General features: G+C 62.2%; 110 protein-coding genes and 2 tRNA genes (2 of these 112 only partly in view). 73 read left to right on the forward strand and 39 right to left on the reverse strand.

Annotated elements, in window-relative coordinates; all coding sequences use genetic code 11:
- From ccsB to FSY59_RS05700, 3 genes are all read left to right on the forward strand, one after another.
- A protein-coding gene (gene ccsB / locus FSY59_RS05690) for a c-type cytochrome biogenesis protein CcsB (RefSeq protein ID WP_019043029.1) crosses the window boundary here: on the forward strand, nt 1-1,272 show its 3' portion. It extends 63 nt beyond the left edge of the window; the window shows 1,272 of its 1,335 coding nt (coding positions 64-1,335); its start codon lies off the left edge, out of view; the stop codon is at nt 1,270-1,272.
- Nucleotides 1,273-1,466: 194 nt separating this feature from the next.
- Complete coding sequence (gene msrP, locus FSY59_RS05695; protein WP_148728651.1) at nt 1,467-2,459, forward strand: protein-methionine-sulfoxide reductase catalytic subunit MsrP; 993 nt, start codon at nt 1,467-1,469, stop codon at nt 2,457-2,459.
- Complete coding sequence (locus FSY59_RS05700) at nt 2,459-3,079, forward strand: sulfite oxidase heme-binding subunit YedZ (protein ID WP_148728652.1); 621 nt, start codon at nt 2,459-2,461, stop codon at nt 3,077-3,079. The genes msrP and FSY59_RS05700 overlap by 1 nt, the downstream gene beginning before the upstream one ends.
- Here FSY59_RS05700 and FSY59_RS05705 read toward each other — a convergent pair.
- Both FSY59_RS05705 and FSY59_RS05710 read right to left on the reverse strand, forming a co-directional pair.
- The gene (locus FSY59_RS05705) at nt 3,055-3,870 is read right to left on the reverse strand and encodes an MBL fold metallo-hydrolase (RefSeq protein ID WP_043370867.1); all 816 of its coding nucleotides are present in this window, start codon (nt 3,868-3,870) and stop codon (nt 3,055-3,057) included. The genes FSY59_RS05700 and FSY59_RS05705 overlap by 25 nt on opposite strands.
- A gap of 74 nt (nt 3,871-3,944) precedes the next feature.
- Complete coding sequence (locus tag FSY59_RS05710; RefSeq protein ID WP_148728653.1) at nt 3,945-4,199, reverse strand: lipoprotein; 255 nt, start codon at nt 4,197-4,199, stop codon at nt 3,945-3,947.
- Nucleotides 4,200-4,211: 12 nt separating this feature from the next.
- On the opposite strand from FSY59_RS05710, the gene cyaY reads away from it, so the two are divergent.
- On the forward strand, nt 4,212-4,553 hold the full coding sequence (gene cyaY, locus FSY59_RS05715) for an iron donor protein CyaY (protein ID WP_003058729.1): 342 nt from the start codon (nt 4,212-4,214) through the stop codon (nt 4,551-4,553).
- Nucleotides 4,554-4,621: 68 nt separating this feature from the next.
- Here cyaY and FSY59_RS05720 read toward each other — a convergent pair whose 3' ends face one another.
- Complete coding sequence (locus FSY59_RS05720; RefSeq protein WP_003058728.1) at nt 4,622-6,961, reverse strand: penicillin-binding protein 1A; 2,340 nt, start codon at nt 6,959-6,961, stop codon at nt 4,622-4,624.
- A gap of 349 nt (nt 6,962-7,310) precedes the next feature.
- Here FSY59_RS05720 and FSY59_RS05725 point away from each other — a divergent pair, with 349 nt between their 5' ends.
- The 10 genes from FSY59_RS05725 to FSY59_RS05770 all read left to right on the forward strand — a co-directional run bounded on the left by FSY59_RS05725 (nt 7,311) and on the right by FSY59_RS05770 (nt 17,100).
- Complete coding sequence (locus FSY59_RS05725; protein ID WP_003058726.1) at nt 7,311-8,393, forward strand: pilus assembly protein PilM; 1,083 nt, start codon at nt 7,311-7,313, stop codon at nt 8,391-8,393.
- The gene (locus tag FSY59_RS05730; protein WP_003058724.1) at nt 8,390-9,001 is read left to right on the forward strand and encodes a PilN domain-containing protein; all 612 of its coding nucleotides are present in this window, start codon (nt 8,390-8,392) and stop codon (nt 8,999-9,001) included. The genes FSY59_RS05725 and FSY59_RS05730 overlap by 4 nt, the downstream gene beginning before the upstream one ends.
- Nucleotides 9,001-9,681: a type 4a pilus biogenesis protein PilO gene (locus FSY59_RS05735; protein WP_148728654.1), complete on the forward strand. Its 681-nt coding sequence runs from the start codon at nt 9,001-9,003 to the stop codon at nt 9,679-9,681. Before FSY59_RS05730 ends, FSY59_RS05735 begins: the two co-directional genes overlap by 1 nt.
- Nucleotides 9,678-10,229 (forward strand): pilus assembly protein PilP, encoded by a 552-nt coding sequence (locus FSY59_RS05740; RefSeq protein WP_003058720.1) that lies wholly within the window; start codon nt 9,678-9,680, stop codon nt 10,227-10,229. The genes FSY59_RS05735 and FSY59_RS05740 overlap by 4 nt, the downstream gene beginning before the upstream one ends.
- Nucleotides 10,226-12,343: a type IV pilus secretin PilQ gene (pilQ, locus tag FSY59_RS05745; protein ID WP_148728655.1), complete on the forward strand. Its 2,118-nt coding sequence runs from the start codon at nt 10,226-10,228 to the stop codon at nt 12,341-12,343. The genes FSY59_RS05740 and pilQ overlap by 4 nt, the downstream gene beginning before the upstream one ends.
- A 114-nt stretch (nt 12,344-12,457) precedes the next feature.
- The gene (locus FSY59_RS05750) at nt 12,458-12,994 is read left to right on the forward strand and encodes a shikimate kinase (protein ID WP_019043032.1); all 537 of its coding nucleotides are present in this window, start codon (nt 12,458-12,460) and stop codon (nt 12,992-12,994) included.
- A 64-nt stretch (nt 12,995-13,058) separates the two neighbouring features.
- On the forward strand, nt 13,059-14,156 hold the full coding sequence (gene aroB / locus FSY59_RS05755; RefSeq protein ID WP_148728656.1) for a 3-dehydroquinate synthase: 1,098 nt from the start codon (nt 13,059-13,061) through the stop codon (nt 14,154-14,156).
- A gap of 87 nt (nt 14,157-14,243) precedes the next feature.
- Complete coding sequence (locus tag FSY59_RS05760; RefSeq protein WP_148728657.1) at nt 14,244-15,422, forward strand: deoxyguanosinetriphosphate triphosphohydrolase; 1,179 nt, start codon at nt 14,244-14,246, stop codon at nt 15,420-15,422.
- Nucleotides 15,423-15,577: 155 nt separating this feature from the next.
- On the forward strand, nt 15,578-16,195 hold the full coding sequence (locus FSY59_RS05765; protein WP_043370877.1) for a DUF1415 domain-containing protein: 618 nt from the start codon (nt 15,578-15,580) through the stop codon (nt 16,193-16,195).
- Entirely contained in the window at nt 16,195-17,100 is a 906-nt protein-coding gene (locus tag FSY59_RS05770; protein WP_003058709.1) for an SAM-dependent methyltransferase, read from the forward strand. Before FSY59_RS05765 ends, FSY59_RS05770 begins: the two co-directional genes overlap by 1 nt.
- A gap of 43 nt (nt 17,101-17,143) precedes the next feature.
- Here FSY59_RS05770 and pgi read toward each other — a convergent pair whose 3' ends face one another.
- Nucleotides 17,144-18,748: a glucose-6-phosphate isomerase gene (gene pgi / locus FSY59_RS05775; protein ID WP_148728658.1), complete on the reverse strand. Its 1,605-nt coding sequence runs from the start codon at nt 18,746-18,748 to the stop codon at nt 17,144-17,146.
- Nucleotides 18,749-18,760: 12 nt separating this feature from the next.
- Nucleotides 18,761-19,726, reverse strand: coding sequence for a transaldolase (gene tal, locus FSY59_RS05780; RefSeq protein ID WP_003058705.1), 966 nt, complete (start codon nt 19,724-19,726; stop codon nt 18,761-18,763).
- A 233-nt stretch (nt 19,727-19,959) separates the two neighbouring features.
- On the opposite strand from tal, the gene FSY59_RS05785 reads away from it, so the two are divergent.
- Nucleotides 19,960-20,805 carry an SIS domain-containing protein gene (locus FSY59_RS05785; RefSeq protein ID WP_003058703.1) on the forward strand — a complete coding sequence of 282 codons (846 nt, stop codon included), beginning with the start codon at nt 19,960-19,962 and terminating at the stop codon, nt 20,803-20,805.
- Nucleotides 20,806-21,048: 243 nt separating this feature from the next.
- Here FSY59_RS05785 and catC read toward each other — a convergent pair whose 3' ends face one another.
- From catC to FSY59_RS05835, 10 genes are all read right to left on the reverse strand, one after another.
- Nucleotides 21,049-21,333 (reverse strand): muconolactone Delta-isomerase, encoded by a 285-nt coding sequence (gene catC / locus FSY59_RS05790; RefSeq protein WP_003058701.1) that lies wholly within the window; start codon nt 21,331-21,333, stop codon nt 21,049-21,051.
- A gap of 57 nt (nt 21,334-21,390) precedes the next feature.
- Complete coding sequence (locus FSY59_RS05795) at nt 21,391-22,728, reverse strand: short-chain fatty acid transporter (RefSeq protein WP_043370880.1); 1,338 nt, start codon at nt 22,726-22,728, stop codon at nt 21,391-21,393.
- A gap of 117 nt (nt 22,729-22,845) precedes the next feature.
- On the reverse strand, nt 22,846-23,583 hold the full coding sequence (locus tag FSY59_RS05800; protein WP_003058699.1) for an SDR family oxidoreductase: 738 nt from the start codon (nt 23,581-23,583) through the stop codon (nt 22,846-22,848).
- Nucleotides 23,584-23,635: 52 nt separating this feature from the next.
- Entirely contained in the window at nt 23,636-23,944 is a 309-nt protein-coding gene (locus FSY59_RS05805; protein WP_003058698.1) for a YciI family protein, read from the reverse strand.
- Between the two features lie 19 nt (nt 23,945-23,963).
- Nucleotides 23,964-25,025 carry a cyclase family protein gene (locus FSY59_RS05810; protein WP_043370882.1) on the reverse strand — a complete coding sequence of 354 codons (1,062 nt, stop codon included), beginning with the start codon at nt 25,023-25,025 and terminating at the stop codon, nt 23,964-23,966.
- A gap of 68 nt (nt 25,026-25,093) precedes the next feature.
- A complete protein-coding gene (gene pcaD, locus FSY59_RS05815; RefSeq protein ID WP_148728659.1) occupies nt 25,094-25,891 on the reverse strand; it encodes a 3-oxoadipate enol-lactonase in 798 nt (265 codons plus the stop codon).
- Between the two features lie 192 nt (nt 25,892-26,083).
- The gene (locus FSY59_RS05820; protein ID WP_003058695.1) at nt 26,084-27,079 is read right to left on the reverse strand and encodes a tripartite tricarboxylate transporter substrate binding protein; all 996 of its coding nucleotides are present in this window, start codon (nt 27,077-27,079) and stop codon (nt 26,084-26,086) included.
- Nucleotides 27,080-27,245: 166 nt separating this feature from the next.
- The gene (gene pcaF, locus FSY59_RS05825) at nt 27,246-28,457 is read right to left on the reverse strand and encodes a 3-oxoadipyl-CoA thiolase (protein WP_043370885.1); all 1,212 of its coding nucleotides are present in this window, start codon (nt 28,455-28,457) and stop codon (nt 27,246-27,248) included.
- Between the two features lie 56 nt (nt 28,458-28,513).
- Entirely contained in the window at nt 28,514-29,155 is a 642-nt protein-coding gene (locus FSY59_RS05830) for a 3-oxoacid CoA-transferase subunit B (protein WP_003058693.1), read from the reverse strand.
- Nucleotides 29,156-29,186: 31 nt separating this feature from the next.
- Nucleotides 29,187-29,888, reverse strand: a complete 702-nt coding sequence (locus FSY59_RS05835; RefSeq protein ID WP_003058692.1) for a 3-oxoacid CoA-transferase subunit A — start codon at nt 29,886-29,888, stop codon at nt 29,187-29,189.
- Between the two features lie 103 nt (nt 29,889-29,991).
- Here FSY59_RS05835 and FSY59_RS05840 point away from each other — a divergent pair, with 103 nt between their 5' ends.
- The 4 genes from FSY59_RS05840 (at nt 29,992) to FSY59_RS05855 (ending at nt 38,082) form a co-directional block, all read left to right on the forward strand.
- Nucleotides 29,992-30,828: an IclR family transcriptional regulator gene (locus tag FSY59_RS05840; RefSeq protein WP_050871718.1), complete on the forward strand. Its 837-nt coding sequence runs from the start codon at nt 29,992-29,994 to the stop codon at nt 30,826-30,828.
- A 78-nt stretch (nt 30,829-30,906) separates the two neighbouring features.
- The gene (locus tag FSY59_RS05845; RefSeq protein ID WP_148728660.1) at nt 30,907-31,614 is read left to right on the forward strand and encodes a transposase; all 708 of its coding nucleotides are present in this window, start codon (nt 30,907-30,909) and stop codon (nt 31,612-31,614) included.
- 182 nt (nt 31,615-31,796) lie between these two features.
- Entirely contained in the window at nt 31,797-36,533 is a 4,737-nt protein-coding gene (locus FSY59_RS05850) for a glutamate synthase-related protein (RefSeq protein ID WP_043370887.1), read from the forward strand.
- 73 nt (nt 36,534-36,606) lie between these two features.
- A complete protein-coding gene (locus FSY59_RS05855; protein WP_003058685.1) occupies nt 36,607-38,082 on the forward strand; it encodes a glutamate synthase subunit beta in 1,476 nt (491 codons plus the stop codon).
- 144 nt (nt 38,083-38,226) lie between these two features.
- Here FSY59_RS05855 and FSY59_RS05860 read toward each other — a convergent pair whose 3' ends face one another.
- Complete coding sequence (locus FSY59_RS05860) at nt 38,227-38,676, reverse strand: DUF3293 domain-containing protein (protein ID WP_043370888.1); 450 nt, start codon at nt 38,674-38,676, stop codon at nt 38,227-38,229.
- Nucleotides 38,677-38,943: 267 nt separating this feature from the next.
- On the opposite strand from FSY59_RS05860, the gene FSY59_RS05865 reads away from it, so the two are divergent.
- The 16 genes from FSY59_RS05865 (at nt 38,944) to FSY59_RS05940 (ending at nt 51,964) form a co-directional block, all read left to right on the forward strand.
- Entirely contained in the window at nt 38,944-39,753 is an 810-nt protein-coding gene (locus FSY59_RS05865) for an amino acid ABC transporter substrate-binding protein (RefSeq protein ID WP_003058680.1), read from the forward strand.
- A gap of 143 nt (nt 39,754-39,896) precedes the next feature.
- Nucleotides 39,897-40,550, forward strand: coding sequence for an amino acid ABC transporter permease (locus FSY59_RS05870; protein ID WP_003058677.1), 654 nt, complete (start codon nt 39,897-39,899; stop codon nt 40,548-40,550).
- The gene (locus FSY59_RS05875) at nt 40,531-41,307 is read left to right on the forward strand and encodes an amino acid ABC transporter ATP-binding protein (protein ID WP_291607602.1); all 777 of its coding nucleotides are present in this window, start codon (nt 40,531-40,533) and stop codon (nt 41,305-41,307) included. The genes FSY59_RS05870 and FSY59_RS05875 overlap by 20 nt, the downstream gene beginning before the upstream one ends.
- Before the next feature lie 221 nt (nt 41,308-41,528).
- The gene (locus FSY59_RS05880; protein ID WP_043003542.1) at nt 41,529-42,341 is read left to right on the forward strand and encodes an ABC transporter ATP-binding protein; all 813 of its coding nucleotides are present in this window, start codon (nt 41,529-41,531) and stop codon (nt 42,339-42,341) included.
- On the forward strand, nt 42,338-43,114 hold the full coding sequence (mlaE, locus tag FSY59_RS05885) for a lipid asymmetry maintenance ABC transporter permease subunit MlaE (protein WP_003058669.1): 777 nt from the start codon (nt 42,338-42,340) through the stop codon (nt 43,112-43,114). Before FSY59_RS05880 ends, mlaE begins: the two co-directional genes overlap by 4 nt.
- A 29-nt stretch (nt 43,115-43,143) precedes the next feature.
- Nucleotides 43,144-43,653, forward strand: a complete 510-nt coding sequence (mlaD, locus tag FSY59_RS05890) for an outer membrane lipid asymmetry maintenance protein MlaD (protein WP_003058666.1) — start codon at nt 43,144-43,146, stop codon at nt 43,651-43,653.
- The gene (locus tag FSY59_RS05895) at nt 43,650-44,447 is read left to right on the forward strand and encodes a VacJ family lipoprotein (protein ID WP_080731436.1); all 798 of its coding nucleotides are present in this window, start codon (nt 43,650-43,652) and stop codon (nt 44,445-44,447) included. Before mlaD ends, FSY59_RS05895 begins: the two co-directional genes overlap by 4 nt.
- 79 nt (nt 44,448-44,526) lie before the next feature.
- Nucleotides 44,527-45,156: a phospholipid-binding protein MlaC gene (locus FSY59_RS05900; RefSeq protein WP_003058662.1), complete on the forward strand. Its 630-nt coding sequence runs from the start codon at nt 44,527-44,529 to the stop codon at nt 45,154-45,156.
- A 19-nt stretch (nt 45,157-45,175) separates the two neighbouring features.
- Nucleotides 45,176-45,502 carry a lipid asymmetry maintenance protein MlaB gene (locus FSY59_RS05905; RefSeq protein ID WP_043370890.1) on the forward strand — a complete coding sequence of 109 codons (327 nt, stop codon included), beginning with the start codon at nt 45,176-45,178 and terminating at the stop codon, nt 45,500-45,502.
- Nucleotides 45,503-45,576: 74 nt separating this feature from the next.
- Nucleotides 45,577-46,512, forward strand: coding sequence for an ABC transporter ATP-binding protein (locus tag FSY59_RS05910; protein WP_029158508.1), 936 nt, complete (start codon nt 45,577-45,579; stop codon nt 46,510-46,512).
- Nucleotides 46,509-47,264 carry an ABC transporter permease gene (locus tag FSY59_RS05915; RefSeq protein ID WP_057091545.1) on the forward strand — a complete coding sequence of 252 codons (756 nt, stop codon included), beginning with the start codon at nt 46,509-46,511 and terminating at the stop codon, nt 47,262-47,264. Before FSY59_RS05910 ends, FSY59_RS05915 begins: the two co-directional genes overlap by 4 nt.
- 73 nt (nt 47,265-47,337) lie before the next feature.
- A complete protein-coding gene (locus FSY59_RS05920; RefSeq protein WP_003058653.1) occupies nt 47,338-47,580 on the forward strand; it encodes a BolA family protein in 243 nt (80 codons plus the stop codon).
- Nucleotides 47,581-47,672: 92 nt separating this feature from the next.
- Complete coding sequence (murA, locus tag FSY59_RS05925) at nt 47,673-48,944, forward strand: UDP-N-acetylglucosamine 1-carboxyvinyltransferase (RefSeq protein ID WP_148728661.1); 1,272 nt, start codon at nt 47,673-47,675, stop codon at nt 48,942-48,944.
- Entirely contained in the window at nt 48,941-49,603 is a 663-nt protein-coding gene (gene hisG / locus FSY59_RS05930) for an ATP phosphoribosyltransferase (RefSeq protein ID WP_003058649.1), read from the forward strand. Before murA ends, hisG begins: the two co-directional genes overlap by 4 nt.
- 21 nt (nt 49,604-49,624) lie before the next feature.
- Nucleotides 49,625-50,941 carry a histidinol dehydrogenase gene (gene hisD / locus FSY59_RS05935; protein ID WP_043370893.1) on the forward strand — a complete coding sequence of 439 codons (1,317 nt, stop codon included), beginning with the start codon at nt 49,625-49,627 and terminating at the stop codon, nt 50,939-50,941.
- Between the two features lie 213 nt (nt 50,942-51,154).
- On the forward strand, nt 51,155-51,964 hold the full coding sequence (locus FSY59_RS05940; RefSeq protein WP_253279209.1) for a hypothetical protein: 810 nt from the start codon (nt 51,155-51,157) through the stop codon (nt 51,962-51,964).
- A gap of 35 nt (nt 51,965-51,999) precedes the next feature.
- On the opposite strand, the gene FSY59_RS05945 is transcribed toward FSY59_RS05940, so the two are convergent.
- Nucleotides 52,000-53,565, reverse strand: a complete 1,566-nt coding sequence (locus tag FSY59_RS05945) for a serine hydrolase (protein WP_148728662.1) — start codon at nt 53,563-53,565, stop codon at nt 52,000-52,002.
- Between the two features lie 156 nt (nt 53,566-53,721).
- Here FSY59_RS05945 and FSY59_RS27650 point away from each other — a divergent pair, with 156 nt between their 5' ends.
- The 7 genes from FSY59_RS27650 (at nt 53,722) to FSY59_RS05975 (ending at nt 58,808) form a co-directional block, all read left to right on the forward strand.
- Nucleotides 53,722-53,994, forward strand: coding sequence for a hypothetical protein (locus FSY59_RS27650; protein ID WP_255439189.1), 273 nt, complete (start codon nt 53,722-53,724; stop codon nt 53,992-53,994).
- Nucleotides 53,991-54,431 (forward strand): PIN domain-containing protein, encoded by a 441-nt coding sequence (locus FSY59_RS27655; RefSeq protein WP_003058641.1) that lies wholly within the window; start codon nt 53,991-53,993, stop codon nt 54,429-54,431. Before FSY59_RS27650 ends, FSY59_RS27655 begins: the two co-directional genes overlap by 4 nt.
- Before the next feature lie 69 nt (nt 54,432-54,500).
- Entirely contained in the window at nt 54,501-55,619 is a 1,119-nt protein-coding gene (gene hisC, locus FSY59_RS05955) for a histidinol-phosphate transaminase (protein WP_043370900.1), read from the forward strand.
- Nucleotides 55,616-56,239, forward strand: coding sequence for an imidazoleglycerol-phosphate dehydratase HisB (gene hisB / locus FSY59_RS05960; RefSeq protein ID WP_148728663.1), 624 nt, complete (start codon nt 55,616-55,618; stop codon nt 56,237-56,239). Before hisC ends, hisB begins: the two co-directional genes overlap by 4 nt.
- Before the next feature lie 81 nt (nt 56,240-56,320).
- Entirely contained in the window at nt 56,321-56,989 is a 669-nt protein-coding gene (gene hisH, locus FSY59_RS05965) for an imidazole glycerol phosphate synthase subunit HisH (RefSeq protein WP_043370902.1), read from the forward strand.
- A gap of 216 nt (nt 56,990-57,205) precedes the next feature.
- Nucleotides 57,206-57,949, forward strand: coding sequence for a 1-(5-phosphoribosyl)-5-[(5-phosphoribosylamino)methylideneamino]imidazole-4-carboxamide isomerase (hisA, locus tag FSY59_RS05970; RefSeq protein WP_003058631.1), 744 nt, complete (start codon nt 57,206-57,208; stop codon nt 57,947-57,949).
- Nucleotides 57,942-58,808, forward strand: coding sequence for a D-hexose-6-phosphate mutarotase (locus tag FSY59_RS05975; protein ID WP_148728664.1), 867 nt, complete (start codon nt 57,942-57,944; stop codon nt 58,806-58,808). Before hisA ends, FSY59_RS05975 begins: the two co-directional genes overlap by 8 nt.
- Nucleotides 58,809-58,950: 142 nt before the next feature.
- On the opposite strand, the gene FSY59_RS05980 is transcribed toward FSY59_RS05975, so the two are convergent.
- The 7 genes from FSY59_RS05980 to glmM all read right to left on the reverse strand — a co-directional run bounded on the left by FSY59_RS05980 (nt 58,951) and on the right by glmM (nt 69,609).
- The gene (locus tag FSY59_RS05980; protein WP_172671621.1) at nt 58,951-59,820 is read right to left on the reverse strand and encodes a hypothetical protein; all 870 of its coding nucleotides are present in this window, start codon (nt 59,818-59,820) and stop codon (nt 58,951-58,953) included.
- Nucleotides 59,821-59,867: 47 nt separating this feature from the next.
- Nucleotides 59,868-61,502 carry a DUF2334 domain-containing protein gene (locus FSY59_RS05985; RefSeq protein ID WP_148728665.1) on the reverse strand — a complete coding sequence of 545 codons (1,635 nt, stop codon included), beginning with the start codon at nt 61,500-61,502 and terminating at the stop codon, nt 59,868-59,870.
- A 32-nt stretch (nt 61,503-61,534) separates the two neighbouring features.
- On the reverse strand, nt 61,535-61,858 hold the full coding sequence (locus FSY59_RS05990; protein ID WP_003058616.1) for a hypothetical protein: 324 nt from the start codon (nt 61,856-61,858) through the stop codon (nt 61,535-61,537).
- A 101-nt stretch (nt 61,859-61,959) separates the two neighbouring features.
- Entirely contained in the window at nt 61,960-64,710 is a 2,751-nt protein-coding gene (locus tag FSY59_RS05995; protein WP_148728666.1) for a tetratricopeptide repeat protein, read from the reverse strand.
- A gap of 10 nt (nt 64,711-64,720) precedes the next feature.
- Nucleotides 64,721-66,943, reverse strand: a complete 2,223-nt coding sequence (gene nrfB / locus FSY59_RS06000; RefSeq protein ID WP_003058611.1) for a cyclic di-3',5'-guanylate-activated glycosyltransferase NrfB — start codon at nt 66,941-66,943, stop codon at nt 64,721-64,723.
- Nucleotides 66,930-68,111: a non-hydrolyzing UDP-N-acetylglucosamine 2-epimerase gene (wecB, locus tag FSY59_RS06005; protein ID WP_148728667.1), complete on the reverse strand. Its 1,182-nt coding sequence runs from the start codon at nt 68,109-68,111 to the stop codon at nt 66,930-66,932. The genes nrfB and wecB overlap by 14 nt, the downstream gene beginning before the upstream one ends.
- A gap of 163 nt (nt 68,112-68,274) precedes the next feature.
- The gene (glmM, locus tag FSY59_RS06010; protein WP_029158510.1) at nt 68,275-69,609 is read right to left on the reverse strand and encodes a phosphoglucosamine mutase; all 1,335 of its coding nucleotides are present in this window, start codon (nt 69,607-69,609) and stop codon (nt 68,275-68,277) included.
- A gap of 743 nt (nt 69,610-70,352) precedes the next feature.
- Here glmM and hisF point away from each other — a divergent pair.
- The 9 genes from hisF to tatC all read left to right on the forward strand — a co-directional run bounded on the left by hisF (nt 70,353) and on the right by tatC (nt 76,088).
- Nucleotides 70,353-71,153, forward strand: a complete 801-nt coding sequence (gene hisF / locus FSY59_RS06015; RefSeq protein WP_003058607.1) for an imidazole glycerol phosphate synthase subunit HisF — start codon at nt 70,353-70,355, stop codon at nt 71,151-71,153.
- A gap of 69 nt (nt 71,154-71,222) precedes the next feature.
- Nucleotides 71,223-71,651: a phosphoribosyl-AMP cyclohydrolase gene (gene hisI / locus FSY59_RS06020; protein ID WP_255265028.1), complete on the forward strand. Its 429-nt coding sequence runs from the start codon at nt 71,223-71,225 to the stop codon at nt 71,649-71,651.
- 4 nt (nt 71,652-71,655) lie between these two features.
- On the forward strand, nt 71,656-72,051 hold the full coding sequence (locus FSY59_RS06025; RefSeq protein WP_003058603.1) for a phosphoribosyl-ATP diphosphatase: 396 nt from the start codon (nt 71,656-71,658) through the stop codon (nt 72,049-72,051).
- Nucleotides 72,052-72,064: 13 nt separating this feature from the next.
- Nucleotides 72,065-72,463 carry a hypothetical protein gene (locus tag FSY59_RS06030; RefSeq protein WP_003058601.1) on the forward strand — a complete coding sequence of 133 codons (399 nt, stop codon included), beginning with the start codon at nt 72,065-72,067 and terminating at the stop codon, nt 72,461-72,463.
- 244 nt (nt 72,464-72,707) lie between these two features.
- Nucleotides 72,708-73,751: a patatin-like phospholipase family protein gene (locus FSY59_RS06035; protein ID WP_003058599.1), complete on the forward strand. Its 1,044-nt coding sequence runs from the start codon at nt 72,708-72,710 to the stop codon at nt 73,749-73,751.
- A gap of 97 nt (nt 73,752-73,848) precedes the next feature.
- Nucleotides 73,849-74,217 (forward strand): histidine triad nucleotide-binding protein, encoded by a 369-nt coding sequence (locus FSY59_RS06040; RefSeq protein ID WP_003058597.1) that lies wholly within the window; start codon nt 73,849-73,851, stop codon nt 74,215-74,217.
- A gap of 121 nt (nt 74,218-74,338) precedes the next feature.
- A complete protein-coding gene (tatA, locus tag FSY59_RS06045; RefSeq protein WP_003058595.1) occupies nt 74,339-74,575 on the forward strand; it encodes a Sec-independent protein translocase subunit TatA in 237 nt (78 codons plus the stop codon).
- Nucleotides 74,576-74,597: 22 nt separating this feature from the next.
- On the forward strand, nt 74,598-75,119 hold the full coding sequence (tatB, locus tag FSY59_RS06050; protein WP_003058593.1) for a Sec-independent protein translocase protein TatB: 522 nt from the start codon (nt 74,598-74,600) through the stop codon (nt 75,117-75,119).
- 156 nt (nt 75,120-75,275) lie between these two features.
- The gene (gene tatC, locus FSY59_RS06055) at nt 75,276-76,088 is read left to right on the forward strand and encodes a twin-arginine translocase subunit TatC (protein ID WP_003058591.1); all 813 of its coding nucleotides are present in this window, start codon (nt 75,276-75,278) and stop codon (nt 76,086-76,088) included.
- A 195-nt stretch (nt 76,089-76,283) separates the two neighbouring features.
- Here tatC and FSY59_RS06060 read toward each other — a convergent pair whose 3' ends face one another.
- On the reverse strand, nt 76,284-77,444 hold the full coding sequence (locus FSY59_RS06060; RefSeq protein WP_003058589.1) for a trypsin-like peptidase domain-containing protein: 1,161 nt from the start codon (nt 77,442-77,444) through the stop codon (nt 76,284-76,286).
- 355 nt (nt 77,445-77,799) lie between these two features.
- Here FSY59_RS06060 and FSY59_RS06065 point away from each other — a divergent pair, with 355 nt between their 5' ends.
- Nucleotides 77,800-79,125 carry an MFS transporter gene (locus tag FSY59_RS06065; RefSeq protein ID WP_003058587.1) on the forward strand — a complete coding sequence of 442 codons (1,326 nt, stop codon included), beginning with the start codon at nt 77,800-77,802 and terminating at the stop codon, nt 79,123-79,125.
- A gap of 28 nt (nt 79,126-79,153) precedes the next feature.
- Here the strand turns inward: FSY59_RS06065 and FSY59_RS06070 are convergent, their stop codons facing one another.
- Nucleotides 79,154-79,852, reverse strand: coding sequence for a GntR family transcriptional regulator (locus FSY59_RS06070; RefSeq protein ID WP_019043045.1), 699 nt, complete (start codon nt 79,850-79,852; stop codon nt 79,154-79,156).
- A gap of 88 nt (nt 79,853-79,940) precedes the next feature.
- On the opposite strand from FSY59_RS06070, the gene FSY59_RS06075 reads away from it, so the two are divergent.
- From FSY59_RS06075 to pdxA, 5 genes are all read left to right on the forward strand, one after another.
- Nucleotides 79,941-80,690 (forward strand): enoyl-CoA hydratase/isomerase family protein, encoded by a 750-nt coding sequence (locus FSY59_RS06075; RefSeq protein WP_003058583.1) that lies wholly within the window; start codon nt 79,941-79,943, stop codon nt 80,688-80,690.
- A gap of 53 nt (nt 80,691-80,743) precedes the next feature.
- Nucleotides 80,744-81,706, forward strand: a complete 963-nt coding sequence (locus FSY59_RS06080) for a tripartite tricarboxylate transporter substrate binding protein (RefSeq protein WP_003058581.1) — start codon at nt 80,744-80,746, stop codon at nt 81,704-81,706.
- 29 nt (nt 81,707-81,735) lie between these two features.
- Nucleotides 81,736-83,310: a malonyl-CoA synthase gene (locus FSY59_RS06085; RefSeq protein WP_019043046.1), complete on the forward strand. Its 1,575-nt coding sequence runs from the start codon at nt 81,736-81,738 to the stop codon at nt 83,308-83,310.
- Nucleotides 83,311-83,425: 115 nt separating this feature from the next.
- Nucleotides 83,426-84,184, forward strand: coding sequence for a Nif3-like dinuclear metal center hexameric protein (locus tag FSY59_RS06090; RefSeq protein WP_003058576.1), 759 nt, complete (start codon nt 83,426-83,428; stop codon nt 84,182-84,184).
- 81 nt (nt 84,185-84,265) lie between these two features.
- Entirely contained in the window at nt 84,266-85,324 is a 1,059-nt protein-coding gene (gene pdxA / locus FSY59_RS06095) for a 4-hydroxythreonine-4-phosphate dehydrogenase PdxA (RefSeq protein WP_003058574.1), read from the forward strand.
- A gap of 113 nt (nt 85,325-85,437) precedes the next feature.
- On the opposite strand, the gene mscL is transcribed toward pdxA, so the two are convergent.
- On the reverse strand, nt 85,438-85,872 hold the full coding sequence (mscL, locus tag FSY59_RS06100; protein ID WP_003058572.1) for a large conductance mechanosensitive channel protein MscL: 435 nt from the start codon (nt 85,870-85,872) through the stop codon (nt 85,438-85,440).
- Complete coding sequence (locus FSY59_RS27345) at nt 85,847-86,023, reverse strand: hypothetical protein (RefSeq protein WP_155496306.1); 177 nt, start codon at nt 86,021-86,023, stop codon at nt 85,847-85,849. Before FSY59_RS27345 ends, mscL begins: the two co-directional genes overlap by 26 nt.
- Here FSY59_RS27345 and petA point away from each other — a divergent pair.
- The 6 genes from petA to FSY59_RS06130 all read left to right on the forward strand — a co-directional run bounded on the left by petA (nt 86,022) and on the right by FSY59_RS06130 (nt 90,330).
- The gene (gene petA, locus FSY59_RS06105; protein ID WP_003058571.1) at nt 86,022-86,624 is read left to right on the forward strand and encodes a ubiquinol-cytochrome c reductase iron-sulfur subunit; all 603 of its coding nucleotides are present in this window, start codon (nt 86,022-86,024) and stop codon (nt 86,622-86,624) included. The genes FSY59_RS27345 and petA overlap by 2 nt on opposite strands.
- 14 nt (nt 86,625-86,638) lie before the next feature.
- Nucleotides 86,639-88,054: a cytochrome bc complex cytochrome b subunit gene (locus FSY59_RS06110; RefSeq protein ID WP_003058568.1), complete on the forward strand. Its 1,416-nt coding sequence runs from the start codon at nt 86,639-86,641 to the stop codon at nt 88,052-88,054.
- Nucleotides 88,055-88,071: 17 nt separating this feature from the next.
- On the forward strand, nt 88,072-88,827 hold the full coding sequence (locus FSY59_RS06115) for a cytochrome c1 (protein ID WP_148728668.1): 756 nt from the start codon (nt 88,072-88,074) through the stop codon (nt 88,825-88,827).
- A 100-nt stretch (nt 88,828-88,927) separates the two neighbouring features.
- Nucleotides 88,928-89,539, forward strand: a complete 612-nt coding sequence (locus FSY59_RS06120; protein WP_003058564.1) for a glutathione S-transferase N-terminal domain-containing protein — start codon at nt 88,928-88,930, stop codon at nt 89,537-89,539.
- A gap of 99 nt (nt 89,540-89,638) precedes the next feature.
- Complete coding sequence (locus FSY59_RS06125) at nt 89,639-90,157, forward strand: ClpXP protease specificity-enhancing factor (RefSeq protein ID WP_148728669.1); 519 nt, start codon at nt 89,639-89,641, stop codon at nt 90,155-90,157.
- Nucleotides 90,158-90,254: 97 nt separating this feature from the next.
- A tRNA-Thr gene (locus tag FSY59_RS06130) sits at nt 90,255-90,330 on the forward strand.
- A 55-nt stretch (nt 90,331-90,385) separates the two neighbouring features.
- Here the strand turns inward: FSY59_RS06130 and FSY59_RS06135 are convergent.
- Nucleotides 90,386-90,691: a hypothetical protein gene (locus FSY59_RS06135; RefSeq protein ID WP_003058561.1), complete on the reverse strand. Its 306-nt coding sequence runs from the start codon at nt 90,689-90,691 to the stop codon at nt 90,386-90,388.
- A gap of 314 nt (nt 90,692-91,005) precedes the next feature.
- On the opposite strand from FSY59_RS06135, the gene secA reads away from it, so the two are divergent.
- From secA to FSY59_RS06155, 4 genes are all read left to right on the forward strand, one after another.
- Nucleotides 91,006-93,765 (forward strand): preprotein translocase subunit SecA, encoded by a 2,760-nt coding sequence (gene secA, locus FSY59_RS06140; protein WP_003058559.1) that lies wholly within the window; start codon nt 91,006-91,008, stop codon nt 93,763-93,765.
- A gap of 378 nt (nt 93,766-94,143) precedes the next feature.
- Nucleotides 94,144-95,373 (forward strand): bifunctional glutamate N-acetyltransferase/amino-acid acetyltransferase ArgJ, encoded by a 1,230-nt coding sequence (gene argJ, locus FSY59_RS06145; RefSeq protein ID WP_003058557.1) that lies wholly within the window; start codon nt 94,144-94,146, stop codon nt 95,371-95,373.
- A gap of 272 nt (nt 95,374-95,645) precedes the next feature.
- The gene (locus FSY59_RS06150) at nt 95,646-96,581 is read left to right on the forward strand and encodes an ATP-binding protein (RefSeq protein ID WP_003058555.1); all 936 of its coding nucleotides are present in this window, start codon (nt 95,646-95,648) and stop codon (nt 96,579-96,581) included.
- 12 nt (nt 96,582-96,593) lie between these two features.
- A complete protein-coding gene (locus tag FSY59_RS06155; RefSeq protein ID WP_148728670.1) occupies nt 96,594-97,064 on the forward strand; it encodes an NUDIX domain-containing protein in 471 nt (156 codons plus the stop codon).
- A gap of 115 nt (nt 97,065-97,179) precedes the next feature.
- On the opposite strand, the gene FSY59_RS06160 is transcribed toward FSY59_RS06155, so the two are convergent.
- The 8 genes from FSY59_RS06160 to FSY59_RS06195 form a co-directional block, all read right to left on the reverse strand.
- The gene (locus tag FSY59_RS06160; RefSeq protein WP_003058551.1) at nt 97,180-97,392 is read right to left on the reverse strand and encodes a DNA gyrase inhibitor YacG; all 213 of its coding nucleotides are present in this window, start codon (nt 97,390-97,392) and stop codon (nt 97,180-97,182) included.
- A gap of 98 nt (nt 97,393-97,490) precedes the next feature.
- Nucleotides 97,491-98,246 (reverse strand): cell division protein ZapD, encoded by a 756-nt coding sequence (gene zapD, locus FSY59_RS06165; RefSeq protein WP_003058549.1) that lies wholly within the window; start codon nt 98,244-98,246, stop codon nt 97,491-97,493.
- Between the two features lie 87 nt (nt 98,247-98,333).
- Complete coding sequence (coaE, locus tag FSY59_RS06170; protein WP_148728671.1) at nt 98,334-98,960, reverse strand: dephospho-CoA kinase; 627 nt, start codon at nt 98,958-98,960, stop codon at nt 98,334-98,336.
- 3 nt (nt 98,961-98,963) lie between these two features.
- The gene (locus FSY59_RS06175) at nt 98,964-99,833 is read right to left on the reverse strand and encodes an A24 family peptidase (protein ID WP_148728672.1); all 870 of its coding nucleotides are present in this window, start codon (nt 99,831-99,833) and stop codon (nt 98,964-98,966) included.
- Nucleotides 99,833-101,050: a type II secretion system F family protein gene (locus tag FSY59_RS06180; RefSeq protein WP_148728673.1), complete on the reverse strand. Its 1,218-nt coding sequence runs from the start codon at nt 101,048-101,050 to the stop codon at nt 99,833-99,835. Before FSY59_RS06180 ends, FSY59_RS06175 begins: the two co-directional genes overlap by 1 nt.
- Before the next feature lie 23 nt (nt 101,051-101,073).
- Nucleotides 101,074-102,816 carry a type IV-A pilus assembly ATPase PilB gene (pilB, locus tag FSY59_RS06185; protein ID WP_003058542.1) on the reverse strand — a complete coding sequence of 581 codons (1,743 nt, stop codon included), beginning with the start codon at nt 102,814-102,816 and terminating at the stop codon, nt 101,074-101,076.
- Between the two features lie 138 nt (nt 102,817-102,954).
- A tRNA-Pro gene (locus FSY59_RS06190) sits at nt 102,955-103,031 on the reverse strand.
- A gap of 39 nt (nt 103,032-103,070) precedes the next feature.
- Entirely contained in the window at nt 103,071-104,000 is a 930-nt protein-coding gene (locus FSY59_RS06195; RefSeq protein WP_003058538.1) for a polyprenyl synthetase family protein, read from the reverse strand.
- A 342-nt stretch (nt 104,001-104,342) separates the two neighbouring features.
- Between FSY59_RS06195 and rplU the strand changes: the two genes are divergently transcribed.
- The 4 genes from rplU (at nt 104,343) to proB (ending at nt 107,450) form a co-directional block, all read left to right on the forward strand.
- Entirely contained in the window at nt 104,343-104,654 is a 312-nt protein-coding gene (gene rplU, locus FSY59_RS06200; RefSeq protein ID WP_003058536.1) for a 50S ribosomal protein L21, read from the forward strand.
- Nucleotides 104,655-104,670: 16 nt separating this feature from the next.
- Nucleotides 104,671-104,928 carry a 50S ribosomal protein L27 gene (gene rpmA / locus FSY59_RS06205; RefSeq protein ID WP_003058534.1) on the forward strand — a complete coding sequence of 86 codons (258 nt, stop codon included), beginning with the start codon at nt 104,671-104,673 and terminating at the stop codon, nt 104,926-104,928.
- Nucleotides 104,929-105,084: 156 nt separating this feature from the next.
- Entirely contained in the window at nt 105,085-106,200 is a 1,116-nt protein-coding gene (gene cgtA, locus FSY59_RS06210) for an Obg family GTPase CgtA (RefSeq protein ID WP_003058532.1), read from the forward strand.
- Nucleotides 106,201-106,310: 110 nt separating this feature from the next.
- Nucleotides 106,311-107,450 (forward strand): glutamate 5-kinase, encoded by a 1,140-nt coding sequence (gene proB, locus FSY59_RS06215; RefSeq protein WP_043370925.1) that lies wholly within the window; start codon nt 106,311-106,313, stop codon nt 107,448-107,450.
- 52 nt (nt 107,451-107,502) lie between these two features.
- On the opposite strand, the gene FSY59_RS06220 is transcribed toward proB, so the two are convergent.
- The gene (locus tag FSY59_RS06220; RefSeq protein WP_019043050.1) at nt 107,503-108,207 is read right to left on the reverse strand and encodes an RNA pyrophosphohydrolase; all 705 of its coding nucleotides are present in this window, start codon (nt 108,205-108,207) and stop codon (nt 107,503-107,505) included.
- Between the two features lie 94 nt (nt 108,208-108,301).
- On the opposite strand from FSY59_RS06220, the gene FSY59_RS06225 reads away from it, so the two are divergent.
- Together FSY59_RS06225 and FSY59_RS06230 are read left to right on the forward strand one after the other, a co-directional pair.
- Nucleotides 108,302-110,044 carry a proline--tRNA ligase gene (locus FSY59_RS06225; protein WP_003058527.1) on the forward strand — a complete coding sequence of 581 codons (1,743 nt, stop codon included), beginning with the start codon at nt 108,302-108,304 and terminating at the stop codon, nt 110,042-110,044.
- Nucleotides 110,045-110,056: 12 nt separating this feature from the next.
- The gene (locus FSY59_RS06230) at nt 110,057-110,710 is read left to right on the forward strand and encodes a lytic transglycosylase domain-containing protein (protein ID WP_003058525.1); all 654 of its coding nucleotides are present in this window, start codon (nt 110,057-110,059) and stop codon (nt 110,708-110,710) included.
- 105 nt (nt 110,711-110,815) lie between these two features.
- Here FSY59_RS06230 and FSY59_RS06235 read toward each other — a convergent pair whose 3' ends face one another.
- Nucleotides 110,816-111,594, reverse strand: the 3' portion of a protein-coding gene (locus FSY59_RS06235) for a hemolysin family protein (protein WP_003058523.1). It continues 607 nt past the right edge of the window; 779 of the gene's 1,386 nt are visible here — the last part of the coding sequence; its start codon lies beyond the right edge, outside the window; the stop codon is at nt 110,816-110,818.

Raw genomic sequence — 111,594 nt, forward strand, 5'->3', positions numbered from 1 at the left:
GACTGGTTGTTCGCGGTCGTGGTGGCCGTGGGCCTGGGCTATGCGCTGCAGCGCTATGCCGCCTATATGGATGTATATGAGAAGGGCATTTTGCTGGCGACCATCCCGGCCATGATCTGGCTGGGCTGGTTCTGGCGCCCGCTGGCGGTGCTGATGCTGAGCGTGGCGGGCTGCTCGCTCCTGGCCATCGGTCTTTATCAGGGAGCGGATGGCGGCGAGCTGGCACGCTCTGAGACCGTCTTCGGCCTGAAGTACTTCCTCTCCAGCCAGTCCGCCATCCTTTGGATGAGCATGGTGTTCTTCATCAGCACGGCTTTCTACTGGATCGGCGTATTCGCCAAGGGCGAGCGCTCGGTCATGTCGCTGCTGGGTTCGCGCCTGGCCTGGCTGGCCGTCGCGATGGCGCTGATCGGCACCATGGTGCGCTGGTACGAGAGCTATCTGCTGGGCCCGGACATCGGCCATATCCCCGTCAGCAATCTCTACGAAGTATTCGTCATGTTCTGCTGGATGACGGCCATCTTCTATCTGTACTACGAGCAGCATTACGACACGCGTGCCCTGGGCGGCTTTGTGATGCTGGTGGTCAGCGCGGCCGTGGGCTTTCTGCTCTGGTACACGCTGGTGCGCCAGGCCCATGAGATTCAGCCCCTGGTGCCTGCCCTCAAGAGCTGGTGGATGAAGCTGCATGTGCCCGCTAATTTCATCGGCTACGGCACGTTTGCGCTGTCGGCCATGGTGGCGTTCGCCTATCTGATCAAGCAGCAGGCCACCGAGACCAAATGGTACAAGCTTGCGCCGCTGTGGCTGCTGGGCGTGGTCCTGTGCTTCGAGCCCATCGTCTTTCGCAAGGGCGCGACCGAGAACGGCGGCAGCTACTGGATGGTGTACTTCGGCATTTCGGCCCTGATCGTGGCCGGCATCCTGTTCTCGCGCAAGCGCATTGCGGCCCGTCTGCCTTCGTTCGAGATCCTGGACGACGTGATGTACAAGGCCATCGCCGTGGGCTTTGCCTTCTTCACCATCGCCACCGTGCTCGGCGCTCTGTGGGCGGCCGAGGCCTGGGGCGGCTACTGGAGCTGGGACCCCAAGGAAACCTGGGCGCTGATCGTCTGGCTCAACTATGCGGCCTGGCTGCATATGCGCTTGATGAAGGGGCTGCGTGGCACGGTGTCCGCCTGGTGGGCGCTGGCGGGTCTGGCCGTCACCACCTTTGCCTTTCTGGGCGTGAACATGTTTCTGTCGGGCCTGCACAGCTACGGCGAGCTGTAGGCCTCGCACCAGGTACTCCAAAAAACAGGAGCTGCTTTCGCTGATTGAATAAGGATTTCAGGTTGAAAACAGTCTGAAATCGTTGATCATCAAGCGCTAGCAGCTCCTTTTTTATTGAAAAATTCGGAGGAACTTTGCTGACGCAGGGGGCTTCCAAATCGCACTACTCTTGATCGTCGTTTGGGAGCATTCCTATGCTGATACGTCACCGCAACCAAGGCTTTGAACATCCACTGGGCAGCGAGATCACGCCTCAGCCCCAATACCTGCAGCGCCGGGACTTTCTGCAGACCCTGGCCATGGGCGCTGCGGGCGCGACCCTGGCAGGCTGGGCTGGCCGTGACGCGCTGGCTGCGACCGATCGCGTGCATCTACCCGCCCTGAAGGGCGTGGCCAGCAAGGTGGCTGGCGCCATGACCGTGGAGGCGGCCACCAGTTACCAGGACGTGACCAGCTACAACAACTACTACGAGTTCGGTCTGGACAAGGACGAGCCCGCACGCAATGCGCACACGCTCAAGACCCGGCCCTGGACGGTGCGCATCGAAGGGCTGGTGCAAAAGCCACAGACCCTGGACATCGACAGCCTGCTCAAGCTCGCGCCCATGGAAGAGCGCATCTACCGCCTGCGCTGCGTGGAGGGCTGGTCCATGGTCATCCCCTGGGTGGGTTACTCGCTGTCCGAACTGCTCAAGAAAGTGCAGCCGCTATCCGGCGCCAAGTATGTGGAATTCGTCACCCTGGCCGACAAGGCCCAGATGCCCGGACTCAGAAGCGGGGTGCTGGACTGGCCCTATACCGAGGGCTTGCGGCTGGATGAGGCCATGCACCCGCTGACACTGCTGGCCTTCGGCATGTACGGCGAGGTTCTGCCCAACCAGAATGGTGCGCCGCTGCGCCTGGTCGTGCCCTGGAAATATGGTTTCAAGAGCGCCAAGTCGCTGGTGGCAGTCCGCCTGACCGACAAGCAGCCCGGTACCGCCTGGAACAAGGCGGCACGCAACGAGTACGGCTTTTATTCGAATGTGAATCCCGAGGTCGATCATCCGCGCTGGAGCCAGGCCACCGAGCGGCGCATCGGCGAGGGCGGGCTGTTCGCCAAGCGACGCAAGACCTTGCTGTTCAACGGCTATGGCGATCAGGTGGCGTCGCTGTATGCGGGCATGGATCTGAAGAAGTTCTACTGATGCAGGCCTGGTTGCTCAAGCCCTGGGCCAAGCCACTGGTCTTCACGCTGTGCCTGCTGCCTTGCGCATGGCTGTTCTATGCGGCGTTCACCGACGGGCTGGGGGCGAATCCGGCCGAAGCCCTGCTGCGCAGCACGGGTGACTGGACTCTGCGTTTTCTCTGCATCGTGCTGGCGGTGACGCCGCTGCGCCAGATCAGCGGCTGGAATCTGCTGGTGCGCTGGCGGCGCATGCTGGGCCTGTACGTGTTCTTCTACGCCTGTCTGCACCTGCTTTGCTATGCCTGGTTCGACATGGGGCTGGATTGGGGCGATATCGTGGCCGATATCCCCAAGCGGCCCTTTATCCTGGTGGGTTTCAGCACCTGGCTGCTGCTGCTGGTGCTGGCGGTCACCTCGCCAAAGTTCATGCTCAAGGCCCTGGGCGGCAAGCGCTGGCAGTGGCTGCACCGCGCGGTCTATGTGGCGGTGCCGCTGGCCTTGCTGCATTTCTTCTGGATGCGCGCCGGCAAGAACAATTTTGCAGAGGTGGCGGTCTATGCCGCCATTCTCGGAGCCTTGCTGGGCTGGCGAGTGGTGCGTGCTCTCAGGAACCGTCAGCCGGCTGCGGTACGCAGCTGACGCGAGACCGGGTCGATCTGCGCCGAAGGAAGCCGGTAGGCATCCTGGTCGAACAGGTCGATGCCGCACTGCAGGCCTTCGAGCCAATTGAACAGATCGCCAATCGCCTGCTTGCCCATGATGGGAGCGCCATGCTGGGGCACGATCATGTCGATGGACAACTGGCGCGCCATCTGAACCCATAGGCGCAGAATCTTGTTGGAGACCATGTAGCGACGGTGAAAGCCTTCCATGCGTGCAATATGCGGGGCGAGATCGGTGACGGGCTTCCGGGCTTCTGCGCCAGTGGTCAGGGATACGCCCAGGTCGCCCGTGAACAGAATCTTGCTGATCGGGTCGTAGAAGTGGAAGTTGCCCTCGGCATGCAGGAAATGCGCGGGCAGCAGCACCAGTTCGCTATGGCCCAGCGGCAGGCGCCCGCCCGCATCGGGCACCCCGATGACGCGATTTTCCGTCTTGCCCACCTTGGTGAAGTGCGGTGCAAAGCGCTCCCAGATGCGCGAGATGACCAGTTGCGCGCGCGTGCTGCTCATCCAGCGGTCCAGCGAGGCAATGATGTCCGGGTCGGCATGCGAGGCAATCAGATAGGCGAGCTTTTGCGGCGGAAAATGCCGCGACATGCCCATGAACAGCTCGTTGAAAGCCAGGTTGCCGCCGGGATCGATGATGGCTCCCGTGCCGTGGTCCACAATCAGGAACTGATTGGCCTGAATGGCCTGGCCGTCCTCCTCGATGAGGTCGGTGAACATCAGGCAGATGTGGTTTTTGTCGCGATAGAGCTCAATGGACATGACGGTTTGTCAAAGGACAAGATGCCGTCACTCTAGAGAGTAAGTCCGGGCGCCATGTTGACGTGCATCAAGCCTTAGGGCTTGGGCTTGGCATCGGTCTGGGGTATCTCGTCCGCCTCTGTCGGCATGGCTTTCGTTGCGGGTGTTGCTGCGCTGGAGGGCTTGCTGGAAATGCCCAGCGTTTCTGGCAGCGTGGCGCGGCCCTGGGCGGCAGGATCGGTGGGCAGATAGAGCGGGCCTTTTTGTCCACAGGCAGAAAGTGCTGCGAGGGACGCCGCACAAGCCGCAAGGGCAATGCTCCTGACTAGAATTTGGTTGGCTTTCAACATGGGCAAATTGTAATGACTGACCTTGAATATCTGGACCGCGCCGACCAACTTCTGCTGGCTGTGGAGAAATGCTGCGACCGCATCGATGACGAAACCGATGCCGACCTTGATGCCCAGCGCGTGGGGGGGATGGTGACACTGGTATTTGCCAATCGCAGCCAGATTGTCATCAACCAGCAAAAGCCCCTGCATGAAATCTGGCTGGCGGCCAAGGCTGGCGGCTTTCACTATCGCTTTGACGAAGACAAGAAGGTCTGGCTCGACACCAAGGGTGCTGGCGAGTTCTTTGCCAACCTGACGCAATACGCGAGCGAGCAGTCGGGCATGGCGCTGGAGTTCAAGGCCCTGGCCTGAGCATTCAGGGCGCTGGCATAAAAAAAGCCTGCCTCGACGAGAGGCAGGCTTTTTTGCTTTGCGAGGGCTTAGTTTCTGAACAGATCCAGAATGCGGCTGCGCTCTTCCGCAGCCGGTGGCTGGGTGGCGCCCGGACCGGCATTGCCGCCCGCATTCGGGTCAGAGGCGCCTTCCATGCCGAGGCTGGAGACGCCGCCGTTGCGGGCGTTTTCTTCGTAATACCAGTCGCCGCCCATATTGACCACGCCGGGCGGGGCCTGCACTTCGGCCACAGGCACGCCCTTGAGCGCGTGCTGCATGAAATTGATCCAGATGGGCAGGCTCAGGCCGCCACCGGTTTCACGCGAGCCCAGATTGCGCGGTGTGTCGTAGCCGATCCAGGAGACCGCTGCAAGGCTGGGCTGGTAGCCGGCAAACCAGGCATCCACCGAGTCATTGGTGGTGCCGGTCTTGCCATACAGGTCGGGGCGCTTGAGTGTGGCCTGCGCACGTGCAGCCGTGCCCACGCGTGCCACATCATTGAGCAAGGTGCCGGTGAGGAAGGCATTGCGCTCGGGAATGGCCTGGGGCAGTTCCTTCACCGCCGGAGGGGTGAACTCGGAGAGGATGCGGCCCTTGTGGTCGGTCACGCGGGCGATCAGCCAGGGGTTGATGCGATGGCCGCCATTGGCAAACACCGAGTAGGCACCTGCCATCTGCAGCGGCGTGACCGAGCCGGCGCCCAGGGCCATGGTCAGGTAGGCGGGCTGTTTGGAGGCTTCAAAGCCGAAGCGCGTCGCCCATTCCTGCCCGGTCTTGGGGCCGATGGCCTGCAGCAATCGGATGGAGATCATGTTCTTGGACTTGTTCAAGCCCGTGCGCATGGTCATGGGGCCGTCGTAGCGGCCGTCGTAGTTCTTGGGCTCCCAGGGCTGGCCACCGGTGGTTGCCGCACTGAAGAAGATCGGTGCGTCATTGATCATGGTGGAAGGCGAGAAACCGTGCTCCAGCGCCGCCGAGTAGATGAAGGGCTTGAAGCTGGAGCCGGGCTGGCGCCAGGCCTGGGTCACGTGGTTGAACTTGTTCTTTTCGAAGTCGAATCCACCGATCAGCGCACGGATGGCACCGGTTTGCGTGGACATGGCGACAAAAGCGCCCTCGACCTCGGGCAATTGGGTGATTTCCCAGGCTCCCTTGGCATTTTTGACGGCACGGATCACGGCACCGGGGCGGATCTTGATGTTGGGCGGTGCCTTGGGGCTGAGGCCGGACTCGGCGGGCTTGAGGTTGTCGCCGGTGATTTCGAAATGGGTGCCGTCCGCACGGGCCGCAACAATCTTGCGTGGCGAGGCTTCCAGCACCACGGCCGCAACCACGTCGCCGTTGTCGGGGTGGTTGGCCAGGGCATCGTCAATGGCGTCTTCCAGTTCCTGCGCATTGCTGGGCAGGGTGATGAACTTCTCGGGGCCGCGGTACTTCTGGCGGCGCTCGTAGTTCATGATGCCTTCGCGCAAAGCCTTGTAGGCAGCCTCTTGTTCACCGGCATTGAGGGTGGTGTAGACGTTCAGGCCGCGGGTATAGGCGTCGCTTCCGTATTGGGCAAAGATCAGCTGGCGGGCCATTTCAGCCACGTACTCCGCATGTACGCGGGTCGAATTGGCGGCAGTACGCAGCTTGAGCGGCTCTTCGCGGGCCTGTCTGGCCTGCTCTGCGGTGATGAAGCCGTTTTCCTCCATGCGCTCGATGATGTAGAGCTGACGGATGCGGGCGCGCTTGGGGTTGCTGATCGGGTTGTAGGCCGAGGGGGCCTTGGGCAGGCCGGCCAGCATGGCGGCTTCGGCCACCGTAATGTCCTTGAGCGGGTGGCCGAAATAGGCTTCGCAGGCTGCTGCAAAGCCATAGGCACGGTTGCCCAGGAAAATCTGGTTCATGTAGATCTCGAGGATCTGCTCCTTGGTGAGCAAGTGCTCAAGCTTGAAGGTCAGCAGGATTTCGTAGATCTTGCGGGTATAGGTCTTCTCGGAAGAGAGGTAGACATTGCGCGCGACCTGCATGGTGATGGTGGAGGCACCCTGGCTCTTGACCTTGCCCAGGTTGGCCAGTGCGGCACGCAGCATGCCCTTGTAGTCCACGCCGCCATGCTCGAAGAAGCGGGTGTCCTCGATGGCCAGCACCGCATCCGTCATGACCTTGGGGATCTCGTTGATGGGCGTCAGGGTGCGACGTTCTTCACCGAATTCACCCAGCAGAGCCCCTTCGCTGGAATACACCCGCAGCGGGAGCTTGGGGCGGTAGTCTGCGAGCTCGGAGACATCGGGGAGGTTGGGGTAAGCCATGGCCAGCGCCACGGCCACAGCCAGCAAAGCGGCCAGGGCAGCGGCGACGGCAAGTCCGATCAGCCAGAAAATGGAGCGCAGCAGCCAGTGCATGCGTTTCTTGGGAGCTTGGGAGCCAGGCGCTGGGGCCTGGTGGGCAGAATGTTCTGATGGCGGCATTTCGCAGTATTGACAAGGGGTAGGGCATTATAGAAATGCCTCCCGGAAAAGCATCTCGGCGGCTGGGTGAGGGCCGCACTTTGATCGAATCCTAAATCACAGGGTAAGCACCACTCCGGGCAAGGGGCGGCTTTCTTGCTGTTTGACGTTACACAAGTTTGTCTTTTTTTGACCACGAAATATGGTGCAAAGCGCTGCAGCAAAGCATGTGCTGCTATAGCTTGCTGCTAGGATTCCGGGGTATTGCTGGCTTTTGTTTCCATTCTTACAAACCTGGGGGGGCATGTTGATTGCTCTGAGTTCTTTATTCAGCCGTCAGCCTGCACCTTTGCTTGGCATTGATGTCAGCTCCTCCAGCGTGAAGCTGGTCGAACTGGCCAAAAGCAAATCCGGCGAGTGGCAATTGGAGCGTTGTGCGATCGAGCCTCTTGAAAAAGGCTGGATCACCGACGGCAATATTGAAAAATTTGATGAAGTGGCTGAAGCGGTGCGCCGCCTGGTCAAGAAAAGCGGAACGCGTACCAAGCAGGTTGCCATGGCGTTGCCAGCCGCAGCCGTGATCACCAAGAAGATCACCTTGCCATCCGGTTTGACCGAGCTGGAAATGGAAGTTCAGGTCGAGTCCGAAGCCAACCAGTACATTCCCTTCTCGCTCGACGAGGTGAGCCTGGATTTCTGCATCATCGGTCCTTCGCTGGTCTCGCCCGGCGATGTGGATGTGCTGATCGCGGCATCGCGCAAGGAAAAAGTGCAGGACCGTCAGGGCCTGGCCGAGGCGGCCGGTCTCAAGCCCATCGTGATCGATATCGAGCCCTATGCCGCGCGCATGGCGGCCACGCGTCTGGTCTCGCGTCTGCCCAATGCCGGCCGTGACGCCGTCGTGGCGCTGTTCGAGGTGGGGGCCATGACCACCAGCATGCAGGTGCTTCGCAATGATGAAGTGCTGTATGAGCGTGATCAGGCTTTTGGCGGCGCGCAGCTGACGCAGCTGATCGCACGCCAGTATGGCTTCTCTCCGGAGGAAGCAGAAGCCAAGAAGCGCAGCGGTGAATTGCCAGACGACTATGCGGCAGGTGTGCTCAAGCCCTTTGTGCAAAGCCTGACCCAGGAAGTGGCGCGTGCGCTGCAGTTCTTCTTCACGAGCACTCCCTACAACCGCGTCGACCATGTTTTGCTGGCAGGCGGCTCTTCGTCCCTGCCGGGGCTGGTGGAAGCCGTCAGTCAGCAGACGGGTTGTGCCTGCAGTCTTGCCAATCCCTTCGATGGCATGGAAATTGGCAGCGGTGTGCGTCTGAAAAAGATGGCGCGTGAGGCACCGTCCTATCTGACCTCTTGCGGTCTGGCCATGCGGAGGTTTCAAGAGTGATATTGATCAACCTTTTACCGCACCGCGAGGCAGCCAAGAAGCGCCGCAAAGAGGCGTTCCAGGTCAATATGGTGCTGGCCGCGCTGGGCGGCCTGCTGATCGCCGCGCTGATCTACTGGTACTTCCAGATGATGATCGAGGGCCAGCAGAACAAGAACAATTTGCTGCGTTCCGAAATCAAGGTCCTGGAGACTCAGATCAAGGAAATCGAAGGACTCGAGGCAGAGATCACGGCATTGCGTGCACGCCAGAAGGCCGTGGAGGACTTGCAGTCCGACCGTAACCTGCCTGTCTACATGCTCAACGAGCTGGTCAAGCAGCTGCCGGAGGGTGTCTACATCAGCAGCATCAAGCAGGACGGCCTGTCGGTGACCATGCAGGGCACCGCACAGTCGAACGAGCGTATCTCCGAGATGCTGCGCAATCTGACAGATGGCTCACCCTGGTTCTCCAAGCCGGAACTGATGGAGATCGTGGCCAAGACCGTTGATGTGACCGCCAAGGACAAGCGCCGTGCGGCTGCTTTCACCTTGCGCTTCAATCTGACCCGGGCCAGTGATGCAGAGAAAAATCTGCTTGTTGCAAGCCCCTCCGTGAAGGCGCAGTGATGGCAAAGACCAAGAAATCTCTGGATATCGATTTCGCGGCGCTGCAAGACAAGATTCAGCGTCAATTCCGGAATCTGGATCCCAATGACCCATCGGTCTGGCCGGCGCTGCCCAAGGCATTGCTGTATGTCGCCGTTGCAGTCGCCGTCGCTGCCTTGCTGTGGTTTGTCATCCTGAAAGACTATGAAGCTGAGCTTGATGGAGAGCGCGCTACCGAAGTGACCTTGCGTGAGGACTATTCCAAGAAGGTGGTCAAGGCGGTGAGCCTCGATGGCTTGAAGAAGCAGCGCGAGCAGGTGCAGCAGTATGTGACGCAGCTGGAGAAGCAATTGCCCAGCAAGGCGGAGATGGCAGCCTTGCTTTCCGATATCAACCAGGCCGGTCTGGGTCGCAGCCTGCAGTTTGAAGTATTCCGTCCCGGTGCCATGGTGACCAAGGAGTACTACGCCGAGCTGCCGATTGCGCTGAAGGTGACGGGTCGCTACCACGACATCGGTGCTTTTGCCTCGGATATCGCTTTTCTGTCTCGTATTGTGACTTTGAACAATCTGTCCATCGCTCCTGGCGCTGGCGGCAAGGATACGGATGTGCTGTCCATGGAGGCCACGGCGCGCACCTTCCGGTATCTGGATGCGCACGAAGTCAAGGCGCAGCGTGACGCAGCCAAGGGGAAGAAATGAGCAAGGCATTCTTGAGCCCTGTCTGGCTGATTTTGATGGGCAGTGCCTTGCTGGCGGGCTGCACTTCCTCCGAAGAGGATCAGCTGCGTGAATGGATGGCGCAGGAGCGCGCCAATGCCAGGCCTCGCGTGACGCCACTGGAGGAGCCCAAGCCATTCAAGCCCCAGGCATATACAGGGGCTGACGGTATGGACCCCTTCAACCCGCTCAAGCTGATTCAGGTTTTGCGCAAGGAGTCGGCGCAATCCAATATCAGCACCGCCTTGCTGACACCGGAATTGAGCCGCCGCAAGGAACCGCTGGAGGCTGAGCCGCTGGACACCATGACCATGGTGGGCAGCCTGGACAAGAAGAATGTGCCCACGGCCCTGGTCAGAGTCGGTGGCCTGCTCTATCAGGTACGTGTCGGTAACTATCTGGGGCAGAACTACGGAAAGATCACCCGGATAACGGAAAACTCCATCCAGCTCAGAGAGATTGTCCAGGATGGCGGTGGTGACTGGATTGAAAGAACAAGCACTTTGGAGTTGCAGGAGGTTGGCAAATGATGGGTATTAACCGCAGCACTATGGCGAAGGCCCGTTGGGGTCTGACCCTGAGCAGCCTTTTGCTTTCTTCGGCAGCTTGGGCCCAGGCGCGCATCGAGACGGTGACAGGTGCTTTGCAGTCAGGCTCCGAGGTCATCCGTGTCGAGATGTCCGAGCCGCTGACAGCCGATCCGACCGGATTTGTCGTGCAATCTCCGGCGCGTATCGCGCTGGATTTTCCGGGCGTGAGCAATGGTTCGGGCAAGTCCCTGCTGGAATTCAACCAGGGCAATCTGCGCTCGGCGAATCTGGTGGAGGCATCGGGTCGCTCGCGTCTGGTACTGAACCTGAAGACGGCCACGACCTACCGCCTGCAGCGCCAGGGAAACTCTCTGCTGATCCTGCTTGATCCCGCCGGTGCTGCGGCATCTGCCACGGCTGCAGCGCCTGCCATGGCTCCAGTATTCGAGAGCAAGACAGCTTCCTCCGATGCAGCACCGATTCGTGGCATCGACTTTCGCCGTGGCAGTGATGGCTCCGGCCGGATTGTGGTCAGCCTTGGCAGCAGCCAGGTGGGAGTGGATCTGCGCCAGGAGGGCAAGGGCCTGACGGTGGACTTCCTGCGTACAGCCCTGCCTGAGAATCTGCGCAAGAAGCTGGATGTGGGAGATTTCGGCACGCCGGTGCAGACGATCTCGACCACCCAGCAAGGCGATCGGGTGCGTATGCGTATCGACCCCGTCGGCGACTGGGAGCATAGTGCCTACCAGAGCGACAACCAGTTTGTGGTGGAAGTGCGCCAGAAAAAGGTCGACACCAGCAAGCTGACCCAGGGCCCGGGCTACAGCGGCGAAAAACTCTCGCTCAATTTTCAGAATATTGAAGTGCGCTCCCTGCTGCAGGTCATTGCGGATTTCACCAACTTCAATATTGTCACCTCGGATACGGTCACAGGTGCTTTGACGCTACGCCTGAAGGATGTGCCCTGGGATCAGGCTCTGCAGATCATCATGGATGCCAAGGGGCTGGGCATGCGCAAATCCGGCTCCGTGCTCTGGATTGCTCCCAAGGACGAGATCGACGCACGCACCAAGCGTGACTACGAGGCGGCCATGGAGATTCAGAAGCTCGAGCCTTTGCGCACGCAGGGCTTCCAGCTCAACTATGCAAAAGCCGCAGACATTCTGCAGCAGATCACGACTTCGACAGGTGGTGGCGGCGGTGGTACCGGGGCCAGCACGCGCTTTCTGTCGTCGCGCGGCTCCGCCATTTCCGAGCCCCGTACCAATCAGCTGTTTGTGACCGACACGCCAACCAAGCTGGATGAGATGAAAGCTCTGCTGGCGACGCTGGATGTGCCAGTGCGCCAGGTCATGATCGAGGCTCGCATTGTCGAAGCACGTGACACGTTCGGGCGCAATCTGGGCGTGAAGTTTGGTGGTGGGGCGATTGGTAGCAATCGTGCCTTTGGCACAAATCAAAGCTCCATCCCTGGTGCGGGTGATTCGTCCACAACAACCTCAACCACAAACAGTAATTTTGTGAATCTGCCAGCGAGTGCGATTGGCGGCGCCGCCGCTGGCCAGGTGGCATTTTCCGTTTTCAATAGCTCGATGACGCGTTTTCTGTCCCTGGAGCTGTCCGCTCTGGAAGCTGAAGGTGATGGCAAGATCATCTCCAACCCTCGTCTGGTGACCGCAGACCAGAACAAGGCCTTGATCGAGCAAGGCACGGAATATCCGTATTCCGTCACGGCGCCGAATGGGGCGACAACGGTTGCGTTCAAGAAGGCCGTGCTGAAGCTGGAGGTGACTCCGCAGATCACTCCTGAAGGCGACATCATTCTGGATCTGGATGTGAACAAGGACAGCCGTGGCGAGACCACGACCCAGGGCGTGGCCATCGATACCAAGCACATCAAGACCCAGGTGCTGGTCGAAAATGGTGGCACGGTGGTGATCGGCGGCATCTTTGAAATGGAAGAGACCAATCAGCTCAACAAGGTGCCGCTGTTCGGGGATCTGCCGGTATTGGGGCATTTGTTCCGTAATACCAGCAAAGCCTCTACCAAGCGTGAAATGCTGGTTTTCATCACTCCGAAGATGCTGAACCAGGCGCGCAGCAGCAGCAAATAGCGCTTATCAGTTTTGACATAGGGCCCGCATGAATGAATGCGGGCCTTTTTGTTTGTACTATCTGCGGGCTGCGAGAATCATGGACTGGCCGGATTGGCGGATGACGGTAACGCGATGACTGTTACAAATAAATTTCATATTGCTCTTGTGGGCTTGCCGGGCTGCGGCAAATCCACCATCGGACGCTATCTGGCCAAGCGCTGGTCTATGCCCTTTGTGGACGTGGATACGGCCATTGAAGAACACATCGGCTGCACGATTCGCGAATTCTTTGCCAAGGAAGGCGAGCCCAGATTCCGGGATGTCGAGCAGGAGGTGCTGGCAGTGCTGCTTGCGCGCCCCGAGAAAACAGTGGTTGCCACAGGTGGAGGTGCCGTGCTGAAGGCTGAGAACCGACGGGAGCTGGCAGAGCATGCCCAGGTGGTCTATCTGAGCGCGTCACCGCATGAAATTGCCAAGCGTCTGCAGCGAGACACGCAGCGTCCCCTGTTGCAGGTGGACAATCCCCTGCAGCGATTGCTGGATCTGCATGCCCTCAGGGATCCGTTCTACAAGGAGGTAGCGGACTTTGTGGTGGCGGGAAGCGGCCTGTCCGCTGCGCAGGTGGCCCAGCGAGTGGCCATGCAGATCGAACTTGGTCAGCATTCGTGATGGGGCTGAAACGCCGGCTGGCCAATACGCTGCATGCCGTGCCTGCCATGTATTTTGAGAGAGGTTGAACGTGGAAATAGTGCGTATTGATCTGGGAGAGCGCAGCTATCCCATCGTGATTGCAGAGGGCCAGCTTGCCCTGGGCTCCACGTGGCAGGCATTGCCCAAGGCGGCGGCGGCTCTGGTGGTGACGAATGATGTGGTGGCTCCGCTTTATCTCTGCGCGCTCAAACAGGCCCTGAGCAGCCAATATGCCCAGGTCCATGAGGTGGTGCTGCCCGACGGCGAAGCGCACAAGGACTGGCAGACGCTGAACCTGATTTTCGACGCCCTGCTGCAACACGGCTGTGACCGCAAGACGGTTCTGTTTGCACTGGGTGGCGGGGTGGTGGGGGATATGACGGGTTTTGCTGCCGCCAGCTATATGCGCGGCGTGCCTTTTGTGCAGGTGCCGACCACGCTGCTGTCCCAGGTCGACTCCTCGGTGGGGGGCAAGACGGCCATCAACCACCCGCTGGGCAAGAACATGATTGGGGCCTTCTACCAGCCACAGCTGGTGCTCTGCGATCTGGCCACGCTGGATACCCTGGCAGAGCGCGAACTGAGCGCAGGTCTGGGTGAGATCATCAAATACGGCCCGATTGCCGATATGCAGTTCTTTGACTGGCTCGAGCAGAACATGGACGGCCTGTTGCGCCGTGATCGCGGCCTGCTTGCCCATGCCGTCAAGCGCAGTGTGGAGATCAAGGCCTGGGTGGTCGGGCAGGACGAGAAGGAGTCCGGTCTGCGCGCGATTCTCAATTTCGGTCACACCTTCGGCCATGCGATCGAGGCCGGCATGGGCTACGGCAACTGGCTGCACGGAGAGGGTGTGGCGGCCGGCATGGTGATGGCGGCAGAGCTCTCCCTGCGTCTGGGTATGGTGGATGCGGGCTTTGTGACTCGCCTGCGCACCCTGATCGGGCGTGCGGGTTTGCCGGTGCGCGGAGCGGTCATCGATGCCCGGGACAACGCCGGCCGATATCTGGAGCTGATGCGGGTCGACAAGAAATCCGAAGCCGGTGAAATCCGTTTTGTGCTGATCGATGGTCCGGGACAGGCCGTGACGCGCTCGGCCCCCGATGCGCTGGTGCGTGAGGTGATCGAGAGTTGCTGCGCTTGACGGATGGCCTGCTTTAGACAGGCTCTGCGGGTAAAGAACGAGCCCTAGCTGTTAGAGTCATTGCATCGAGTTGTTGAGGCGATATGCATGACCGCTCTGGCTTCCTATGCCTGCCATCCCCTGCAAAGCCGTGGACGTCGCTTTGCCGAACCTCAGGCTCCCACGCGCAGCGATTTTCAGCGCGATCGGGACCGCATTGTTCACTCCTCGGCCTTCAGGCGACTGGTCTACAAGACCCAGGTCTTTGTCAACCATGAGGGAGATCTGTTTCGCACCCGGCTCACGCATTCTCTGGAGGTGGCTCAACTGGGGCGCTCCATCGCGCGGTCTTTGCGCCTGGACGAAGACCTGGTTGAAGCCATCTGTCTTGCGCATGACCTGGGTCACACGCCGTTTGGACACGCGGGGCAGGATGCGCTCAATGAGTGCATGCAGCCCCATGGCGGCTTTGAACACAATCTGCAAAGCCTGCGGGTGGTCGACAGGCTGGAGGAGCGCTATCCGGCCTTTGACGGCCTGAACCTGACTTTTGAGACGCGAGAAGGTATTCTCAAGCATTGTTCGCGCGGCAATGCGCAGATATTGAGTGTGCGCGAGCCTGGCGGGGTGGCCCAGCGTTTTCTGGACGGAACCCAGCCTTCTCTGGAGGCCCAGCTATGCAATCTGGCGGATGCGATTGCCTATAACGCCCATGATGTCGACGATGGTGTTCGGTCAGGCTTGATCACCATGGCCCAGTTGCGCGATGCCGTGCCTTTGTTTGCCCGCTACCATGCGGCTACTTTGGCGCAGTGGCCCGATCTGGCAGTGCCGGATGCGCAGCGCAAGCTGCTCTATGAAAGCATTCGCCGCATGCTCAGCGACCAGGTCTATGACGTTATCCATCACTCATCTGCCAGCCTGGAGCAGGCGGGCGTGCGCTCGGTGCAGCAGGTGCGTCAGCATGGACGGGCGCTGATAGGCTTCAGCCAGGAGATGAAGATGCAGTCTCTGGAGCTCAAGCAGTTTCTGTTCGGGCAGCTTTACCGGCATCCCCAGGTCATGCAGACCATGAACCATGCCCAGCAGATGGTGAAAGAGCTGTTTGCCGCCTATATGCTGGAGCCCGAGCGCATGAAGCCGCGCTTTGTCCAGCGCGCCCACCTTGCCGATACCCTGCATGAGCGTGCGCGTGTGGTGGCCGACTTTGTTGCGGGTATGACGGACCGCTATGCGGCGCACGAGCATGAGCGTATCACCGGGATGAGACTGCTGACAGAGGCCTGAAGGACGCTCGCCAACGGTCTTGCGGCCGGCGGCAAGCATGGCCCAGGCCGGATCGCTAAAATATCGGCTCTGTGTATCTAGAGCCGGAATATTTCCCGCCCAGTGCGCATTCTTTGGGGGCGATAGCCCCCGTTTGCATTTTGGAGGGCCTTGTCATGACCGAAACTTCAACCATCGCCGATCAGGCCTTCCCGCCAGAGCTTGTGATTGCGGATACCGTGCGCTGGCTGGAAAAGGCAGTCATCGGCCTCAATCTCTGCCCCTTCGCAAAGGGCGTGCATGTCAAAGCCCAGATCCACTATGTCGTCAGCGATGCGAGCGATGCGCAGGGCGTGGCTGATGCCCTGCATCGCGAGCTCGAGGCACTGGCCGAAGCCAGTGCGGAAAAACGCGATACCACGCTGCTGATCCTGCCCCATGCCTTGCAGGATTTCCTGGACTTCAATGACTTTCTCGAAGTGGCCGACGCCATGGTCGAGGAGCTGGATCTGGGCGGTATCTTGCAGGTCGCCTCGTTTCATCCTCAGTTCCAGTTTGAGGGCACGGATGTGGACGATGTCACCAACTGCACCAACCGCTCTCCCTATCCCATCTTGCATTTGCTGCGCGAAGACAGCATCGACAAGGCGGTGGAAGTGTTTCCGGAGGCAGAAACGATTTACGAACGCAATATGGAAACGCTGGAAAAGATCGGCATCGAAGGTTGGCTGGATCTGGATGTCGGCGCCCGCTGCCCGATGAGCGGCCATGGTGAGGCAAAGGCAGGGAAGTGATGGCCAAGACCGAAAAAAAGCAGAGCCTGCAAAAGCCCGCCCAAGCAGGTGCGCAAGATATTGCCCAGCAACTGGGGCTCAAGCCCGGCCAGAGCATAGAGCTGCTCAAGGCCCTGCATATCCTCACGCGCGAGGGCAGGCTCAATCAGGATTCGCGCCGCAAGCTCAAGCAGGTCTATCACCTCTATCAGTTCATTGAGCCTCTGCTGACGGAGCTGTCCGGAAATGGGCAGGCCGTGACGCTGGCCGACCATGGGGCGGGCAAGTCCTATCTGGGCTTCATTCTTTACGACCTGTATTTCAAGGCCCTGGACCAGGGTCGGATCTACGGTATCGAGACACGTGCGCCGCTGGTCGAGGCATCTCAGAAACTGGCCGCCGAGCTGGGCTTTGAGCGCATGGAGTTTCTCAATATGTCGGTGGCCGAGTCCACGCGAGCAGACTTCATGCCAGTGCAGTTCGATGTGGTCACGGCCTTGCACGCCTGCGATACGGCGACCGATGATGCGATCGCCTTCGGGCTGGAAAAGCAGGCCAGGGCCATGGTGCTCGTGCCTTGTTGCCAGGCCGAGGTGGCCGCATGCCTGCGCCAGACCAAGGCCATGAGCCTGGCGCGCACTCCGTTGGCCGAGCTGTGGCGCCACCCGATCCACACGCGCGAGATGGGCAGCCAGATTACCAATGTGCTGCGCTGTCTGTACCTGGAGGCTTGCGGCTACCAGGTCACGGTCACCGAGCTGGTGGGCTGGGAGCACAGCATGAAGAACGAGCTGATCGTGGCTCGTTACACGGGGCAGAAAAAGCGCAGTGCGGCGCAACGTCTGCGCCAGTTGCTCGCGGAGTTTGGGCTGGAAGGTCTGGCGGGCGTGCGCTATCCCCATTTGCCGCAAACCAGCGCGGTCTGAGCAGGCTTAAAGCATGGCCCTGTCGGGCCTGCGCTTTAGAGGCTCAGCGACTTTGCATCAGGCGCTTCATCAGTTCCTGCGTCGATACGTCCACTCCAGCCCAGTCATTGTGGCTCTGGCGGGCATGCAGCTGCTTGGCCAGATTCTTGCCCAGCTCCACGCCCCACTGGTCGAAGCTGTTGATGTCCCAGATGGAGCCCGAGACAAAAATGCGATGTTCATACAGCGCAATCAAGGCGCCCAGAGAGGCGGGGTCCAGTCTTTCAAGCATCAGGAAACTGCTGGGGCGATTGCCGTCGCAGTCTTTTTCCTGACCATCGTCGCAACGCCCCACCATCAGCGCCTGGGCCTGGGCGATCGCGTTGACCACCAGGCTTTGATGGTGCTCGCCCAGGTATTTGCCGCCGTCACGCAGGGCGATGAACTCGACCGGTATGACATCCGGTCCCTGGTGCAGCATCTGGAAGAACGCATGCTGCCCATTGGTGCCGGGCTCGCCCCAGATCACCGGTGCAGTGGCAGCTGTGAGTCGAATGCCATTCTTGCTGATGCTTTTGCCATTGCTTTCCATCTCCAGCTGCTGCAGATAGGCTGTCAGGCGGCGCAGGCCATGGCTGTAAGGCGCAATGCAGCGACTGGAGAAGTGGCAGAAATTGCGATACCAGACGTCCAGCAGGCCCAGGCGCACCGGGAGATTGCTCTCCAGAGGCGCTGTAAAAAAGTGGGCGTCCATGGCGTGCGCACCGTCCAGTAGCGCTCTGAATTGTTCCGAGCCTATGGCGATGGCAATGGGCAGCCCGATGGCAGACCACAGCGAAAAGCGTCCACCCACCCAGTCCCAGAAGCCCAGAGTGCGTTGTATGCCGAACTCTGCGGCCGCCTGTGTATTGGTTGTGAGGGCCACAAAGTGGCGGTCGATTGAGCATGGGGCCTGCGGATCTTCGCTGCCTCCATGATCGAGAAACCACTGTCTTGCCGAGCGTGCATTCAGCATGGTCTCGGCCGTGGTGAAGGATTTGGAGGCAACCAGGAACAGCGTGCTTTCCGGTTTGACCCGGCGCAGCACATGTCCCAGTTCGTGGCCGTCCACATTGGAGACAAAGTGAAAGTTCTTGTCCTTGTCTATCCAGTCCTCAAGGGCATTGACCACGACTTCCGGACCCAGGTGCGAGCCGCCGATGCCGATATTGACGATATCGGTGATCTGCTGGCTGCCCTTGATCTGATCGGCCAGGGCGAGCATTCGATCCAGCGTGTCGTGCACGTCATGCAGAGCTGAGTGCATGTCCTGGGGCCAGGACCGAAGCACGGGGGACTGGGCGAGCTGCCCGCCGTCTGCAGGAGTGCGCAGCAGCCAGTGCATCGCGCTGCGCCGCTCGCTGGTATTGATGGCTGCGCCGGCCAGCATGGCGTCGCGCTTGCCTGCGAGCCGGCTCTCGACGGCGAGCTGTCTCAGCAAGGCCTCGGTCTCGCCAGTCCAGAGGTTCTTCGACAGATCGGCGAAGACATGCGGCGCCTGCATGCTCAGGGCATCAAGACGTTGTGGGTCTTGTGCAAAAGCCTGGCGCAAATCCAGATGCTGGATCTGCGACCGGTAATGGGTTTGCAAAGCCTGCCAGGCAGGCAGCTCGTGACAAAGAGTCGTCAAAGGAAATTCCCGTCAATCTGCAGCCGCTTGCTGCATCAATGCTTCCAGCTTCAGGGTGTCCGCGGTGAAAGCGCGAATGCCCTCGGCCAGCTTTTCCGTGGCCATGGCATCTTCGTTCAGCGCAAAGCGAAACGAGGCCTGGTCGTACAGAACGCGTTCCTGCGGCTGGGCTCTGGCCTTGTCCGGGTCCAGTGCGCGAGTCAAAGGCATGGCGTCGTCCTGCTGGGCGCGGAGCTGGGCCAGCAGCTCAGGTGCAATGGTAAGCAGATCGCAGCCCGCCAGAGCCAGAATCTGACCGGTATTACGAAAGCTTGCACCCATGACCTCGGTGGAAACATCGAAGTGCTTGTAGTAGTCGTAAATTTTCTGTACCGAGCGCACGCCCGGATCATTGGCGCCGGCCATGGCGGCTTCATCCCATTGCGAGCCGGCCTGCTTTTTGTACCAGTCGTAGATGCGGCCCACAAAGGGCGAGATCAGCTGGACCTTGGCCTGGCCGCAGGCAACGGCCTGGCAGAAGGAGAACAGCAGCGTCAGATTGGTGTGAATGCCGCGCTGCTCGAGAATGCGGGCCGCTTCAATTCCTTCCCAGGTGGCGGCGATCTTGATGAGCACGCGCTCGGTATGGACGCCGGCCGCCTGATACAGCTCGATCAGTCGCTCGGCGCGCGTGACCGTGGCCACGGTGTCGAAAGACAGGCGGGCGTCGACTTCGGTGGAAACCCGGCCGGGTATGGTGTTCAGAATCTCGCAGCCGAAGCGCACCAGCGTCCGGTCCATGATTTCGTCCAGTCCTCTGTCTTTGAATTGCGCCACGGTGGCGCGCATCAGCGGCGCATATTCGGTCTTTTGAACTGCTTTGAGAATCAGGGATGGATTGGTGGTGGCATCTTGCGGTTGAAACTGCGCCAACTGATGAAAATCACCGGTGTCCGCGACCACGGTCGTGAATTGCTTGAGCGCCTCCAACTGATTCATGTCCATCCTTTGCTGTGTTTCAAACTAACCAGCAAGTGTAGAGCGTGAATCCCTGATTGAAAACGAGCCTGCGGCCACTCTGTTTGATGTTGTATCAAGGCAAACCCTGCTGAATATCTGCGCCTGCCTATTTATTTGCGGAAATATTCAAGTTTTGCGGCCGGTGAGGCGCTTCGGTCTTATGCTCGCCCTTTTACGCACGCATTTATTGCCTCCACCTCATCCGCGCCAATATGCTCGATCGCATTACCGCCTCCCTTCCGTCCCTGGCGCCTGCAGAGCAGCGTGTTGCACGCTTGGTACTGGCCGATCCGCGGGCCTTCGCTCATCTGCCGGTGCGAGAGCTGGCAGTGCGGGCGCATGTCAGCAAACCCACGGTGGTGCGCTTTTGCCGCAGCATGGGCTATGACGGCCTGGCGGACTTCAAGCTCAAGCTCGCGGGCAGCGTCAGCGAGGGCGTGCCATTCATCCATCGCAGTGTGGACAGCGATGACAAGACCAGCGATGTCATGGTCAAGGTGGTGGACAACGCGGTTGCCGCGTTTCTGCAGTATCGCAATGCGGCCAGCACGGCGGCCATAGAGCAGGCTGCGCAGGCGATTGCCGCGACCTGGCAGACCGGCAAGCGCATCGAGTTTTACGGCGCCGGGAATTCGGGCATCGTGGCGCTGGATGCCCAGCACAAGTTTTTCCGCCTCGGTGTGACCAGTCTGGCCACCAGCGATGGCCATATGCAGGTCATGAGCGCCACCTTGCTGGGTCCGGGCGATTGCGTGGTCATCATCTCGAACTCCGGGCGCACACGAGATCTGATGGATGCGGCGGATATCGCCCGCAAGAACGGGGCCACGACGATTGCCATCACGGCCAGCGGTTCGCCTCTGGCCTCGGCCTGCCAGGTGCATCTGGCCGCCGATCACCCCGAAGGCTACGACCGCTACAGCCCCATGGTGTCGCGGCTGCTGCACCTGCTCATCATCGACGTGCTGGCGACCTGCGTGGCACTGCGCATCGGGCCTGCCCTGCAGCCGGCGCTGGAGCAGATGAAGAACAATCTGCGCGCCAAGCGCTATACCTGAAGGCCTGTCTTTACGGCCCTGGCTGTACGCCCCCCGGGCTTGCACGCCCCTGGCCTTCGGATTGGCAACAGCTGAATGCTCTCTGAATGAGAGCTTCTGTCGCTTGTCTTTAAACGGTTTCAGTGGAAAAGTACATTGAAATTCTTATAGAGAAGGCGCTGCAAGCTATCAAAAACAAAGCCCATGCGGCCAGGAGCTGCATGGGCTTTGTTGTGGGCGGGCGCATGCCCGCCGCTGTCGTGCTTACTCCTGCACGATGGAGGAGGGGTGGTTGGCCAGGGGCTTGACCTTGATCTGCATATAAGGGAACAGCGGCAGGCCGCTGAGCAGGCCGTGCAGCTCGTCATTGCTCTGGACGTCGAAGATGCTGACGTTGGCGTATTCGCCCACCACGCGCCAGATATGGCGCCACTTGCCTTCGCGCTGCAGCTTTTGCGAGTATTCCTTCTCGTCCTGCTTGATCTGCGCGACCAGGGCAGGGTCCAGCGAGTGGGGGATCTGGACAATCATTTCGACCATGTACAGCATGGGTTCTCCTAGGTGAGGATGTGAACGGAAAAACGGAAAAAGAGCGCCGGCGCCCGGTTACAGATGCGGCCAGATCAGCATGGTGCTCGCGTAGATCACGCCGACCAGCATCATGGAAACCACGGTATAGCCCATGATGTCCTTGAGCTTGAGCTTGGACAAGGCCAGGGCCGGCAGGATCCAGAAGGGCTGGACCAGGTCGTTCCAGCCATTGCCCAGCATCACCGACATGGCGGTCTGGGCCTGAGAGGCGCCCAGGGTCTTGGCCGCGTCGATCATGAACGGGCCCTGCAGCACCCAGTGGCCGCCGCCCGAGGGCGCGAAGAAGTTGATCACGAAGGAGCTGACCAGCCCCCACAGCGGCAGCGTGTGCTCGCTGGCGATGCTCACGAAGATGTGGGCGATGGACTCCACCAGGCCCGAGCCATGCATGATGGCCATGATGCCGGCGTAGAAGGGGAACTGCAGGATGATGCCGCCGATGGTCTTGACGCCTTCATTGACCTTTTCCACGTAGAGCATGGGCGTCCTGAGCAGCAGCACGCCCAGGAACAGGATGAAGAAGTTGATCATGTTCAGGTCGAGGTTGCCGCCCTTGACGAAGTGCAGCACCACATACGCCATGCCGCACAGGCCGATCAGCAGATTGAGCACGCGGCTGTTGTTCAGGCGGTAGGCCAGGGTCTTCTGGTCGCCCAGCAGATCGTGGCCTGCGCCGCCCTTGCCTTCGTCGGCGGCCACGGCGGGGTCCAGCTCCACGATCTTCTCGCCGGCCTTGGGATGCATGGCGGCATTCAGAAGCGGCAGGGCGATGAGCACGGCCAGACTGGTCAGCAGCATGGGTGCGGAGAAGATGGTCTGTGTCAGCGGGATCAGGCCCATGCTGCTCTCGAAGGTGTGACCCTTGGTCGAGATCAGCACCGGAATCGTGGCCGAGAAGCCCAGGCTGTACATGGTGAAGCCGGTATAGGCCGAGGCGATGATCAGCGGATAGTGAACGCCCTTGACCTTGAGCGCCAGCTTGCGCGCCATGATGCCGCCGATCACCAGGCCGAAGCCCCAGTTCAGGTAGCTGCCCACGCAGCCCACGATGGTGGCCACGATGATGGCCTGGCGCGGTGTGTGCACGTGGCTGGCGATGCGGTCCAGGAAGCGGTTGATCAGGGGCGCGGCCGCCAGCACATAGCCCATGACCAGGATCACGGCCATCTGCGTGGTGAAGGCCAGCAGGCTCCAGAAGCCCTTGCCCCAGTCCTCGACCACGAGATTGACGGGCCGGCTTTCCACGGCAAAGGCCAGGACCATGGTCAACAGGGTCAGCAGGATGGCGAAGACGAAAGGGTCGGGCAGATACTTGCGCATCAGCTCGGTGAAGAAGGCGGTGATTTTCGACATGAAAGCCGGTCTCCGATGTTGTCTGGATTTGGGGAGAAAGCTGCCGTGACGCAGCGGATGCGGCACGGGTAGGTTAGGCGCGCGGCCAGGCAGGCCGCGAAGCGGCTCAGGGCCTGATCAGACCGAGGCCACGCCGACGGTCATGCCGCCGCAGACATAGAGCACCTGTCCGGTCACAAAGCCGCTGCGCTCGTCGAGCATGTAGGACACGGCATGGGCCACGTCTTCGGGCGTGCCCACGCGCTTGACGGGTACGGACTGGATGATCTTCTGCGTGCGCGGTGCATCGGGCGGGTTGGCCTTGTCGAACAGCTCGGTGCGGATGGGGCCGGGGCCTATGGCGTTGGCCGTGATGCCCCACTGTCCCAGCTCCAGCGCCCAGACGCGCGTCATGCCGATCAGGCCGGCCTTGGTGGCAGCGTAGGCGGTGCGCAGGTCCTTGCCCAGCGCGGCGCGCGAGGACATGTTGACGATGCGCCCGAAGCCCGCCTCCTTCATGCCGGGCAGCAGGGCCTGCATGCACTGGAAGGCGCAGCGCAGGTTCAGCGAGACGGCTAGATCGAACTCGGCCAGGGTCTGGGATGCGGCGTCATTGGGAACGACCACGCCGACGTTGTTGACCAGGCGCGTGATGGGGCCGCCTTCCAGGGCCAGACGCAGCGCGCGAGCCGTGTCCTCGGCATTGCTGAGGTCGGCCTGGATGCCGCCCGGAACGTGATCGACCACGCGGTCGATGATGATGGGCTCGTAGCCGTCGGCACGGCAGCGCTCGGCGGCGGCAGCACCGATGCCGGCACCGCCGCCGGTGATCAGCACGCGGGGACGGACGGGAAGGGAAGCGTTCAGGGAAGACATGGCAATACTTTCGGACGGAATGCGGGGAAAGGGCTGGGCTGCCGGGCGGGAGCTAGGCCGCCGCAGGCAGGTGGCTGGCGCCGGCCACATAGGCTTTGCGCCAGCGGGTGATGGACACGCGCTCGAACAGGCCGGCGGTGAAGAAGGGGTCGGACTCTATGAAGGACTGGGCTGCTTCGCGCGTGTCCAGTTCCACCACGTACAGGCCGCCGCCGAGGTCGCTGCCGTCGTCGGCCAGCTTGGCGCCGCAGGCCAGCAGCAGGTGCTTGTGGGTGTCCAGGAAGCCCAGGTGCGCGGGGCGATGGGCCTGGCGCACGGCCTGGTGACCGGGCTTGTCGAAGGTTTCGATGATGAAGGGCATAAAGGCTCCGGTGTTGGGCTCAGACCGTGGCGACAGGCGTGACCGGCGAGGCGATGGCGCCCGGCAGGTTCAGCGGCGGTGCCGTGAGCAGGAAGCGGTGGCGACCGTGCTCGCGCAGCCAGTGCGCCAGTGGCGTCAGGTGCCACAACTCGCCCAGGTGCACGCCCAGCTTGAACAGGCAATGCTCGTGCAGGGGCAGGGCCGCGCAGCAGGCAGCGCCGGGGCGCGCCGGGAAGGCCTCGACCGCGTAGTTGTCGGTGGCGATGACGGCGATCTGGCTGTCGGTGATCCACTGCAGCAGGCGCGCATCGCGCCCGTCGAGCACGGCGCAGGCGTGTTCCAGCACCTCGGGGTCGGGGTTTTTGTGCATGTCCAGTACCCGTTGGGCAAAACCGGTGTGCAGGCACAGCATGTCGCCGGGTTCGATCTGCACCCCGTCGGCGGCGATGACCTGCATCAGCTGCTCGTAGCCGACCACGGTGCGCGCGTCACCGAAATGGGCACGCAGATCCACCATCACCCCGCGGCCCTGCACGCCGTTGCGGGCCATGCCTTCGATGCCCAGGGCCTTGGCGCAGCTGGTGCTGGCGCTGTCGTCCAGGCGCGCGGGAATGCCGGTGCCGCTTACGTCGGCCGGGCCCACGATGTCGATACCCGCGGCAAAGCCGTTGTAGTACAGCGGCTCGGGCAGGCCGTCGCCGTTGGCATCGAACAGGGCACCCACGTGGGCCAGGCCGTCCCACTGCGTGGAGTACTGCAGCGACAGGATGACCATGTCGTCCGAGAGCACGTCGGTGCGGCCCGGTTCCAGCTCCTGCAGCAGGCAGTTGAAATTGACGCGGCCCTTGCGCTGCAGCGGACGCAGCACCGGGGGCTTGCGGTTGGGATTGAGGGCGCTGCCGCCCGGATAGTCCAGGGGCAGGCTCAGCGCAAAGCGCTGGCCGGTCTGCACTTCGGCCACGCCTTGGCGGACTTTCTCGGGGCTCAGCAGGTTCAGGCGGCCAAGCTGGTCGTCTTCACCGAAATCGCCCCAGGTCGAGCCTTCGGGGCGGTGTCTCCAGCGGCGGGAGGGAGTGGGCATGGCGGTCTCCGTATCACAGGCCGTGGCGGCCGCTGCCGGATGCGGGCAGCCGGTCGTCGCGGCGTCGGTCAGTGCTGGCGTGCAAAGCCGGCAAGGGCTTGTTCGAAGGCCTGGGGCGCCTCCAGGTTGGACAGGTGCGAGGCTTGCAGCTCGACCAGCTGCGAGCCCGCGATGGCGGCCTGCATGGCCTGGGCATCGGCCACTGTGGTCACGGGGTCGTGGGCGCCGGCCAGCAGCAGCGTGGGCGTGGCGATGGCGGCAATCGCAGCGCGCAGGTCTTCGCGGGCCAGTGCTTCGCAGCAGCTGGCATAGCCTTCGGGCGCGATGCCGGCGATCCAGCCCTGGGCGCGCTGCACCACGGCGGGCTGGGCAGCCGCAAAGCCGGGCGTGAACCAGCGGCCGGGCGACGATTCGGCCAGGGCCTGCATGCCGGCTGCGCCGCTGGCGCGCACCTGGGCGGCTCGCTCCAGCCAGGCCGACTCCACGCCGATCCTGGCGGCGCTGTTGGCCACGGTGAGGCTGCGCAGGCGCTGGCCGGCATTGACACCCAGCCACAGACCGGTCAGGCCGCCCATGGAGATGCCGCAGAAATGCGCCTGCTGCACCTGCAGCGCGTCGAGGATGGCCTGCACATCGCGGCCCAGCTGGTCAAAGCTGTAGGGGCCGTCGTTGCAGACGCTGGCGCCATGCCCGCGCGTGTCGTAGCGCAGTACGCGAAATTCGCTGCGGAGGGCGGCTGCCTGTGCATCCCACATCTCCAGCGTGGTGCCTAGGGAGTTGGACAGCACGAGCATGGGGGCATCGGCAGGGCCTTGCAGATCAATGCGGAAATCGCCGGTGGCGGTGGAGAGTAGGGAGGTGGTCATACAGGCTTGCAGACGATGCGTGAAGTAGAGCGCGCAGCAGCGCATGAAACTGGCGTGGACCAAGCCAGGGACAGCCAGCAAGGGCCGTCCCGCAGCGGGGGCTGCACCAGCGAGGCTGTCGTCCCCCTCCCGAAGGAGAGGGCGCCGTGCCACGGGGGAAGCCGCGCAGCGGCTCAGGGGGTGTGTTGGATCTCAGACGCTGGCGCCGGAGTCCTTGACGACCTTGCCCCACTTCTTGGTTTCGGCGTCGATGAACTTGGCAAAGCCGTCCTGGGTGTCGATCACGACTTCGCCGCCCTGGTCGTTGATCTTCTTGATCACGGCGGGGTCCTTGAGCACCTTGGCGATGGCGGCATGCAGTTTTTGCTGGATGTCGGCCGGTGTCTTGGCCGGCACGAAGAGACCGAACCAGGAGGTTGCCTCGTAGCCGGGCACGCCGGCTTCGGCCACGGTGGGCACATCGGGCAGCTCGGGCGAGCGCTTGGCCGTGGTCACGGCGATGGGGCGCAGCTTGCCCGAGCGCACATGCTGGATGGCCGAGGGCATGTTGTCGAACATGATGGCGATCTGGTTGCCCAGCAGGTCGGTGATGGCCGGCGCGCTGCCCTTGTAGGGCACATGCACCATGTCCAGACGGGTCATGGACTTGAACAGCTCGCCCGACAGATGGATGGAGCTGCCCGAGCCCGAGGAGCCGAAGTTCAGCTTGCCGGGATTGGCCTTGGCATAGGCCATCATTTCCTTGACCGTCTTGAAGGGCTGGCTGGGGTGGGCGACCAGCAGATTGGGCACGTTGGCAACCCGGGTCAGAGGGGCGAAGTCCTTGACCGGGTCGAAGGGCATCTTCTTGTACAGGGCTTCGTTGATGGCGTGCGTGCCCACCGTGCCCATGAACAGGGTGTAGCCGTCGCCGGCTGCGCGTGCAGCGGCCTGACCGCCGATATTGCCGCCTGCGCCGGGACGGTTGTCGATGATGATGCTCTGGCCCAGTTCGGTGTTCAGTGCCTGACCCACCACGCGCGCCAGGATGTCGGTCGTGCCGCCGGCCGAGAAGGGCACGATCATGGTGATGGGCTTGTTGGGATAGGGCGTCTGGGCCATGGCGGGAGCGGTGCCCAGAGCGAACAGGGCGGTTGCTGCCAGGGTCTGCAGGCTGCGGCGGCGAGACAGGGAAAGGGAATTGGACATCTGGGTCTCCGGAAAAAGGCAAGACACCGCCGGCCAGTGGCCGGGGCGCGGGCTGCCGCGGTGGCGCAGCTCCGAAAAGAGCTGCACTCCAGCGGTCGTTGTTTTGGTGTGAGAGGCAGGGGTGCGGCAGCAGGCCGGGCTTGGCCGGTCCCTGCCGCAGTCGGGATCAGACGCGTTCGAGCACCACGGCAATGCCCTGGCCCACGCCGATGCACATGGTGCACAGCGCGTATCGGCCGCCCAGGGTATGGAGCTGGTTCACGGCCGTGGTGGCCAGGCGGGCGCCCGATGCGCCCAGGGGGTGACCCAGAGCGATGGCGCCGCCCCACTGGTTGACGCGGCGGTCGTCATCGGCAATGCCCAGATCGCGCAGCACGGCCAGGCCTTGTGCGGCAAAGGCCTCGTTGAGCTCGATGACATCCATCTGGTCAAGAGTCAGGCCGGTCTGGGCCAGCACCTTGCGCACTGCAGGAGCGGGGCCGAAGCCCATGATGCGTGGCGCGACGCCGGCCACGGCCATGCCGACCACGCGGGCGCGCGGCACCAGACCATACTGGCTGGCCGCTTCCTCGTTGGCCAGCAGCAGGGCGCAGGCACCGTCGTTGACGCCGCTGGCGTTGCCAGCCGTGACCGTGCCATCGGGGCGTACCACGCCCTTGAGCTTGGCCAGTGCCTCTATGGTGGTGGCGCGGGGGTGCTCGTCCTGGCTCACGACGATGGGGTCACCCTTCTTCTGGGCGATGGATACGGGCACGATCTCGCGTGCCAGATGGCCGGCAGCAATCGCTGCCGCTGCCTTTTCCTGGCTGGCCAGGGCCATGCGGTCCTGGGCTTCGCGTTCGATCCTGAAGTCGTCGGCCACGTTTTCGGCAGTCTCGGGCATGGAGTCCACGCCGAACTGGGCTTTCATCAGCTTGTTGACGAAGCGCCAGCCGATGGTGGTGTCGTAGACGGCATTGTTGCGGCTGAAGGCGGACTCGGCCTTGGGCATGACGAAGGGCGCGCGGCTCATGCTTTCCACGCCGCCGGCAATCATCAGGCGGGCTTCGCCGGACTTGATGGCACGCGCGGCCGTGCCGACAGCGTCCAGGCCCGAGCCGCACAGGCGGTTGATGGTGGCGCCGGGCACATCGATGGGCAGGCCAGCCAGCAACGCCGACATGCGGGCCACGTTGCGGTTGTCCTCGCCTGCCTGGTTGGCACAGCCATAGAGCACATCGGCCACGGCAGTCCAGTCCACATTGGGGTTGCGCTGCATCAGCGCCTTGATGGGCAGGGCGCCCAGATCATCGGTGCGCACGCTGGACAGCGCGCCGCCGTAGCGACCGAAGGGGGTGCGGATGGCGTCGCAGATAAAGGCTTGGTTCTGGTTGCTCATGGCATGTCTCCGTTATGAAAATTGAGCTTCTGGTGCAGGCTGGATGGGCCTGAAGTTCAGGCCGCGATGGGCAGGCCCACGATGCGTTCAAGTTCGGCGTGCTCCAGGCCTTCGACCTTGTCGATCAGGCGCAGCCCCTCGGGTGTGCATGCCAGGGTGCACAGATCGGTATAGATGCGCTTGACGCAGCCCAGGCCGGTCAGCGGGTAGCTGCACTGGGCCACGACCTTGCTCTCTCCCTTTTTGGTGAGCAGATCCATCATCACCCAGGTCTGCTTGGCGCCAATGGCCAGGTCCATGGCTCCGCCCACGGCGGGAATGGCGCCGGGCTCGCCGGTGCTCCAGTTGGCCAGGTCGCCCGTGGCCGAAACCTGGAAGGCTCCGAGCACGCAGATGTCCAGGTGGCCTCCGCGCATCATGGCGAAGCTGTCGGCATGGTGGAAATAGCTGCCGCCGGGCAGCAGGGTCACGGGCTGTTTGCCGGCATTGGTCAGGTCGTAGTCTTCGGAGCCGGCCGCCGGTGCCGGGCCCATGCCCAGAATGCCGTTCTCGCTTTGCAGCACGATTTCGCGTCCTGCGGGGATGTGGTTGGCCACCAGGGTGGGCTGGCCTATGCCCAGATTCACATAGGCACCGTCATGAATGTCCTGGGCCACGCGCAGGGCCAGTTCGTCCTTGCTTCGTTTTTGATAGCTCACGCTTGTATCTCCTTGCTGGACCTTGGCTGGCTCAGGCCGCCTTCTTGAAGCCGCCGGCCTGGGTGGCCACGCGCTCGATCTTCACCACCTGGCTCACATAGATGCCCGGGGTGACCACGGATTCGGGATCAAGCTGACCGAGTTCCACGATGTCATGCACGGTGGCCACGGTGAACTTGGCGGCCGAGGCCATCACGGGGCCGAAGTTGCGCGCCGACATGCGGTAGGTCAGATTGCCCCAGCGGTCGCCTTTTTCTGCCTTGATCAGCGCCACATCGCCATGGATCGGGTACTCCAGCACATAGTGCTTGCCGTTGATCTCGCGCGTTTCCTTGCCTTTGGCGAGTTCGGTGCCATAGGCCGTGGGGCAGAAGAAAGCACCAATGCCTGCGGCGGCAGCGCGCATGCGCTCGGCCAGATTGCCCTGGGCCACCAGTTCGAGCTCGATCTTGCCGCTGCGGTACAGCTCGTCGAAGACCCAGCTGTCCACCTGGCGCGGGAAGCTGCAGATGATCTTGCGTACCTGGCCGGTCTTGAGCAGGGCGGCCAGGCCGGTGTCGCCATTGCCGGCGTTGTTGTTGACCACGGTGAGCTCGCGTGCACCCTGGGCGATCAGGCCGTCGATCAGCTCGCCGGGGATGCCCGAGGTGCCGAAGCCGCCGATGAGCACGGTGGAGCCGTCTTGAATGCCGGACAGGGCCTGAGCGACCGAGTCGGCGATCTTGTTGATCATGGGTGTCTCCAATTTTCTATACAAAGACTTGCGCTATTGGCGCTAAAATGTTCGCATATAGAACATTTGTTCGCTAAAAGAATTGTAGGAAAGGATGAGGAAAATGGAGACTGTAAAAACCACATCAGGGAAAACCCCTGGAGAAGCCGAAGCGGCTCCGCTCAAGCCCGGCGACAGCTATGTGCAGTCCTTTGCCCGGGGGCTGGAAGTCATACGTTCGTTCAGTGCGAGGGCGCCGGAGCAGACGCTCAGCGAGGTGGCTGCCGCCACGGGTCTGACACGTGCCGGTGCCAGGCGCATCCTGCTGACGCTGCAGACGCTGGGCTATGTGCGCAGCGACGGAAAGTACTACGCACTCACTCCGCGCATCCTGGATCTGGGCTTTGCCTATCTGAGCTCCACGCCATTGTGGAATCTGGCCGAGCCGGCCATGGAGGCGCTGGTGGACGAGGTCAAGGAGTCATGCTCGGCCGCCGTTCTCGAAGGTCTGGACGTGGTCTATGTGCTGCGCGTGCATACACACAAGATCATGAGTACCAACCTGGGAGTGGGTTCGCGATTGCCTGCTTTCTGGACATCCATGGGCCGGGTGCTGCTGGCAGCGCTGCCCCCCGATGAACTGCGGGCGCTGATGGCCCGGCGCGAGCAGCGCGCCTTCACGCGCCACACGCTGACCGGCGACGACGCGTTGTATGCCGAGATTGCCCGCGTGCGCGAGCAGGGCTGGGCCCTGCTCAATCAGGAGCTGGAGGAGGGCCTGATCTCGATTGCCGCTCCCATACGCAATGCGCGCGGCCAGACGGTGGCGGCGCTCAACATCAGTGGTCAGGCCAACCGCACCAGCGAGCAGATGATGCGCGAGCGGCTGCTGCCGCAACTGCTGGCTGCTACGCGCCACATCAGCCAGTTGCTGAGTGCTTCGGGCCGCATGCATCTGTGATGAGGAGGCGTCGGCCCTGGCGCGACGCTTCATAATGACCGAAACGCCTTCCCTGTCGCCCCTGTCCGAGTCCGCTCCATGGCCCGTCTTCCCCGTCTCACGCTGGCAAACATGCCGCACCACATCATCCAGCGTGGCAACAACAGCGGCGAGATCTTCGTGGACGCGCAGGATCGCCTGGTCATGCTGGATCTGATGCGCGAGATGGCGCGGCGCTTCGAGGTCGATGTGCATGCCTATGTGCTCATGCCCAATCACTTCCATCTGCTGCTGACGCCCAGGACGGAGCAGGGCGTGCCCCAGTTCATGCAGGCCGTGGGGCGCAGCTATGTGCGTTACTTCAACAATCGGCACGGGCGTACCGGCACCCTCTGGGAGGGGCGCTACCGCTGCACCGTGCTGCAGGCCGAGCAATGGCTGATGGCCACCATGGTCTCCATGGATCTCAACCCTGTGCGCGACGGGCTGGTGCAGCGCGCGGTGGACTGGCCCTGGTCCAGCTATGCGCACAACGCAGGCCTGCAAAGCGATGCGCTCATCAGCCCGCACGCGCTTTTCTGGGCTCTGGGCAACACGCCCTTTGCCCGGGATGCTGCTTATGTCAGGGCCGTGGAGGCCGGCCTGGATGCCGATACCCAGGCGCAGATCAGCCATGCCGCACTGCGTGGCTGGGCTCTGGGCGAGCCTGATTTCATTGAAGATTTGCAACAAAAAACCGAGAGACGCGTGAAGCGGCAGAAGGCTGGCAGGCCTTCTGCACGCACAGCTTCGGTGCACGAGGGCTAGGGAGCTGTTCCAACGCCTTGTTTTTATTGGATGGCTTTTTTCGATTTTTATGTGTCCCTAATTAAATGCAAATAAAAAAAGTTGGGAATTAATTGGAATCTGACCCCAATTAATACTTATTGCATAACTTCATGTCATGTCGTAATCTTGCGTTCCCCGCGATTGATATAAGAGGATTCCCCATGACGACTGCTGCCGAGATCAAGTATCTCCAGGACCACGGTCTGTACTCCAAGAGCAACGAACACGATGCCTGCGGTCTGGGCTTTGTGGCCCATATCAAGGGTCAGAAGCGCCATGACATCGTGCTGGGGGCACTGAAGATCCTCGAAAACATCGACCATCGCGGTGCCGTGGGCGCAGACCCTCTGATGGGCGACGGCGCCGGTATCCTGATCCAGATTCCCGATCAGCTCTACCGCGAAGAAATGGCCAAGCAGGGCGTGGCTCTGCCTCCTGCTGGCGAATATGGCGTGGGCATGATCTTCCTGCCCAAGGAGCATGCTTCGCGCCTGGCTTGCGAGCAGGAGATGGAGCGCGCCATCAAGGCCGAAGGCCAGGTGCTGCTGGGCTGGCGCGATGTGCCGGTGAACCGCGACATGCCCATGTCGCCCACCGTGCAGGAAAAGGAACCCATCCTGCGCCAGGTCTTCATCGGCCGTGGTGCCGATGTCATCGTGCAGGACGCGCTGGAGCGCAAGCTGTACGTGATCCGCAAGACGGCTTCGGCCGCCATCCAGAACCTGGGCCTCAAGCACAGCAAGGAATACTACGTTCCCAGCATGAGCAGCCGCACCGTGGTCTACAAGGGCCTGCTGCTGGCCGACCAGGTGGGCGTTTACTACCGCGACCTGGCCGACGAGCGTTGCGTCTCGGCCATCGGTCTGGTGCACCAGCGTTTCTCCACCAACACCTTCCCCGAGTGGCCTCTGGCCCACCCCTACCGCTATGTGGCCCACAACGGTGAAATCAACACCGTGCGCGGCAACTACAACTGGATGCTGGCGCGCGAAGGCGTGATGGCCTCTCCCGTGCTGGGCGAAGACCTGCAGAAGCTCTATCCCATCAGCTTTGCCGGCCAGTCCGACACCGCCACCTTCGACAACTGCCTGGAACTGCTGACCATGGCCGGCTACCCCATCAGCCAGGCCGTGATGATGATGATTCCCGAGCCCTGGGAGCAGCACGAAGCCATGGACGAGCGCCGCCGCGCCTTCTATGAATACCACGCGGCGATGATCGAGCCCTGGGACGGCCCCGCCTCCATCGTGTTCACCGATGGCCGCCAGATCGGCGCCACGCTGGACCGCAACGGCCTGCGTCCCTCGCGCTACTGCATCACCGATGACGATATGGTGATCCTGGCTTCCGAAGCCGGCGTGCTGCCCGTGCCCGATAGCAAGATCGTGCGCAAGTGGCGCCTGCAGCCCGGCAAGATGCTGCTGATCGACCTGGAGCAGGGGCGCATGATCGAAGACGAAGAGCTCAAGGCCAACGTCGTCAACACCAAGCCTTACAAGCAGTGGATCGAGAACCTGCGCATCAAGCTCGACGAGGTGGAAATCCCCGCCGACTTCAAGGCACCCGCAGCCAAGACCGAGCTGTCCCTGCTGGACCGCCAGCAAGCCTTCGGCTTCACGCAGGAAGACATCAAGTTCCTGCTGACCCCCATGGCCGAAAAGGGCGAGGAAGGCATTGGCTCCATGGGCAACGACAGCCCGCTGGCCGTGCTGTCCGACAAGAACAAGCCGCTCTACAACTACTTCCGTCAGATGTTCGCCCAGGTGACGAACCCCCCCATCGACCCGATCCGCGAAGCGATCGTGATGTCGCTGGTGTCGTTCGTGGGTCCCAAGCCCAACCTGCTGGACATCAACCAGGTCAACCCGCCCATGCGCCTGGAGCTGCAGCAGCCCGTGCTCGACTTCGAAGGCATGGCCAGGCTGCGTGATATCGAGAAGCGCACCAACGGCAAGTTCAAGAGCTCGACGATCGACATCACCTACCCGCTGTCCTGGGGCAAGCAGGGCGTGGAAGCCAAGCTGGCCTCGCTGTGCGCCCACGCCGTGGACGAGATCAAGGGCGGTGCCAACATCCTGATCATCAGCGACCGCAACATGAGCGCCACGCAAGTGGCCATCCCTGCGCTGCTGGCTCTGTCCGCCATCCACCAGCATCTGGTGCGTGAAGGTCTGCGCACCACCGCCGGTCTGGTGGTGGAAACTGGCACGGCCCGCGAAGTGCATCACTTCGCCGTGCTGGCCGGCTATGGCGCTGAAGCCGTGCATCCCTATCTGGCGATGGAGACCCTGGTCGACATCTTCAGCCGCGAAGCTGCGCCCATCACTGCCGACAAGGCCATCTATCACTATGTGAAGGCCATCGGCAAGGGGCTGTCCAAGATCATGTCCAAGATGGGCGTGTCCACCTATATGTCCTACTGCGGCGCCCAGCTGTTCGAAGCCGTGGGCCTGAACAGCGAGACCGTGGACAAGTACTTCACGGGCACGGCCAGCCGTGTGGAAGGTATCGGCGTCTTCGAGATTGCCGAGGAAACCATCCGCAACCACGAGGCTGCCTTCAGCGACGACCCCGTGCTGGAAACCATGCTGGATGCCGGCGGCGAGTACGCCTGGCGTGCCCGTGGCGAAGAGCATATGTGGACGCCTGACGTGATCGCCAAGCTGCAGCACTCCACACGTGCCAACAACTTCAGCACCTACAAGGAATACGCCCAGCTGATCAACGACCAGACCAAGCGCCACATGACGCTGCGCGGCCTGTTCGAGTTCAAGTTCGATCCCGCCAAGGCGATTCCCGTGGACCAGGTCGAGTCGGCCAAGGAAATCGTGAAGCGCTTTGCCACGGGTGCCATGTCGCTGGGCTCCATCTCCACCGAAGCCCATGCCACGCTGGCTGTGGCCATGAACCGCATCGGCGGCAAGAGCAACACCGGCGAAGGCGGCGAAGATCCCAAGCGCTATCGCAACGAGCTCAAGGGGATCCCCATCAGCAAGGGCGAAACCCTGGCTTCCATCATCGGCAAGGACAAGGTCGAGTCCGATATCGAACTGCAGGCCGGCGACTCGCTGCGCTCCAAGATCAAGCAGGTCGCGTCCGGTCGTTTCGGCGTGACTGCCGAATATCTGGCCTCTTCGGACCAGATCCAGATCAAGATGGCTCAGGGGGCCAAGCCCGGTGAAGGCGGTCAGCTGCCCGGCGGCAAGGTCTCCGACTACATCGGTGCACTGCGTCACTCGGTGCCCGGTGTGGGCCTGATCTCGCCTCCTCCCCACCATGACATCTACTCGATCGAAGACCTGGCACAGCTGATCCACGATCTGAAGAACGTGGCTCCGCACGCCAGCATCAGCACCAAGCTGGTGTCTGAAGTCGGTGTGGGCACGATCGCCGCAGGCGTGACCAAGTGCAAGAGCGACCACCTGGTGATCGCCGGTCACGACGGCGGCACCGGTGCCTCGCCCTGGTCCTCCATCAAGCATGCTGGCGGTCCCTGGGAAATTGGCCTGGCCGAGACCCAGCAGACCCTGGTGCTGAACCGTCTGCGCGGCCGTGTGCGTGTGCAGGCCGACGGCCAGATGAAGACCGGTCGTGATGTGATCATCGGCGCTCTGCTGGGAGCCGACGAGTTCGGCTTTGCCACGGCTCCGCTGGTGGTGGAAGGCTGCATCATGATGCGCAAGTGCCACCTCAACACCTGCCCCGTGGGCGTGGCCACGCAAGACCCTGTGCTGCGTGCCAAGTTCACCGGCAAGCCCGAGCATGTGGTGAACTATTTCTTCTTCATCGCCGAAGAAGTGCGCCAGATCATGGCCCAGCTGGGTATCGCCAAGTTCGACGACCTGATCGGCCGCTCCGACCTGCTCGACACCCGCAAGGGCATCGAGCACTGGAAGGCTCAGGGCCTGGATTTCAGCCGCCTGTTCGCCCAGCCCGAAGTGCCTGCCGACGTGGCCCGCTACCATGTGGAAAGCCAGGATCACCTGCTGGACAAGGCGCTGGACGTCAAGCTCATCGAGCGCTGCAAGCCCGCCATCGAAAACGGCGAGAAGGTGCGCATCATGGAAGTGGCGCGCAACGTCAACCGCTCCGTCGGTGCCATGCTCTCGGGCGCGGTGACCAAGCATCACGCCGAAGGCCTGGCAGACGACACCATCCGTATCCACTTTGAAGGTACGGGCGGCCAGTCCTTCGGTGCCTTCCTGTGCAACGGCATCACGCTGAACCTCAGCGGCGAAGCCAACGACTACACCGGCAAGGGTCTGTCCGGCGGCCGTGTGGTGGTGCATCCCAGCCATGAGTTCCGTGGCTCGACCACCACCAACACCATCGTGGGCAACACCGTGATGTTCGGCGCCACCAGCGGTGAAGCCTTCTTCAGCGGCGTGGCCGGCGAGCGCTTTGCCGTGCGTCTGTCCGGCGCCACGGCGGTGGTCGAAGGCGTGGGTGACCACGGCTGCGAATACATGACCGGCGGTACCGTGGTCGTGCTGGGCAAGACCGGTCGCAACTTCGCGGCCGGCATGAGCGGCGGCGTGGCCTATGTCTACGACGAGGACGGCAAGTTTGCCGAGCGTTGCAACACCGCTTCGGTGAAGCTGGAGAAGGTGCTGCCGCACGACGAGTTTGTCTCGCGTGTCGATCCCGGCATCTGGCACCGCGGCCAGAGCGACGATCAGCAGCTGCGCAATATGGTGGAGGCTCACAGCCGCTGGACGGGTTCCAAGCGTGCCCGTGATCTGCTGGACAACTGGGCCGCAGCGCGTGCCAAGTTTGTCAAGGTGTTCCCGACCGAGTACCAGCGTGCACTCGGCGAGATCTTTGAACGCAAACAGAAGGAAAAGCAAGCTGCGAAAGCGCCAGCAGCTCCTCAAAAAGAAGCAGTAGCCGCCAAGTAAACATGGCTCGAAGCGGTGGCGGCCAGGCGGCCACCGCACTGCAAGCGAACACAGATTTCAAGGATTAAAGATCATGGGAAAGACCACCGGCTTCATGGAATACGAGCGCATCGAAGAGGGCTATGCCCCCGTTGCGGAACGTCTCAAGCACTACAAGGAATTCGTCATCGGCCTGACGACCGATCAGGCCAAGGTGCAGGCTGCACGCTGCATGGACTGCGGCACGCCGTTCTGCAACAACGGCTGCCCGGTCAACAACATCATTCCGGACTTCAACGACCTCGTGTACCAGGGTGACTGGAAGAACGCCATCACCACGCTGCACAGCACCAACAACTTCCCCGAGTTCACGGGCCGCATCTGCCCCGCGCCCTGCGAAGCTGCCTGTGTGGCCAATATCAATGGCGACGCCATCGGCATCAAGTCCATCGAGCACTCCATCATCGACCGTGCCTGGAGCGAAGGCTGGGTCAAGCCCCTGCCGTCCAAGCACAAGACAGGCAAGAAGGTGGCCGTGGTCGGTGCCGGCCCTGCAGGCATGGCAGCGGCCCAGCAGCTGGTGCGCGCCGGCCACGACGTGACCCTGTTCGAGAAGAACGACCGCGTGGGCGGCCTGCTGCGCTACGGCATCCCCGACTTCAAGCTGGACAAGGGCCTGATCGACCGCCGTGTCGAGCAGATGGTGGCCGAAGGCCTGAAGATCCGCACCGGCGTGCTGATCGCCGGCAAGGACGGTCTGGGCAAGGATTCCAAGGTCACCAACTGGGCCAAGGAAACCATCAGCCCCGAGCAGCTCAACGCCGAGTTCGATGCCGTGCTGCTGACCGGCGGCTCCGAGCAGTCGCGTGATCTGCCGGTGCCCGGCCGCGATCTGGAAGGCGTGCACTTCGCGATGGAATTCCTGCCCCAGCAGAACAAGGTCAATGCGGGCGACAAGCTCAAGGGCCAGATCCGTGCCGACGGCAAGCATGTCATCGTCATCGGCGGCGGCGACACCGGCTCCGACTGCGTAGGCACCTCCAACCGCCATGGCGCCAAGAGCGTGACCCAGTTCGAGGTCATGCCCATGCCGCCCGAGCAGGAGAACAAGCCCCTGGTCTGGCCTTACTGGCCGATCAAGCTGCGTACCTCGTCCAGTCACGACGAAGGCGTGGTGCGTGAGTTCGCGATCTCGACCAAGGAATTCGGCGGCGAAAAGGGCAAGGTCAAGAGCCTGACCACCGTCCAGGTCGAGTTCAAGGACGGCAAGCTGAGCGAAGTGCCCGGCACGGAAAAGGTCTGGCCTGCCGATCTGGTGTTGCTGGCCATGGGCTTTGTGAACCCGGTTGCCACCGTGCTCGAAGCCTTTGGCGTCGACAAGGATGCACGCGGCAACGCCAAGGCCAGCACCGACTTCATCGGCGGCTATGCCACCAGCGTGCCCAAGGTGTTCGCAGCCGGCGACATCCGCCGCGGCCAGTCGCTGGTCGTGTGGGCGATTCGCGAAGGCCGCCAGGCCGCGCGTGCCGTGGACGAGTTCCTGATGGGCGCCAGCGAACTGCCTCGCTGATCATTCACAGCGGGTCAACACACAAAAGGCATTCCCCGGAATGCCTTTTGTTTTTGGTAGCTGCAAGCGCCTGTCTTAAATGGAATTCAGATAGATTTCAATAGTTTTTTGATTGCTGTAAAGCGCAATGTGCTATCAAAAAAGTCAGCGCAGCCACAGAAGCCGGGGGCGGGCGTCGGCATCGCTCCACAGCACGGCGTTCTGCTGCCAGTGCCGGCCCCATTGCAGGGCAGTGCCGGCATCCATGCCCCAGATCAGCACGCTGTCTTCCGCGGGCCAATGGCCGAGGGGGTCCTGGCCGCAGCCGTCCAGATACTGCCAGCCCTCGCTGTCCAGCGCCTGGCGCAGGGCGCGCATGCGGCGGGCGTTCTCCGCCGGCTCCAGGATCTGTCCCCAGGGATTGCAGGCCGTGAGATAGCAGGCGGCCTGGATGAGCTGCCGTCCCAGCTGTTGCCCGAGCCAGTCGTTGTGTTCGCCTGCGCGTAGCGTCTGTGCGACAGCGCCCTGGGCGGCATCGACCCGGTAGAGCGCGCTGCGATAGGCCTGCTGCAAGGCGGCGGGGAGCTGGCTGGTGTCGGGTGACGGTGGTGACATGGTGTGGAGTTTGGCAAGCCTGCACATGATGAGGATTTGCGCCGACAAGAATGCAACAACGGCCTGCCCTCTGAGGAAACCGTCGTGCCTGAACCTGTTTTGCGTAAGTCGTGATGGTTTTGCGACCGGCGAGTGACGTTCTGTCCCGTCTGCGCGACAATAGCGGATTCGGCGCTGGCGGCAGCCCGGCTTCGGAGCGGCTGCGGTGGCCCCGGACGGGAGACAAAGCCTGCTGCCTCCGCTTTTTCCACTTCAAATTTTGACGCCATGAAAAAACGTACCCTGCTGGCCTCGGTGGCCCTGACTGCAATTTTGGCTGCCTGCGGCAAGAACGAGCCCGCAAGCAACACCGCTGCAGCTCCTGCGCCCGCTCCTGCGGCGGTTGCTGCCAAGCTGGTGGTGGGCCTGGACGACAACTTCCCGCCCATGGGTTTCCGTGACGAAAAGAACGAGCTGGTCGGTTTCGATATCGACATGGCCCGTGAAGTGGCCAAGCGCGCCAATATCGAAGTGCAGTTCAAGCCCATCGACTGGAATGCCAAGGAAGCCGAGCTGCTGGGCAAGCGCGTGGACGCTCTGTGGAACGGTCTGACCATTCTGGAAGAACGCAAGGAAAAGATCCTGTTCTCCGATCCCTACATGGTGAACAAGCAGATCATCATCGTGAAGGCTGGCTCGCCCATCAAGGGCAAGGCTGACATGGTCGGCAAGGTCGTGGGGGCCCAGGAAGGCTCCAGCGCCGTGACCGCCCTGACCAAGGACAAGGAACTGTCGGACAAGTTCAAGGAAACCAAGCTCTTCGGCGACAACATCGCTGCCATGATGGACCTGGAAGCCGGCCGTCTGGACGTGGTGGTGGTGGATGAGGTGGTGGGTCGCTACTACGTCAACAAGAAGCCCGACAACTACGTGGTGCTGGCCGAGGACTTCGGTACCGAAGACTACGGTGTGGGCTTCCGCAAGGACGACGAAGCCACTCGCAACAAGGTCAACGACGTGCTGACCGAAATGAAGAAGGACGGCAAGGCTGCTGAAATCGCCCAGAAGTGGTTCGGCGCCGACGTCATCAAGCACTAATCCCTTTTTGACGTACTGCACCGGCAATGCCTGGCATTGCCGGTTTTTTTTGCGACGACAATGCGTGCAAACACTTCCTCCTGCGCACGCCCGTGCCTGTGGCGGGCTTTCGATAGCTGCAGCGCCACACTGAAGGCCATTTGATGGACTATGTAATCTCGCTCCTGGGGCCCATGTCGGCTGGTGCCCTTGTCACACTCAAGCTGTTCTTCATCACGCTGGCGCTGTCCATTCCCATGGGCCTGGCGTTGGCGCTGATGCGCATCTCCAGCATCAAGCCGCTGAGCAGCGCCGTGGGCGCCTATATCTGGCTGATGCGCGGCACGCCGCTGATGCTGCAGCTGCTGTTCGTGTACTTCGCGCTGCCCTTTGTGCCCTACATCGGTGTGCGCCTGCCCGACTTTCCTGCTGCCGTGGTGGCGTTTGCGCTGAATTACGCGGCCTACTTCGCGGAGATCTTCCGCGCCGGCATCAAGTCCGTTGACCGCGGCCAGTACGAAGGTGCCAAGGTGCTGGGCATGACTTATGCACAGACCATGCGCCGCATCGTGCTGCCCCAGATGTGGGCCCGCATCCTGCCGCCCGTCAGCAACGAGACCATTACCCTGGTCAAGGACACTTCGCTGATCTATGTGCTGGCACTCAACGATCTGCTGCGCGTGGCGCGCGGCGTGGTGCAGCGCGACTTCAGCTTCACGCCCTTCATCGTGGCTGCGGCCTTCTATCTCATCATGACCCTGGTGCTGACCTGGGGCTTCCAATATCTTGAGAAAAAATATGCCAAGTACGACGCCTGACGTGATGATTTCCGCCCAGGGCATCCACAAGGCCTTTGGCAGCAACGAAGTGCTGCGCGGCGTCTCCCTGGACTTGCTGCGCGGCGAGGTGGTGGCCGTGATCGGCCCGTCCGGCTCGGGCAAGAGCACCTTCCTGCGCTGCCTCAACCACCTGGAGACGATTGACCGAGGCACCATCCGCATCGAAGGTGCGGTGCTGGCGCGCTCCGAGGGCGAGGCCAGGGCACAGTATGTGAGCGAGGCCGAGATCCGCAAGATCGGCCGCAAGATGGGCATGGTGTTCCAGTCCTTCAATCTGTTTCCCCACCTCACGGTGCTGGAAAACATCATTGAGGCACCCGTCATCGTCAAGGGCATGAAGCGCGAAGACATCATCCCCAAGGCCGAGGCCCTGTTGGCCAAGGTGGGTCTGGCGGCCAAGCGCGATGCCTACCCCAACCACCTCTCCGGCGGTCAGAAGCAGCGCGTGGCAATTGCACGTGCGCTGGCCATGGAGCCGGACATTCTGCTGTTCGACGAGCCCACTTCGGCGCTGGACCCCGAGCTGACCGGCGAGGTGCTGCGCACCATGCGCGAACTGGCCGAGGAGCATATGACCATGCTGGTCGTGACCCACGAGATGGGTTTTGCACGCGAGGTGGCCAACCGCGTCATCTTCATGGACGGCGGCTACATCGTCGAGCAAGGCCCGTCCGAGGCGTTTTTTGCGGCGCCCCAGCATGAGCGCACCAAGGCATTTCTGCAGAATATGTTGTAAATAAGTCGCAGCTGTCGATGCGGTTTCATATCGCAAAAAAGGCAGTTTGCGCATACATCGCAAGCACTGGCAGCTCCTGAAACAGGAGTAAAGGCTCCATGATCCAGGCCAGGGCCTGAAGAAACATTCACGAATGTATGTTTACTTGGGGCTAACCCGAGCTTTTTACCGTGCTTGTCGGCACAATACCAGTTTGCTTTCTCTTGAGCGGCTATTCACGCATGTCACCCAACGCACCCTTTGTGGAACTGCGCAATGTCACCTTTGGCTATGGTGACCGCGTCATCCTGCGCGATCTGTCCCTGCAAGTGCCGCGCGGCAAGGTCACGGCGCTGATGGGTGCATCGGGTGGCGGCAAGACCACGGTGCTTCGTCTGATCGGCGGGCAGAACCACGCCCAGCAGGGCCAGGTGCTGTTTGACGGCCAGGATGTGACCACCATGAATGCGCAGCAGCTCTATGCCGCGCGTCGCCGCATGGGCATGCTGTTTCAGTTCGGTGCGCTGTTCACCGACATGAGCGTGTTCGACAACGTGGCCTTTCCGCTGCGCGAGCACACCGATCTGCCCGAAGAGCTGATTCGCGACATCGTGCTCATGAAGCTGCACGCCGTGGGCCTGCGCGGGGCGCGCGATCTGATGCCTTCCCAGGTCTCGGGCGGCATGGCCCGTCGCGTGGCGCTGGCCCGTGCGATTGCACTGGACCCCGAGCTCATCATGTACGACGAGCCTTTCGCGGGCCTGGACCCTATTTCGCTGGGTACCTCGGCGCAGCTGATCCGCCAGCTCAACGATGCCATGGGCCTGACTTCGATTCTGGTATCCCACGATCTGGAAGAAACCTTCCGCGTGGCCGACCATGTGGTGATTCTTGGGGCCGGCAGCGTTGCCGCCCAGGGCACGCCCGAAGAGGTGCGCGCCAGCAGCGATCCGCTGGTGCAGCAATTCATCCATGCCAGACCCACGGGGCCTGTGCCGTTCCACTATCCCGGAGTCAGTGCCGACGAGGACTTCGGCAGCAGGAGGCGTGCATGAACTTTCTCGCACGCATTGGCCTGGCAGTGCGCTGTCAGCTGGTCAACATGGGGATCGGTGCGCGCCTGCTGTGGCGCCTGCTGGGTTTGATGGGGCCGGCGCTCAGGCGTCCGCGCCTGATCGGCGACCAGATTCATTTTCTGGGCAATTATTCGCTGGCCATCATTGGCGTTTCCGGACTGTTCGTGGGCTTTGTGCTGGGTCTGCAGGGCTATTACATCCTGCAGCGCTATGGCTCGGCCGAGGCGCTGGGCATGATGGTGGCGCTGAGCCTGCTGCGCGAGCTGGGGCCCGTGGTCACGGCCCTGCTGTTTGCGGGCCGTGCCGGCACGGCCCTGACGGCCGAAATCGGCCTGATGAAAGCCGGTGAGCAGCTGTCGGCCATGGAGATGATGGCGGTTGACCCCGTCAAACGCATTCTGGCGCCGCGCTTCTGGGCCGGGCTGATCACCATGCCATTGCTGGCAGCGGTCTTCAGCGCCGTCGGCGTGCTGGGCGGCTGGCTGGTGGGCGTGGTGATGATCGGTGTCGACAGCGGTGCCTTCTGGGGTCAGATGCAGCAGGGTGTGGACTGGTGGAGCGATCTGGGCAATGGCGTGCTCAAGAGCTTTGTCTTCGGCCTGGCTGTGACCTTTGTGGCCCTGCTCCAAGGCTATGCGGCCAAGCCCACGCCTGAAGGGGTTTCCCGGGCCACCACCCGTACCGTGGTCGTGGCTTCGCTAGCGGTTCTGGGCCTGGACTTCCTGCTCACCGCAACCATGTTCAGCATTTGAGGCTGCACAGCAGATAGAGGTAAAAAATCATGCAGCAAAAGAAAAGTGATGTCTGGGTCGGCCTGTTTGTGCTGATCGGTGCTCTGGCCCTGGTGTTCCTGGCCTTGCAGTCGGCCAATCTGTTGAGCCTGAATTTCCAGAAGACCTATGCGATCACGGCGCGTTTTGACAATATCGGCGGGCTCAAGCCCAAGGCCGCGGTCAAGAGCGCCGGCGTGGTTGTGGGCCGTATCGAGTCCATCACCTTCAACGACCAGACCTTTCAGGCCGACGTGGCCATGAGCATGGAAAACCGCTATGCCTTTCCCAAGGACAGCTCGCTGAAAATTCTGACAAGCGGTCTGCTGGGCGATCAGTACATTGGTATCGAAGCGGGTGCCAGCGAAGAAAACCTCAAGGCCGGCGACCGCGTGACAGCCACCCAGTCTGCCGTGGTGCTGGAGAATCTGATCGGTCAGTTCCTCTACAGCAAGGCCGAGCAGGGCGGTGATTCCGGTGCTGGCGCAGCCAACGGAGCCAACGGGGGAGCGAAAGAATGATGACTACAACAAGCCCACAAACGAAACTGGCGTCGAACAAGACTCGGGCGCTCAAGCATGCAGCGCTGACAGCTGGCGTGTGCGCAGCGGCACTGCTGTCCGGCTGTGCAACCACCACAGGCTCCGGAAACCCGGCCGACCCGCTGGAGTCCATGAACCGCAGCATCTATTCCTTCAACGAAGGGGTGGACGAAGCCGTCTTCAAGCCCGTGGCCACGGCCTATCAGAACGTGACGCCGCGCGTGGCGCGCCAGGGCGTGACCAACTTCTTCGACAACCTCGGCGATGCCTGGTCCTTCGTCAACAACGTGCTGCAGGGTCAGGGCCAGGGTGCCTACAACTCCATGGTTCGCTTCAGCGTGAACACGGTGCTGGGCATAGGCGGCCTGTTCGATATTGCCAGCGAGGCAGGCATCGAGCGCCGCAAGCAGGACTTCGGCCAGACGCTGGGCCGCTGGGGCCTGCCGACGGGGCCGTATCTGGTGCTGCCCTTCTGGGGCCCTTCCACGGTGCGTGACTCGGCCGGTCTGGCGGTCGACGCCTTCGGCTATCCCGCCAACACCATGGACGATGTGCGCTGGCGCAACAGCCTGTTCGGCCTGCGCATGGTCAACAACCGGGCCAATCTGCTCAAGGCCGGCGATGTGCTGGACTCCGTTGCGCTCGACAAATACAGCCTGGTGCGCGATGTCTATCTGCGCTCACGCATTGGCGGCGCGGCGTCCGGCGGCGACGGTCGTCTCGAAAACTATGATGACGACAACGCCGGCAAGCTGCCTCCCGAAGGCCAGTGAGCCGGTAGAGCTTGGTTACAAACATGATGCACAGGCTGCGCGAGTGCGGTGACACTTGCGGGCCTAGGAGAAAAACGCAATGAAGATTACTCGTCGCATGTGGGGCATGGCAGCAGGTGCCATGCTCGCCCTGAATCTGGGTTTGCCTGCTCAGGCCGCTGAGGAGGCGCCCGATGCCCTGGTCAAGCGCGTCTCTGCCGATGTGCTGGAGACCATCAAGAAGGATGCCTCGCTGCGCAACGGCGACTCCGGCAAGATCAATGCGCTGGTCAACGAGAAGGTCATGCCCTATGTGGACTTTCGCCGCATGACATCGGCCGCCGTCGGTCCGGCCTGGCGCCAGGCCACGCCCGAGCAGCGTCAGAAGCTGCAGGACGAGTTCAAGGCCCTGTTGATTCGCACCTATGCGGGAGCCCTGTCCCAGGTCGGCGATCAGACCATTACCGTCAGGCCTGTGCGCATGGCTGCCGGTGACACCGATGTGCTGGTTCGAACCCAGGTCAACGGCCGTGGCGATCCCGTGCAGCTGGATTTCCGTCTGGAAAAGCAGGCTACGGGCTGGAAGCTCTACAACTTCAACGTGCTCGGCGTGTGGCTGGTGGAGACCTACCGCAACCAGTTTGCGCAGGAAATCAATGCCAACGGCATCGACGGCCTGATCAAGACCCTGGCCTCGCGCAGCTCCATGCCGGCCACGGCCACCAAGTAAGCAAAGCGCTTCAGACGTCATGGCCCGCTCAGCTAGCAACCCTCTGCAACTGCCCAAGGAACTGACCTATCGTCAGGGGCGCGACTGTCTGCTGCGCCTGCGCCCGCTGGTCACCGGCCATGCGGATGCCCTGGTGGTGGTGGATGCCAGCGCCGTCAAGGTCTTCGACTCGGCGGCCCTGGCCGTGCTGCTGGCCTGCCGGCGCGCTGCGCAGGAGGCGGGCAAGCAGCTCATCGTCGAGGGTCTGCCCAAGGGGTTGCAGTCCATGGCCGCGCTGTATGGCGTGGACGGCTTGCTGATGCCCGCTCCTATGCCCGATGCGGCCGCCACCGCTCAGCAGGGCTAGGCTGACGAATCACTGTGTCCGGCTAAGCCCCGCCAAGGCAGAGGCTGTGGGCAAGCCCTAGAATCATGGGCTCCATGTCCGCAGTCTCATTCCAATCCGTCTCCAAGACCTACCGCACCCCCAAGGGGGATTTCCAGGCCCTCAAATCGGTGAGCCTGGATATCGAGGAAGGTGAATTCTTCGGTCTGCTCGGCCCCAACGGTGCCGGCAAGACCACGATGATCAGCATCCTCGCCGGACTGGCGCAAGCCACGGGCGGGCGCGTGCTGGTGCAGGGCAGCGATGTGCAGGCCGATTACGCCGATGCACGCCGCAAGCTGGGCATCGTGCCGCAGGAGCTGGTGTTCGACCCCTTCTTCAATGTGCGCGAGGCCTTGAAGTTCCAGTCTGGATACTTCGGCGTCAAGAACAACGATGACTGGATAGACGAGCTGCTCGACAGCCTGGGCCTGACGGACAAGGCCCACAACAATATGCGTCAGCTCTCGGGCGGCATGAAGCGCCGCGTGCTGGTGGCCCAGGCCCTGGTGCACAAGCCGCCCATCATCGTGCTGGACGAACCCACGGCCGGCGTGGACGTGGAGCTGCGCCAGACGCTGTGGCATTTCATTGCCAAGCTCAACAAGCAGGGCCATACGGTGCTGCTGACTACTCACTATCTGGAAGAGGCCGAGGCACTGTGCAGCCGCGTGGCCATGCTCAAGCGCGGCGAGATCATCAAGCTCTCGCCCATGAGCGAGCTGCTCAAGTCGGCTTCCAGCAATGTGTTGCAGTTCAAGACCGATAGCGTCCTGCCCAAGGCCGTGGCCGACAGGGCGCGGGTCACCGGTCGAATCGTGCAGATTCCCGCCGCCCATGCCGGCGATGTGGAGCAGCTGCTGGCCGCTTTGCGCGAGGCGGGCGTGACCCCCGAGGATGTGGAGATCCGCCGTGCGGATCTGGAAGATGTGTTCATCCACATCATGAATGAAGGCTCCAGGACACAGGCTCCTGCAGGAGGTGTCCAATGAACGGCTGGCAGACCCTGCTCAAGAAGGAAGTGCTGCGCTTCTGGAAAGTGAGCTTTCAGACCGTCGCCGCACCGGTGCTCACGGCCGTGCTGTATCTGCTGGTTTTCGGCCATGTGCTCGAAGGCCGGGTCATGGTCTATGACCGCATCCCCTACACCGCGTTTCTGATTCCCGGTCTGGTGATGATGAGCATGTTGCAAAACGCGTTTGCCAACAGCTCGTCCAGCCTGGTGCAGAGCAAGATCATGGGCTCGCTGGTATTCGTGCTGCTCACGCCGCTGTCGCATTGGGCCTGGTTCAGCGCCTATGTGGGCGCGGCGATTCTGCGCGGCCTGCTGGTGGGGCTGGGCGTGTTTGTGGTCACCTTGTTCTTTGCGGTGCCCGACTTTGCCGCGCCGCTGTGGATTCTGGTGTTCGGCTTTCTGGGTTGTGCCCTGATGGGCACGCTGGGCCTGATCGCTGGCCTCTGGGCCGAGAAGTTCGACCAGATGGCTGCCTTCCAGAACTTTCTGATCATGCCCCTGACTTTTCTGTCCGGTGTCTTCTATTCCGTGCACTCGCTGCCCGGCTTCTGGCAGGCGGTCAGCCATGTCAACCCGTTCTTCTACATGATCGACGGCTTCCGCTATGGCTTCTTCGGCCAGAGCGATGTCTCGCCCTGGTTCAGCTTTGCCATCGTGGGCGCTGCCTGGCTGGCCGTGAGCGCGCTGGCCGTGCACCTGCTGCGCATCGGCTACAAGATTCGTAACTGATTTTTAGAATTGACGCAGGGCTGCTTGCGAGACAATGACCGGTTTCGCCAGCTTTTGCGCATAAAGGTTCCCCATGACTGCAGACCAACTCAAAGACCTGATCGCCGCCGGCCTGCCCTGCGAGCATATTGCGCTGGAAGGCGATGGCCGACATTGGTTTGCCACCATCGTGTCTGCGCAGTTCGAAGGCCAGCGTCTGCTGGGTCGTCAGCGCCTGGTCTATGCCACGCTGGGCAATCGCATGGCCACCGATGAAGTCCATGCGCTGTCCATGAAGACCTATACCCCGGCAGAATGGACGGCTGCCCAGGCATGAGGCGGCTTGCAAAGCAAGATTGATAGCTGTCAGTGCTTGATACACAAGCGCTGAGTGCATTTTTTACCTATAAACATTCAAGGCTTGAAGCCATGGACAAACTCAAGATCCACGGTGGTCGTCCCCTCAAGGGCGAAGTGATCATTTCCGGCGCCAAAAACGCCGCTCTGCCTGAAATGTGTGCCGCACTGCTCACCGCCGAGCCCGTGCATCTGCACAATGTGCCGCGTCTGCATGATGTGGCCACCATGCGCAAGCTGCTGGCCAACATGGGCGTGCAGACCGAGACCCATGGCGAACGCGGCGGCATGAGCTTTGTGGCTCCCGACAGCCTGACGCCTGAAGCGCCTTACGAGCTGGTCAAGACCATGCGCGCCTCGGTACTGGCCCTGGGCCCGTTGCTGGCCCGCTTCGGCCATGCCAAGGTGTCGCTGCCTGGCGGTTGCGCGATCGGCTCTCGCCCCGTGGATCAGCACATCAAGGGCCTGCAGGCCATGGGTGCCATCATCACCGTGGAAAACGGCTATATGCAGGCCAGCCTGCCCGAGGGCCGCAAGCGTCTGAAGGGCGCACGCATCACCACCGACATGGTGACCGTGACCGGTACCGAGAACTTCCTGATGGCCGCTGCGCTGGCCGAAGGCGAGACGGTGCTGGAAAATGCCGCCATGGAGCCCGAAATCACCGATCTGGCCGAGATGCTGATCAAGATGGGGGCCCAGATCACCGGCCACGGCACCAGCCATATCGTGATTCAGGGCGTGGACAAGCTGCATGGCTGCGAGCACCAGGTGGTGGCCGACCGTATCGAGGCCGGTACCTTCCTCTGTGCCGTGGCGGCCACCAGCGGAGAAGCCTTGCTGCACCACGCACGCGCCGATCATCTGGGCGCCGTGATCGACAAGCTCAAGGATGCGGGCGTGAGCGTGGACTGCGTGGACGGCGGCCTGAAGGTGGCGTCCTCCGGCAGGCTCAAGGCGCAGGGCTTTCGCACCACCGAATATCCGGGCTTTCCCACCGATATGCAGGCCCAGTTCATGGCGCTGAATCTGGTGGCCGAAGGCACCAGCATGGTGACCGAGACCATCTTCGAGAACCGCTTCATGCATGTCAACGAGATGGTGCGCCTGGGCGCGCGCATCACCACCGATGGCCGCGTGGCGACCATCGAAGGCGGCAAGCGCCTGTCCGGCGCCACCGTGATGGCGACCGACCTGCGGGCTTCGGCCAGCCTGGTGATTGCCGGTCTGGTGGCCGAGGGCGAGACCATCGTCGATCGCATCTACCACCTGGATCGTGGCTACGACCGCATGGAAGACAAGCTGCGCGCCCTGGGCGCCGATATCGAGAGAATTTCCGCATGAGCACCGCAACGCCTGTGACCATTGCCCTGTCCAAGGGCCGCATTTTTGAAGAAACCGTACCCCTGCTGGCAGCTGCCGGCATCGAGGTGACCGAGGATGTGGAAAAGTCGCGCAAGCTGATTTTCGACACCAACCGCTCCGATGTGCGCGTGGTGCTGGTGCGTGCTTCGGACGTGCCCGTCTATGTGCAATACGGCGGCGCGGATCTGGGCGTCTCGGGCCTGGATTCGCTGATCGAGCATGGCGGCCAGGGCCTGTACCAGCCGCTGGACCTGCAGATTGCCAAGTGCCGCGTCAGCGTGGCCGTGCGCAACGGCTTCGACTACCAACTGGCCGTCAAGCAGGGCGCGCGTCTGCGCATCGCCACCAAGTACCCCGAGATCGCCCGAAACTTCTTTGCCAAGAAGGGCGTGCACGTGGACATGGTCAAGCTCTACGGCTCCATGGAGCTGGCACCTTTGACCGGCATGGCCGATGCCATCGTCGACCTGGTGTCCACCGGCAACACGCTCAAGGCCAATGATCTGGTCGAGGTCGAGCCCATCATGGACATCAGCTCGCGCCTGGTCGTCAACCAGGCTTCGCTCAAGCTCAAACAGGCTCCGCTGCGTCACATCATCGATGCGTTTGCGCAGGCCGTTGCCGCCAAGAACAACTGATTTTCCCCACTGGTGAATACTATGGAATTCGTAGCTGCCCCCGCCCGTCTGTCAACAGTTGATGCCCAGTTCGAGCATGATTTCGCGCAGCGTCTGCACTGGTCGGCGGACACGGATGCAGCCATCGAGCAGCGGGTCGCCGACATCCTGGCCGATGTCCAGGCCCGCGGCGATGACGCCGTGCTGGAATACACGGCACGCTTTGACGGCCTGCAGGCCGATTCCATGGCGGCGCTGGAGCTGACCAAGCAGGAGCTGAAAGCCGCCTTCGACAGCCTGCCTGCTGCCGAGCGCGAAGCGCTGGAGTCGGCGGCACGCCGTGTGCGCAGCTACCACGAAGCGCAGAAGAAGGCCAATGGCGAGAGCTGGAGCTACCGTGACGAGGACGGCACGCTGCTGGGCCAGAAGGTCACGCCGCTGGATCGCGTGGGCATTTACGTGCCTGGCGGCAAGGCGGCCTATCCGTCGAGCGTGCTGATGAACGCCATTCCCGCCCATGTGGCCGGTGTGCAGGACATCATCATGGTCGTGCCGACGCCCCAGGGTCAGAAGAACCCGCTGGTGCTGGCTGCTGCCTATGTGGCGGGTGTGCACCGCGCCTTCACCGTCGGTGGCGCCCAGGCCGTGGCGGCGCTGGCCTACGGCACGGCCACCGTGCCCAAGGTGGACAAGATCACCGGCCCTGGCAATGCCTATGTGGCTAGCGCCAAGAAGCGCGTGTTCGGCATCGTGGGCATCGACATGATTGCCGGTCCTTCTGAAATCCTGGTGCTAGCCGACGGCACAACCCCACCCGACTGGGTGGCCATGGATCTGTTCAGTCAAGCCGAGCACGACGAGCTGGCCCAGTCCATCCTGCTGTGCCCCGATGCGGCCTATCTCGACGCCGTCCAGGCCGCGATCGACCGCCTGCTGCCCGAGATGCCGCGCAAGGCCATCATCGCCAAGAGCCTGAACGACCGCGGTGCACTGATTCTGACGCGCGACATGGAAGAAGCCTGTGCCATTTCCAACCGCATTGCGCCCGAGCATCTGGAAGTCTCCAGCCGCGACCCGCACCGCTGGGAGCCTCTGCTCAGGCACGCCGGCGCCATCTTCCTGGGCGCATATACGTCGGAGAGCCTGGGCGACTACTGCGCCGGCCCGAATCACGTGCTGCCCACCAGCGGCACGGCACGCTTTTCCTCGCCTCTGGGGGTGTATGACTTCCAGAAGCGCAGCTCCATCATCGAAGTCAGCGAGGCTGGCGCCCAGATCCTGGGCAAGACCGCCGCCGTGCTGGCCTATGGCGAAGGTCTGCAGGGTCACGCCCGTGCAGCCGAAATGCGTCTGAAGTAAATCGGCGAGCGCTTGTCCCTTGAAGCCGTGGCCAGCCCACGGCTTTTTTCATTGCCGGGCAGGTCGGCATGCCCCCCCGTTCCGGGGCAAATCATCTCCAGATGTTTCCTGGTGCAGGAAAGTGCGGGTTTGCTGTGACACTCGGCGGGCTGCGTGGCAGCGCAGCATTCAATATGCCAATCACAACAAGGGAGCGTGAAGATGAATCAGGTCATGAGTTCCTGGCCGCAACGCGGCTGGCGTCTGCTGGGCGGGCTGCTGCTGGTCGCGGGGCTGGCCGCCTGCGGTGCACCGCCTTCGTCCCAGGTCGCAGACAGCGCGGCGGCAGCGCCGCGCACGCCCAGGGTCGAGTCCACACTGGGCACGCAATGGGGCGAAGGGCGGGAGTCGGTCACACGCACCGTGGAAGCCGCGCGCCTGGACCCCGAGCGCCCGCGCACCGTGGCGCAGCTGCGCTACTCCGATGAGGCCAGCATCCGCCGCGCCTTGGGCAGCAGCATGGATCAGCAGCTCAGCGTGCAACTGGCCGACGGCGACGTGGAGTGGGTGGTGCAGGACGGGCAGGGCCGGCCGCTGCCCATCTACAGCATGCGCGGCGCCCGCGACTATCAGCTGGCCGGCCGTCATGGCGAGCGCTACGAACTGGTCTACAGCAACCGCAGCCAGCGGCACTATGAGGTTGTGGTCACGGTGGACGGTCTGGATGTGCTCACCGGCCAGAGCGGCAGCGTGCGCAATGCCGGTTATCTGCTGCGCCCCGGCGAGACCCTGCGCATCGAGGGTTTTCGCAAGAGTCAGCGCGAAGTGGCAACCTTTCGTTTTGCCAGCAAGGAGCGGGCCTACGCCGGCAATACCCCGGCGGGCGATGCCCGCAACGTGGGGGTGATTGGAGCGGCCCTGTTTGAAGTCCGGCTGCAGGGGGCTGATGCCGCTCGGCCTGCGCCAGAGCCCCGTGGTGCGGCCGAGCCTGCGGCCTTTCCCGCCGACGGCAGATATGCCGCGCCGCCGCAGTATCGGCGCTGACGTCGGGAAGCTGCCGCCTGTTGCCGCAGCGTTTCTCAGACCTGCCTGCTGAACAGGCCGAGTCCGTCGTCGTCATAGAACTCCAGCCAGAGGCTTTGGGCCGGCGTCGTGTCGGCGGCCTCGAAAACCGCCAGCGAAATGCTGTGCGGGGCAGCGCTTTCGTTGCCCGGAACGAAGCAGAACTGGCTGCCGTTCCAGTGCTGCAGCACATAGGTCTGGGCCTGTGGGCCGATGCTCAGCTGCAGGCGGTTGTCGACGAGGCTGACCTGCACCGGGCCATGGTAGGCGTTGCCATAGCTTCCGGCATAGCGCTGCAGCGCACCCGGGGGCTGCGGTGCAGGCGGGGGCTGCTGGCCCAGCAGGGAGCCGGTGGGCGCCATCAGCGGAGCAATTTTCTCGCTGTACAGCGACCACCAGTCCTGCGTGAGGCTGCCGGTTTCCATCAGGTCCACGAACTGGCGGCACAGGGTTTCGGGAACGCCGATGGGAATGCCGTTGGTGAGCACGATGACGGCAGCGTCCAGAGAGGGTATGAGCATGAAGCAGGTGGCGGCGCCCAGCATGAAGGCACCCGAATGGCTGAGGAATGCCAGCCCGCCATCGGTCGCCCCGACATTGAAGCCAAAGCCGTAATGTCCGCCCGGAGCCTGGGCTTTCCATGCGGCTTGCAGGGCCGATGCAGCGACCAGCTCCTGCCCTTGCCAGCGCCCTTGAGCCAGCAGCAGGGACAGCCAGCGCGCCATGTCGTTGACGCTGGAGCTGGCGCCGCCAGCCGGGGACTGGGGGTCTGCATTGCGTGGCGTGCTGCGCTGCCAGCTGCCGTCATCGGCGCGCACATGCGGGCTGGCACGATTGACCTGCTGCATGAATTCGGCATGGACCGATGTGGTGCGCGTCATGCCCAGAGGCGCATACAGGGTCTGGTGTGACAGACTCGCCCAGTCCGAGTTGGCCGCGCCTGCGACGCCCACGGCGGCGGCGGTCAGGCCGGCATTGGTGTAGGCGTATTCGCTGCGCAGCGGCTTGACGGGCAGCAGGCGCAGCCGCTCCAGCACCACCTGCTGGCCGTTGCCCAGCTCCTCGAGCTTGTCGCCCGCATGGTCGGGCAGGCCGCTGCGGTGGGCAAACAGATCGCCCACGGTCAGCACCGCGCTGCTGCCCGGATTGCGCAGCGCAAACCAGGGCAGCAAGTCCTGCATGCGGCTGTCCCAGGAGACCCGTCGCTGGCCGACCTGGCGCGCCACCACGGTGGCGGCCAGGGATTTGGAGACCGAGGCCAGCTGGAACACGGTGTCGGCATTCACAGCCGCACTGCCGCCGGTCTCGCAAAGCCCCAAGCCTTGGGCGGCAAGCGTTTGCGCACCCTGGACCACGGCCCAGGCCATGCCCGGAACACCGCTGGCGCGGCGCAGCGTCGCGGCCAGCTCGGGCAGCCGCCGGGCCGCCTCTGCGGCGCTCAGGCCTTTTGCTGTTGCATCGTCTCCACCGCAGCCTGCCAGAGCCAGCCCGTAGCCGGCCGCGATCCCCAGGCCGGCTCCGGCGCGGACCGTACGATCGAGCATCTGGCGTCTGGTCCATGCAGTCTTGGATGGCTGGCTCATGATTTCTCCTCCCGGTTGTTGGGTCTGCGCTTGCACAGGGCTGCCGCGGGCTGGCTAGCCGCTTTTTTTTCGCAGTATGGATTCCGCCAGGCAATTCTGGCAATTTGAATTTCACACGAATTTCGTGTTGCACGAAATTCGTGTACCATGCAAGGCATGAAGAACGTCACCATCACCGTTGAAGACAGCGTGCTTGACTGGGCACGCATTGAAGCGGCCAGGCGCGGCAGCAGCGTCTCGCGCATGCTGGGTGACTTCATGGCCGAGCTGATGCAGCGCGAGGATGCCTACGAGCGAGCCTATCTGGCCTGGCGCACGGATGAGCGTACCTGGCAAGCTGCCGGCCAGTCGGCAAAATCCCTGGCGCGCAGTGCCAGCAGCAAACGGGCTGCAGCGCACAGCAATGCCGAAGCCGAGGTGGTCAAGTGAACCCTGTGTTTGTCGATACCTCGGTGCTGATTGCCGCGGAAGATGCGGCCGGCGGTGCGCTGTATGCGGCCACGCTGGAATGGCTGGATCTGCTGTGGCGCAGCCGCAGCGGCCGCACCAGCAATCAGGCTCTGGTGGAGTTCTATGACCAGGCGACCACGGCCGCCCTGCCCCTGCCTCAGGGCGATGCACGCGCCGCCATCCGCCGCTACCAGACCTGGACGCCCTGGAAGACCGACGCCGCCACGCTGGAGACGGCCTGGGCCGTACAGGCCCGCCATGCGCTGGATTTTGGCGACTGCCTGGCCGTGGCCTGCGCCCAGCACAGCGGCTGCAACCAGATGCTGAGCCTGCATCTGCCCCACGGGGCGGAGTTTGGCGGCGTAACCGTGGTGCACCCGCTGGAGCAAGCCGCCACGCAGAATCTTGAGGCTTGAGCGCCAGAATCGCAGCGATTGGTATCGACTGCATTGGCCAACGCAAGCCTCGTGCGAAGGAGTGAACCCATGACTGCTCAAGACATCCAGACCAAAGCCCTGCAACGCATCCGCGCCGATGTGCGCGCCATGCAGGGCTACCATGTGCAGCCCGCGCAAGGCCTGCTCAAGATGGACACGATGGAGAACCCCTACCGTCTGCCGCCCGAGTTGCAGCAGAAGCTGGGCGAGCATCTGGGCGCGCTCGAAATCAACCGCTATCCCGGCGAGCGCCAGGAAGTGCTCAAGCAGATGCTGGCCGACTACGCAGGCGCCCCCGCCGGCACCTCGGTGCTGCTGGGCAATGGCTCGGACGAGATCATCACCCTGCTGGCGCTGGCCACGGCCCAGCCTTGCAACAATGCCCGAGCCAAGATGCTGGCTCCCATGCCGGGTTTTGTGATGTATCCGCTGTCTGCCAAGCTGCAGGGGCTGGATTTCGTGGGCGTGAATCTGACGTCCGACTTCGATCTGGATGTGCCGGCCATGAAGGCCGCCATCGCCGAGCACCAGCCTGCCATCACCTATATCGCCTATCCCAACAATCCCACGGCCACGCTGTGGGCCGAGGACAAAGTGCAGTCCGTGATCGATGCCGTGGCCGAGATCGGTGGTCTGGTCGTGATGGATGAGGCCTACCAGCCCTTCGCCAGCCGCAGCTGGATCACCCGCATGAAGGCCGATCCTGCGCGCAATGCCCATGTGCTGCTGATGCGCACGCTGTCCAAGTTCGGTCTGGCCGGTGCGCGCCTGGGCTATCTGATCGGCCCTTCGGCCATCGTCAACGAGATCGACAAGGTGCGCCCGCCCTACAACATCAGCGTGCTCAACTGCGAGACGGCGATTTTTGCGTTGCAGCACGAGTCCCTATATGCCGAGCAGGCCGCCGCCATCCGCGCCGAACGCCAGCCGCTGATCGATGCCCTAGCCCTGCTGGACGGCGTGGAAAAAGTCTGGCCCTCCGAAGCCAATATGGTGCTGCTGCGCGTGCGCGACGCCGGCAAGGCCCAGATCGAGATGAAGCAGCGCGGCGTGCTGGTCAAGAACGTATCGGCCATGCACCCCTTGCTGCACAACTGCCTGCGCCTGACCGTGGGCACCCGCGAAGAAAACGCCCAGATGCTGGCGGCACTGAAAGAAAGCCTATGAGCAATATCGTCCCCACCATCGCCCAGAACCTGCCGCGCATTGCCGAAGTGCAGCGCAACACGGCCGAGACCCGCGTCGCCGTGCGCGTCAACCTCGACGGCACGGGCAAGGCCAGCCTGAACTCCGGCATCGGCTTTCTCGACCACATGCTGGACCAGATCGCGCGCCACGGCCTGATCGACATGGACATCGAATGCGCGGGTGATCTGCACATCGACGGCCACCACACGGTGGAAGACATCGGCATCACCCTGGGCCAGGCCTTCGCCAAGGCCATCGGCGACAAGAAAGGCATTCGCCGCTACGGTCATGCCTATGTGCCGCTGGACGAAGCCCTGAGCCGCGTCGTCATCGACTTCTCGGGCCGTCCCGGTCTGCACATGGATGTGAAGTTCACCGCCGGCAGCATCGGTCAGCTCGATACACAACTGGTCTTCGAATTCTTCCAGGGCTTTGTCAACCACGCCGGCGTGACGCTGCACATTGACAACCTGAAGGGCTTCAATGCCCACCACCAGTGCGAAACCATCTTCAAGGCCTTTGCGCGCGCCATGCGCTTTGCGCTGGAGCATGATGAGCGCATGGCCGGCGTGATTCCCTCGACCAAGGGTGCTCTGTAATCAGGAGCTTCATGCGCCTGTTCACAGTGAATTTCAAAGCTCTTTGTCTGTAAAAACAAATCTCCATAAGCGGTAGCTGCTATGAGTTTGAAGAACAACACCGTGGCCGTGGTCGATTACGGCATGGGCAACCTGCGCTCGGTCTCGCAGGCGGTGCGCACGGCTGCGGCCGATACCGGCTGGGAAGTGGTCGTTACGGCCGATCCCGAGGTGGTCCATGCCGCCAACCGCGTGATCCTGCCAGGTCAGGGCGCCATGCCCGACTGCATGCGCGAGCTGCGCGAATCGGGCCTGCAGCAGGCCGTGCTCGATGCTGCTGTCAACAAGCCGCTGTTCGGCGTCTGCGTGGGCATGCAGATGCTGCTCGACCACAGCGATGAGGGCGATGTGCCGGGCCTGGGGCTGATTCCCGGCAATGTGCGCAAGTTCGACCTGGAAGGCAGGACACAAGCCGACGGCAGCCGCTTCAAGGTGCCGCAGATGGGCTGGAACCAGGTGCAGCAGACGCAGCAGGGCGGCAAGCCCCATGCACTGTGGGCCGGAATTCCCGACGGCAGCTTCTACTACTTCGTGCACAGCTTTTATGCACTGGTGCAACAAAGCGCGCATTGCGCGGCCGAGACCGACTATGGCGGCCTCTTTGCATGTGCCGTCGCACGCGATAATATTTTCGCAACCCAGTTCCACCCCGAGAAAAGCTCGGACCAGGGACTGGCGCTGTTCCGCAACTTCCTGGGCTGGAAGCCCTAAAGGTCAACATTGAACCAGTCTTTGCGCGCATCGCATCCCTGGCTTGGGCGGTCTGCAGCGTTGCAAATCCTCGCCGGGCGATCAGCCCTGCTGTGGTTTGCGTCTCGCAGCCCATCCCAATCCAGTGCGCGCTGCATCGCAGGACTTATTCATTGTCAACCCGAGTTTTTTCAACCGGCCATTTCTGACGGCCAAACTTGCTAGCAGATCACCATCATGTTGCTCATCCCCGCTATCGACCTCAAGGACGGCCACTGCGTTCGCCTGATTCAGGGTGATATGGACCAGTCCACCACTTTCGGTGAAGACCCCGCAGCCATGGCCGCCAAATGGCTGGATGCCGGCGCCCGTCGCTTGCACCTGGTGGACCTGAACGGCGCCTTTGCGGGTCAGCCCAAGAACCTGTCTGCCATCAAGAGTATCCTCAAGGAAGTCGATGGCGAGATTCCCGTGCAGCTGGGCGGCGGCATCCGTGATCTGGACACCATCGAGCGCTATATCGATCTGGGCATCGAGTACCTGATCATCGGCACCGCTGCCGTGAAGAACCCCGGTTTCCTGCAGGATGCCTGCAGTGCCTTTCCCGGCCACATCATCGTGGGCCTGGACGCCAAGGACGGCAAGGTGGCCATCGATGGCTGGAGCAAGCTCACCGGCCAGGACGTGATCGAGACCGCCAAGCGCTTCGAGGACTGGGGCGTGGAATCCATCATCTACACCGACATCGGTCGTGACGGCATGCTCAGCGGCATCAATATCGACGCCACCGTCAAGCTGGCCCAGTCGCTGAAGATTCCGGTCATCGCCTCGGGTGGTCTGGCCGGCATGGCCGACATCGAAGCGCTGTGCAAGGTGCAGGACGAAGGCGTGGAAGGTGTGATCTGCGGCCGCGCCATCTATACCGGCGATCTGGACTTCGCCGCAGGCCAGGAGCGTGCGGACGAACTCACGGGTGAGTGATTTGGCGTTTCAGGCCCAGACTCTGGACTGGAAAGGGCTCCCCGCGATTGCCCTGAAGCTGGGCCGGGGGGATTCGGTGCTGATCTGCCTGCAGGGTGCCCAGGTGCTGTCCTGGGTCGGCCTGGGGCAGGAGCGCCTGTTCCTCAGTCCCCGCGCATCCCATGACGGCAAGAGCGCCATTCGTGGCGGCATTCCGGTCTGCTTTCCCCAGTTCAATCAACGCGGCCCGCTGGTCAAGCATGGCTTTGCGCGCCTCAGCCACTGGCAGGCCGATGCTGCGCAGCCTTCGGGCGAGGATGGTGCGCAGATCTCCCTGCGCCTGACGGACAGCGAAGCCACGCGCGCTGTCTGGCCGCATGCCTTTGAAGCCGTGCTCACGGTTGAGCTCAGGCCCGGCATGTTGCGTGTGGAGCTGGCCGTGCATAACCGTGGCCGGCAGGAGCTTTCTTTCACTGCAGCCTTGCACGGCTATCTGCGCGTGGCGCAGGTCGAGCAGGCCAGCTTGCACGGCCTTGAAGGGCTGAGCTACTGGGATGCTGCTGCGGCTCAGCCGGACACCCATGTCACGCAGGAGGGCTGCGTCAGCTTCGGTGCGGAGACCGATCGCGTCTATCCCCGTGCGGCGGCAGCCCTGCAGCTGCAAAGCTCGGGCCAGCCCTGGCTGCAGCTTGCCCAGGATATGCCCTGGAGCGAAACCGTGGTCTGGAATCCCGGACCCGCACTTTGCGCCACGCTCAAGGACATGGAAGCCGACAGCTGGCAGCAGATGCTATGCGTGGAGGCGGCGGCCATTGATACGCCTGTGGTTCTTGCAGCCGACCAGCGCTGGCAGGCGGCGCAGACCTTCGAATGCTTTTGAAGCACTGAACGGGCAGGGGTGAGACCAGCCCGAGCCTGGATCGGTCCGTGTGCGCAGATCTGTGGGCGTGCGGGCTTGCAGCCTGTTCAATCCTGTCGCCGGCTCCATGAGCCCAAGCCGCAGTAGCAGGGCGCAAGGCTGCTCATCGGGGTTTGCTGCCCAGGGCATCCGCCAAGGCATCGACCAGAGGCGGGTTCAGGTAATGCGGGCCGTCGAAGGCGAAGACCGTCCAGCCCTGGTAGGCCGCCAGTTGCGGCAGAAACTCCTCTGCCATGGCGCTGCGAAAGCCGCCGCCCGGCGCAGGCCGGAAGGCTTCGGCAATCACGCGCACACGCGCATGCCCCAGATGGGCCGTCAGCATTTGCAGATACTCGCGTGCCACGGAAGGCGTGCGCGCGTGCACGCCGACGCCGTCCTGGAAGAACACTCCCACGTCTTCCGGTATCCAGCGCATGATCCAGTCCACCAGCGCCTGAGGCCCCATATTGGCGTTGTCATAGGCGCTGATCCACAGCGGACGCGGCAGTTTGTTGAGCACCTCGGTGAGCTGACTGGGGGCTGCCCAGGTCGGGTCGATCTCGACCGGAAAGTACCAGCCGGCAACCCGCAGCGGCAGCGCTGTGATGGCCGCCTTCAAGGCATAGGACTGCATCGCCAGATCCGCGAGGCTGGCGCGCGCCCTGGTCTCGTCATGCATGCCGGCCAGGCCAAGAATCAGTTCCTGCGCCCAGGGCTCGGCCGCGATGCGCTCCCAGTCCGGCAGGTTGCGGCTCATCGCGGGCAGATAGGTGCCGGGCACCAGGCTCAGATGGTCCACGGCCGTCCATTGCACCAGCAGGCGTCGAATGCCCAGGCGCTGCCATGCGCCATGGGGGCGCAGCGTGGCGGCACTGGGCTGCCAGACCATGCCGGGCAGGCGCAGGCCGGGCTTGGCCTTCGCCTCGGACAGACCGCAGGCCAGTGCCCAGCCCAGGCCCAGGGCCTCGCGTCTGCTGCATCGTTGCATCGTCATATCGATGGGGTGGAGCGCTTTCTCCCTGCGGAGAAAGCGCTTTTCCTTCATGGCAGCTGGCTCGGAACCGTCCAGGTGAAGCCCAGATTGGAGATGCCGCTGACAAGGCTCTTGAAGTCCGCCAGGCCAGGGGTTCCAACCTGCGGCTCCAGCCAGAACGGGTGGAAGAAGAACGAGGCATAACCGTCACGCACCGTCTTCACATACTGGGCATTGGTGAGAATGTCCTGCCATGTGTAGTTGTAGAAGGAAGTCGGGTCGATCTGGCTAATGTCGTACTCGATGTTTCCCAGGCTTTCAGGCAGCACCTTCTGGCCGTAGTAGTCGGTCTTGATGGGGTAGGGGAAGATCTGGCCCAAGGAAAAATCCTTTTCCACCGATGCGTTGAAATTGGGCTTGTCAGCCGTGAAGTACACGACGCGCTGATAGGTCTTGGCAAAGACCTGCGTACTGGCCTTGGAGGCCAGCGCCGAGCCATGGTAGTGCGGAGTCTCCCAGGCTGTCGGGCGGTAGCCGTTGAGGTTCAGCTCCAGCAGGCCGGCCCGGTAGCGTCCCAATGCCCAGGCGGTGGAGTCTTCGGGTACCGGCTTGTTGTTGACGATGTCCCAGAACTCGTAGTCATCGCCACTCACGGCCGTATAGCGGTTGCGCACATTGCTGTACTGGTGCGTGTAGCCATGCATCACGATTTCGCCGCCGCGCGCCAGCGCATAGTTGAGCGCGGTCTTCAGATTGGTCGCCAGTGACAGGGGCACCTGCATCGGCACTCCTGCGTTGTAGACGCCCAGAGGATCCTTGTAGTACGGAATGGTCGCAATCGAAAACGGTATCCGCAGCTGGTAGAGATAGTCCGTCAGCGATTTCATCGCCGTCACGCTGACCAGGGCGCTCACGTCTTCCAGCCGGACCATGGCCTTGTGGCTTTCGGCATGGTTCACTCCCAGCATGTCGTGCAGGATGTCGGTGAGCACCAGATAGCGGTCTCGTGGCCCGATATAGCTGAACGGCAGGTCCGCCACGTACCAGAAGTTGCCCGACTTCACCACATAGGGTGCCTGCTCGCCAGTCTTGGGGTTGGACATGGAGACCAGGTTCTGTGCCTTGGTGGTATCGGTGATGGCCGTCAGCCCCACATCGGGATCCGCATTCACAGCGCCGGTGCTGCTGTCGTATGCGTAGTATTTGACAAAGGGCAGGCTCTTGTAGGTGATGGTGTCAAAGAACCCCGGCGTGGTGTTGCTGGAGGTCGGTGCGGCATTGAGGCCCCGCAGCGCCGTCAGGTTGAAGCCATAGCGGGACTGGAAGCCGTAGCTCGGGTCCCAGGCAAACTGCCAGAGGTTGTACTTGAACCAGACGATGGTCTTGCTCGAGCTGGCGGCATCGGCCATGAAGGCGGCGGGAACCGGGTTGTCGTAGTACGAGCCAAGGTAGAACGTGGCGTCGTAGCCGCTGAGCTGGCCTGCGGTGTAGTTCTGCACCGGGACCATATCGACCTTGCTGTCGAAATGTCCGAGCAGATTGCGCAGCATGATGGCGTAGCCGAATCCGAGCTTGGTGTAGGCCGTATTGGGCGGCGCGTCATAGAGGATCAGGGTGCGCGGGCCTGTTTGCGCAAAAGCGCCAGGGCTCGCAAAGAGCATGGCGAGCAGCCATGCCCCGAGAATGCGTCCTAGGGTTTTCATGAGACTCTCCTGAGATCTTTACACGATGGGGTCTATCGCTGCTGGCCACGGAAGGGTCCGCCCGGATTGGGCTTGTCCTTCGGTGGACTGCCGGGGGACGGGTTGCCGGGTTTGACCGGCAGCGCATCCAGCGTGTCATCCCGTGTGAAATCCTTCTTGAAATGTCCTTTGTGGTGGTGCGCACGTTCGTTGCGCTTGCGCTCTTCGGGAGATGCGCCGACATCCATGCGGATCTGGGTGCTTCCAGGTGGCAGGGGGGGCGGCATGACGTTGGAGGCCTGGGACCAGTTGGCCCAGCTCAGCAGCGCCAGCGCGAGCAGCGCGCGCATGGCCTGCCTTTGATCGAGGGAGTGCATGAGAGTCTCCTTTCTGGGGGCAGAAAGAAAAAGTGTCAAAGAACACCATCTCCACAAACTCTAGAAATGGCGATGGGTTCCGGCCTTGCAGGCGTGCCGTCTCAAAAGACCAAGGCAGCACGTAGAAACACGCCTTTCCCTCGTTCGTCCCCGGCAAGCCGGGCGCGATACTGCAAGGAGAGGTCGAGGTAGGAGCGAGGAGCATGGTCACGGTCCTCGCGGAACCAGAAACGCATGTTCACACCAACGCCAGCGCCTACTGAGCTTTGCTTGCCCGAGGCTGTGCGTTCAGAGTTGTAATCAGCGCCCAGGACTGCGTGCGGAAACAGCACCAGTCTCGAGTCGCTCCCCCCCATACGGAAACTGCGCCCTGCTTGGGCTTCGAACGTCGCGTAGTTTTGCTTGCGATGAATAAAACGGCCCACTTCGGTGTACACATTGACGGTGTTCCAGCTGGGCACATCGACGCGCAGGTCGGTTCCCATGCCGCCCGAATACCCCATGCGCAGCAACCAGTCGTTGCTGGACAGCGAGCCGATGCGCACGCGCCGTTCGACCGCGAGGATGAGGTTGTGATCGCTCAGCGGTTTGGCACGAATGCCGAGGGCGCCCTGGGTGGTTTCGCCGCCGGTGGGTACATCGTGGCGGCTGTAGACGGTTTGCGCTGCGCCGCCGTACAGCTCCCAGAAGCGGCCGTCGCCGAACTTCTGCGGGCGCCAGTACACCTCGCTGACGAGCTGTGCCACGTCGCCATACAAGCCAGGCTGGGCACCGGCTGCGCCCAGGGAAATGCCCCGATAGCCCAGCAAGGTGTTGACACCCCAGGAGCGGTCCCGGTCGGAGATTTCGCGCCGCGTTTCATATTGCTGCTGCGGCGTCATGTCCAGCCTGCCTTCATGGACCGCGCTGATCGCCTGTTTGAAGTAGCCTATGGACTGCTCGTTCTCGGCCAGCCTGCTGGCGGCGTAGGCGCCATCGCGCAGCGCCGTGTCCGGCAGGCGGCTCTGCTCCCGTGCGCGGTTGAAGATGGACAGGGCACGGCGATCATCGCCCACGCGGATGGCCATATAGGCCAGATCGGGATCGGCGCTCTGCTGCAGCTCGGGCTCCGAGGTGGCCTGGGCAAAACGTGCTGCCGCCTCCTCGCGCCGTCCCAGTTGCAGCAGCAGATCCACCTCGCTGGACAGAGACAGGCCGCCCATTTGCAAGGCTGTCTGTGCATCGGCATTGGCCGCCTCGGTCATGCCCTGCTCGCGACGCAGACGGCTGCGCAGGGCCAGCACTTCGACGGCATCGGGTTGAAGCTGCAGGGTTTGATCGGCTTCTTCAAGCGCCTGCGCCTTCTGGCCTGCAGCCAGCAGGGCCTGCAGGCGCAGCTGGCGATAGGGCAGATGCCTGGGGTTGAGCTCTATGGCGGCAGCGGCCTTGTCTGCCGCCAGCGCATATTGCCCATCGCCATAGGCCTGATAGGCCTCCTGTGCGACCTTGTAGGCAGGGTTCGGTACTTCCTGTCCGGGCCAGATTTCGCAGCCGGGCACATCGCCGGCGCTGAAGCAGTTGACCAGGGGCAAGGGCAGCTCATAGCCGCGTGAGAGGGTTGAGGAGCGCAGGGCCTTGAGCTGCTCGCGGCGGCTGCCGACATCGGCATTGCTGCCCGTCTCCAGCGCTTGCAGCAGCCGCTGGGCTCGTTCTGTCTGGCCGGCGGCCAGTGCTGCATCCAGGGCTATCACGCCGTAGTTCTGCCGCTCCGACCGCGACAGATGGGGGGCGGCAAGCGCTGCATCGAAGGCCTGTTCGGAGGCCATGCCGCGACCTTGGACATGCAGGGCCACGCCCTGCAGTACCTGCAGTGCCGGATCATGCTGCAGCGCCAGCCCTTGTTCCGCCACGCGCTGTGCCTGGGCGGCCTGCCCATCCTGAAGCAGCAGGCCCAGCCATTGCAGGCGCGGTGCCAGCGCCTGCGGTGCCAGACGCACGCTGGACTCGGCATGGCGCAGGGCCTTGGCCATGTCGCCTTGCTCGCGGGCCTGCAAGGCTTGCTCGAAGGGGCGCAGGGCCTGGCGCTGACGTATGGAGGTACGCAGCATCTGCCAATCGGCGTCCGACTGCAGCTGTTTCACATTGTCCAGTCTTGCTGCACGGGCCTCGGCCTCGTCGAAGCGTCCGTTCTCCACCAGCAGATAGACCAGCAGGCGCTGGTAGTCCAGACGCGCCGGGGCCGCCGCTACGGCTTGCCTGGCCAGAGGCAAGGCCGCGGCGAAATCGCGTCGCTCGGTGGCGGCATAGGCCTGGCTGGCCTTGGCGTAGCCCGGGGGCATGGCCGGTGGCGCCGGGTTCTTGCGCGGGCGCTGCGGGGCGTCCACAGCCGGTGCTGCAGCCTTCGCAGGCTGCGCTGTCGTGGCTGCGGCAGGCGCTGCAGCGCTGGGCGCCTTGGGCATTTCCTGGGCCAAGGGGGCCGGTACGGCTTGAGGTTCGGGCTGTCTGGCCGGTACGGCGCCCTGATGCATATCGCGCAGGGCCTGGGCCAGACGCGCATCGCCGGGGTGACGCTGAAGCTGGGCCTTCAATACGGCTTCGGCCTGCGCGGGTTGGCCAAAGCGGCGATGGGCTGCAGCCAGCTGCAGGGCGATCTCGGTGTTCTCCGGTGCCAGGCGCTGAGCCTGCTGCAGCTCGGAGATGGCGCGCTGGCCATCGCCGCGCGCCATGGCCTCATACGCCTTGTCGATCCGGGGATAGACCTGAAAGCGCTGTCTGGGGCTGATATCCGGACCCAGATCCACCACCTGCGCCACTCCATCGTAAGGGGTGGCACATGCAAGGGAAAGAACCAGAATGGGGCGAGAAAGCTTCATATATTGGCACCTAGGCAGCAACGGAAACGATCGGGGCGGCATCAAGGCGGCGCAGAAGCTGCGCCATGGTGACCTGCAACTGTTGTTGCAGGCGCAGAGCTTCATCCAGCGTGGCCTGCGTCAACGCCCCCTGGTTCACCAGGAACAGGCCCAGGCTGTCATCGCTTTGCTCATGCCTGAGCAGCAAGGCATTCAGCACGGCCGTGTCGATGCGGCCCAGGGCTTGCAGCACTTCGCCCAGCATCAGCTGTCGCGACACATAGAATTTCCACAGCTCTTTCGCCTGCTCGGCGGATACGCGCTTGCGTTCCACGGCCCAGGCAAGCAGTTCGCGAGCCGGCTCCCCATGCTGTCTTGCATACAGACGCCGCAGCTCGACCGTGACCTCTCCCTTGGGGGCAATGAGGTAGCGCACAGGCCTCTCGAGCTTGCGCTCCAGGGCCGCGTGCGAGACCGGGTCTATGACCGACTCGCTGGCCAGGACCAGCGTCTTTCCCTCCTCGCGCAGCGGCACCACGCTGTAATGCAGTGCCAGATGTGCCGGCAGCAGCGCCGCGACCTCGTCGGGGATCAGGCGCTCTCCCAGGAACTCCCAGGAAACGCCGGCCTGCTGGGCCACTGCAGCGGCCAGCTGTGCGGTGCTGATCAGGTCCTTGTGCACCAGCGCACTGCCCAGACGCAGCCCCGGAGTGGGGCGCACCAGGGCCTCCTGCAACTGGCTCTCGGTCAAGGCGCCTTGCGCGATCAGTATCTGCCCCAGGGGCTGGCGCAGTCGGGGTCCCTCTCCCAGCATGGGAAAGTCATGGTCGGTCTTGGCCCAGGCCATGCGCCGGATATCCTTGGCCTGCAGCGCCTGGGCGATGGCCCGCCAGTTGGCCAGAAAGTTCACCAGATTGCCCCATAGCAGGCGCGGAAGCGACATCAGTCCCTGGACGATGCCGTAGTAGCTGGTGACGAAGAACATGCGCTGGGCAATGCGGTTGAGCATCAGCACGAAGTTCGCGGCCAGCAGCGCGTACAGCCACCAGTCACCCTGGAAGATGGAGAGAAACCGGTAGCTGTCCGGTACCAGGCGCTGGTAGAGCCAGATGGCAATCAGCTGCATCGCCAGCAGCATGGCCAGGAAGCTGGCGAAATTGGTCAGAGCTCCCTTGCGGTCACGCCAGAGAAAATAGTTCAGCACGCCGCTATTGGTCCAGCGCAGGGTCTTGAAGCCCTGGATCACGATGCCGGTGATCCAGCGGGACTTCTGTCGCACCGCCGCATTCAGCGTATCGGGGAAGAATTCCCGCACGCAGATGACGCTGGCTTCGCGCGCGCTGCGCCCGGGTCGGCGTGGCTGGTTGGGATCGGCCGGCTGGTCCGCATCGTGCACGGGAAAGCGCACGAAGATCTCGCGCATGCCCAGCTGCTTGAGCCGGAAGCCGATGTCGTAGTCCTCGGTCAGGCTCTGGGTGTCGAAGGCCACGCCGTCACCGAGCTCCAGCAGCGCCGTGATGGCGCGGCGGCTGAAGCAGGTGCCGACGCCGGCGCTGGGCACCTGGCCCACCATGGCCTCGCGTACCACGATGTCCTTGGCATGCAGCTCGGCAAACTCGTCCAGGTAATGCCCGCCGGTGAATTCGCGCAGCGGTCGCTCCAGGGGGTAGACCGGCAGCTGGATCAGATCCTTGCGATCCACGAGGAAATTGAACAGCCTCAGCTCCAGCTTGGACAGCACGTCTTCCGAGTCATGCAGGATGAAGCCCGCAAACTCGATGCCCGAGCGCTGCTCGAACTGGAAGATGGCATCAAGCACATTGTTGAGGCAGTCGGCCTTGCTGGTCGGCCCGGGGCGGGCGCAGACCACGCTGTGCACATTCGGGAAATGGGCTCTGACCTGCTCCACATCGGCATGGGTCTGGGGATCGTTGGGGTAGGTGCCGATGAAGATGTGGTAGTTCTCGTAGTCCAGCGTGGTGGCTGCCAGCTGCGCCATCTTGCCGATCACGCCATGCTCCTGCCAGGCGGGCACCATGATGGCCAGCGGCTTCTCGTCCACGCCCAGCAAGGCCTTGTAATTCATCTGCTCATGGCGCGAGTACACGGTCACTGCACGCCAGGCGCGTCGCACCCAGTACATGAGGTCGATGAACAGGTCGTCCAGGCCGCTGATGAAAATCACCACGGCGATGACGATGGCGATGCTCTTGAGCACATAGAGGTAGGCGGTGAACAGGTCAAGCCAGGACATGGGGCGTCCTTTCCCTGGCTTGCGGTGCCAGACCTGCATGCTCGGGCCTGAGCATCTGCTGCAGTCTTTTTTCGGTGCGCTGCGCTGCAGTCCCGTCGCCGAACGGGTTGGAGCTGGCCTGCATGTGGCGATACGCGGCATCGTCATGCATCAGCTGGCGCACGGACTGCACGATCTTGCTCCTGTCTGCGCCCACCAGGGCGGCGCAGCCAGCTTCCAGAACTTCGGGGCGCTCGGTTTCGTCGCGCAACACCAGCACCGGCACCTTGAAGGTGGGTGCCTCCTCCTGCAGCCCGCCGGAATCGGTCAGCACCAGCCAGGCATCGGCCAGGGCCTGCTGCATGGCCAGATAGTCCAGAGGCTCCGTCAGCTTGATATTGGGCAGTCCGCCCAGCAGCCGATGGACGGGCTCCTTGACCACCGGATTGAGGTGGACCGGGAACAGCACCGGCACCTGGGGAAACTCGCGCGCGATATCGGCAATGGCTTCGCACACATGGTCCACATCGGGGCCCCAGTTCTCACGCCGGTGCATGGTGACCAGGATATGGCCTCGGCCCTGCATGCGGCGATGGATGTGGTGATGCTGGCTGGCCCATAGCTGGGCATCGACGACGGTGTTGCCCGTCAGCTCGATATTTCCCGTGGCCACGTTTTCGCGCTCCAGCGCCTGCTGGGCTCTCAGCGTGGGGGCCAGATGCAGGCTGGCAATGCGCCCTATCATCTGCCGCAGACCTTCCTCGGGAAAAGGGCGGTGCAGGTTGTAGGTGCGCAGGCCGGCCTCGACATGGACGACCGGCACCTTGCGGTAGAAGCCGGCCAATGCCCCCTGGAAAGCACTCTCGGTGTCGCCCTGCACGATCACCGCCTCGCAGGCCGTTTCCATCAGCACGGATTCCAGTTGCGTGCGGCAGCCGGTGGCGAACTCCAGCAGCGAACTGCCTTGTCTTTGCAGCACATGGTCGGGCTGGATATGAAAGCACTCCAGCATCTGAGCGGCCATATCGCCATGCTGGCCGGTGTGCAGCCAGATGGGCCTGGCCCATGGCGACTGCTTCAAGGCGTGGTAGACGGGGGCCAGCTTGATGATTTCAGGCCTGGTCCCGGACACGATGAGCAACTGTGCGATATCCGGCTGTGCGCGAAGAGTCCCGGAGTCCTGATTCATGGCGTTCTCCCTTTGAGTCAATCGGTAACAGACGTTTTCCATTCGTACCTGCTCAAAAATCATCTTTCACGCGCTGCTTTGGGTATGTCAGCCAGCTCCTCGTGCTGGCTGCGACCGGATCCGGCTTTCTCTATGGCATGAGCGAAGCCGTCGCGTCGGCGGACTAACCATCCCTGGCTGCGGAGACCAGCCGTTCGGCGCAGCGGCTGGCCTGATCGCCATCCTGCGCTTCCACCATCACATGCAGCATCGGCTCCGTGCCGCTGTGCCGCACCAGAACCCGTCCGGTGGAGCCCAGCTCCGCCTCGACCTGCGCCTGTACCCGTGCCAGCAAGGCATTGCTGCGCCAATCGCGCTCCGGCGGCAAGTGCACATTGAGCAATGCCTGGGGATAGAGCTGCACCGGCAACAGCCATTGCGACAGCGTGCGGCCGGTGCGCACGCAGGCCTGCAATATCTGCAGCGCGTTGACCAGACCGTCGCCCGTGCTGTGCCGGTCAAGGATCAGCAGATGGCCAGAACCCTCGCCGCCGAAGGTCCAGCCCCGGCGGCTGAGCTCCTCGAGCACGTAGCGGTCACCGACCTTGGTACGCATGAAATCCACATCCAGCAGCCCGAAGGCCTGCTCCACGGCCATATTCGTCATCAGCGTGCCGACCGCGCCCGCAATACTCTCGTCATGCTCCAGGCGATCCGCGACGACCAGGTACAGCAACTCGTCCCCGTTGTAGAGCCGTCCGGCCGCATCCACGACCAGCAGGCGATCGGCATCGCCATCCAGAGCGATGCCGAAATCCGCACCGCAACCCGAGACGGTGGTGGCCAGTAGTTCAGGGTGAGCGGCTCCGGCGCCCTGGTTGATATTCAGACCATCGGGAGCGCAGCCGATGGCTACCACCTCGGCGCCGAGTTCATGAAAGACCATGGGCGCAATCTGATAGGCCGCGCCATGGCCTGCATCGACCACGATCTTCAGTCCGCGCAAGGTGAACGCATGGTCGCAGGTGCTCTTGCAGAACTCGATGTAGCGGCCGGCGGCGTCATCCAGGACCTGCGTTTTTCCGAGCGCGATCGCCGAGACCCAGTGCGGCTCGTCGAGCAGCATCTGCTCGACGGCCACTTCCCAGACATAGGGCAGCTTGGTGCCTTTGGCGCTGAAGAACTTGATGCCGTTGTCTTCGAAGGTGTTGTGGCTGGCGCTGATCACCACCCCCAGACTGGCCCGCAAGGCGCGTGTGAGGTAGGCCACGCCCGGTGTGGGCAGCGTGCCCACCAGCATCACATTCACTCCCGCGGAATTGAAGCCCGACACCAGCGCGCTTTCGAGCATATGGCCCGAGATGCGCGTGTCCTTGCCAATCAGCACGGTCGGACGCTCTTCACTGCGGTGAAGCATCCGTCCGACCACATGGGCCAGGTGCAAGGCGAAGTCCGGCGTAATCGGGAAGTACCCAGCCCGCCCACGAATTCCGTCGGTACCGAAATATTGGCGTCTCATATCCATGATGATCACCTGCGCTTGAGTACGGTCATCGAGCGGGATGGCATTCCGATTCCGCCCATTGATTCAGAGGAATGTGGATTTGAAAATATTAAAACTATTGATTTATTTTTTTTCATAGTTTCACTAATAAAAACAATCCGAACAAGAACGCCGCGTAAAAAATAACATCTTTTTACGTTATGTATATATGGAAGCTCAATTGGTTTTTTATTTACATTATTCAGGGTATGCCCGTCAGGGCCGGAAATGGCTTGCAATGAAGCCAGGCTTGGCCTGGCGAGGGTTTTCGAAGTCCTGACCGATGCGGTGTCCTGCCGCGTGGCTGCCGTCCATGGTCGGTAACAGGGTTTCTGTTTTCGGGCTGGCCGGACATGGACGATGGCCCCATGCCTGACAGTTAATAAGTGCTGGCGTACTGGTTTCGATAAGAAACAAAAGCTGAAAGTCCTGAATTCCGAAGCCGGCTCTGGGTTTTCTGATACTCAATTGGAAGCAGCAGGAATTGGTGAATCCTCATGCCTCTGGCCGGTTTCTGAACCTGCGTGTTTCCAATCGTTCAGCAAATGGCCGGCGATCGGGCGGCGATGCAATGACGCTGGCACGCTTGTCGGCCCGGACGGCTTGTGCGTTGTGCAATGCCAGCACGGCGGGGCTGCGCAAGGGGATGGATGTCCAGGGCGGAGGCGGGGCCGTGGTATCTTTGGCCCCCTTGTTCCAAGATATTCCGAGACTTGTCCATGCTTGCCAAACGCATCATTCCCTGCCTTGACGTGACCGGCGGCCGCGTGGTCAAGGGCGTCAATTTTCTGGAGCTGCGTGATGCGGGCGACCCGGTGGAGATTGCCGCGCGCTACAACGCCCAGGGTGCGGACGAGCTGACTTTTCTGGACATCACGGCCACCAGCGATGGCCGTGACCTGATCCTGCCCATCATCGAGGCCGTGGCTTCGCAGGTCTTCATTCCGCTGACCGTGGGCGGTGGCGTGCGCAGCGTGGAAGATGTGCGCCGCCTGCTCAATGCCGGAGCCGACAAGACCAGCTTCAACTCCGCAGCCATTGCCAACCCGGACACCATCAATGCCTGCAGCGACAAGTACGGCGCGCAATGCATCGTGGTGGCCATCGATGCCAAGCGCCGCACGCCCGAGGACGAGCAGCGCATCGGCCCCGGCGGCACGCCCATGGGGCCGGGCTGGGATGTGTACAGCCACGGCGGCCGCAAGAACGTGGGGCTGGATGTGGTGCGCTGGGCCGAGGAGATGGCCAGGCGCGGTGCCGGCGAGATCCTGCTGACCAGCATGGACAAGGACGGCACCAAGAGCGGCTTCGATCTGAAGCTCACGCGTGCCGTGGCCGATGCCGTGGCCGTGCCCGTGATCGCTTCGGGCGGTGTCGGTAATCTGGAAGATCTGGCCGATGGCGTGACCATTGGCGGCGCCGATGCCGTGCTGGCCGCCAGCATCTTCCACTACGGCGAGTACACCGTGCAGCAGGCCAAGGAATGCATGCGCGCACGCGGCATTCCCGTGCGTTTATAAGATTATTTTGAGAGCGGCTTGCGCAGGGTACAAGCGGCTTTCCATATGTTTTGTGGTTGAAATCAGCTGCTGGCCTGCGCTGGCTGCTATACAAAACAAAGGTCTGCAATGAGCTGGCTGGATCAGGTCAAATGGGATGCGCAGGGGCTGGTGCCCGTGATTGCACAGGAGCAAAGCAGTGGCGACGTGGTCATGTTCGCCTGGATGAACCGCGAGGCACTGGAGAAGACCGCCGAGCTGGGGCGTGCCGTCTACTTCAGCCGCTCGCGCAACAAGCTGTGGTTCAAGGGCGAGGAGTCCGGCCATGTGCAGACCGTGCACGAGATGCGCATCGACTGCGACAACGACGTGGTTTTGCTCAAGATCACGCAAGAGGGGCATGATCCCGGTATCGCCTGCCATACCGGTCGCCACTCCTGCTTCTACAGCGTGTTCAAGGACGGACAGTGGCTGGCTGTCGATCCGGTCTTGAAAGATCCTGCTTCCATCTATAAATAAAGTCATGTCTGAACAAAACACCGCGTCGGTCGAGGGCGCACTGGCCCGTCTGGCCGCCGTGATCGAAAGCCGCAAGGTCGCCAATGGTGGTGACCCCGAAAAAAGCTATGTCGCGCGCCTGCTGCACAAGGGGCCCGACGCCTTTCTGAAGAAGATCGGCGAAGAGGCCACCGAAGTCGTGATGGCCGCCAAGGATGTCGATCATGGCGCGGACAAGGGCAAGATCCTCTATGAAGTGGCTGATCTGTGGTTTCACTCCATGATTGCGCTGTCGCACTACGGCCTGACACCTGCAGAGGTGGTGGCCGAGCTGGAGCGCCGCGAGGGCACCAGCGGTCTGGAGGAAAAAGCCCTGCGCAAGGCCCAGGAACGCGCTGCTCAGGAAGGGGCGGCCAAGTAACAAGGAAGCACGAATGAATGACGATCGCGACATCATCGATGTAGGCCCCGGCGGCTCTGCCGAGGTTGAGGGCCTGAAGGCCTGGGGCTGGGTCAGCTATCTGCTCCACCTGATCGTGGCCGTGGCCGCGGTGCTGCCGGGCGCGCAGGTCAGCGTGCTGCTGTTGCTGATTGCGGTTGTCATCGATCTGGTCAAGCGCGACGATGCGCGCGGCACCTGGCAGGAGAGCCATTTTTCCTGGCGTCTGCGCAGCGTGCTCTGGGCCATCGTGCTCTATGCGGTGACCTTCCCGTTCTTCCTGCTGGGCCTCCTGATCTTCAACCCTGCCTGGGTGCTGATCTCCATCTGGTTCCTGTACCGCATCGTCAGCGGCATGATCGCCATGAACAAGAATCGCGCGATCCGCTCCTGAGCCGGTTTTGCCCGACATCGAAGCCCCCGCTTTACGGCTGGGGCTTTTTTGTTTTGGCAAGCGGTTTTGCTGCACTGCAACAGATTCGGGCAGGCAGGCTGACACGGGTGCCGGGCCTGTGCAATGCTCGCGGTGCTGGATAAGCTGCGGAAATTGCGCAGATTCGCTGGATATGTCCGCTGTGCGTTCGCAGCGACAGTTCCAAGCCCCTTACCTGGTTCCTCAACCTTCACAGGATCGTGCCATGGCTGCAGAGACTTCCCACACCCTCAACCTGGCCCTGCAGGGCGGGGGATCGCATGGCGCGCTGACCTGGGGCGTGCTGGATGCATTGCTCGACGATGACGGCCTGATCTTTGAAGGCATCAGCGGCACCAGTGCCGGTGCCATGAATGCCGTGGCGCTGGCCCATGGCTTCGCGCAGGCGGCTGCGCAGGAAAAGAATCTGGACGATGCCCGTTACCTCGGGCGTCAGCTGGCGCGCCAGTCTCTGCGCGAGCTGTGGGAGGGCGTGGGCACCATGGGCAGTGTGGGCAAGATGTTCTGGGCTGCACCGCTGCCGGGTAGCAAGCAGTTCATGGGGGTGCTCAACCAGTTTCTGTCGCCCTATCAGACCAATCCGCTCAATATCAACCCGCTGCGGCAGCTGCTCACACGGGTGGTGGATTTCGAGACGCTGGCCCATCCCGCTCATCCTGGCGTGGTGCCCAAGCTCTTCATCTGCGCCACCAACGTGCGCACGGGCGGCGGCAAGATCTTCAAGGGCGAGCAGGTGACGGCAGACGCCATCATGGCCTCGGCTTGCCTGCCGCAGCTGTTCAAGGCGGTGGAGATTGACGGAGAGTGCTACTGGGATGGCGGGTTCTCGGGCAATCCGGCCCTGTATCCGCTGATCTACGAGACCCGGAGCCGCGACATCCTGCTGGTGCAGATCAATCCCAAGGAGTCCGATGTCTCGCCCGATACGGCCCGCGAGATCATGGACCGCATGAACGAGATCACCTTCAACGCCAGCTTGCTGGCCGAGCTGCGGGCCATCGAGTTCGTGGTCAAGCTGCTGGAGCAAAAGCGTCTGGACCCGGAGCGCTACAAGCATGTGCTGATGCACCGCATCGACGGCGGCTCGGTGCTCAAACCCTTTGGCGCCTCTAGCAAGGTGCGCGCAGACATGGGCATGGTGCGCAAGCTGTTCGAGCTGGGGCGCGAGCGCGGCCAGCAATGGCTGCAGCTCAACCGCGCGCACCTTGGCGTCAAGCAGACGCTGCGATTCAACGAGAATAGGGGATAGCCTCCGCAGGGGGCACGCCATTGCCTGCTTTCTGGCTTCCCGGGCCATGGGTAGGGCAGGGCGTCCGGAGTACTGAACCGTAGAGATACCAGAGACCATGCACGACCACGATTACGACGCCAATTGCATTTTCTGCCGCATCGCCAAGGGGGAGATTCCTTCGCGCAAGGTCTATGAAGACGAGGAGCTGTTCGCCTTCCATGACATCCACCCCGGTGCGCCCGTGCACTTTCTGCTGATTCCCAAGATGCACATCCGCTCCATGGCCCAGGTTGGCGCCGGGGATGCGCCCCTGCTGGGCCGCATGATGGCGCTGGCTCCCCAACTGGCGCTGGAGCAGGGCTGCAACCCTTATCCCGATGGCGGTTTCCGCATCGTGGTCAACACCGGCAGCGAAGGCGGCCAGGAAGTGCACCATCTGCACCTGCATGTCATGGGCGGTCCGCGCCCCTGGCTCAAGGGCTGATCAGGCGGCGCAGCGGGCCTGCACGCGGCGATAGAGCTGTGCGCTGCAGGCTTTTTGGGTGATTGATTCGTATCTGTCACAAGCCCCGTCTAAAATGGTTTGCAATTTCTAGGAGATTCTCATGGGCTCGTTTTCTATCTGGCACTGGGCGATCGTGCTGCTCATCGTGGTTCTGGTGTTCGGCACCAAGAAGCTCAAGAACATCGGCTCCGACCTGGGCGGCGCCGTCAAGGGCTTCAAGGACGGCATGAAGGACGGCGCGACTGACGCCGACGCCAACGCTGCGACCGGCCAAGTGGCCAACCAGCAGGCCGCCGAAAAGGCCACCATCGACGTGGAAGCCAAGCAAAAGAGCTGATCGCGGCAGGACTGACATTTAGATGTTTGATATTGGCCTGTCCAAAATGGCGCTGATCGGTGCCGTGGCCCTGGTGGTCATCGGTCCCGAGAAGCTGCCGCGCGTGGCCCGCATGGTGGGCACCTTGCTTGGCAGGGCACAGCGCTATGTGTCCGACGTCAAGGCCGAGGTCAACCGTTCCATGGAGCTCGATGAGCTGCGCAAGATGAAGGACTCGGTCGAGACCGCCGCGCGGGACGTGGAGTCCAGCATGCGCAATCAGGCCTCTGATCTTGAAAAGGACTGGAGCGATGCGACCAAGGACCTGCGCGACGACTCGAACATGACTTCGGCTTCGTCCTTCGGCTCCTATGACGCAGAAGGTGGCTACACCGGTCTGGATACGCACAGCAGCGTGGTGCCCAGCTACCGCCATCCGCGCAAGAACTGGCGCGTCAAGCGCGGTGCCGTGCCTCAGTGGTACAAGGCCCGTGCCGGGGTACGTAGCAAGGTCCAGTCGGGTGCGGCACGCGTGGCGCGCTTTCGCCCCAAGAAGTTCCATTGAACATGCAGCTCAGCAGCCTGCCGGCCGCAAGGTCGGCCATGGCCGACCCCAGGGGGCCGGCTTGGCTGCCCGCATGTCGCTCTTTGCCCGTGATTCACGGGCGTTGTTGTTTCTCAAGCGTGTGGAGCCGATCGGGCTCCGACGCGGTTTTGCACCATGTCCGAACCCTCTAAAGAAGACGAACTCGCCGGTACGGAGCAGCCGTTTGTCCAGCACCTGATGGAGCTGCGTGATCGCCTGCTCTACAGCCTGTATGGCGTTTTGATCGGCGTCGGGCTGCTGATGTTCTGGCCGGGCCCCGACGGCCTGATCGACTTCATCGCCCTGCCCATCAAGGAGCACATGCCGCCCGGCGCCAAGCTGATTGCGGTGGGCGTTTTCTCGCCCTTCTTCGTGCCGCTCAAGGTGTTGATGATGGTGGCCGTGCTGCTGGCGCTGCCCTGGATCATGTACCAGATCTGGGCCTTTGTTGCGCCGGGTCTGTACAGCCACGAGAAGAAGTTCGCCCTGCCGCTGATCATGTTCGGCAGCCTGCTGGCTTATGCCGGCATTGCCTTCGTACAGTTCTTTGTGCTGGGCAATATGTTCAAGTTCATCCAGCACTTCACGCCGGCCAGCGTGGCGGCCACGCCCGACATCGCCTCGTATGTGGAAGCGATCCTCTCGCTCTACATCGCGTTTGCGGCGGCCTTTCAGGTGCCCATCGTGGTAATGCTGCTGGTGCGCTTTGGTCTGGTGGAGATCGAGAAGCTCAAGGCCTTCCGCGGCTATTTCGTGGTGCTGGCCTTCGTGATTGCTGCCGTCATCACGCCGCCCGATGTGATCTCCCAGCTGGCCCTGGCCTTGCCCATGTGCCTGCTCTACGAGATCGGCATTCTGGGGGCCGGCTGGTTCAGCAGGGTATCGCGTGCGCCCGATGCCGAGGACGGTACGGGCACGGAAGTGGAGAAATCCACGGACGGCCACTGATCTTCGTCTCCGACTCCTGGCAAAGCCCTTGAAGTGATTCAAGGGCTTTTGTTTTGATAGCTGTCAGCGCTTTACCTGCAAGCGTTTGAGCCGTATTCCTGATGATCTGTGATGGCGCGCTGCAGCCTGCAACCGGCCGCAGCATGAAAAAAGCCAGCGACGGGCGCTGGCTGGTGTGGTTGGCGGTAGCGTCCGTCAACGGCGGGGGCGGCTCTGCTGCTGCAGGGTGCTGGCTGCAGGGCGGGCGCCCGGAGTGATGTTCAGCACCACTTCGCTGTCGCCGCGGCGCACATCGAACTTGGCGGCTTCGCCGGGCTTGAGCGAGGCCACGGCCGTCAGCAGCTCGGAGACATTGCGGGTCGCGGTCTCGCCCACCTTGACGATCACATCGCCAGGACGCATGCCGGCCTGGGCGGCGGGGCCGGCCTGCAGCACGCCGGTGATGATGACGCCGGCATCGGCCTTGACGCCAAAGGTCTCGGCCAGCTCGGGCGAGAGTTCATTGGGCTCCACGCCGATCCAGCCCCGTGTGACCTTGCCGTCCTTGACGATGCCGTCCAGCACCATCTTGGCCGTGGAGACGGGAATCGCGAAACCGATGCCCATGCTGCCGCCCGAGCGCGAGTAGATGGCCGTGTTGATGCCCAGCAGATTGCCGTTGGCATCCACCAGGGCACCGCCGGAGTTGCCAGGGTTGATGGCGGCATCGGTCTGGATGAAGTTCTCGAAGGTGTTGATGCCCAGCTGGCTGCGGCCCAGAGCGCTGACGATGCCGCTGGTCACGGTCTGCCCCACACCGAAGGGGTTGCCGATGGCCAGCACGCGGTCGCCCACGGCGACCTGGTCGGAGTTGCCCAGCACGATGACGGGCAGCTTGTCGAGCTCGACCTTGAGAATGGCCAGATCGGTCTCGGGGTCCGTGCCGATGACCTTGGCCTTGGCCTGCCGGCTGTCGGTCAGCGTGACCTCGATATCGTCGGCGCCTTCCACCACATGGTTGTTGGTGAGGATGTAGCCATCTTGACTGATGATGACGCCGCTACCCAAACCAGATTGCTCCTGCGGGCCCTGATCGCCAAAGAAGAACTGGAACCAGGGATCGTTGGCGCGTGGGTGGCGGACCGCCTTGCTCGTGTTGATGCTGACCACGGCGGGCGAGGCCTTGCGTGCGGCTGGCGCAAAGCTGCCCGGGGCGACTTCACCCGCCGGGGCAGTGGGGGCCTGCAGCAGCGAAACCCCGGCATTGCTGCGAATGTTTCCGCGCTGAAGCCAAGTGGGCTGTAGGGTAGCCACTACAAAATAGATAGCCACCAGCACGGTGACGACCTGCGAAAACAGCAACCAGGTGCGTTTCATGTAATGCGTATAGGTAGTAAGGAGAACAAGCCCACATTGTGAAGCATGGCTGCACCGGGCGTCGAAGCGAACATTTGCTTGCGCGCAATTGCATAACGCAAAGCTTTGCAGATTGCAGGAGCGATGGCTATAGGACTGCAGGCATCTAAAGTTTTGCACGGCCAGAAGCCATGAGTGAAAACCCTAGAATGTTTTTTCGACTGCGCTTACGCCGCCGTGACTGCCCACAAGGTGCTCATATTCGGCCTGGTGTGGCTTTGCATCTGAAGCCCGCTGCAATCGGTATGCCACTGCACGTTGACCCGTGATCAGCGGCCTTATCCGCGCTGTCCTGTTGTTCGATCTGGGAAACACCATGACTACGCTTGACCACGCTGCATCGGCCAAAGCGCCGGCTGCTGCGAAGAATCGCCTCCTGAACCGGGAGGACTACAAGACCCTGGGCTTATCGGCCCTGGGCGGAACGCTGGAGTTTTATGACTTTGTGGTGTTCGTCTTTTTTGCCAATGTGATCGGCAGCCTGTTCTTTCCGGCTTCGCTGCCCGAGTGGATGCGCCAGCTGCAGACGCTGGGCATTTTCGCGGCCGGCTACCTGGCACGACCCATCGGCGGCATCTTGATTGCCCACTTCGGCGACATCCTGGGCCGCAAGAAAATGTTCACGCTGTCGGTGTTCCTGATGGCCGTGCCCACGCTGGTCATCGGCCTGCTGCCGACCTATGAAACCATAGGCCTTGCCGCTCCCATCCTGCTGCTGCTGATGCGCGTGATGCAAGGTGCTGCCATCGGCGGTGAAATGCCTGGTGCCTGGGTGTTCGTGGCCGAGCATGCGCCCGAAAAGCGCTACGGCTTCGCCATCGGCGCACTGACTTCCGGCATTACCGGCGGCATTTTCCTGGGCTCCATCATCGGGGTCTGGCTCAACAGCACCTACAGCCAGGGCGAGATCCACGACTGGGCCTGGCGCCTGCCCTTCATCCTGGGCGGTGTCTTCGGTCTGGTGTCGGTGTATCTGCGCAAGTTCCTGCACGAGACCCCCATCTTCCAGGAGCTGCAGGCCCGCAAGGCCGCTGACCGCGAACTGCCGATCAAGACCATCTTGCGCGACCACCGCGAAGCCTGCGTTGTCGTGGCGCTGATGACCTGGGTGCTGTCCACGGCGATTGTGGTGGTGATTCTGTTCACGCCGGCCTATCTGCAGAAGGTGTTCCACATCGAGCCTGCCATGGCCCTGAAGGCCAATGCCGTGGCGACCGTGACGCTGACCATAGGCTGCGTGTTCTGGGGCTGGCTGTCCGACAGGATCGGCACCAAGCTGACCATGCTCGTCGGCTGGGGCGGCATGACGGCCACGGCCTATCTGTTCTACCTGAACCTGCCGGGCAACGAGGCGTCCCTGATCTGCAACTATGCGACCGTGGGCTTCTTCGTGGGCTCCATCTCGCTGCTGCCCGTGGTGGGCGTGCGGGCCTTCCCGCCCGAAGTGCGCTTTACCGGTCTGTCCTTCTCCTACAACATGGCCTATGCCGTGTTCGGCGGCCTGACTCCCATGCTGGTGTCCGTGTGGCAGCAGGTGGACGTGATGGCTCCTGCCCACTATGTGGCGGCCATGGGCGTGCTGGGCATGGCCATGGGCTTCTGGCCGCTGGCCTGCAAGGGCTGGCAGCCGCGCAAGGGGTGAGCCTGCACAGGCGGATGAAAAAAGGCAGTCAGCAGTGGCTGCCTTTTTTTTCGCTGCTCGCGCGTTTGCGACGGCGCGGCTGCATGACGGGCGCGGACACGGTGCTCAGCACCATGTCGGCAAAAGCGCTGCCGCCCGCCGATATATGGTTGCGCATGGCCTCGGCAGCGACTTCACTGTGGCCCGCCAGAATGGCGGCCACCACGGTTTCATGCTCCGCCTGGGAGTGCAGCAGGCGCTCCGGCTTTTCAAACATCTTGCTGCGATACGGCGCGACCCTGAGTCTGGCCTCGCGGGTCTGTTCGACGATAAAGGTGTTTCCGCTAGACTGATATATCAAATCATGCAGTCTGGCATTCGCCTGTTCGTAGCCAATGGAATCGGCTTTCTGGGCATATGCAGCGGTCTGCGCCAGAGCGGCTTGCAGCAGCGTTCTCTGCTCGGCGTTGATGCGCCGGGCCGCAAGGCGCGCCAGCACGCCTTCCAGCTCGGCGAGCCCTTCCATCATCGCTATCAGCTCGCGGGGATCGAGGTGGCGCACGTAGATGCCCACGCGTGGAAGAATGCTCACCATCCCCTTGGCGGACAGCAGCAGCAAGGCCTCGCGGACCGGCGTGCGTGAAGCCTGGAAGCGCTCGCACAGTGCCTGTTCGTCGATGCCGGCACCCGGTCGCAATGCGCCGCTGCGCAGGTCTTGCTCCAGTGCCAGCCGGATGCGGTCCTGCATGCTGAGCGCGTCTAGGGTTTCTGCCGTTGGTGGATGTTTGGGGTTCATTGTTCAATATTAGATATATCTATTTATATTTCTGATACGCATGAATCCAAGACTGCATGTCCAAGACCGTGTTGCAACCATCACGCTCCAGCGCCCCACGGTGGCGAACCGTCTGGCGCCCGATGATTTGCCGGTGCTCATTGAATGCATAGCATGCGTCAATCAGAGGGAGGATGTGCGGGTGCTGGTATTGCGTAGCGAAGGCAAGCATTTCTGCAGTGGCTACGATATATCACAAATCGAAAACAGCCAGAGCGAAGGCAGCAGCTTCGGCGAGATGGTGGATGCGGTGGAGCAGTGCCGTGCGGTGACCATAGTCGCCATCCAGGGCGGCGTGTATGGCGGCGCGACCGATCTGGCGCTGGCTTGCGACTTTCGCGTGGGCTCGATGGCGGCGGACATGTTCATGCCCGCAGCAAGGCTGGGCCTGCATTTCTACGCCTCGGGGCTGGAGCGCTATGTCAGCCGTCTGGGGCTCGATACCGCCAAGCGCCTGTTTCTGACCTGCGAGCGCCTGGATGCCGAGCAGATGAAGGCCTGCGGCTTTTTGACGCATCTGGTGGCGCAAACGGAGCTCGACGAGACCGTGGCGAATCTGGCCGGGACGCTGGCGGCGATGGCGCCCTTGCCCCTGTCCGGCATGAAGAAACACCTGAACCTGATTGCCTGCGGCCGTCAAGACCGCGAGGCGATTGCGCGCGACGTGCAGCGCTCGATCGAGTCCGTGGATCTGCGTGAAGGCGGTCTGGCCTGGCGCGAGAAGCGCGTACCGGTTTTCAAAGGCCGCTAGCGCCGCACTGGCGCCGAAGAAAAACAGCCCCACCTTCCATCAAGGAGACAAGCATGTTCAAGAAAGCATTGGTATCGGCCTGCCTGCTGAGCGCCAGCGCCTTGGCACTGGCGGACGCCTACCCGTCGCGCCCCATCACGCTGATGGTGGGCTTTCCGCCTGGCGGCGGCGCCGACGCGGTGGCGCGCATCGTCAGCGAAAAGCTGGGGCGGGTGTTGAACCAGGCGGTGCTGGTGGACAACCGCCCCGGAGCAGGCACGACGATTGCGTCGGACCTGGTGGCACGCGCGCCTGCGGACGGCTATACCTTGCTGCTGGGTTCCGCCAATCTCTATGGCACGGACCAGATTCTCTACAAGAGTGCGCGCTACGACGGTGTCCGGAGCTTCACGCCCATCATGCGCTGGAGCGACTCGCCCATGCTGCTGGCGGTGAAAAAGGACTTTCCCGAAAAAACCGTGGCGGGTCTGATCGAGCAGGCCCGCAGGCATCCCGGCAAGCTGACGTATTCCTCGTCCGGCACCGGCGTGGTCACGCATCTGGCGGGGGCCTCGTTTGCGCATGCCGCCGGCATCGATATGCTGCATGTGCCGTTCAAGGGCGGCGCTCCGTCGATTCAGGCCGTGGGTGCGGGCGATGTGGATATGACTTTCGGGACGCCGCCTTCGGTGATGCCGATGGCCGCTGGCGGCAAGCTGCGCATCATGGCCGTGACGACGGCCCAGCGCTCGCAGCTATTTCCCGATCTGCCGGCCATGCAGGAGTCCGGCATCGATGGGGCGGACTTCACGCTCTGGTTCGGTCTGTACGGGCCGGCCAAGCTGCCCGGGCAGATCACGCAAAGGCTGTTCGAGGCCAGCCGCCAGGCCTTGAGCGACCCGGAAGTGAAGGCCAAGCTTGAAAAGCAGGGCGTCGTGGCCTACCCCTCGGCATCGCCCCAGGAGTTCGAGGCCTGGGCCCAGGCCGATGGCAAGAAGCAAAAAACCATTGCCGAGCGTGCCATGGCAGGGCAATGAACCGGTATCCACCCAAGAGAGTTCTTCGTATGTCCCACCACAATATGTTCACCGCACTGCGTGCCGCCTTTCCGGCCGATCTGGATGAGGTCGCCATCGAGGCCGTATCGCCCCTGGCATCCGCAGGCGAGCCGCTTGTCTACACCTGGCGCGACCTGGACCGCATGAGTGCGCGCATGGCGAATCTGCTGGCTTCGCTCGATCTGCCCGCCGCAAGCCGTATTGCGGTGCAGGTGGAAAAGTCGGTCGAGGCGCTGATGCTGTACCTGGCCACCTTGCGTGCGGGCCATGTGTTCTTGCCGCTCAACACCGCCTACCAGAGCGCCGAGATCGAATATTTCATCGGCAATGCAGAGCCCGCCGTGGTGGTGTGCACGCCCGGCAATGCGCACTGGGTGGCAAAGGTGGCTGCAGCCTGCGGCACGCAGCATGTCTTCACGCTGGGCGAAGCGCAGGACGGCAGCCTGCTGGAGCAGGCGCTGCGCTTCGACGACGTGCATGCGCCGGCGCCGTGCCAGGCCGATGATCTGGCCGCCATTCTCTACACCAGCGGCACCACGGGCCGCAGCAAGGGGGCGGTGCTCTCGCATGGCAATCTGCTCTCGAACGCACTCATGCTCAAGCAGTACTGGGGCTGGCGCACGCGCGAGCAGGGCGGCGACGTGCTGATCCACGCCTTGCCTATCTTCCATGCGCACGGGCTGTTCGTCGCCATCCACGGCGCGCTGATCAATGGCAGCAAGATCATCTGGATGGCGAAATTCGACGCCAGGGCCGTGATCGCCGCCATGTCGCGCGCCACCGTGTTCATGGGCGTGCCGACGCTGTATGTGCGGATGCTGGCCGAGCCGACCCTGACCAGGGAGGCGGCCAGCCGGATGCGGCTGTTCATCTCCGGCTCCGCGCCGCTGCTGATCGAAACCTTTGGCGAGTGGCGCCAGCGCACCGGCCACACCATCCTGGAGCGCTATGGCATGAGCGAGACCATCATGCTTGCCTCCAATCCTTACGAGCCCGATGCGCGCCACGGCGGCCAGGACGAGCGCCGCGGCGGCACCGTGGGCTTTGCGCTGCCCGGTGTGGGCGTGCGCGTGGCGGGCGACAACGGCCAGCCGCTGCCCACGGGCGAGGTCGGCGCCATAGAGGTCCAGGGACCCAATGTCTTCAAAGGCTATTGGCGCATGCCAGAAAAGACGGCACAGGAGTTCACGGCCGACGGCTGGTTCAGGACCGGCGACGTCGGCAAGCTCGATGAGCGCGGCTATATCACCATCGTGGGCCGCAGCAAGGATTTGATCATCAGCGGTGGCTACAACGTCTACCCGGCGGAGATCGAAGGCTTCATCAACGAGATGCCCGGCGTGGCCGAGAGCGCTCTGGTCGGTGTGCCGCACCCGGATTTCGGCGAGGTGGGCGTGGCGGTGGTTGTCGCCAGGCCGGGTCATTCGCCCGGCAGCGATGCGATCGTCGCGCAGCTGAAAGCGCAGCTCGCCAACTTCAAGATTCCCAAGCGCTGCTTTGTCGTCCCAGAGCTGCCGCGCAACACCATGGGCAAGGTGCAGAAAAACCTGCTGCGTGATCAGTACCGAAGTCTGTTCACTTAAAAAGCATAGCTTCTATCGCATGTTTATCAATATCTTCAGATATTTTTAATGTTGAAATCCTTGTTAAAAATGCGATAAGTGCTCCTTACTTTGAAACAGGCAGGGTGCGACAATCATGCTCATGATGACTACCCGCCAAGACATGCTGCAGGCATTCGATGCCTTGCTGCAGCCCGAACGTTTCAAGGACTACGGACCCAACGGCCTGCAGGTCGAAGGCAGGAGCGAGATTGGTCGCATCGTCAGCGGTGTGACGGCCAGTCGCGCCCTGATCGAAGCTGCGATCGAGGCCCGAGCCGACGCCATCTTCGTGCATCACGGCCTGTTCTGGCGCGGCATGGATGGGCGCATCACGGGCTGGCTCAAGGAGCGCATCCGCCTGCTGCTGGCGTATGACATCAATCTGTTTGCCTATCACCTGCCGCTGGATGCCCATGCCGAACTGGGCAACAACGCGCAACTCGGTGCGCGGCTGGGCGTGCAGGGTCAGGCGGCCTTCGGCGAACAGAATCTGGGCTGGCTGGCGGATGTGGACTTTGCCGATGCCGCCGCTCTGGCCGAGCATGTGCAAAGCGTGCTGGGGCGCAAGGTGACGCTGGCCGGTTTGCAGGAGCACAAGCCGATCCGCAAGCTGGCCTGGTGCACCGGAGGGGCGCAGGGCTTTTTCGAGTCCGCGATTGCCGCCGGCGCCGATGCCTATATCACCGGCGAGATCTCCGAGCCCCAGATGCATCTGGCGCGAGAGATGGGGGTGAGCTTTATCGCTGCCGGCCATCATGCCACCGAGCGCTACGGCGCGCCGGCCGTGGCCGCCCATGTGGCCCAGGAGTGCGGGCTGGAGCACCTCTTCATCGATATCGACAACCCGGCCTGATCCGGTTCCGGACCTTCGTCTCTCACTTTTGATGGCTGCAAGCACTTGATAGCAGAGGAGCTTGCGGCGACCCTGATGCCTATGTCCGTCATTGCTTCAACCCAAACCATCGCCATCACCCAGGGCGACTGCGCAGGCATAGGGCCTGAAATCATCGCCAAGGCCTTCCGGGCTGCACCGCAGGCCATGCGCGGCTGCTTTGTGGTGGGCGAGTTGCAGACTTTGCGCCGCGCCACGGCGCTGGCCGCCCGTGCTGCCGACGGCGATCAGGCCATCGCCCAGCCGGTGGTGGTGATCGATGAGCCGGGCGAAGCCTGGTCTGTGCCGGAAGGTGCCGTCGCGCTGCTGAACTTGCCGGGGCTGGCGGGGCCTCAGCCCTATGGCCAGATTTGCGCAGCGGCCGGGCAGGCCGCGGCGCAATGCGTGGTCTGGGCCGCCCAAGCGGCTTTGCGTGGCGAGATTGCCGCCCTGGTCACGGCGCCCTTGCACAAGGAGGCGCTGCATCTGGCAGGCGTGACTTTCCCCGGGCACACGGAACTTCTGCAGGCCGAGGCGGCCGCCCATGCGGGCGTTTCGCTCGAGCAGATGCCGGTGCGCATGATGCTGGCCAATGACGAGTTGCGCACCGTGCTGGTCAGCATCCATGTGTCGCTGCGCGAGGCCATCGAGGCCATGACCGGGCCGCAGATCCTGCAGACCTTGCGCATCACGCATCAGGCGCTGGGCAGGAACCTGGGACGCGCGCCGCGCATGGCCGTGGCCGGGCTCAATCCGCATGCGGGCGAGGGCGGCATCTTCGGGCGTGAGGAAATCGAGATCATTGCCCCGGCGATCGCCGCAGCGCAGGCCGAAGGCATGGATGTGCAGGGGCCGTTTGCGCCGGACACGGTCTTCATGCGGGCGCGAAATACGCCAGCCCACCCGGGTGAATTCGATGTGGTGTTGGCGATGTACCACGACCAAGGGTTGATCCCAGTCAAATATTTGGGTGTGGAAAAAGGCGTCAACGTGACCCTCGGTTTGCCGCTGGTACGCACCAGTCCCGACCATGGCACGGCCTTTGACATTGCAGGTCAGGGCGTGGCCGACGAGGCCAGCCTGCTCGAAGCCGTACACATGGCACGCAGTCTGGCGATCTGACGCGTCCTCAGCGGCGGTTCGGTGCGATTTCCGTCCGCATGCATGCACGGCAGCGCCCCATGAAAAAAGCCTGCCGGGGCCGGCAGGCTTGCAGTCATCGGACCTGAAGGATCTCAGGCCTTGCGATTGAGGCTGTCGCGGATCTCGCGCAGCAGCTGAATGTCTTCAGGCGTAGCGGGTGCTTGCTCCGGTGCCGCAGGTGCCTCGCGCTTGAGGCGGTTGATCTGCTTGACCATCATGAAAATGATGAAGGCCAGAATCACGAAGTTCACGGCAACGGTGATGAAGTTGCCGTAGGCAAATACAGGAATGCCGGCTTTTTTCAGCGCATCCAGGGTGCGTGGAACTCCCTCGGGCATGGTGCCCAGAACGACGAACAGATTGGAGAAATCCAGCTTGCCGAAGAACAGACCCACCAGAGGCATGATCAGGTCGTTGACCACGGAATCAACGATTTTCCCGAACGCGCCGCCGATGATCACGCCGACGGCAAGATCCATGACGTTTCCCTTGATTGCGAACTCACGGAATTCTTGCATCATGCCCATAAGCAGTTCCAGTCACTAAGAGTTTGAGATAGCGCAGTATTGCGTGACTTTGGCGGTTGTCAACGTCGGACTGGGGCTGGAATAACCATAACCCCGCCGCTAGAATTTGCAGCTGACCCCAAATCAAGCGATGTACTTCGAGGAAATCCATGAGTGACTCTCCAGTCGACTCCAGCAAGCGCACGTGGATCATCACGTCAGCATGTGCTGGTGCCGTGGGCGGTGTGGCAACGGCCGTCCCTTTTGTGAGCTCCTTCCAGCCTTCTGAAAAAGCCAAGGCAGCAGGTGCTGCGGTAGAGGTGGATATCTCCAGTCTCAAGGATGGTGAGAAGCTCACCGTCGAGTGGCGTGGCAAGCCGGTGTGGATCATCAAGCGCACACCCGAGCAGCTCAAGGACTTGCCTGGCCTCGATGGCGAACTGGCGGACCCGAAATCGGTGCGTCATCCCGAAGAGTTCACGCCGCCCTATGCGCAAAATGAAGCGCGCTCCATCAAGCCTGAAATCCTCGTGGTCGTGGGCATCTGCACCCACCTGGGCTGCTCTCCCTCCGACAAGTTCGTCGCGGGGCCTCAGCCTTCGCTGCCCGCAGACTGGAAGGGGGGGTTCCTGTGCCCCTGCCATGGTTCCACCTTCGACATGGCCGGCCGGGTGTTCAAGAACAAGCCAGCGCCGGACAACCTGCAGGTGCCGCCACATATGTATCTGTCCGACACCAAGCTGCTGATTGGTGAAGACACCAAGGCAGCCTGAGGGAGACAAGAACAATGGCCCACGAATTCAAGCAAATCGACCCGAACTCCACGACCGGAGCGAAGGCCATGAACTGGCTGGAGAACCGGTTTCCGACGGCATTCGATGCATACCGCGTCCATATGTCGGAGTACTACGCGCCCAAGAACTTCAACTTCTGGTACATCTTCGGCTCGCTGGCGCTGCTGGTGCTGGTGATCCAGATCGTCACCGGCATCTTCCTGGTGATGCACTACAAGCCCGACGCCGAAAAGGCGTTTGCTTCGGTGGAATACATCATGCGTGATGTGCCCTGGGGCTGGCTGATCCGCTATATGCACTCCACGGGCGCCTCGGCGTTCTTTGTCGTGGTCTATCTGCATATGTTTCGCGGTCTTCTGTACGGTTCTTACCGCAAGCCGCGCGAACTGGTCTGGATCTTCGGTTGCGCCATCTTCCTGGTGCTGATGGCCGAAGCCTTCATGGGCTATCTGCTGCCCTGGGGGCAGATGTCGTACTGGGGCGCCCAGGTGATCGTGAACCTGTTCTCCGCCATCCCCTTTGTCGGCCCCGATCTGGCCTTGCTGATCCGTGGCGACTTTGTGGTGGGCGATGCGACGCTGAACCGCTTCTTCAGCTTCCACGTGATTGCCGTGCCCCTGGTGCTGCTGGGTCTGGTCGTGGCGCACTTGCTGGCGCTGCACGATGTGGGCTCCAACAATCCCGACGGTATCGAGATCAAGGGCCCGAATGCACCCAAGGATGAAAAGGGCCACCCTCTGGATGGCATTCCCTTCCACCCCTACTACACGGTGCATGACATCTTTGGCGTGACGGTGTTCCTGTTCCTGTTCTCGGCCGTGGTGTTCTTTGCGCCCGAGTTCGGCGGCTACTTCCTGGAGTACAACAACTTCATCCCCGCCGATCCTCTGCAGACGCCCAATCACATTGCGCCCGTCTGGTATTTCACGCCGTTTTACTCGATGCTGCGTGCCATCACCGGCGAGATGATGTATGTGCTGATCGCCTGCGTGGTGCTGGGTGCCGGCTACGGCATTCTCAAGTCGCGCCTGCCCGGTTTTGCCAAGGGCGCCGTCGCCATCGTGGCCCTGGGTGCCATCGCCATGATGCTGTCCATCGACGCCAAGTTCTGGGGTGTGGTCGTCATGGGCGGTGCGGTCATCATCCTGTTTGCCCTGCCCTGGCTCGATTGCAGCCCGGTCAAGTCGATCCGCTATCGTCCCAGCTGGCACAAGTATGTGTATGCCGTGTTTGTGGTGAATTTCGTCGTCCTCGCCTATCTGGGTGTGCAGCCTCCGTCGCCGATTGGCGAGAAGGTGTCTCAGGTCGGCACGCTGTTCTACTTCGGCTTCTTCCTGCTCATGCCCTGGTGGAGTCGCTTGGGCGAGACCAAGCCCGTGCCCGAGCGTGTGACCTTCAAGCCTCACTGAAGCAGGAGAGAACAAGAATGAAGAAACTGATTCTGACCCTGGTTGCGGCCCTGGGTATCGCCGGTGCTGCGCAAGCCTCCGAAGGCGGCATCCACTGGGACAAGGCGCCGGTCAACACCAGCAATACGGCATCCCTGCAAAATGGTGCCAAGATCTTTGTCAACTACTGCCTGAGCTGCCACTCCGCTGCCTTCATGCGTTTCAACCGCTTGAAGGACATCGGTCTGACCGAGCAGGACATCAAGGACAATCTGCTGTTTTCCACCGACAAGGTGGGTGAGACCATGAAGGCCGCCATCAATCCCAAGGAGGCCAAGGAGTGGTTCGGTGCCAATCCTCCCGATCTGACGGTGATTGCGCGCTCACGCGCCGGCTCGGGCGGCTCGGGTGCCGATTACCTGTATACCTTCTTGCGTACTTTCTACAGGGATGACACCAAGGCCACAGGCTGGAATAATCTCTCCTTTCCCAGCGTAGGCATGCCGCATGCGCTGTGGGAGCTGCAGGGCGAGCGTCGCGCCATCTTCGAAGAGCATGACGACCACGGAACTAAGACCCAGGTCTTCAAGGGTTGGGAGCAGGTGTCTCCTGGCAAGATGAGCGCAGTGCAGTACGATCAGGCAGTTGGCGATCTGGTGAATTACCTGCAATGGATGGGGGAGCCGGCTCAGAACACCCGAACCCGTATAGGGGTGGGCGTTTTGATTTTCCTGGGTATCTTCATCTTTATCGCTTGGCGCCTGAATGCCGCGTTCTGGAAAGACGTGAAATAAGCTTTGCCGCCGTGCAGCAGTTGTCTGCAGCCAAACCGTGTTAGTGCAGAGTGGGGTGCCGTGGGCAACCCACTCTTTTTGATTTTTAGGAGTCTCCACCATGATGGTGCTTTATTCGGGAACGACTTGCCCCTTCTCACACCGCTGCCGCTTTGTGCTGTTTGAAAAAGGCATGGATTTCGAGATCCGCGATGTGGACTTGTTCAGCAAGCCCGAAGAGATCGCCGTGATGAACCCCTATGGTCAAGTGCCAATCCTGGTCGAGCGCGACCTGATCCTGTACGAGTCCAACATCATCAACGAGTACATCGATGAGCGCTTTCCCCATCCCCAGCTGATGCCTGGCGACCCCGTGGATCGGGCCCGTGTGCGCCTGTTCCTGCTGAACTTCGAAAAGGAACTGTTCGTGCACGTGAGCGCACTCGAAGAGCGCAACGTCAAGGGCAATGAAAAGGCTCTGGAAAAGGCCCGTGCCCATATCCGCGATCGCCTGACCCAGATGGCGCCCATCTTCCTGAAGAACAAGTACATCATGGGCGAGAACTTCTCCATGCTGGACGTGGCCATTGCTCCGCTGCTGTGGCGCCTGGACTACTACGGCATCGAGCTGTCCAAGAATGCCGCTCCTTTGCTCAAGTATGCCGAGCGCATCTTCTCGCGTCCGGCTTACATTGAAGCGCTGACGCCTTCCGAAAAGGTCATGCGCAAGTAATTGCACATGAGCGCAGAGCGGGCATGCTGAAGGGATTTCCTTCATCTGCCCGCTTTTTTGTCTTTGCAATCTTCTGGATTTGATTCGTCAGGAAACGAGATGACAGCCCCTGAAACGACTTCAACCCGTCCGTATCTGCTGCGGGCTTTGTTTGAATGGTGTACCGACAATGGCTTGACGCCGCATATCGCCGTGCGTGTGGATCGCAGCACCCAGGTGCCCATGGAGTTTGTACGCGACGGCCAGATCGTGCTCAACATCAGCTACGACGCGACCAGCGGCCTGCTGATCGGCAACGAGTACGTGGAATTCAAGGCACGCTTTGGCGGCCAGTCCCGGGAAATCATGGTGCCCGTGGCAAACGTCATGGCCATCTATGCCCGCGAGACCGGCCAGGGCATGGCCTTCCCGTCCGAGGAGGACGAAGTCTCCGAGGATGGCGATGTGCCATTGATGGACGATAGCGAGCCCGATATGGAGTCGGATGAAGAATCCTCGGCCGAGCGTGTGGTGCAGCTGGTTCCCGTCAAGGCCGAAGCAGAGGCTTCCGGCGAAGAGGATGCTCCTCGTACGCCTCCGCCTGCAGGTGGCCGTCCGGCGCTCAAGCGTGTGAAATAAGCGCAGAGAAGTCCTGGAATCGGAGGCCCGAGGGCAAGCCAAGAAAATTCGGGTTTCTTCTTTTGGGGCTGTTTTTCTACGTTAGAATTCAGTCTTCGCCGGTTTAGCTCAGTTGGTAGAGCACCCGCCTTGTAAGCGGTAGGTCGTCAGTTCGAATCCGACAACCGGCACCAAACAAATAGGTCTCTTCGGAGGCCTTTTTTGTTTTTCAGTGCCTAAAAAGCCTTATCAGGCCTGAACTTTGATGCGTATGCTGGTGACGGCCCAGCCTTTGGTGCGCAGATGGGCGGCCATGGCGGGCAGCAGTTGGCGCACTTTGGCCGCCGCCGCATTATTTTTCACAATCAGGCACCAGCCGTCTTCCTCAATGGGTCCTGCCTGCAGGCTGGCGCGCAGCATGGGCGGCACCAGCGGCATGACCGCCTTGAGCCGGTTGCTGGAATCCTGCGTCAGCGCTGCCAGGCGCGCCAATGGGGGAGACGACTCCATGGCATGGATGGCGGTAACGGCGTGATGACGGCGAACAATGGTCATGCGGGTGGCGGCGGTTTGGCTGGGCGAAGCCCAAGCTTAGCGCAGTCGGCAATGCATGCGGCAGTGCGGGCCGTTTGCGCCAGCAATGCATTCCCGTAGCTACTCTGAAGTAGCGCAAAACCAGGACAGGCCTGCGCGGTTAGAATGATTTTTTTGGTCCTGTTCCTGTTTTGGAGGCGCCAGGAGGTTTTTCACCTATTTTGGGTGTGGCTCTTGACGGCCCCGGGGACGGCCCCATCTGAAGACCAACAATCAAGGAATTCTGGACACATTGCTTTGCGCAACCGGCAAAAAAGCGATGTGCCTTCGCACGCATGGCCACCAATTTCCTCACCAAACTGTTCGGCAGCCGCAATGACCGGTTGCTCAAGCAATACCGTAAGACAGTCGCTCGCATCAATGCGATGGAGCCTGAGTACGAAAAGCTCAGCGATGAGGCATTGCGCGCCAAGACGCAGGAGTTCAAGGATCGCGTTGCCAAGGGCGAGGCGCTGGACGAGCTGTTGCCCGAAGCCTTTGCCGTGGTGCGCGAAGGCTCCAAGCGCGTCATGAAGATGCGTCACTTTGACGTGCAGATGCTGGGCGCCATGGCGCTGCATGACGGCAAGATTGCCGAAATGCGCACCGGTGAAGGCAAGACGCTGACCGCGACGCTGCCCGTGTACCTCAATGCCCTGTCGGGAGAGGGCGTGCATGTGGTGACCGTCAACGATTACCTGGCCAACCGCGATGCCATGACCATGGCTCGCCTCTATAACTTCCTCGGTCTGTCGGTGGGCATCAACCTGCCCAATCTGTCGCGCGAGCAAAAGCAGCAGGCCTACAACTCCGACATCACCTACGGTACGAACAACGAGTACGGCTTCGACTACCTGCGTGACAACATGGTGTATGAGCCCGGCGACCGTGTGCAGCGCGTGCTGAACTACGCCATCGTCGACGAGGTGGACTCGATTCTGATCGACGAGGCGCGTACTCCGCTGATCATCTCCGGCCCGGCCGAGGATCACACGGCCATGTATGTGGCCATGAATCAGATCGTGCCGAATCTGGTGCGTCAGGAAGGCGAAGCCGATCCCCGCACGGGCGAAGGCGTGACCAAGCCCGGCGACTTTACGGTCGATGAAAAATCCCATCAGGTCTATCTGACCGACCAGGGCTATGAAGCGGCCGAGCGCCTGCTGAGCCATGCCGGCCTGATCACCGAAGGCTCGTCGCTCTACGATCCCTCCAATATCTCTCTGGTGCACCATCTGTACGCCGCGCTGCGTGCCAACCAGCTGTACTTCCGCGATCAGCACTATGTGGTGCAGAACGACGAAATCGTGATCGTGGACGAGTTCACCGGCCGCCTGATGGCAGGCCGCCGCTGGAGCGATGGCCTGCATCAGGCTGTGGAAGCCAAGGAAGGTGTGGCCATTCAGGCCGAGAACCAGACCATGGCCTCGATCACCTTCCAGAACTACTTCCGTCTGTACAAGAAGCTGTCGGGCATGACCGGGACGGCCGACACCGAAGCCTACGAATTCCAGGAAATCTATGGCCTGGAGACCGTGGTCGTGCCGCCCAACAAGCCCAGCAAGCGCCAGGATCAGCTCGATCGCGTCTACAAGACCACCAAGGAAAAGTACGATGCAGCGATCAAGGATATCCGCGAGTGCTACGAGCGCGGCCAGCCCGTGCTGGTCGGCACGACCTCGATCGAGAACTCCGAAATCATCGACCAGCTGCTGACCCGCGAGAAGCTGCCCCATCAGGTGCTCAACGCCAAGCAGCATGAGCGCGAGGCCGACATCATTGCCCAGGCGGGCAGTGAAGGCATGATCACCATCGCCACCAATATGGCCGGCCGTGGTACCGACATCGTGCTGGGCGGCAATATCGACAAGCAGCTCAAGGCCATCGAGAGCAACGAGGCGCTGAGCGAGGCAGAGCGCAATCAGCAGATCGAGCAACTGCGTGCCGACTGGCAAGTGGCCCACGACAAGATCGTGGCCCTGGGCGGTCTGCGCATCATCGCCACCGAGCGTCACGAGTCGCGCCGTATCGACAACCAGCTGCGCGGCCGTTCGGGCCGTCAGGGCGATCCCGGTTCCTCGCGCTTCTATCTGAGTCTGGACGACCAGCTGATGCGCATCTTCGCGGGCGACCGTGTCAAGGCCATCATGGACCGCCTGAAGATGCCCGAAGGCGAAGCCATCGAGGCTGGCATCGTGACCCGCTCCATCGAGTCTGCACAGCGCAAGGTGGAAGCCCGCAACTTCGACATGCGCAAGCAGCTGCTCGAATATGACGATGTGGCGAACGACCAGCGCAAGGTGATCTACCAGCAGCGCAACGACATTCTGGATTCGACCGATCTGAACGGCATGCTGGCCGCCATGCGCGAGGACGTGATCACCGACCTGGTGCGCCAGTATGTGCCGGCCGAGTCCATGGAAGAGCAGTGGGACGTGCCCGGCCTGGAAAAGGCGCTGGCCAGCGAATGGCAGATCGACCTGCCATTGCAGCAGGACGTGGCGGGTTCGGAATCCATCACCGACGAAGAGATTCTGGAAAAGGTCGTCAAGGCGGCCCACGATCTGTTCGATGCCAAGGTGGCTCTGATCGGTCAGGAGAACTTCACGCAGTTCCAGCGTGCCGTGCTGCTGCAGAGCTTCGACACCAACTGGCGCGACCATCTGGCCGCGCTGGACTATCTGCGCCAGGGCATTCACCTGCGCGGCTATGCCCAGAAGCAGCCCAAGCAGGAATACAAGCGCGAGGCATTCGAGCTGTTCCGCCAGCTGATCGATCAGGTCAAGACCGAAGTCACCCGTGTGCTGATGACGGTGCAGGTCCGCTCGCGCGAAGAGATGGACGAAGCTGCCGTCGCCATGAACGAGCGCGGTGCCCAGAGCCTGGAGCACATGAGCTATGCCTCGCCCTCGGATACCGAAGGCATGAGCATCGAGGACGACGTGACGCTCGCCGAGCCTCTGGCCATGCCCGAGGGCGTGCATGTGGGCCGCAACGACCCCTGCCCCTGCGGCAGCGGCAAGAAGTTCAAGCTTTGCCACGGCAAGCTGTCCTAACCCCCTGAGGCGCTTTGCGCCTTACCCCAGGAAGGGGACTCATGGCTGTGGGACGCTCCTTGCTGGCCGTCTCTGGCTTGGAGTGTGCGTTATCGAACAACACGGGCTGCGGCCCGTGTTTGCATTGGGGCGCAGCTTTTTGCGCAACAAAATCCGGCAAGTCCGATCAGGCCTCTGTTTGTTCCGATAATGGGGAACGTTTTGCTTGCAGTCCGAACTTGCCCCGCGGACTGTGAATCAGTGGCGTGCTCCAGGCGAGAGACATCGAGCAAGGGCCGCCCCGCAGCGAGGATGTCGTCCCCCTCCCGCCAGGCGAGAGAGGGGGAAGCCGCGCAGTGGCTCAGGGGGTGTTTTCCACTTTTCTAGGAACATACAGAAATGTCCGTGAATCTTTCCGCTCCCGTCGCCGCTGATCTGCTGGCGATCAATGGCGTTCGCATTGGTGTGACCGAAGCCGGCGTGCGCAAGGCCAATCGCAAGGACCTGACGGTGTTTCTGCTCGACGAAGGTGCCTCGGTGGCCGGCGTGTTCACCCAGAACCGTTTCTGCGCCGCTCCCGTGCAGATCTGCCGCGAGCATCTGGCGGCCGGCACCGGTATCCGTGCCATGGTCGTCAACACCGGCAATGCCAATGCCGGCACCGGCGCCGCCGGTCTGGCCAATGCCCGCGCCACCTGCGCTGCGCTGGCCCGGGAGCTGGACCTGAGCGCAGGCCAGATCCTGCCTTTCTCCACCGGCGTGATCATGGAAGAGCTGCCCGTGGACCGCATCGTGGCGGGCATGCCCAAGGCCATTGCTGCCGCCAAGGCTGACAACTGGGCCACGGCTGCCGAAGGCATCATGACCACCGACACCTTGCCCAAGGCCTTCAGCCGCAGCATCGGCATTGGTGGCAAGACGGTCTCCATCACCGGCATCAGCAAGGGCGCGGGCATGATCCGTCCCAATATGGCGACCATGCTGGGCTTTCTGGCCACGGATGCGGCGATCGCACCCGAGCTGCTGCAGCCCCTGGTCAAGGAGCTGGCCGACGGCTCCTTCAACCGCGTGACCATCGACGGCGACACCTCCACCAATGACTCGTTCGTGCTGATCGCCACCCACAAGGCCGGCAATGCACAGATCACGGCGCTCTCCAGCGCCGAGGGCGAGCAGCTCAAGGCAGCATTGCTGGAAGTGGCACAAAAGCTCGCCCAAGCCATTGTGCGCGATGGCGAGGGCGCCACCAAGTTCATCAGCGTCAAGGTCGAGGGCGGCAGGAATGAGGAAGAGTGCCGTCTGGTCGCTTACTCCATTGCCCACTCGCCCCTGGTCAAGACGGCCTTTTTTGCTTCCGACCCCAACCTGGGCCGCATCCTGGCCGCTGTGGGCTATGCCGGCATTGCCGATCTGGATCAGACCCAAATCGATCTGTACCTGGACGATGTGCATGTGGTGGTCGACGGCGGCCGCAATCCTTCCTACAAGGAAGAAGACGGCCAGCGCGTGATGAAGCAGCAGGAGATCGTGGTGCGCGTGGTGCTGGGTCGTGGCGATGCCGCACAGACGGTATGGACCTGCGATCTGAGTCACGAATATGTGACGATCAATGCGGATTACCGGTCGTAAATGATCACCCCCTGAGCGGCCCCGCCTGGGTGGCCCCGCCGCTTTCCCCTCTATCTACGCGCTGCGCGCTATGGGAGGGGGACGACAGCCTCGCTGCGCGGCGGCGCTTGCTTGCTGTCCCTTGCTGGTGAGCGCCCCTATTTGGGCGCTTCAATTTCAGGAGCTGCTTGCGTTTGTCTGTATTGAGTTTTGATTGCTTTTTATTCTGAAATCAAGATTGGGAAAGCGCAAGAAGCTATAAAAAATATGGAGATCTGGTCGTGCAAGATGTGATGAACCCTTTGGAGCGCTTGGTCGAGCGTGCCGAGCAATTGATGCAGCGCATCGAATCCGTGCTGCCCCAGCCCCTGCAGGCGCCCGCCGACTGGGATGCAGCGATTGCCTGGCGCTACCGCAAGCGCGCCAACGGCTGCGGTGTGCTGGAGCCGGTTCGCCATGTGGGCGCCATGCAGCTGTCCGATCTGCAGAACATCGATGTGCAAAAGGAAAAGATTGCCCGCAATACCGAGCAGTTCGTCAGCGGTCGCACGGCCAACAATGTGTTGCTGACGGGCGCGCGCGGCACGGGCAAGTCTTCGTTGATCCGCGCCTGCCTGCACAGCTATGCGCCCCAGGGCCTGCGTCTGATCGAGGTGGACAAGGCCGATCTGACCGATCTGCCCGACATCGTCGACGTGGTCGCTGGCCGGAGCGAGAAGTTCATCATCTATTGCGATGATCTGAGCTTTGAAGAGGGCGAGCCCGGCTACAAGGCCATGAAGTCCATGCTGGATGGCTCGGTTTCCGCAGCCACGGCCAATGTGCTGGTCTATGCCACCAGCAATCGCCGCCATCTGTTGCCCGAGTACATGACGGACAACCTGGCGCAGCAAAAAAGCGAGAACGGCGAGATCCATCCCGGTGAGGTGGTGGAGGAAAAGATTTCCCTGTCCGAGCGCTTCGGTCTCTGGGTGAGCTTCTACCCCTTCAGCCAGGACGAATACCTGCGCGTGGTGGCGCAGTGGCTGTCCGCGCTGGGCATGGATCAGGCCACCATCGAGGCGGCCAGGCCCGAAGCCCTGGTCTGGGCGCTGGAGCGCGGCTCGCGCAGCGGTCGTGTGGCCCACCAGTTCGCGCGCGACTATGCAGGCCGCAATGAGCGCCCTGTGACGGTCAAGAAGCGCATTGAAGATGTGGACGGTCTGGCTGAAGAAGCAGACCTGGAATGAAGAAAGAGTGTTGTGGAAGTGACTGCTGAAACACAGGCGCAGCGCAAGCACACGGAAGTGGCCGTGGGCGTGCTGTTGCGCGAATCCGATGGGGCGCTGCTGATTTCAAGCCGCCCTGCAGGCAAGCCTTATGCGGGCTACTGGGAGTTTCCTGGCGGCAAGCTGGAGGCCGGGGAAAGCGTGGAACAGGCTTTGCGCCGAGAGCTGATCGAAGAGCTGGGCGTGACCATCGGCCATGCCCATGCCTGGAAGGTGACCGAGCATGACTACCCGCATGCGCTGGTGCGTCTGCACTGGTGCAAGGTGACGCAATGGTCGGGCGAGTTCGAGATGCGCGAGGGTCAGCAGATGGCCTGGCAGCAGTTGCCGCTTGATGTGCACCCGGTCCTGCCGGGCGCCTATCCTGTGCTGCAATGGCTGAGCGAGGAGCGCGGCCTGGTCTTTGATCAAAGCCATTACGAGGCGCAGCAACCCGTGGATTGAAGCGTTACGCTCCTGAATGGAGAGCGCCTTGCGTACGGTGAGTCTGGATTTGCTTGGGTAATCAAGCTGAAATCAAGAAATATCGGGCGAAAGTCGCTCTTGTTTTTGCTGAAGGCTATTGGTTTTCGGTGCGCGGATCGCCAAACGGCGCATCTTCGGGAGGCGTCTGAGCCGGAACGCGGAACTCTTCATTGCCCCAGGCGCCCAGGTCGATATTGCGGCAACGCTCGCTGCAGAAGGGGCGGAACTTGTTGCTGGGCAAAAAAACGCTGGGGCCGCCGCAGGTCGGGCATTTCACCATGGTGGGGGATTGCTTGTCAGTGCTCATGGCGTAGATGTATCACAGCTGGAAAACACGGGTGGCCGACCCTGAAAGACAGCGAGCCGCAAGCTGCGGCTCGATGGAGAGAGAAGACTGCCTGCGGCTCAGGCGCAGAGCGTCAGCTCGAAAGACGCGTCGTCATTGCTGGGCTGGGGCTTGCCGCCATTGGCCAGCTTGAGCAGGCGCACCGATACCAGCAGGCGGTTGCCGCTGATCTCCGGCACCAGATTCAGATGCGGGTCTATGCGCAGGCGCAGCAGCTGGAAGCTGCGGCCGGCCGGCATGGCCTGCTGGAACACGCCATGCTCGGCCACCACGCGCTGGGGAATGCCGGTCTCGCGCAGCAGCTGCAGAATCAGCTCCAGCGCCTGGCCCAGCGGGGTCAGCTCGCCGGCCCAGTCTTCGAGGTCGCGCTGGCGGTAACGCGGATCGAGGTTCTGCCAAGCGTGATAGGCCGGCAGGTCGAAACTGCAGGTGCCGCCGGGTATGCCCACGCGGCTGCGGATGGACATCAGCCATTCGTTCTCGGTCAGCGCCTGGCCGGTCTTGCCGGTCTGTGCATTGATGGTGGCAAAGCAGCCTTCCACCTGACGCGCCACCTGGTGCAGCATGTGCTGGGAAATATCGGGGTTGTCGCGCAGCACGTCCAGCAGGTGCTTCTGGCGTTCCAGATCCTTGATGACATCGGCGCGAAGATCGCTGCGCGAGGCCACATCCATGATCTCGAAGATGGTGATCAGGGCGAAGTGATGATCGACCGAATGTGCGCGGGTCAGCAGCTCGCGCAGACGGCGATACAGCTGCTCAAGGCGCAGATAAGTTCTCAGACGCTCGTTAAAAGGATATTCGTACAGGATCACGTTTGCTGGGCTCCTCGAGGCGCACAGGAATCAGCGGTCAACGTGCACATGCGGCGATCACACGCACAGGCCAAGCCATGGCCTGCATCATAGCCCGAACCATGCAGCGATTTGATCGGTATATGCGTGGAGAGTTTCGATTGTGACCCCGTCATCGTTGTAGACGACCCAGTCGGCCGCTGCCAGGCGCTGCGTGCGCGTGGCCTGGGCGTCGATGATGGCCTGAATGGCCTCGCGGCTCAGAGCGCTGCGCGCCATGACGCGCTCCGTCTGCGTGCTCTCGCGGCAGTCCACGACCAGCACGCCATCGAGCCTGGTTCGCCAGTGGCCGGATTCGACCAGCAGCGGGATGTCGTGCACGATCAGCTTGCTGTCGGCCGCCACGGCTGCTTCATGCTGCTGCCGGGTCTGCTCGGCGATCAGGGGGTGGAGTATGGCTTCCAGGCGCTGCCGCGCGGAGGAATCGGCAAAGACCAGCTCGCGCATGCGGGCGCGGTTGAGAGCGCCATGGGCGTCGATCAGGTCAGCGCCAAAAGCCTGAGCGATAAAAGGCAGGGCCATGCCGCCGCTTGCCGTCAGGCTGCGCGAGATATGGTCGGCATCGATCAGCGCTGCGCCGCATGTCTGCAGCCTGGCCGCAACCGTGCTTTTGCCGCTGCCAATGCCGCCCGTCAGTCCCAGTCTGAATGGTGAGCGCTCGGGCAAGGCTTGCATGGCTTAAAGACCCGCAAAGCCGAGCACGGCCTGGGGACCCCAGATCAGGCTGACAAAACCGCCACCCGCGAGAAAAGGGCCGAAGGGTACATAGCCGCCTTCGCGCAGCTGGCTGTTGATCTTGAGCACGATGCCGATGACGGCACCCACGACCGATGCCATGAGAATGATGGGCACCAGTGCCTGCCAGCCGAACCAGGCACCGAGCGCGGCAAAGAGCTTGAAGTCGCCATAGCCCATGCCTTCCTTGCCGGTGGCCAGTTTGAAGGCCCAGAAGATCAGCCACAGCGACATATAGCCTGCGACGGCACCCCACAGCGATTGCTGCAGAGGTACGTTGGTCCACTGCAGTGCGGAGGCGATCAGGCCGGCCCAGAGCAGGGGCACAGTGATGGAGTCCGGCAGGAATGTGGTGTCCCAGTCTATCAAGGCAAGTGTCAGCAGCGCTGCGCTGAAGCCGCACCAGGCAAAGCCGGTAGCGCTCAGGCCGTCGCGGCCCAGGCAGAAGGCAAACAGGGCGGCGCAAATCAGCTCAATCAAGGGATAGCGCAGGCTGATGGGCTTTTTGCACTCGGCGCAGCGGCCGCGCAGAAACAGATAGCTGAGCACGGGAATGTTCTCGTACCAGGCGATCTGATGGCCGCAATGCGGGCAGCACGATCTGGGCTGGCTCAGCGTGACGGCTGGCTTGGCGGGCGGCAGCTCGATCCTGGCGCCCTTGTCCTTCTGTTCCTCGGCCCATTGCGCGCCTTCGGCATGCCATTCCTGCTCCATCATCAGCGGCAGGCGGTGGATCACCACATTCAGAAAGCTGCCGATCAGCAAGCCCAGGACGCCGCCGGCAGCGGCATTCAACACCAGTTCGGAAATCATCAGACCACTTGACCCAACTTGAAGATAGGCAGATACATGGACACCACGATGCCGCCGATCAAGGTACCCAGGAAGACGATGATGATGGGCTCCATCAGGCTGGACAGACCCGCCACCATTTCGTCCACTTCGCTTTCATAGAAATCGGCGGCCTTGCCCAGCATATGGTCGATGGCGCCCGATTCCTCGCCGATGGCGCACATCTGCAGCACCATGGAAGGGAAGATATTGGCATTGGCCATGGCAACCGTGAGGCTGGTGCCCGTGGAGACCTCCGACTGAATCCTGTCGGTGGCGCTTTTGTAGAGGTAGTTGCCCGAGGCACCTCCCACGGAGTCCAGTGCCTCGACCAGCGGCACGCCGGCTGCAAACATGGTGGATAGCGTGCGCGTCCAGCGGGCCACGCAGGATTTCTCGATCAGCACGCCGAAGATGGGCAGTTTGAGTACGGTGCGGTCCATGAACTGCTGCACGCGTTCGTTGCGCTTCCAGGCCTGCATGAAGAAGTAGATGCCGCCGCCCAGCACGCCAAAGATCAGCCACCAGTACTGCACAAAGTACTCACTGATGCCCATCACCAGCAGCGTGGGTGCGGGCAGGTCGGCGCCAAAGGAGGTGAAGACCTCCTTGAAGGCCGGAATCACGAAAATCATGATCACGGTCACCACGACAAAGGCCACGATCATCACCGATGTGGGGTACATCAGCGCGGACTTGATCTTGGACTTGATGGCTTCCGTCTTCTCCATATAGGTGGCAAGACGGTCCAGCAGCGATTCCAGAATACCTGCGGCCTCGCCGGCCTCCACCAGGTTGCAGTAGAGACTGTTGAAATAGAGCGGAAACTTGCGAAAGGCAGCGCTCAGCGAGGTACCGGTCTCCACATCGGAGCGGATGTCGTTGAGCAGCTTGGTGACATTGGGGTTGGTATTGCCGCGGCCCACGATGTCGAAAGACTGCAGCAGCGGCACGCCGGCCTTCATCATGGTGGCCAGTTGGCGCGTGAAGAGTGCAATGTCCTTGGGCTTGATCTTCTTGCCGCCGCGGGTCCTGCGCTTCTTGATCTTGGACGGAGTCACGCCCTGGCGGCGCAGCATGGCCTGGATCTGGTTCTCCCCCCCGGCACGCGTTTCGCCGCGCACGATCTTGCCGTTGCGGTCCTTGCCTTCCCACTCGAAGAGATATTCCTTGATTCCCTTGGACGCTGCGCTTGCCATGGCGTTCCCTCACTGATTCTGTTTTACTCGTTGGTGACCGCCAGCACTTCTTCGAGTGAGGTCAGACCCAGCTTGACTTTATGCAGGCCCGAGCCGCGCAGAGAGCGTACTCCTTCGGCCTTGGCTTGTTCAGCAATTTCCAGCGCACTGCCGTCACGCAGGATGATGCGCTGAATCTCCTCGCTGATGGGCATCACCTGATAGATACCGACACGTCCCTTGTAGCCGTTGTTGCAGGCAGGGCAGCCCACAGGCTTGTAGCTGACCCAGCTGCCGTCGAGCTCCTCTTCAGCGTAGCCGGCTTCGATCAGGGCGTCGTGCGGTATGTCGGCGGGTTCCTTGCACTGAGCACACAGGCGTCGTGCCAGGCGCTGGGCGGTGATCAGAATCACGCTGGAAGCAATATTGAAAGGGGCGATGCCCATATTGCGCATGCGCGTCAGTGTGGTCGGAGCATCATTGGTGTGCAGCGTGGACAGCACCAGGTGCCCGGTCTGGGCGGCCTTGATCGAGATGTCGGCGGTTTCCAGGTCACGGATTTCACCGACCATGATGATGTCCGGGTCCTGACGCAGAAAGGATTTGAGCGCAGCGGCAAAGGTCAGGCCGGCCTTCTCGTTCACATTGACCTGATTGACGCCAGGCATGTTGATTTCGGAAGGATCCTCGGCGGTGGCGATGTTCACGCCCGGCTGGTTGAGCAGGTTCAGGCAGGTGTAGAGCGACACGGTCTTGCCCGAGCCCGTGGGGCCGGTGACCAGGATCATGCCGTAGGGGCGGTTGATGGCCTTGAGCAGGCGCTCTTTTTCCTCGGGTTCGTAGCCGAGGGCATCGATGCCCATCTTGGCCGAGCTCGGGTCCAGAATACGGATCACGATCTTCTCGCCAAACAGCGTGGGCAAGGTGCTGACACGAAAGTCGATGACGCGGTCGGGGCCGACCTTGAGCTTCATGCGGCCGTCCTGCGGAACGCGCTTCTCCGAGATGTCCAGGCGCGAGATCACCTTGATGCGGGAAGCCAGCTTGTCCTTGATCGCAATCGGGGGCGAGGCGATCTCGCGCAGCTCGCCGTCGATACGAAAGCGCACGCGGTAATTGTGTTCGTAGGGCTCGAAGTGCAAGTCGGACGCGCGCATATTGAAGGCGTCCAGCAGCATCTTGTGCAGAAACTTGACGACCGGAGCATCCTCGACCTCGGCGCCGACGGCATTGTCTTTTTCCTCGGGGGCATCCTCGATCTTGACGTCGTCGAAGTCAAAGTCTCCGGAGCTGGAATAGGAGTCCAGAGACTCGCTGACGCTCTTGCCGGTCTGCTCGACCAGTTTTTGCAGCTTGTCGGCCTCGACAACTACCCAGTCCACCAGCAACTGGGTTGTGAACTTGATCTGCTCGGCCGCTTCCTGCTGCGTGGGGTCTGCCGTGGCAATGGTGAGCCGGTTGCCGCGCTTGCTGAGCGCCAGCACGCGGTAGGCGTTGCTGATCTTCGGGTCCAGCAGCTCGCGTGGCAGTTGCTGGGCGTCGATGGCATTGAGGTCCAGCAACGGTGTGCTGAACATCATGGAGATGGTTTCGGCAATTTCCAGTGCGCTGATTTCGCCGGACTGGCTCAGTTCGGTGATGAATGGAGTCTTGCCTGTGGCGGCTTTCTTGGCTGCGTTTTCGGCTGCTTGCTGCGAGACCTTGCCGGCGGAAATCAGGGCTCTGCCTAGACCAGGGATGGCAATGGGCGCAGGGGCGTTCTTTTGCAGATTGTCGGCAGCGGCCATGTATCCAAGTCTGGGTGGGGTAGGAGGAGTCCTATCCTACCATCCTTGTTGTTACCGACGGTATGCCGCCAGACCCGCATGTCGGCCTCAACACGGCGTCATTGAACCTGGCGCAAGAAACGGCGACAAAAATGAGATTGGTCGGGGTGAGAGGATTCGAACCTCCGGCCTCTACGTCCCGAACGTAGCGCTCTACCAGGCTAAGCTACACCCCGCAAGCTTTGTTTGTCGAGCACCCAGGTGCACCTGGCGATTCAGGTGCGGCGCTCCAAAAGCTGAGAGGCCAATTGTAGCAAACTTGCGGTGTATGCATTGCCTGGCAGAGCGGCCAAGGCATCAATGGCGCGCTGAGCTTCCGCATGTGCGGCTGCTCTGGCAATGTCCAGGGCGCCGGTGCTGCGCACGATATCCACCACGGCGTCGAGCTGATCGGTGGAGCCTTGCTCGATGGCGTTGCGCACAATGGCGGCCTGCTCGGCGCTGCCGCGCTGCATGGCTGCGATCAGGGGCAGGGTGCATTTGCCTTCGCGCAGGTCGTCGCCCAGGTTCTTGCCCATTTCCTGGGCGTTGCCGGTGTAGTCCAGCACATCGTCGATGATCTGGAAAGCCGTTCCCAGGGCCTGGCCATAGGTGGCGCAGGCCTGTTCCATTTCGGGCGTGGCGCCGGCCAGCACGGCAGCCAGCTGTGCGCTGGCCTCGAAGAGTTGGGCGGTCTTGGAACGGATCACATGCAGATAGCCGGCTTCATTCAGCGATGCATCATGGGTGTTGATGAGCTGCTGGACTTCGCCTTCCGCGATCACATTGGTGGCGTCGGACAGAATTTGCAGCACGCGCATGCTGCCCACTTCCACCATCATCTGGAACGAGCGGGTGTGCAGAAAGTCTCCGACCAGAACGCTGGCCGGGTTGCCGAAGGTCTCGTTGGCCGTAGCCCTGCCACGGCGCAGTGTGGACTCATCCACCACATCGTCGTGCAGCAAGGTTGCCGTGTGGATCAGTTCCACCACGGCGGCCAGAATGTATTTGTTCTTGCCCTGGTGGCCGAGGGCGCCGGCGATCAGCAGCAGCAGTGCCGGACGCAGGCGTTTGCCGCCTGCGGCAATGATGTATTGGGAGATCTGTGCGATCAGGGGGACGCTGGTTGTCAGTCGCTGAGCAATGACGATATCCACTTCGCGCATGTCATCTGCGATCAAGGCAAGCGGATTGGATGTGGAAATTTCTGTAGTCAAGGTGATGAACCGCCAAGTGGACTCTCGATTATAGAAAGATGCAACCAAGTTTTGCGTGGTGTCCTCAGAGCCCGTTCAAGTGAACGAAGGCTGCGACATTGCCGTCGCTCGCAAGGCGCAAGCCTCACCGCGCACCTGTACCTGACATCTGTCCCGCGAGGCCACGGTCGCGGCGTGCGCGGATGCTGAAGCGCTTCCTGGGGGTATGGCAGCAGAAAAAATGCATGCGTGCTAGAATTGCCGGCTCCGTGGAAATCATTTCATGGAACTCTCAGACTTTAGAGGTTTTTAATGTACGCAGTCATAAAAACCGGCGGCAAGCAGTATCGCGTTGCAGCTGGCGAAAAGATCAAGGTAGAACAGATTGCTGCGGACGTAGGCCAGGAAATCGTGATCGACCAAGTTTTGGCCGTCGGCAACGGCGCTGAAATCAAGGTTGGTGCCCCCCTGGTGTCCGGTGCATCTGTAAAGGCAACTGTGGTTGCTCACGGCAAGCACGACAAGGTGCACATCTTCAAGATGCGCCGTCGTAAGCACTATCAAAAGCGCCAAGGCCATCGTCAGCAGTTCACCGAACTGCAAATCGTGGCAATCGCTGCTTAATTTTAGGAGCTAAGTCATGGCACAGAAAAAAGGCGGCGGCTCTACGCGTAACGGACGTGATTCCAAGCCAAAAATGCTGGGCGTGAAGGCCTTTGGTGGCGAGCTGGTGACAGCTGGTTCCATCATCGTGCGTCAGCGCGGCACCAAGTTCCACCCCGGTGAGAACGTTGGCGTGGGCAAGGATCACACCCTGTTTGCACTGGTTGACGGCCACGTGTCGTTCGGTGTGAAGGGCGCTCTGTCCAAGCAAACAGTCAACATCACGGCTGCATAAGTCGTCTGTGACTCCAACAAAGCCCCGACTTGTCGGGGCTTTGTTGTTTGAAAAGGCTCCAGGCAGCAGATTTCTGGCAGATGGGGCATGGTAATAAAGCACTCAAGTGTGGACCGGAGCTTCTGGTGCACACTGATTTTGTAGACTGGATGCCTCATGAAGTTCGTTGACGAAGCTTTTATCGACATTGCAGCTGGTGACGGCGGCAATGGCTGCGTGTCTTTCCGGCACGAGAAATACAAGGAATTTGGCGGCCCCGACGGTGGCGACGGCGGCCGTGGCGGTCATGTGTACGCAGTGGCCGATGTGAACCTGAACACGCTGGTGGATTACCGCTACTCGCGTCGCCACGAGGCCAAGCGCGGCCAGCACGGCATGGGCTCCGACATGTTCGGTGCAGCCGGTGACGACATCACGCTGAACATGCCTGTGGGCACCATCATCAGCGATGCGGATACCGGCGAAGTGCTGTTCGAGCTGCTGGAGCCCGGCCAGGTCATCACCATCGCCAAGGGAGGTGACGGCGGTTTCGGCAATCTGCGATTCAAGAGCGCCATCAACCGGGCGCCGCGCCAGAAGACTCCCGGCTATCCCGGCGAGCGCCGCAACCTGAAGCTGGAGCTCAAGGTGCTGGCCGATGTGGGCCTGCTGGGCATGCCCAATGCCGGCAAGTCCACTTTCATCACGGCCGTCTCCAACGCCCGTCCCAAGATTGCCGACTATCCCTTCACCACCTTGCATCCCAATCTGGGCGTGGTGCGCGTGGCCGCCGAGCAGAGCTTTGTGGTGGCCGACATCCCGGGTCTGATCGAGGGCGCCTCCGAAGGTGCGGGCCTGGGTCACCAGTTCCTGCGCCATCTGCAGCGCACGCGTCTGCTGCTGCATATCGTGGACATTGCACCGTTCGACGAGGGCGTGGACCCGGTCGAGCAGGCCAGGGCCATCGTGGCCGAACTCAAGAAGTACGACGCCGAGCTCTACGACAAGCCGCGCTGGCTGGTGCTCAACAAGCTGGACATGGTTCCCGCAGAGGAGCGTGCTGCCAAGGTCAAGGACTTCGTCAAGCGCTTCAAGTGGAAGGGCCCGGTCTTCGAGATCTCGGCGCTGACCCGTGAAGGCTGCGAGCCGCTGATCCGCAAGATCTTCGAGCATGTGCACAACCAGCAGCTGGCGGAGCAGGCCCCCAAGGAAATCGACCCTCGCTTTGCGGGAGGCGAGGATTCTGGTCTGGATATGACCGATCCGCGTTTCGCCTCCTACGATCCGGAATAAGCTAGAGGGTATAACCCAGCAGCGCACTTGGTGCGCTGTTTTGCTTTGAATTTAATAGCTGCTTGCGCTTTATTCATAGGCGTTAGAGGCCTAAAACACTGTAAATTCTCATGTCTTCCAATGTGCTGCGTGATGCCCGTCGCATCGTCGTCAAAGTCGGCTCCAGCCTGGTTACGAATGAAGGTCGCGGTCTGGATGAGGCCGCCATTGAAGAGTGGAGCCGTCAGCTGGCGGCATTGGTGAATGGTGAAGATGGCGTCAAGCGCGAAGTCATCATGGTCTCCAGCGGCGCCATTGCCGAAGGCATGAAGCGACTGGGCTGGGCCACGCGTCCGACCGAGGTGCATGAGTTGCAGGCCGCTGCTGCCGTCGGTCAGATGGGGCTGGCCCAGATGTACGAGACCAAGCTGCGCGGCGAAGGCGTGCCCAGCGCCCAGGTGCTGCTGACCCATGCGGATCTGGCCGATCGCGAGCGCTATCTGAACGCCCGCACCACGCTGCTGACGCTGTTGCAGCTGGGCGTGGTGCCCGTCATCAACGAGAACGACACGGTGGTGATCGACGAGATCCGCTTTGGCGACAACGACACCCTGGGCGCGCTGGTGGCCAATCTGGTCGAGGCCGATGCACTGGTCATCCTGACCGATCAGCGCGGCCTCTACAGTGCCGACCCGCGCAAGAACCCCGATGCCAGGTTCATCGACGTGGCCGAAGCCGGCAGCCCCGAGCTCGAAGCCATGGCCGGTGGTGCGGGTCTGTCCATCGGCACGGGCGGCATGATCACCAAGATTCTGGCGGCCAAGCGTGCGGCGGGCTCCGGTGCCTCCACCGTGATCGCCTGGGGGCGCGAAAAAGACGTGCTGCTGCGCCTGACGCGTGGCGAGTCCATAGGCACGCTGCTGGTTGCCAACACGCACAAGATGCAGGCGCGCAAGCAGTGGATTGCCGACCATCTGCAACTGCGTGGTTCGGTGACCGTGGATGCGGGTGCCGTCTCCAAGCTGCGTGATGAGGGCAAGAGCCTGCTGCCCATCGGCATGATCGCCGTGGAGGGTGATTTCTCGCGTGGCGAAGTGATTGCCGTGCGCGATGAGGACGGCGCCGAGATCGCCCGTGGCCTGGCCAGCTATGCCAGCGCCGAAGCGCGACTGCTGTGCCGCAAGAGCTCATCGGAGATTGAATCGCTGCTGGGCTACTCGGCCGGTCCCGAAATGATGCACCGCGACAATATGGTGGTGGCCGGACACTGAGTACCGGCGGTCATCAAAAAAGCCGTAATGCTGCGAGGCATTACGGCTTGGTTCATTGCAGAGGCTTGTGATCGGGCGGATTGTCTATGCCGGTCTGCGGGTCCGGGTCAAAACTGGCGCCGGGCGGCAGCTCTATGCCGGGGTTGATGCGAAAGCTTCCTGTACGGGCCGGGTACATGACCTGGTGGTGCTGCGTCAGATGCGCAGTGCCGCCAGTGCTCTGGCCTGCTTCCTGCTCGCGTGGCCGCATGCCACTGCGCAGATAGCGGTTGCGCTGCTGCTCGCCGCGCGGCAGAAAGCGCGCCAGCTCGGTCAGCGCCATTTCATAGACGCCGCGTTTGAATTCGACCACCACATCCAGAGGAACCCAGTAGTCATTCCAGCGCCAGGCATCGAACTCAGGGTGATCGGTGGCACGCAGGTTCAAGTCCCAGTCATGCCCGACCAGTTGAAGCAAAAACCATATCTGCTTCTGGCCTTTGTAATGCCCGCGCGCGTCGCGGCGGATGTACCTGTCTGGCACCTCGTAGCGCAACCAGTCCCTGGTGCGGGCAACCACGCGAACGTGATTGGGCTTCAGCCCCACTTCCTCGTGCAGTTCGCGGAACATGGCTTGCTCGGGTGTCTCACCCCGGTCAATGCCACCTTGCGGAAACTGCCAGCTGTGGGTGCGAATGCGTTTTCCCCAGAACACCTGGTTTCTTTGGTTGAGCAGGATGATGCCGACGTTCGGGCGAAATCCGTCCCGGTCAAGCATAATCAAACCCCAAATTTTTGAATTGTGTTCATTATGCATGGCCCCTTGTGATCGACAAGCGGGCCATGCCTATTTCCACTGAATTGCCAGTTCCATGAAAGCCACCCAATTTCTCATCTCCACCCTGAAAGAAGCTCCGGCCGACGCCGAAGTGGTCAGCCACAAGCTCATGATGCGGGCTGGCATGATCAAAAAGCTGGGTGCTGGCATTTACAACTACATGCCCATGGGCCTGCGCGTGATCCGCAAGGTCGAGGCCATCGTGCGCGAGGAAATGAACCGCGCCGGCGCCATCGAAACCACCATGCCCGTGGTCCAGCCTGCCGAGCTGTGGCAGGAAACCGGCCGCTTCGAGAAGATGGGCCCCGAGTTGCTGCGCATCCAGGACCGCCATGGCCGTGATTTCGTGATCCAGCCTACTTCCGAAGAGGTGGTCACCGATATCGCGCGTCAGGAGTTCAAGAGCTACAAGCAGCTGCCCAAGAACCTCTACCAGATCCAGACCAAGTTCCGCGACGAGCGCCGTCCGCGCTTCGGCCTGATGCGCGGTCGCGAGTTCATCATGAAGGACGCCTATTCCTTCGACAAGGACCGCGATGCGGCCCAGATCAGCTACCAGACCATGCGCGAAGCCTATAAGCGCATCTTCGACCGCTTCGGCCTGCAGTACCGCGCCGTGCGTGCCGACTCGGGCGCCATCGGCGGCGATCTGAGCGAAGAGTTCCAGGTCATCGCTTCAACGGGCGAGGACGCCATCGTCTACTGCCCGAACAGCGACTACGCGGCCAATATCGAGAAGGCCGAGAGCCTGGCGCCCACCCAGGCACGTCCTGCCGCCGCCCAGGCCCTGCAAAAGGTCTCCACTCCCGGCAACAGCACCTGCGAAGCCGTGGCCGAGCAGCTGGGTCTGCCCTTGGCGCAGACCGTGAAGTCGCTGGTGCTGGCCACGGACGAACTGGACGACAAGGGCCTGATCGTCAAGACGCAGGTGTGGCTGCTGCTGCTGCGCGGCGACCACGAGATGAACGAGATCAAGGTCGGCAAGGTCGAAGGCCTGGCGGGCTTCCGTTTCGCGACCGTGGGCGAGATCGAGGAGCACTTCGGTGCCAAGCCCGGCTATCTGGGTCCCATCGGCCTGAAGAAGCCCGTGAACATCGTGGTGGACCGCGATGTGGCCGTGATGGCCGACTGGGTCTGCGGTGCCAACGAGGAAGACTTCCACATCACCGGCGTGAACTTCGGCCGCGACCTGCCCGAGCCCGCCGTGGTGGCCGATCTGCGCAATGTGGTGGCTGGCGACCGCTCGCCCGACGGCGCGGGCGAACTGGCGATCGAGCGCGGCATTGAAATCGGTCATGTGTTCTACCTGGGCACCAAGTACTCCAAGGCCATGGACGCCACTTTCCTCGGCGACAACGGCAAGCCCCAGCACTTCGAGATGGGCTGCTACGGCATTGGCGTGACCCGCCTGCCCGCCGCTGCCGTGGAGCAGAACCACGACGAGCGCGGCATGATCTGGCCCGATGCGATTGCACCGTTCACCGTGGTGATCTGCCCCATCGGCATGGGCCGCAGCGAGGCCGTGAAGACCGAGGCCGAGAAGCTCTACGGCGAGCTGCTGGCACTGGGCGTGGACGTGATCCTGGACGACCGCGACGAGCGCCCCGGTGCCATGCTGGCCGACTGGGAGCTGATCGGCGTGCCCCACCGCGTGGTGCTGGGCGACCGTGGCCTGAAGGAAGGCGTGGTCGAGTACCAGCAGCGCCGTGACACAGAAGCTACAAAGCTGGCGACGAATGAGGTGCTGGGTCACCTCAAGAGCCGCCTGGGCTTGTAAGCTGCTGTTTCCATGCCCGAAACCCTGCTGAGCCGACGCCACTGCCTGAGGACTGCCGCTGCGCTTGCCGCCCCGGCGGCCGGCTGGCTGTGGCCGCAGGCGGCCTGGGCCGGGGGGCAGCTCGAAGAGCCGCTGGCCGACTCCGTTCGTACGGCGCTCAGCGCGGCCGTGGCGGGTTCGGGAGCGCCGCCCGAACTGGAGTTCGCCTCCACAGCGGCGCGCATGAGCTATCTGCGCTGGCTGGTGGCCAGCAGCGACAAGCTGGCCAAGCGCAAGCCCGACCTGCAGGCGCGGCGCGAGTTCCTGCAGACCGTCTGGTACGAGTCCAAGCGCGCGGGCCTCGATGTGTCCATGGTCATGGGTCTGATCCAGGTGGAGAGCGGCTATCGCAAGTACGCCATCTCCAGCGTGGGCGCGCGTGGCTATATGCAGATCATGCCGTTCTGGATGCGGCTGATCGGTGACGGCGATATCGGCAAGCTGTTCCACATGCAGACCAATCTGCGCTTCGGCTGCGTGATCCTGCGCCACTACATGGAGCGCGAAAAAGGCGATGCCTATATGGCACTGGGCCGCTACAACGGCAGCCGGGGCCAGCCCCAGTATCCGAATGCCGTGTTCGGCGCCCAGCGGCGTTGGCTGGTGGAAGAGCCGCAGTCGGTCTGATACCGTGGAGATATAAAAAAGAGAGCGATTGGCGCTCTCTTTTCATTGGTTTCAGCAAGAAAAGAATCTGAAGTCCTTTTAGGGTAAGCGCAAGAAGCTCCTGATTCAGGAGTGGCTGCTTTTGCTTGCCTGGGCCTGGGCAGCGCTGCCCTGTACCTTGGCCGCAGCGGCCGCCGAAGGTGCGGCAGATTCCGCAGCCGGCTCGGGAAGGTGGGTCACCATGACCTGGTCGATGCGGTAGCTGTCCACGTCCAGCACTTCAAACTTGTAGCCGCCCCAGATCACCGCATCGGTGCGGCGCGGCACGCGGCGCAGCATGACCATCAGGAAGCCGCCCAGGGTTTCGTATTCATCGTCATGCGGCATATCGTCCAGATGCAGCACACGCATCACGTCCTCGACGGGAGTGACACCGTCGATCAGCCAGGAATGCTCGTCACGGCGGATGATCTGCTCTTCCTCGTCAGAAGGACTGACCAGATCGCCCATCACCGTGCTCATCACATCGTTCAGGGTGACGACACCGACGACGCGGCTGTACTCGTTGACGATGACGGCAAAGTCTTCGTGCACCATGCGGAACTGCTCCAGCACCTCTGCAAGACTCAGTCGGTCGGGCACGATGAGCACCTTGTGAATCAGCGATCCATCCTGCAGGGACAGAGGCTGGTTGTTGAGCGCGCGCTGGAACAGGTCCTTGGCGTCCACATAGCCGATCACATGGTCGATATCGCCGTCGCAGACCGGGTAGGTGGAGAAGGGCTCCTCGGCAATGCGGGCGCGGATGATGGCGTCGGCGTCATCCTTGAAGAAAAAGGCAATGCGCTCGCGCTGCGTCATGGCAGAGGCCACGATGCGCGAGTCCAGTTCGAACACGTTGGCAA

The organism is Comamonas sp. Z3, assembly GCF_008121565.1.
Classification (GTDB): domain Bacteria; phylum Pseudomonadota; class Gammaproteobacteria; order Burkholderiales; family Burkholderiaceae_C; genus Comamonas; species Comamonas brasiliensis.

Bases quoted from the DNA above. Each gene is read 5' to 3' on its own strand.
- msrP (WP_148728651.1), top strand. From the start codon at position 1,467: ATGCTGATACGTCACCGCAACCAAGGCTTTGAACATCCACTGGGCAGC.
- FSY59_RS05700 (WP_148728652.1), top strand. From the start codon at position 2,459: ATGCAGGCCTGGTTGCTCAAGCCCTGGGCCAAGCCACTGGTCTTCACG.
- FSY59_RS05705 (WP_043370867.1), bottom strand. From the start codon at position 3,870: ATGTCCATTGAGCTCTATCGCGACAAAAACCACATCTGCCTGATGTTC.
- FSY59_RS05710 (WP_148728653.1), bottom strand. From the start codon at position 4,199: ATGTTGAAAGCCAACCAAATTCTAGTCAGGAGCATTGCCCTTGCGGCT.
- cyaY (WP_003058729.1), top strand. From the start codon at position 4,212: ATGACTGACCTTGAATATCTGGACCGCGCCGACCAACTTCTGCTGGCT.
- FSY59_RS05720 (WP_003058728.1), bottom strand. From the start codon at position 6,961: ATGCACTGGCTGCTGCGCTCCATTTTCTGGCTGATCGGACTTGCCGTC.
- FSY59_RS05725 (WP_003058726.1), top strand. From the start codon at position 7,311: ATGTTGATTGCTCTGAGTTCTTTATTCAGCCGTCAGCCTGCACCTTTG.
- FSY59_RS05735 (WP_148728654.1), top strand. From the start codon at position 9,001: ATGGCAAAGACCAAGAAATCTCTGGATATCGATTTCGCGGCGCTGCAA.
- FSY59_RS05740 (WP_003058720.1), top strand. From the start codon at position 9,678: ATGAGCAAGGCATTCTTGAGCCCTGTCTGGCTGATTTTGATGGGCAGT.
- pilQ (WP_148728655.1), top strand. From the start codon at position 10,226: ATGATGGGTATTAACCGCAGCACTATGGCGAAGGCCCGTTGGGGTCTG.
- FSY59_RS05750 (WP_019043032.1), top strand. From the start codon at position 12,458: ATGACTGTTACAAATAAATTTCATATTGCTCTTGTGGGCTTGCCGGGC.
- FSY59_RS05760 (WP_148728657.1), top strand. From the start codon at position 14,244: ATGACCGCTCTGGCTTCCTATGCCTGCCATCCCCTGCAAAGCCGTGGA.
- FSY59_RS05765 (WP_043370877.1), top strand. From the start codon at position 15,578: ATGACCGAAACTTCAACCATCGCCGATCAGGCCTTCCCGCCAGAGCTT.
- FSY59_RS05770 (WP_003058709.1), top strand. From the start codon at position 16,195: ATGGCCAAGACCGAAAAAAAGCAGAGCCTGCAAAAGCCCGCCCAAGCA.
- tal (WP_003058705.1), bottom strand. From the start codon at position 19,726: ATGAATCAGTTGGAGGCGCTCAAGCAATTCACGACCGTGGTCGCGGAC.
- FSY59_RS05785 (WP_003058703.1), top strand. From the start codon at position 19,960: ATGCTCGATCGCATTACCGCCTCCCTTCCGTCCCTGGCGCCTGCAGAG.
- catC (WP_003058701.1), bottom strand. From the start codon at position 21,333: ATGCTGTACATGGTCGAAATGATTGTCCAGATCCCCCACTCGCTGGAC.
- FSY59_RS05795 (WP_043370880.1), bottom strand. From the start codon at position 22,728: ATGTCGAAAATCACCGCCTTCTTCACCGAGCTGATGCGCAAGTATCTG.
- FSY59_RS05800 (WP_003058699.1), bottom strand. From the start codon at position 23,583: ATGTCTTCCCTGAACGCTTCCCTTCCCGTCCGTCCCCGCGTGCTGATC.
- FSY59_RS05805 (WP_003058698.1), bottom strand. From the start codon at position 23,944: ATGCCCTTCATCATCGAAACCTTCGACAAGCCCGGTCACCAGGCCGTG.
- FSY59_RS05810 (WP_043370882.1), bottom strand. From the start codon at position 25,025: ATGCCCACTCCCTCCCGCCGCTGGAGACACCGCCCCGAAGGCTCGACC.
- pcaD (WP_148728659.1), bottom strand. From the start codon at position 25,891: ATGACCACCTCCCTACTCTCCACCGCCACCGGCGATTTCCGCATTGAT.
- FSY59_RS05820 (WP_003058695.1), bottom strand. From the start codon at position 27,079: ATGTCCAATTCCCTTTCCCTGTCTCGCCGCCGCAGCCTGCAGACCCTG.
- pcaF (WP_043370885.1), bottom strand. From the start codon at position 28,457: ATGAGCAACCAGAACCAAGCCTTTATCTGCGACGCCATCCGCACCCCC.
- FSY59_RS05835 (WP_003058692.1), bottom strand. From the start codon at position 29,888: ATGATCAACAAGATCGCCGACTCGGTCGCTCAGGCCCTGTCCGGCATT.
- FSY59_RS05840 (WP_050871718.1), top strand. From the start codon at position 29,992: ATGGAGACTGTAAAAACCACATCAGGGAAAACCCCTGGAGAAGCCGAA.
- FSY59_RS05845 (WP_148728660.1), top strand. From the start codon at position 30,907: ATGGCCCGTCTTCCCCGTCTCACGCTGGCAAACATGCCGCACCACATC.
- FSY59_RS05850 (WP_043370887.1), top strand. From the start codon at position 31,797: ATGACGACTGCTGCCGAGATCAAGTATCTCCAGGACCACGGTCTGTAC.
- FSY59_RS05855 (WP_003058685.1), top strand. From the start codon at position 36,607: ATGGGAAAGACCACCGGCTTCATGGAATACGAGCGCATCGAAGAGGGC.
- FSY59_RS05860 (WP_043370888.1), bottom strand. From the start codon at position 38,676: ATGTCACCACCGTCACCCGACACCAGCCAGCTCCCCGCCGCCTTGCAG.
- FSY59_RS05865 (WP_003058680.1), top strand. From the start codon at position 38,944: ATGAAAAAACGTACCCTGCTGGCCTCGGTGGCCCTGACTGCAATTTTG.
- FSY59_RS05870 (WP_003058677.1), top strand. From the start codon at position 39,897: ATGGACTATGTAATCTCGCTCCTGGGGCCCATGTCGGCTGGTGCCCTT.
- FSY59_RS05875 (WP_291607602.1), top strand. From the start codon at position 40,531: ATGCCAAGTACGACGCCTGACGTGATGATTTCCGCCCAGGGCATCCAC.
- FSY59_RS05880 (WP_043003542.1), top strand. From the start codon at position 41,529: ATGTCACCCAACGCACCCTTTGTGGAACTGCGCAATGTCACCTTTGGC.
- mlaE (WP_003058669.1), top strand. From the start codon at position 42,338: ATGAACTTTCTCGCACGCATTGGCCTGGCAGTGCGCTGTCAGCTGGTC.
- mlaD (WP_003058666.1), top strand. From the start codon at position 43,144: ATGCAGCAAAAGAAAAGTGATGTCTGGGTCGGCCTGTTTGTGCTGATC.
- FSY59_RS05895 (WP_080731436.1), top strand. From the start codon at position 43,650: ATGATGACTACAACAAGCCCACAAACGAAACTGGCGTCGAACAAGACT.
- FSY59_RS05900 (WP_003058662.1), top strand. From the start codon at position 44,527: ATGAAGATTACTCGTCGCATGTGGGGCATGGCAGCAGGTGCCATGCTC.
- FSY59_RS05905 (WP_043370890.1), top strand. From the start codon at position 45,176: ATGGCCCGCTCAGCTAGCAACCCTCTGCAACTGCCCAAGGAACTGACC.
- FSY59_RS05910 (WP_029158508.1), top strand. From the start codon at position 45,577: ATGTCCGCAGTCTCATTCCAATCCGTCTCCAAGACCTACCGCACCCCC.
- FSY59_RS05915 (WP_057091545.1), top strand. From the start codon at position 46,509: ATGAACGGCTGGCAGACCCTGCTCAAGAAGGAAGTGCTGCGCTTCTGG.
- FSY59_RS05920 (WP_003058653.1), top strand. From the start codon at position 47,338: ATGACTGCAGACCAACTCAAAGACCTGATCGCCGCCGGCCTGCCCTGC.
- murA (WP_148728661.1), top strand. From the start codon at position 47,673: ATGGACAAACTCAAGATCCACGGTGGTCGTCCCCTCAAGGGCGAAGTG.
- hisG (WP_003058649.1), top strand. From the start codon at position 48,941: ATGAGCACCGCAACGCCTGTGACCATTGCCCTGTCCAAGGGCCGCATT.
- hisD (WP_043370893.1), top strand. From the start codon at position 49,625: ATGGAATTCGTAGCTGCCCCCGCCCGTCTGTCAACAGTTGATGCCCAG.
- FSY59_RS05940 (WP_253279209.1), top strand. From the start codon at position 51,155: ATGAGTTCCTGGCCGCAACGCGGCTGGCGTCTGCTGGGCGGGCTGCTG.
- FSY59_RS05945 (WP_148728662.1), bottom strand. From the start codon at position 53,565: ATGAGCCAGCCATCCAAGACTGCATGGACCAGACGCCAGATGCTCGAT.
- FSY59_RS27650 (WP_255439189.1), top strand. From the start codon at position 53,722: ATGAAGAACGTCACCATCACCGTTGAAGACAGCGTGCTTGACTGGGCA.
- hisC (WP_043370900.1), top strand. From the start codon at position 54,501: ATGACTGCTCAAGACATCCAGACCAAAGCCCTGCAACGCATCCGCGCC.
- hisB (WP_148728663.1), top strand. From the start codon at position 55,616: ATGAGCAATATCGTCCCCACCATCGCCCAGAACCTGCCGCGCATTGCC.
- hisH (WP_043370902.1), top strand. From the start codon at position 56,321: ATGAGTTTGAAGAACAACACCGTGGCCGTGGTCGATTACGGCATGGGC.
- hisA (WP_003058631.1), top strand. From the start codon at position 57,206: ATGTTGCTCATCCCCGCTATCGACCTCAAGGACGGCCACTGCGTTCGC.
- FSY59_RS05980 (WP_172671621.1), bottom strand. From the start codon at position 59,820: ATGACGATGCAACGATGCAGCAGACGCGAGGCCCTGGGCCTGGGCTGG.
- FSY59_RS05985 (WP_148728665.1), bottom strand. From the start codon at position 61,502: ATGAAAACCCTAGGACGCATTCTCGGGGCATGGCTGCTCGCCATGCTC.
- FSY59_RS05990 (WP_003058616.1), bottom strand. From the start codon at position 61,858: ATGCACTCCCTCGATCAAAGGCAGGCCATGCGCGCGCTGCTCGCGCTG.
- FSY59_RS05995 (WP_148728666.1), bottom strand. From the start codon at position 64,710: ATGAAGCTTTCTCGCCCCATTCTGGTTCTTTCCCTTGCATGTGCCACC.
- nrfB (WP_003058611.1), bottom strand. From the start codon at position 66,943: ATGTCCTGGCTTGACCTGTTCACCGCCTACCTCTATGTGCTCAAGAGC.
- wecB (WP_148728667.1), bottom strand. From the start codon at position 68,111: ATGAATCAGGACTCCGGGACTCTTCGCGCACAGCCGGATATCGCACAG.
- glmM (WP_029158510.1), bottom strand. From the start codon at position 69,609: ATGAGACGCCAATATTTCGGTACCGACGGAATTCGTGGGCGGGCTGGG.
- hisF (WP_003058607.1), top strand. From the start codon at position 70,353: ATGCTTGCCAAACGCATCATTCCCTGCCTTGACGTGACCGGCGGCCGC.
- FSY59_RS06025 (WP_003058603.1), top strand. From the start codon at position 71,656: ATGTCTGAACAAAACACCGCGTCGGTCGAGGGCGCACTGGCCCGTCTG.
- FSY59_RS06030 (WP_003058601.1), top strand. From the start codon at position 72,065: ATGAATGACGATCGCGACATCATCGATGTAGGCCCCGGCGGCTCTGCC.
- FSY59_RS06035 (WP_003058599.1), top strand. From the start codon at position 72,708: ATGGCTGCAGAGACTTCCCACACCCTCAACCTGGCCCTGCAGGGCGGG.
- FSY59_RS06040 (WP_003058597.1), top strand. From the start codon at position 73,849: ATGCACGACCACGATTACGACGCCAATTGCATTTTCTGCCGCATCGCC.
- tatA (WP_003058595.1), top strand. From the start codon at position 74,339: ATGGGCTCGTTTTCTATCTGGCACTGGGCGATCGTGCTGCTCATCGTG.
- tatB (WP_003058593.1), top strand. From the start codon at position 74,598: ATGTTTGATATTGGCCTGTCCAAAATGGCGCTGATCGGTGCCGTGGCC.
- tatC (WP_003058591.1), top strand. From the start codon at position 75,276: ATGTCCGAACCCTCTAAAGAAGACGAACTCGCCGGTACGGAGCAGCCG.
- FSY59_RS06060 (WP_003058589.1), bottom strand. From the start codon at position 77,444: ATGAAACGCACCTGGTTGCTGTTTTCGCAGGTCGTCACCGTGCTGGTG.
- FSY59_RS06065 (WP_003058587.1), top strand. From the start codon at position 77,800: ATGACTACGCTTGACCACGCTGCATCGGCCAAAGCGCCGGCTGCTGCG.
- FSY59_RS06070 (WP_019043045.1), bottom strand. From the start codon at position 79,852: ATGCAGGACCGCATCCGGCTGGCACTGGAGCAAGACCTGCGCAGCGGC.
- FSY59_RS06075 (WP_003058583.1), top strand. From the start codon at position 79,941: ATGAATCCAAGACTGCATGTCCAAGACCGTGTTGCAACCATCACGCTC.
- FSY59_RS06080 (WP_003058581.1), top strand. From the start codon at position 80,744: ATGTTCAAGAAAGCATTGGTATCGGCCTGCCTGCTGAGCGCCAGCGCC.
- FSY59_RS06085 (WP_019043046.1), top strand. From the start codon at position 81,736: ATGTCCCACCACAATATGTTCACCGCACTGCGTGCCGCCTTTCCGGCC.
- FSY59_RS06090 (WP_003058576.1), top strand. From the start codon at position 83,426: ATGCTCATGATGACTACCCGCCAAGACATGCTGCAGGCATTCGATGCC.
- pdxA (WP_003058574.1), top strand. From the start codon at position 84,266: ATGTCCGTCATTGCTTCAACCCAAACCATCGCCATCACCCAGGGCGAC.
- mscL (WP_003058572.1), bottom strand. From the start codon at position 85,872: ATGGGCATGATGCAAGAATTCCGTGAGTTCGCAATCAAGGGAAACGTC.
- petA (WP_003058571.1), top strand. From the start codon at position 86,022: ATGAGTGACTCTCCAGTCGACTCCAGCAAGCGCACGTGGATCATCACG.
- FSY59_RS27345 (WP_155496306.1), bottom strand. From the start codon at position 86,023: ATGGATTTCCTCGAAGTACATCGCTTGATTTGGGGTCAGCTGCAAATT.
- FSY59_RS06110 (WP_003058568.1), top strand. From the start codon at position 86,639: ATGGCCCACGAATTCAAGCAAATCGACCCGAACTCCACGACCGGAGCG.
- FSY59_RS06115 (WP_148728668.1), top strand. From the start codon at position 88,072: ATGAAGAAACTGATTCTGACCCTGGTTGCGGCCCTGGGTATCGCCGGT.
- FSY59_RS06120 (WP_003058564.1), top strand. From the start codon at position 88,928: ATGATGGTGCTTTATTCGGGAACGACTTGCCCCTTCTCACACCGCTGC.
- FSY59_RS06125 (WP_148728669.1), top strand. From the start codon at position 89,639: ATGACAGCCCCTGAAACGACTTCAACCCGTCCGTATCTGCTGCGGGCT.
- FSY59_RS06135 (WP_003058561.1), bottom strand. From the start codon at position 90,691: ATGACCATTGTTCGCCGTCATCACGCCGTTACCGCCATCCATGCCATG.
- secA (WP_003058559.1), top strand. From the start codon at position 91,006: ATGGCCACCAATTTCCTCACCAAACTGTTCGGCAGCCGCAATGACCGG.
- argJ (WP_003058557.1), top strand. From the start codon at position 94,144: ATGTCCGTGAATCTTTCCGCTCCCGTCGCCGCTGATCTGCTGGCGATC.
- FSY59_RS06150 (WP_003058555.1), top strand. From the start codon at position 95,646: ATGAACCCTTTGGAGCGCTTGGTCGAGCGTGCCGAGCAATTGATGCAG.
- FSY59_RS06160 (WP_003058551.1), bottom strand. From the start codon at position 97,392: ATGAGCACTGACAAGCAATCCCCCACCATGGTGAAATGCCCGACCTGC.
- coaE (WP_148728671.1), bottom strand. From the start codon at position 98,960: ATGCAAGCCTTGCCCGAGCGCTCACCATTCAGACTGGGACTGACGGGC.
- FSY59_RS06175 (WP_148728672.1), bottom strand. From the start codon at position 99,833: ATGATTTCCGAACTGGTGTTGAATGCCGCTGCCGGCGGCGTCCTGGGC.
- FSY59_RS06180 (WP_148728673.1), bottom strand. From the start codon at position 101,050: ATGGCAAGCGCAGCGTCCAAGGGAATCAAGGAATATCTCTTCGAGTGG.
- pilB (WP_003058542.1), bottom strand. From the start codon at position 102,816: ATGGCCGCTGCCGACAATCTGCAAAAGAACGCCCCTGCGCCCATTGCC.
- FSY59_RS06195 (WP_003058538.1), bottom strand. From the start codon at position 104,000: ATGCGCGAAGTGGATATCGTCATTGCTCAGCGACTGACAACCAGCGTC.
- rplU (WP_003058536.1), top strand. From the start codon at position 104,343: ATGTACGCAGTCATAAAAACCGGCGGCAAGCAGTATCGCGTTGCAGCT.
- rpmA (WP_003058534.1), top strand. From the start codon at position 104,671: ATGGCACAGAAAAAAGGCGGCGGCTCTACGCGTAACGGACGTGATTCC.
- cgtA (WP_003058532.1), top strand. From the start codon at position 105,085: ATGAAGTTCGTTGACGAAGCTTTTATCGACATTGCAGCTGGTGACGGC.
- proB (WP_043370925.1), top strand. From the start codon at position 106,311: ATGTCTTCCAATGTGCTGCGTGATGCCCGTCGCATCGTCGTCAAAGTC.
- FSY59_RS06220 (WP_019043050.1), bottom strand. From the start codon at position 108,207: ATGCTTGACCGGGACGGATTTCGCCCGAACGTCGGCATCATCCTGCTC.
- FSY59_RS06225 (WP_003058527.1), top strand. From the start codon at position 108,302: ATGAAAGCCACCCAATTTCTCATCTCCACCCTGAAAGAAGCTCCGGCC.
- FSY59_RS06230 (WP_003058525.1), top strand. From the start codon at position 110,057: ATGCCCGAAACCCTGCTGAGCCGACGCCACTGCCTGAGGACTGCCGCT.